At 43.9% G+C, this 115343-nt stretch carries 102 protein-coding genes, 6 tRNA genes, 3 rRNA genes, 1 pseudogene, 1 riboswitch and 2 other annotated features (1 of these 115 only partly in view); of the genes and pseudogenes, 17 read left to right on the forward strand and 95 right to left on the reverse strand.

Annotation, left to right across the window (positions count from 1 at the left end; genetic code table 11):
* Nucleotides 1–439: 439 nt before the first annotated feature.
* From ACSYSN_RS05110 to ACSYSN_RS05120, 3 genes are all read left to right on the forward strand, one after another.
* Nucleotides 440–1492, forward strand: coding sequence for a PTS sugar transporter subunit IIC (locus ACSYSN_RS05110; RefSeq protein ID WP_491711842.1), 1053 nt, complete (start codon nucleotides 440–442; stop codon nucleotides 1490–1492).
* A gap of 84 nt (nucleotides 1493–1576) precedes the next feature.
* The gene (locus tag ACSYSN_RS05115) at nucleotides 1577–1933 is read left to right on the forward strand and encodes an arsenate reductase family protein (protein WP_491711843.1); all 357 of its coding nucleotides are present in this window, start codon (nucleotides 1577–1579) and stop codon (nucleotides 1931–1933) included.
* Nucleotides 1934–2024: 91 nt separating this feature from the next.
* On the forward strand, nucleotides 2025–4427 hold the full coding sequence (locus tag ACSYSN_RS05120; RefSeq protein ID WP_491711844.1) for a Xaa-Pro dipeptidyl-peptidase: 2403 nt from the start codon (nucleotides 2025–2027) through the stop codon (nucleotides 4425–4427).
* Between the two features lie 66 nt (nucleotides 4428–4493).
* On the opposite strand, the gene glnA is transcribed toward ACSYSN_RS05120, so the two are convergent.
* From glnA to ACSYSN_RS05165, 9 genes are all read right to left on the reverse strand, one after another.
* Nucleotides 4494–5831, reverse strand: coding sequence for a type I glutamate--ammonia ligase (glnA, locus tag ACSYSN_RS05125; protein ID WP_491711845.1), 1338 nt, complete (start codon nucleotides 5829–5831; stop codon nucleotides 4494–4496).
* Between the two features lie 170 nt (nucleotides 5832–6001).
* Entirely contained in the window at nucleotides 6002–7246 is a 1245-nt protein-coding gene (locus ACSYSN_RS05130) for a methionine gamma-lyase family protein (protein WP_491711846.1), read from the reverse strand.
* Nucleotides 7239–8159 carry a tRNA (adenosine(37)-N6)-dimethylallyltransferase MiaA gene (miaA, locus tag ACSYSN_RS05135; RefSeq protein ID WP_491711847.1) on the reverse strand — a complete coding sequence of 307 codons (921 nt, stop codon included), beginning with the start codon at nucleotides 8157–8159 and terminating at the stop codon, nucleotides 7239–7241. Before miaA ends, ACSYSN_RS05130 begins: the two co-directional genes overlap by 8 nt.
* Nucleotides 8160–8221: 62 nt before the next feature.
* Nucleotides 8222–8626, reverse strand: coding sequence for a rhodanese-like domain-containing protein (locus ACSYSN_RS05140; protein WP_317636968.1), 405 nt, complete (start codon nucleotides 8624–8626; stop codon nucleotides 8222–8224).
* Between the two features lie 52 nt (nucleotides 8627–8678).
* Nucleotides 8679–8897: a YqgQ family protein gene (locus ACSYSN_RS05145; protein WP_491711848.1), complete on the reverse strand. Its 219-nt coding sequence runs from the start codon at nucleotides 8895–8897 to the stop codon at nucleotides 8679–8681.
* Complete coding sequence (locus tag ACSYSN_RS05150; RefSeq protein ID WP_317636970.1) at nucleotides 8894–9577, reverse strand: rhomboid family intramembrane serine protease; 684 nt, start codon at nucleotides 9575–9577, stop codon at nucleotides 8894–8896. Before ACSYSN_RS05150 ends, ACSYSN_RS05145 begins: the two co-directional genes overlap by 4 nt.
* An 11-nt stretch (nucleotides 9578–9588) precedes the next feature.
* Nucleotides 9589–10161, reverse strand: coding sequence for a 5-formyltetrahydrofolate cyclo-ligase (locus tag ACSYSN_RS05155; RefSeq protein WP_491711849.1), 573 nt, complete (start codon nucleotides 10159–10161; stop codon nucleotides 9589–9591).
* A gap of 51 nt (nucleotides 10162–10212) precedes the next feature.
* Nucleotides 10213–10362 carry a 50S ribosomal protein L33 gene (gene rpmG / locus ACSYSN_RS05160; RefSeq protein WP_172999151.1) on the reverse strand — a complete coding sequence of 50 codons (150 nt, stop codon included), beginning with the start codon at nucleotides 10360–10362 and terminating at the stop codon, nucleotides 10213–10215.
* 76 nt (nucleotides 10363–10438) lie between these two features.
* Complete coding sequence (locus tag ACSYSN_RS05165) at nucleotides 10439–12472, reverse strand: peptidoglycan D,D-transpeptidase FtsI family protein (RefSeq protein ID WP_491712908.1); 2034 nt, start codon at nucleotides 12470–12472, stop codon at nucleotides 10439–10441.
* Nucleotides 12473–12791: 319 nt separating this feature from the next.
* On the opposite strand from ACSYSN_RS05165, the gene ACSYSN_RS05170 reads away from it, so the two are divergent.
* On the forward strand, nucleotides 12792–13706 hold the full coding sequence (locus ACSYSN_RS05170; protein ID WP_491711850.1) for an N-acetylglucosamine kinase: 915 nt from the start codon (nucleotides 12792–12794) through the stop codon (nucleotides 13704–13706).
* A gap of 144 nt (nucleotides 13707–13850) precedes the next feature.
* Here ACSYSN_RS05170 and greA read toward each other — a convergent pair whose 3' ends face one another.
* The 5 genes from greA to ACSYSN_RS05195 form a co-directional block, all read right to left on the reverse strand.
* Nucleotides 13851–14327, reverse strand: coding sequence for a transcription elongation factor GreA (gene greA / locus ACSYSN_RS05175; protein ID WP_317636974.1), 477 nt, complete (start codon nucleotides 14325–14327; stop codon nucleotides 13851–13853).
* A gap of 88 nt (nucleotides 14328–14415) precedes the next feature.
* Nucleotides 14416–16833 carry a phenylalanine--tRNA ligase subunit beta gene (pheT, locus tag ACSYSN_RS05180; RefSeq protein ID WP_491711851.1) on the reverse strand — a complete coding sequence of 806 codons (2418 nt, stop codon included), beginning with the start codon at nucleotides 16831–16833 and terminating at the stop codon, nucleotides 14416–14418.
* Complete coding sequence (gene pheS, locus ACSYSN_RS05185) at nucleotides 16833–17882, reverse strand: phenylalanine--tRNA ligase subunit alpha (protein WP_491711852.1); 1050 nt, start codon at nucleotides 17880–17882, stop codon at nucleotides 16833–16835. The genes pheT and pheS overlap by 1 nt, the downstream gene beginning before the upstream one ends.
* Nucleotides 17883–17916: 34 nt before the next feature.
* Nucleotides 17917–18122: a binding site (T-box leader), on the reverse strand.
* Nucleotides 18123–18166: 44 nt separating this feature from the next.
* A complete protein-coding gene (locus tag ACSYSN_RS05190; RefSeq protein WP_491711853.1) occupies nucleotides 18167–18517 on the reverse strand; it encodes a winged helix-turn-helix transcriptional regulator in 351 nt (116 codons plus the stop codon).
* Between the two features lie 77 nt (nucleotides 18518–18594).
* On the reverse strand, nucleotides 18595–19362 hold the full coding sequence (locus ACSYSN_RS05195; RefSeq protein WP_491711854.1) for a TrmH family RNA methyltransferase: 768 nt from the start codon (nucleotides 19360–19362) through the stop codon (nucleotides 18595–18597).
* Between the two features lie 91 nt (nucleotides 19363–19453).
* On the opposite strand from ACSYSN_RS05195, the gene ACSYSN_RS05200 reads away from it, so the two are divergent.
* Both ACSYSN_RS05200 and yidC read left to right on the forward strand, forming a co-directional pair.
* The gene (locus ACSYSN_RS05200) at nucleotides 19454–19780 is read left to right on the forward strand and encodes an acylphosphatase (RefSeq protein ID WP_491711855.1); all 327 of its coding nucleotides are present in this window, start codon (nucleotides 19454–19456) and stop codon (nucleotides 19778–19780) included.
* 35 nt (nucleotides 19781–19815) lie between these two features.
* A complete protein-coding gene (yidC, locus tag ACSYSN_RS05205) occupies nucleotides 19816–20781 on the forward strand; it encodes a membrane protein insertase YidC (RefSeq protein WP_491711856.1) in 966 nt (321 codons plus the stop codon).
* A 65-nt stretch (nucleotides 20782–20846) separates the two neighbouring features.
* On the opposite strand, the gene ACSYSN_RS05210 is transcribed toward yidC, so the two are convergent.
* From ACSYSN_RS05210 to ACSYSN_RS05335, 26 genes are all read right to left on the reverse strand, one after another.
* On the reverse strand, nucleotides 20847–22409 hold the full coding sequence (locus ACSYSN_RS05210) for a HAMP domain-containing sensor histidine kinase (protein WP_491711857.1): 1563 nt from the start codon (nucleotides 22407–22409) through the stop codon (nucleotides 20847–20849).
* Nucleotides 22387–23100 carry a response regulator transcription factor gene (locus ACSYSN_RS05215; RefSeq protein ID WP_491711858.1) on the reverse strand — a complete coding sequence of 238 codons (714 nt, stop codon included), beginning with the start codon at nucleotides 23098–23100 and terminating at the stop codon, nucleotides 22387–22389. Before ACSYSN_RS05215 ends, ACSYSN_RS05210 begins: the two co-directional genes overlap by 23 nt.
* A 140-nt stretch (nucleotides 23101–23240) precedes the next feature.
* Nucleotides 23241–23795 carry a DUF177 domain-containing protein gene (locus ACSYSN_RS05220; RefSeq protein ID WP_491711859.1) on the reverse strand — a complete coding sequence of 185 codons (555 nt, stop codon included), beginning with the start codon at nucleotides 23793–23795 and terminating at the stop codon, nucleotides 23241–23243.
* A 1-nt stretch (nucleotide 23796) separates the two neighbouring features.
* Complete coding sequence (locus ACSYSN_RS05225; protein ID WP_491711860.1) at nucleotides 23797–24951, reverse strand: nucleotidyltransferase; 1155 nt, start codon at nucleotides 24949–24951, stop codon at nucleotides 23797–23799.
* Nucleotides 24952–24957: 6 nt separating this feature from the next.
* Nucleotides 24958–25305, reverse strand: coding sequence for a ribosome silencing factor (gene rsfS / locus ACSYSN_RS05230; protein WP_491711861.1), 348 nt, complete (start codon nucleotides 25303–25305; stop codon nucleotides 24958–24960).
* A gap of 9 nt (nucleotides 25306–25314) precedes the next feature.
* Entirely contained in the window at nucleotides 25315–25914 is a 600-nt protein-coding gene (gene yqeK, locus ACSYSN_RS05235; RefSeq protein ID WP_491711862.1) for a bis(5'-nucleosyl)-tetraphosphatase (symmetrical) YqeK, read from the reverse strand.
* Nucleotides 25907–26551, reverse strand: a complete 645-nt coding sequence (locus ACSYSN_RS05240) for a nicotinate-nucleotide adenylyltransferase (RefSeq protein WP_491711863.1) — start codon at nucleotides 26549–26551, stop codon at nucleotides 25907–25909. The genes yqeK and ACSYSN_RS05240 overlap by 8 nt, the downstream gene beginning before the upstream one ends.
* 8 nt (nucleotides 26552–26559) lie before the next feature.
* Nucleotides 26560–27669, reverse strand: a complete 1110-nt coding sequence (yqeH, locus tag ACSYSN_RS05245) for a ribosome biogenesis GTPase YqeH (RefSeq protein ID WP_491711864.1) — start codon at nucleotides 27667–27669, stop codon at nucleotides 26560–26562.
* Nucleotides 27662–28186, reverse strand: coding sequence for a YqeG family HAD IIIA-type phosphatase (locus ACSYSN_RS05250; RefSeq protein WP_317636988.1), 525 nt, complete (start codon nucleotides 28184–28186; stop codon nucleotides 27662–27664). The genes yqeH and ACSYSN_RS05250 overlap by 8 nt, the downstream gene beginning before the upstream one ends.
* Before the next feature lie 104 nt (nucleotides 28187–28290).
* Nucleotides 28291–28647: a 50S ribosomal protein L20 gene (gene rplT / locus ACSYSN_RS05255; protein WP_317636989.1), complete on the reverse strand. Its 357-nt coding sequence runs from the start codon at nucleotides 28645–28647 to the stop codon at nucleotides 28291–28293.
* A 34-nt stretch (nucleotides 28648–28681) separates the two neighbouring features.
* The gene (gene rpmI / locus ACSYSN_RS05260; protein WP_317636990.1) at nucleotides 28682–28882 is read right to left on the reverse strand and encodes a 50S ribosomal protein L35; all 201 of its coding nucleotides are present in this window, start codon (nucleotides 28880–28882) and stop codon (nucleotides 28682–28684) included.
* A 22-nt stretch (nucleotides 28883–28904) separates the two neighbouring features.
* A complete protein-coding gene (gene infC, locus ACSYSN_RS05265) occupies nucleotides 28905–29417 on the reverse strand; it encodes a translation initiation factor IF-3 (RefSeq protein ID WP_317636991.1) in 513 nt (170 codons plus the stop codon).
* Between the two features lie 38 nt (nucleotides 29418–29455).
* Nucleotides 29456–29567: a sequence feature (ribosomal protein L20 leader region), on the reverse strand.
* 111 nt (nucleotides 29568–29678) lie between these two features.
* Nucleotides 29679–30500, reverse strand: a complete 822-nt coding sequence (locus ACSYSN_RS05270) for a transporter substrate-binding domain-containing protein (protein WP_491711865.1) — start codon at nucleotides 30498–30500, stop codon at nucleotides 29679–29681.
* A 143-nt stretch (nucleotides 30501–30643) separates the two neighbouring features.
* Nucleotides 30644–32575 (reverse strand): threonine--tRNA ligase, encoded by a 1932-nt coding sequence (thrS, locus tag ACSYSN_RS05275; protein WP_491711866.1) that lies wholly within the window; start codon nucleotides 32573–32575, stop codon nucleotides 30644–30646.
* 291 nt (nucleotides 32576–32866) lie between these two features.
* Nucleotides 32867–33766 carry a primosomal protein DnaI gene (gene dnaI / locus ACSYSN_RS05280; RefSeq protein ID WP_491712909.1) on the reverse strand — a complete coding sequence of 300 codons (900 nt, stop codon included), beginning with the start codon at nucleotides 33764–33766 and terminating at the stop codon, nucleotides 32867–32869.
* Nucleotides 33767–33775: 9 nt separating this feature from the next.
* The gene (locus tag ACSYSN_RS05285) at nucleotides 33776–35128 is read right to left on the reverse strand and encodes a DnaD domain protein (RefSeq protein WP_491711867.1); all 1353 of its coding nucleotides are present in this window, start codon (nucleotides 35126–35128) and stop codon (nucleotides 33776–33778) included.
* A gap of 2 nt (nucleotides 35129–35130) precedes the next feature.
* Nucleotides 35131–35598, reverse strand: a complete 468-nt coding sequence (nrdR, locus tag ACSYSN_RS05290; RefSeq protein WP_491711868.1) for a transcriptional regulator NrdR — start codon at nucleotides 35596–35598, stop codon at nucleotides 35131–35133.
* A gap of 1 nt (nucleotide 35599) precedes the next feature.
* Entirely contained in the window at nucleotides 35600–36202 is a 603-nt protein-coding gene (gene coaE, locus ACSYSN_RS05295) for a dephospho-CoA kinase (RefSeq protein WP_491711869.1), read from the reverse strand.
* Nucleotides 36199–37029 carry a bifunctional DNA-formamidopyrimidine glycosylase/DNA-(apurinic or apyrimidinic site) lyase gene (mutM, locus tag ACSYSN_RS05300; protein WP_491711870.1) on the reverse strand — a complete coding sequence of 277 codons (831 nt, stop codon included), beginning with the start codon at nucleotides 37027–37029 and terminating at the stop codon, nucleotides 36199–36201. The genes coaE and mutM overlap by 4 nt, the downstream gene beginning before the upstream one ends.
* A gap of 13 nt (nucleotides 37030–37042) precedes the next feature.
* Nucleotides 37043–39718: a DNA polymerase I gene (polA, locus tag ACSYSN_RS05305; RefSeq protein ID WP_491711871.1), complete on the reverse strand. Its 2676-nt coding sequence runs from the start codon at nucleotides 39716–39718 to the stop codon at nucleotides 37043–37045.
* Between the two features lie 189 nt (nucleotides 39719–39907).
* The gene (murC, locus tag ACSYSN_RS05310) at nucleotides 39908–41218 is read right to left on the reverse strand and encodes a UDP-N-acetylmuramate--L-alanine ligase (protein WP_491711872.1); all 1311 of its coding nucleotides are present in this window, start codon (nucleotides 41216–41218) and stop codon (nucleotides 39908–39910) included.
* 128 nt (nucleotides 41219–41346) lie between these two features.
* Entirely contained in the window at nucleotides 41347–41988 is a 642-nt protein-coding gene (gene ytpR / locus ACSYSN_RS05315; RefSeq protein ID WP_317637001.1) for a YtpR family tRNA-binding protein, read from the reverse strand.
* Nucleotides 41989–42005: 17 nt separating this feature from the next.
* Complete coding sequence (locus ACSYSN_RS05320) at nucleotides 42006–42326, reverse strand: thioredoxin family protein (protein ID WP_317637002.1); 321 nt, start codon at nucleotides 42324–42326, stop codon at nucleotides 42006–42008.
* 37 nt (nucleotides 42327–42363) lie between these two features.
* Nucleotides 42364–43023 carry a tRNA (guanosine(46)-N7)-methyltransferase TrmB gene (gene trmB, locus ACSYSN_RS05325; protein ID WP_491711873.1) on the reverse strand — a complete coding sequence of 220 codons (660 nt, stop codon included), beginning with the start codon at nucleotides 43021–43023 and terminating at the stop codon, nucleotides 42364–42366.
* Nucleotides 43023–44225, reverse strand: a complete 1203-nt coding sequence (locus tag ACSYSN_RS05330; protein ID WP_491711874.1) for an ABC transporter permease — start codon at nucleotides 44223–44225, stop codon at nucleotides 43023–43025. Before ACSYSN_RS05330 ends, trmB begins: the two co-directional genes overlap by 1 nt.
* Nucleotides 44218–44958 (reverse strand): ABC transporter ATP-binding protein, encoded by a 741-nt coding sequence (locus tag ACSYSN_RS05335; RefSeq protein ID WP_491711875.1) that lies wholly within the window; start codon nucleotides 44956–44958, stop codon nucleotides 44218–44220. Before ACSYSN_RS05335 ends, ACSYSN_RS05330 begins: the two co-directional genes overlap by 8 nt.
* Nucleotides 44959–45047: 89 nt before the next feature.
* Here ACSYSN_RS05335 and ACSYSN_RS05340 point away from each other — a divergent pair, with 89 nt between their 5' ends.
* From ACSYSN_RS05340 to ACSYSN_RS05350, 3 genes are all read left to right on the forward strand, one after another.
* The gene (locus tag ACSYSN_RS05340) at nucleotides 45048–45479 is read left to right on the forward strand and encodes an HIT family protein (RefSeq protein WP_491711876.1); all 432 of its coding nucleotides are present in this window, start codon (nucleotides 45048–45050) and stop codon (nucleotides 45477–45479) included.
* 13 nt (nucleotides 45480–45492) lie between these two features.
* Nucleotides 45493–45831, forward strand: a complete 339-nt coding sequence (locus tag ACSYSN_RS05345; protein ID WP_491711877.1) for a hypothetical protein — start codon at nucleotides 45493–45495, stop codon at nucleotides 45829–45831.
* 138 nt (nucleotides 45832–45969) lie between these two features.
* Nucleotides 45970–46869: a peptidylprolyl isomerase PrsA gene (locus ACSYSN_RS05350; RefSeq protein ID WP_491711878.1), complete on the forward strand. Its 900-nt coding sequence runs from the start codon at nucleotides 45970–45972 to the stop codon at nucleotides 46867–46869.
* Between the two features lie 50 nt (nucleotides 46870–46919).
* On the opposite strand, the gene ACSYSN_RS05355 is transcribed toward ACSYSN_RS05350, so the two are convergent.
* Genes ACSYSN_RS05355 through ACSYSN_RS05375 form a run of 5 tightly spaced genes read right to left on the reverse strand, consistent with a single transcriptional unit; the run spans nucleotide 46920 to nucleotide 54014 of the window.
* Nucleotides 46920–47897, reverse strand: coding sequence for a 3'-5' exoribonuclease YhaM family protein (locus ACSYSN_RS05355; RefSeq protein WP_317637009.1), 978 nt, complete (start codon nucleotides 47895–47897; stop codon nucleotides 46920–46922).
* On the reverse strand, nucleotides 47890–50388 hold the full coding sequence (locus tag ACSYSN_RS05360; RefSeq protein WP_491711879.1) for an ATP-binding protein: 2499 nt from the start codon (nucleotides 50386–50388) through the stop codon (nucleotides 47890–47892). Before ACSYSN_RS05360 ends, ACSYSN_RS05355 begins: the two co-directional genes overlap by 8 nt.
* Nucleotides 50375–51586 (reverse strand): metallophosphoesterase family protein, encoded by a 1212-nt coding sequence (locus ACSYSN_RS05365; RefSeq protein ID WP_491711880.1) that lies wholly within the window; start codon nucleotides 51584–51586, stop codon nucleotides 50375–50377. Before ACSYSN_RS05365 ends, ACSYSN_RS05360 begins: the two co-directional genes overlap by 14 nt.
* 5 nt (nucleotides 51587–51591) lie before the next feature.
* On the reverse strand, nucleotides 51592–51942 hold the full coding sequence (locus ACSYSN_RS05370; protein WP_491711881.1) for a YlbF family regulator: 351 nt from the start codon (nucleotides 51940–51942) through the stop codon (nucleotides 51592–51594).
* 14 nt (nucleotides 51943–51956) lie between these two features.
* Entirely contained in the window at nucleotides 51957–54014 is a 2058-nt protein-coding gene (locus ACSYSN_RS05375; RefSeq protein ID WP_491711882.1) for a PBP1A family penicillin-binding protein, read from the reverse strand.
* An 86-nt stretch (nucleotides 54015–54100) separates the two neighbouring features.
* Between ACSYSN_RS05375 and ACSYSN_RS05380 the strand changes: the two genes are divergently transcribed.
* Entirely contained in the window at nucleotides 54101–54967 is an 867-nt protein-coding gene (locus tag ACSYSN_RS05380; protein ID WP_491711883.1) for an RluA family pseudouridine synthase, read from the forward strand.
* A gap of 86 nt (nucleotides 54968–55053) precedes the next feature.
* Here ACSYSN_RS05380 and ACSYSN_RS05385 read toward each other — a convergent pair whose 3' ends face one another.
* From ACSYSN_RS05385 to ACSYSN_RS05400, 4 genes are read right to left on the reverse strand one after another with little or no spacing between them, the layout of a single operon-like run.
* Entirely contained in the window at nucleotides 55054–55302 is a 249-nt protein-coding gene (locus tag ACSYSN_RS05385; protein ID WP_491711884.1) for a GNAT family N-acetyltransferase, read from the reverse strand.
* Nucleotides 55227–55445 carry a hypothetical protein gene (locus ACSYSN_RS05390; protein ID WP_491711885.1) on the reverse strand — a complete coding sequence of 73 codons (219 nt, stop codon included), beginning with the start codon at nucleotides 55443–55445 and terminating at the stop codon, nucleotides 55227–55229. Before ACSYSN_RS05390 ends, ACSYSN_RS05385 begins: the two co-directional genes overlap by 76 nt.
* 42 nt (nucleotides 55446–55487) lie before the next feature.
* Nucleotides 55488–56402, reverse strand: coding sequence for a proline-specific peptidase family protein (locus ACSYSN_RS05395; protein ID WP_491711886.1), 915 nt, complete (start codon nucleotides 56400–56402; stop codon nucleotides 55488–55490).
* A gap of 36 nt (nucleotides 56403–56438) precedes the next feature.
* Complete coding sequence (locus tag ACSYSN_RS05400; protein WP_491711887.1) at nucleotides 56439–58205, reverse strand: oligopeptide ABC transporter substrate-binding protein; 1767 nt, start codon at nucleotides 58203–58205, stop codon at nucleotides 56439–56441.
* A 155-nt stretch (nucleotides 58206–58360) separates the two neighbouring features.
* Between ACSYSN_RS05400 and ACSYSN_RS05405 the strand changes: the two genes are divergently transcribed.
* Nucleotides 58361–59734, forward strand: coding sequence for a serine hydrolase domain-containing protein (locus ACSYSN_RS05405; protein ID WP_491711888.1), 1374 nt, complete (start codon nucleotides 58361–58363; stop codon nucleotides 59732–59734).
* Between the two features lie 122 nt (nucleotides 59735–59856).
* On the opposite strand, the gene ACSYSN_RS05410 is transcribed toward ACSYSN_RS05405, so the two are convergent.
* Nucleotides 59857–61683, reverse strand: coding sequence for an FAD-binding protein (locus ACSYSN_RS05410; RefSeq protein ID WP_491711889.1), 1827 nt, complete (start codon nucleotides 61681–61683; stop codon nucleotides 59857–59859).
* 118 nt (nucleotides 61684–61801) lie between these two features.
* Here ACSYSN_RS05410 and ACSYSN_RS05415 point away from each other — a divergent pair, with 118 nt between their 5' ends.
* The gene (locus tag ACSYSN_RS05415) at nucleotides 61802–62722 is read left to right on the forward strand and encodes a LysR family transcriptional regulator (RefSeq protein ID WP_491711890.1); all 921 of its coding nucleotides are present in this window, start codon (nucleotides 61802–61804) and stop codon (nucleotides 62720–62722) included.
* Between the two features lie 73 nt (nucleotides 62723–62795).
* Here the strand turns inward: ACSYSN_RS05415 and ACSYSN_RS05420 are convergent, their stop codons facing one another.
* The 6 genes from ACSYSN_RS05420 to ACSYSN_RS05445 form a co-directional block, all read right to left on the reverse strand.
* The gene (locus tag ACSYSN_RS05420; RefSeq protein WP_491711891.1) at nucleotides 62796–63671 is read right to left on the reverse strand and encodes an aldo/keto reductase; all 876 of its coding nucleotides are present in this window, start codon (nucleotides 63669–63671) and stop codon (nucleotides 62796–62798) included.
* Nucleotides 63672–63809: 138 nt separating this feature from the next.
* Nucleotides 63810–64724 carry a class II fructose-1,6-bisphosphate aldolase gene (fba, locus tag ACSYSN_RS05425; protein WP_317637021.1) on the reverse strand — a complete coding sequence of 305 codons (915 nt, stop codon included), beginning with the start codon at nucleotides 64722–64724 and terminating at the stop codon, nucleotides 63810–63812.
* Nucleotides 64725–64829: 105 nt separating this feature from the next.
* Complete coding sequence (gene argS, locus ACSYSN_RS05430; RefSeq protein ID WP_491711892.1) at nucleotides 64830–66515, reverse strand: arginine--tRNA ligase; 1686 nt, start codon at nucleotides 66513–66515, stop codon at nucleotides 64830–64832.
* Between the two features lie 262 nt (nucleotides 66516–66777).
* Nucleotides 66778–67425 carry a L,D-transpeptidase gene (locus ACSYSN_RS05435; RefSeq protein WP_491711893.1) on the reverse strand — a complete coding sequence of 216 codons (648 nt, stop codon included), beginning with the start codon at nucleotides 67423–67425 and terminating at the stop codon, nucleotides 66778–66780.
* A gap of 52 nt (nucleotides 67426–67477) precedes the next feature.
* Nucleotides 67478–68323 carry an NAD(P)H-hydrate dehydratase gene (locus ACSYSN_RS05440; RefSeq protein WP_491711894.1) on the reverse strand — a complete coding sequence of 282 codons (846 nt, stop codon included), beginning with the start codon at nucleotides 68321–68323 and terminating at the stop codon, nucleotides 67478–67480.
* A gap of 2 nt (nucleotides 68324–68325) precedes the next feature.
* The gene (locus ACSYSN_RS05445) at nucleotides 68326–69603 is read right to left on the reverse strand and encodes a D-alanyl-D-alanine carboxypeptidase family protein (protein ID WP_491711895.1); all 1278 of its coding nucleotides are present in this window, start codon (nucleotides 69601–69603) and stop codon (nucleotides 68326–68328) included.
* Between the two features lie 99 nt (nucleotides 69604–69702).
* Between ACSYSN_RS05445 and ACSYSN_RS05450 the strand changes: the two genes are divergently transcribed.
* A tRNA-Leu gene (locus ACSYSN_RS05450) sits at nucleotides 69703–69786 on the forward strand.
* Between the two features lie 62 nt (nucleotides 69787–69848).
* Nucleotides 69849–70070: a PspC domain-containing protein gene (locus tag ACSYSN_RS05455; RefSeq protein WP_491711896.1), complete on the forward strand. Its 222-nt coding sequence runs from the start codon at nucleotides 69849–69851 to the stop codon at nucleotides 70068–70070.
* Between the two features lie 122 nt (nucleotides 70071–70192).
* On the opposite strand, the gene ACSYSN_RS05460 is transcribed toward ACSYSN_RS05455, so the two are convergent.
* Together ACSYSN_RS05460 and leuS are read right to left on the reverse strand one after the other, a co-directional pair.
* Nucleotides 70193–71839, reverse strand: coding sequence for a putative polysaccharide biosynthesis protein (locus ACSYSN_RS05460; protein ID WP_491711897.1), 1647 nt, complete (start codon nucleotides 71837–71839; stop codon nucleotides 70193–70195).
* Nucleotides 71840–71931: 92 nt separating this feature from the next.
* Nucleotides 71932–74346, reverse strand: a complete 2415-nt coding sequence (gene leuS / locus ACSYSN_RS05465; protein ID WP_491711898.1) for a leucine--tRNA ligase — start codon at nucleotides 74344–74346, stop codon at nucleotides 71932–71934.
* A 284-nt stretch (nucleotides 74347–74630) separates the two neighbouring features.
* On the opposite strand from leuS, the gene ACSYSN_RS05470 reads away from it, so the two are divergent.
* On the forward strand, nucleotides 74631–75272 hold the full coding sequence (locus ACSYSN_RS05470) for a phosphatase PAP2 family protein (RefSeq protein ID WP_491711899.1): 642 nt from the start codon (nucleotides 74631–74633) through the stop codon (nucleotides 75270–75272).
* A 124-nt stretch (nucleotides 75273–75396) separates the two neighbouring features.
* On the opposite strand, the gene ACSYSN_RS05475 is transcribed toward ACSYSN_RS05470, so the two are convergent.
* The 34 genes and pseudogenes from ACSYSN_RS05475 to ACSYSN_RS05640 all read right to left on the reverse strand — a co-directional run bounded on the left by ACSYSN_RS05475 (nucleotide 75397) and on the right by ACSYSN_RS05640 (nucleotide 110217).
* Nucleotides 75397–76158: an NAD(P)H-dependent oxidoreductase gene (locus ACSYSN_RS05475; protein ID WP_491711900.1), complete on the reverse strand. Its 762-nt coding sequence runs from the start codon at nucleotides 76156–76158 to the stop codon at nucleotides 75397–75399.
* A 133-nt stretch (nucleotides 76159–76291) separates the two neighbouring features.
* Nucleotides 76292–77770 carry an MDR family MFS transporter gene (locus ACSYSN_RS05480; RefSeq protein WP_491711901.1) on the reverse strand — a complete coding sequence of 493 codons (1479 nt, stop codon included), beginning with the start codon at nucleotides 77768–77770 and terminating at the stop codon, nucleotides 76292–76294.
* A gap of 653 nt (nucleotides 77771–78423) precedes the next feature.
* Nucleotides 78424–79875 (reverse strand): MDR family MFS transporter, encoded by a 1452-nt coding sequence (locus tag ACSYSN_RS05485; RefSeq protein WP_491711902.1) that lies wholly within the window; start codon nucleotides 79873–79875, stop codon nucleotides 78424–78426.
* 27 nt (nucleotides 79876–79902) lie between these two features.
* Complete coding sequence (gene metK, locus ACSYSN_RS05490; RefSeq protein WP_491711903.1) at nucleotides 79903–81093, reverse strand: methionine adenosyltransferase; 1191 nt, start codon at nucleotides 81091–81093, stop codon at nucleotides 79903–79905.
* A riboswitch (SMK box riboswitch) is annotated at nucleotides 81091–81172 on the reverse strand. Its footprint overlaps the gene before it by 3 nt.
* A 56-nt stretch (nucleotides 81173–81228) precedes the next feature.
* Nucleotides 81229–81301, reverse strand: a tRNA-Val gene (locus tag ACSYSN_RS05495).
* A 4-nt stretch (nucleotides 81302–81305) separates the two neighbouring features.
* Nucleotides 81306–81377 (reverse strand) — tRNA-Glu (locus ACSYSN_RS05500).
* A 148-nt stretch (nucleotides 81378–81525) separates the two neighbouring features.
* Entirely contained in the window at nucleotides 81526–82818 is a 1293-nt protein-coding gene (locus ACSYSN_RS05505) for a PTS sugar transporter subunit IIC (RefSeq protein ID WP_491711904.1), read from the reverse strand.
* On the reverse strand, nucleotides 82815–84239 hold the full coding sequence (locus tag ACSYSN_RS05510) for a 6-phospho-beta-glucosidase (RefSeq protein ID WP_491711905.1): 1425 nt from the start codon (nucleotides 84237–84239) through the stop codon (nucleotides 82815–82817). The genes ACSYSN_RS05505 and ACSYSN_RS05510 overlap by 4 nt, the downstream gene beginning before the upstream one ends.
* Entirely contained in the window at nucleotides 84233–85081 is an 849-nt protein-coding gene (locus ACSYSN_RS05515) for a MurR/RpiR family transcriptional regulator (RefSeq protein ID WP_491711906.1), read from the reverse strand. The genes ACSYSN_RS05510 and ACSYSN_RS05515 overlap by 7 nt, the downstream gene beginning before the upstream one ends.
* A gap of 238 nt (nucleotides 85082–85319) precedes the next feature.
* Nucleotides 85320–85392: transfer RNA gene (locus ACSYSN_RS05520), tRNA-Val, on the reverse strand.
* Between the two features lie 274 nt (nucleotides 85393–85666).
* Nucleotides 85667–86044, reverse strand: coding sequence for a hypothetical protein (locus ACSYSN_RS05525; RefSeq protein ID WP_491711907.1), 378 nt, complete (start codon nucleotides 86042–86044; stop codon nucleotides 85667–85669).
* Between the two features lie 108 nt (nucleotides 86045–86152).
* Nucleotides 86153–86482 (reverse strand): hypothetical protein, encoded by a 330-nt coding sequence (locus tag ACSYSN_RS05530; protein ID WP_491711908.1) that lies wholly within the window; start codon nucleotides 86480–86482, stop codon nucleotides 86153–86155.
* A gap of 111 nt (nucleotides 86483–86593) precedes the next feature.
* Complete coding sequence (locus tag ACSYSN_RS05535) at nucleotides 86594–86911, reverse strand: hypothetical protein (protein ID WP_491711909.1); 318 nt, start codon at nucleotides 86909–86911, stop codon at nucleotides 86594–86596.
* Between the two features lie 242 nt (nucleotides 86912–87153).
* Nucleotides 87154–87243: transfer RNA gene (locus ACSYSN_RS05540), tRNA-Ser, on the reverse strand.
* 5 nt (nucleotides 87244–87248) lie between these two features.
* Nucleotides 87249–87321: transfer RNA gene (locus tag ACSYSN_RS05545), tRNA-Asn, on the reverse strand.
* Nucleotides 87322–87332: 11 nt separating this feature from the next.
* A 5S ribosomal RNA gene (gene rrf, locus ACSYSN_RS05550) occupies nucleotides 87333–87449 on the reverse strand.
* Between the two features lie 84 nt (nucleotides 87450–87533).
* A 23S ribosomal RNA gene (locus ACSYSN_RS05555) occupies nucleotides 87534–90444 on the reverse strand.
* Between the two features lie 210 nt (nucleotides 90445–90654).
* Nucleotides 90655–92216 (reverse strand): 16S ribosomal RNA (locus ACSYSN_RS05560).
* The 16S, 23S and 5S rRNA genes sit together here with 2 tRNA genes alongside, the layout of an rRNA operon.
* 352 nt (nucleotides 92217–92568) lie before the next feature.
* Nucleotides 92569–93087: a hypothetical protein gene (locus ACSYSN_RS05565; RefSeq protein ID WP_491711910.1), complete on the reverse strand. Its 519-nt coding sequence runs from the start codon at nucleotides 93085–93087 to the stop codon at nucleotides 92569–92571.
* Nucleotides 93088–93261: 174 nt separating this feature from the next.
* Nucleotides 93262–94623, reverse strand: a complete 1362-nt coding sequence (locus ACSYSN_RS05570) for a DEAD/DEAH box helicase (RefSeq protein ID WP_491711911.1) — start codon at nucleotides 94621–94623, stop codon at nucleotides 93262–93264.
* Complete coding sequence (locus ACSYSN_RS05575) at nucleotides 94616–95572, reverse strand: DHH family phosphoesterase (RefSeq protein ID WP_491711912.1); 957 nt, start codon at nucleotides 95570–95572, stop codon at nucleotides 94616–94618. Before ACSYSN_RS05575 ends, ACSYSN_RS05570 begins: the two co-directional genes overlap by 8 nt.
* Before the next feature lie 58 nt (nucleotides 95573–95630).
* A complete protein-coding gene (dinB, locus tag ACSYSN_RS05580; RefSeq protein WP_491711913.1) occupies nucleotides 95631–96767 on the reverse strand; it encodes a DNA polymerase IV in 1137 nt (378 codons plus the stop codon).
* The gene (gene zwf / locus ACSYSN_RS05585; RefSeq protein WP_491711914.1) at nucleotides 96760–98208 is read right to left on the reverse strand and encodes a glucose-6-phosphate dehydrogenase; all 1449 of its coding nucleotides are present in this window, start codon (nucleotides 98206–98208) and stop codon (nucleotides 96760–96762) included. Before zwf ends, dinB begins: the two co-directional genes overlap by 8 nt.
* Nucleotides 98209–98346: 138 nt before the next feature.
* Nucleotides 98347–98754, reverse strand: coding sequence for a preprotein translocase subunit YajC (gene yajC / locus ACSYSN_RS05590; RefSeq protein WP_491711915.1), 408 nt, complete (start codon nucleotides 98752–98754; stop codon nucleotides 98347–98349).
* A 66-nt stretch (nucleotides 98755–98820) separates the two neighbouring features.
* The gene (ruvB, locus tag ACSYSN_RS05595) at nucleotides 98821–99816 is read right to left on the reverse strand and encodes a Holliday junction branch migration DNA helicase RuvB (RefSeq protein ID WP_491712910.1); all 996 of its coding nucleotides are present in this window, start codon (nucleotides 99814–99816) and stop codon (nucleotides 98821–98823) included.
* 63 nt (nucleotides 99817–99879) lie between these two features.
* Nucleotides 99880–100464, reverse strand: a complete 585-nt coding sequence (ruvA, locus tag ACSYSN_RS05600) for a Holliday junction branch migration protein RuvA (protein WP_491711916.1) — start codon at nucleotides 100462–100464, stop codon at nucleotides 99880–99882.
* A gap of 4 nt (nucleotides 100465–100468) precedes the next feature.
* Nucleotides 100469–102346, reverse strand: coding sequence for a DNA mismatch repair endonuclease MutL (gene mutL, locus ACSYSN_RS05605; protein WP_491711917.1), 1878 nt, complete (start codon nucleotides 102344–102346; stop codon nucleotides 100469–100471).
* A 2-nt stretch (nucleotides 102347–102348) separates the two neighbouring features.
* The gene (gene mutS, locus ACSYSN_RS05610; protein ID WP_491711918.1) at nucleotides 102349–104949 is read right to left on the reverse strand and encodes a DNA mismatch repair protein MutS; all 2601 of its coding nucleotides are present in this window, start codon (nucleotides 104947–104949) and stop codon (nucleotides 102349–102351) included.
* Between the two features lie 115 nt (nucleotides 104950–105064).
* Nucleotides 105065–105712, reverse strand: a complete 648-nt coding sequence (gene pcp / locus ACSYSN_RS05615; RefSeq protein WP_491711919.1) for a pyroglutamyl-peptidase I — start codon at nucleotides 105710–105712, stop codon at nucleotides 105065–105067.
* Nucleotides 105713–105739: 27 nt separating this feature from the next.
* Nucleotides 105740–106612 carry a DUF979 domain-containing protein gene (locus tag ACSYSN_RS05620; RefSeq protein ID WP_491711920.1) on the reverse strand — a complete coding sequence of 291 codons (873 nt, stop codon included), beginning with the start codon at nucleotides 106610–106612 and terminating at the stop codon, nucleotides 105740–105742.
* Between the two features lie 49 nt (nucleotides 106613–106661).
* Nucleotides 106662–107329: pseudogene (locus ACSYSN_RS05625) on the reverse strand (DUF969 domain-containing protein).
* A 150-nt stretch (nucleotides 107330–107479) separates the two neighbouring features.
* On the reverse strand, nucleotides 107480–109111 hold the full coding sequence (groL, locus tag ACSYSN_RS05630; protein ID WP_491711921.1) for a chaperonin GroEL: 1632 nt from the start codon (nucleotides 109109–109111) through the stop codon (nucleotides 107480–107482).
* Nucleotides 109112–109127: 16 nt separating this feature from the next.
* A complete protein-coding gene (gene groES, locus ACSYSN_RS05635; RefSeq protein ID WP_317637046.1) occupies nucleotides 109128–109412 on the reverse strand; it encodes a co-chaperone GroES in 285 nt (94 codons plus the stop codon).
* Between the two features lie 169 nt (nucleotides 109413–109581).
* On the reverse strand, nucleotides 109582–110217 hold the full coding sequence (locus ACSYSN_RS05640; protein WP_317637047.1) for a redox-sensing transcriptional repressor Rex: 636 nt from the start codon (nucleotides 110215–110217) through the stop codon (nucleotides 109582–109584).
* Nucleotides 110218–110438: 221 nt separating this feature from the next.
* Between ACSYSN_RS05640 and ACSYSN_RS05645 the strand changes: the two genes are divergently transcribed.
* A complete protein-coding gene (locus ACSYSN_RS05645; RefSeq protein ID WP_491711922.1) occupies nucleotides 110439–112355 on the forward strand; it encodes an ABC-F family ATP-binding cassette domain-containing protein in 1917 nt (638 codons plus the stop codon).
* A 393-nt stretch (nucleotides 112356–112748) separates the two neighbouring features.
* Nucleotides 112749–113153 (forward strand): GNAT family N-acetyltransferase, encoded by a 405-nt coding sequence (locus ACSYSN_RS05650; RefSeq protein ID WP_491711923.1) that lies wholly within the window; start codon nucleotides 112749–112751, stop codon nucleotides 113151–113153.
* 61 nt (nucleotides 113154–113214) lie between these two features.
* Here ACSYSN_RS05650 and tsaD read toward each other — a convergent pair whose 3' ends face one another.
* The 3 genes in view from tsaD to tsaB are tightly spaced (at most 15 nt apart) and all read right to left on the reverse strand, a layout consistent with a single transcriptional unit that may run on beyond the window.
* The gene (gene tsaD, locus ACSYSN_RS05655) at nucleotides 113215–114264 is read right to left on the reverse strand and encodes a tRNA (adenosine(37)-N6)-threonylcarbamoyltransferase complex transferase subunit TsaD (RefSeq protein WP_491711924.1); all 1050 of its coding nucleotides are present in this window, start codon (nucleotides 114262–114264) and stop codon (nucleotides 113215–113217) included.
* Nucleotides 114265–114279: 15 nt separating this feature from the next.
* Nucleotides 114280–114840, reverse strand: a complete 561-nt coding sequence (rimI, locus tag ACSYSN_RS05660) for a ribosomal protein S18-alanine N-acetyltransferase (RefSeq protein WP_491711925.1) — start codon at nucleotides 114838–114840, stop codon at nucleotides 114280–114282.
* Nucleotides 114806–115343: the 3' portion of a tRNA (adenosine(37)-N6)-threonylcarbamoyltransferase complex dimerization subunit type 1 TsaB gene (gene tsaB, locus ACSYSN_RS05665; protein ID WP_491711926.1), read on the reverse strand. Its footprint extends 203 nt past the window's final position; only the last 538 of its 741 coding nucleotides appear in the window; the start codon falls outside the window, past its right edge; it ends in the stop codon at nucleotides 114806–114808. The genes rimI and tsaB overlap by 35 nt, the downstream gene beginning before the upstream one ends.

Consider the following 115343-nt stretch of genomic DNA (forward strand, 5'->3'; position numbering starts at 1 on the left):
CAATGAAAACTCCTGCTTTACCCTCTCAGCGGTTTTGGGTTATTTCTTCGACTTTCATCCAATCAGATTCTCCTTGTATATCTTTGATTATACCGCGAAATATATGACCGCATTGCTCGTGCTGGAAAGTGACACCCGTTTGACCACAAAATTCTTCTTGTAAAAAAATAGCTTGCATCTTTGCCACTATTTCTGTATGATACTGGATAAATGTTGATAAGAGGTTACAAAATGACAACTAAAATGACAACTAATAGTAAAAATACTCAAGTAGAAGTTAAATACTATTTTTGGTACTTCAGTATACTGAACTGAGTGCCTAGTTTGTCGTAGCCCGAGACACACAGTTCAATCTCTAACAACTGTGTGTCAAAACCGTATTTTTTTCAGGAAGACCCACACAGTTGTTGTCTGTGTGGGTCTTTTTTAGGAGGAAAAAATGGAAGCTACAGAAAAAGTTACTTTGAAAGAAGTCACGTTAAATACATTAAATGGATTATCAACGGGCATTGTCGTTGCCCTAATTCCCGGTGCCTTAATTAACCAGTTAGTCAAAGCACTAGCACCGCTTTGGCCACAACTCAATTTTATGCTGGTGCTAACTGCCTTTGCAGCAGCCCTACTACCGGCAATTAGTGGGGTTTGTGTGAGTATGACGGCCAAGTTGTCACCAATCCAAACATCATCGCTTGCGCTCGCCGCAACTGCTGGTGCCGGTAATATGAGCATGAAGAACGGGCAGATCACCGTGAACGGTAGCGGTGATGTCATTAACATCGCGATTACGATTATGATTGCCTATAGTTTAATTCTTTTAATGGGTAAGCGGCTCAAGGCATACACAATTTTGCTGGTACCGCTCCTGGTGCTGCTAATTGCGGGTGGCATTGGTTCGTTAACTCATATTCCCGTTAGTCAGGTTACACGTTTAATTGGTCTCGGTGTCGAACATTTGATGAATTTACAGCCAGTATTGATGGGACTAGTAATGGGTGTTGTCTTTGCCCTGCTGATTGTTTCGCCTATTTCGTCAGTAGGGATTGCAACAGCTATCAGTATCTCTGGGGTCGCAGCTGGTTCTGCCAACCTAGGTATTACTGCTGCCGCCTTTGCCTTAGCCGTTTTTGGTTGGAAAGCAAACACCGTGGGCACTTCAATTGCTCACTTCCTCGGTTCACCCAAAATGCAGATGGCCAATTTAATGACTAAACCAAAATTGCTTATCCCAATCATACTGAATGCAGGTATTTTAGGAGCCTTAGGGGCTATTTTTAAAATTGGCGGTAACCCAATGAGTGCCGGTTTCGGCTTTTCTGGTTTAATTGGACCCATGGCTGCCCTTGCCGACCGTCCAGCTACTGGCGCAAATATTACTCTGCTAGTAGTGCTTTTCTTTGTTTTACCAATTGGACTTGCTTTATTGACCAACTATCTCTTCAATAATAAACTGCATTTCTTCACCAGTAAGGACTTTGAACTTGACTTTAACTAAGCACGTGGCCTTGGGACTTGGATCAATTGCCTATTCCTTGCTATAATTAGCTAGATCATTGATTGTAAAAAAGAAGGTAGGAAAATGATTAAATTTTATGGTTATAAACGATGCTCAACTTCTAGAAGCGCCCAAAAATGGTTACAAAGTCACGGAGTTGAACTAGCATTTCAAGACCTAGTTGACCAACCACCTAAGAAGACCGACCTAGTTAAGTGGATGACTGACCACCAAGATCGAGGTTTAAAATATTTTTTTAATACCAGCGGTCAAGATTATCGCAAGCTGCATTTAAAGGATAAGGTTGCTGACATGACCATTGAGGAAGCCGCCACCTTGATGGCCCAAAATGGCAAACTAATTAAGCGTCCTTTAGTGGTTGACGGACCCAAGTTGACCTGCGGCTTTAATGATGCTATTTATCAAACTACCTGGCTATAACCAAAAACGGGCATCCGTGCCCGTTTTTGTTTTAGACATTTTCTTTTCTATCCTAACAGAAACTAGTAAAATGAAGAAAAAAGGAGAAAACATGAAATATAATCAATACGCATACGTCGAAACAGATTATGCAACACAGGTCAAAGAACTGTTACAAATTAACTTTTTACCGGTAGATTATCAACAATGCACTTTTGGTAAATTACTAGCCACAATGGTTGAAAACACCCTAGCTGAAGTTAGTCTAACGGACAGTACTGCTCGTCAAGCCAAGTTAACTGAGTTTGCCGTTTCTGAAACAGAAACACTAGCTAGCTATTTAGCAACCCAGCCGCAAGAAATGAGCCCAGCCCAGTTTTATAACGTAGCCCTGCAACTTTTGGGGTACCACGTCCACTATGACTACGAATTGAGTGATCCGCTTAGCTTTATGACCAAAAATGCCTTGCCAGTGGTCGAAAACATTAGTAATTGCACGGATTTGATTACCGCCTTTTACCGCCTATTGAACACCCGGTCTCAAAACGGCCAGTTGTTAATCGACGTGATGGCTGGTAAAGGCTATTTTGCCGACCGCAGACAGACTCTGCCAGGCAGCCAATTTATCTTGCTAAACGGTAAGAGCCTACCCGTTTTTGACACCAGTAAGGTAATCCGTGAAGTCGTCTATGTCGAGAGTGACCTTGATACTGATGAAGATGGCCAATCCGACTTGCTGCAAGTGACAATTTTTCGACCAGTCGAAAGTCAGCAGCTGAAGGTTCCGGCTCTTTATACTGCTAGCCCCTATTTTGGTGGGATCATCGACAACGAAAAACGCAACTATTCAGTTGATGAAAATTTAGCGGACGCCTGTGCTTGGACTAATCCTCAATACGAGGCCAGCAACATTATTCCGGCTGCAAAACCGTCAACAGCTAATCACGAAAATCATCCACCCGTTGAAAAAGCAGTGGGCAAGTCTTCATACGGGCTCAACGAGTACATGTTGGCGCGCGGCTTTGCCAGTGTCTTTGCGGGCGCCATCGGTACGCGCGGCAGTGACGGCCTACGTATCACTGGTGCACCAGAGGAAACCGAGAGTGCCAAAGAAATTATTGAGTGGCTGCACGGCGACCGAATTGCCTATACTGACCGCTCACGTCAGCATGAGACCAGGGCCTCCTGGTGCAATGGCAACATCGGCATGACCGGACGGTCATACCTGGGAACACTACAGATTGCCATCGCTACGACGGGGGTGGCCGGCCTGAAGACCGTTGTCTCTGAAGCGGCCATCTCGTCCTGGTATGACTACTACCGCGAACACGGCCTGGTCATAGCACCCGAAGATTGCCAAGGCGAAGACCTGGACCTCTTAGCCGAAACTTGCCAATCCAACTTATGGGATGCGGGCGACTATCTCAAGATTAAGCCTAAATATGATGCAATGCAAAAACAGCTTCAAACTAAGGAAGACCGCCAGACCGGCCAATACTCAGACTTTTGGGAGGCCCGCAACTACCGCCACCAGGCGGCTGGCATCAAGTGTTCCTGGATCAGCGTACACGGCCTGAATGACTGGAACGTCAAGCCCAAGAACGTTTATAAGATTTGGCAGCAGGTCAAGAACTTGCCGATCGAACATCACCTATTCTTGCACCAAGGACCCCACTACAACATGAACAACCTTGTTTCCATTGACTTTACCGATCTTATGAACCTCTGGTTTGTCCATGAACTACTCGAAGTCAATAATGGAGCAGAGCAACAGTGGCCAGCGGTAATGGTTCAGGACAACCTGCAAGCCGACAAGTGGCACGAGGAAGAAGACTGGAGCGATGAAGTTGGACACTCCACCAGCTATTACCCCACCGATGAGGGAGAACTGCAAAAAGACGGAAACGGGCAGGCCAAAGCAGCATTCATCGACCAAGGCGGCGTGGAATTTAACAAGGCCCACCTTACTGAAAGCGAATGGCAGTACAAGTTTATTTGCGGTGATGATAAATGGGCCAAGGCAAGCCTGCGCTTTATTACGGATGAGTTTATCCACCCAGTGACCATTGTGGGTCGGCCTGAAGTCACGGTACGAGTTTCATCCAGCTTGAACAAAGGCCAACTATCGGTTGCGCTAGTTGAACTGGGCGACCGCAAACGGCTAACTGCTACACCTAAGTTTTTAATGCGCGGCGGTCAGGAACTGGGCTTCCGCTTTGGCACCGATACCCTGCAGGAGTTCATGCCAGACAAGTTGACTCATGCCAAACTGATTACCAAAGGACACATGAACTTACAAAACTATGCCGACATGAAGAAGCCAGTAGCAATTGAACCGGGGCAGTTTTATGACCTGACCTTCAAGCTGCAGCCAACCTACTACCAACTTCCGGCTGGCAGCAGGTTGTGCCTGATTATCTACTCAACTGACCAGGCGATGACGAAACGACCGCTTGAAGAGACGACCTACACGGTCGACCTGAGCGCTACTGCGATTAAGTTTAAGCAAAAATAATTATGATCTATTTTAAAAAGCCAGAGGCGAGCGTTACTGCCTCTGGCTTTGTTAGTTCTATTAACATTAATAGCCTATATACCTGTTTCTTTCCCAATCGGAGACGGTTTGGGTATATTGGTTCCATTCAAGTTCCTTAGAACCAATGAAACTCTGCGTTAAGTGATTACCAAGCGCTGACTTAATTAGTTCATCCTTCTTAAAAGCCTTAAGTGCGTTGTGTAAAGTGGATGGGAGCGGCTTAATCCCAGCTGCTTCTCGCTCCTTTTCACTTAGCTTAAAAATGTTGCCGTTGATCGGCTCCATTGGCATCTTTTCTTCTTTGATACCATTCAATCCGGCTGCTAAACAAGCTGCCAGCAGGAGGTAGGGGTTGGCCGTTGGGTCAGCTGAGCGCATTTCCAGGCGGGTATTAACCTCTTCTGCTGAGGGTACTCTGACCATCGGCGAGCGGTTCTTGGAAGCCCAGGAGATGTAAACAGGAGCTTCATAACCAGGAATCAACCGTTTGTATGAGTTGACGGTTGGATTACCGACAGCAGTGATTGCCCGGGCATGTTCCAATATTCCATTCAGGAAAAACAGGGCGTTGTTTGAAAGGTGAAATTCATTATCTTGGTCATAAAAGGCATTTTTATTCCCCTTAAACAAGGACATGTTCGTGTGCATTCCATTGCCAGCCTGACCTTGGAGCGGTTTGGCCATGAAAGTTGCATATAAACCATGCCTTTTAGCAATTTCGCGGACAATCATCTTGAACATCTGCACCCGGTCAGCCGTCGTTAGTGCATCATCAAACTTGAAGTCGATTTCCTGCTGTCCATCGCCCACTTCGTGGTGGGCTGCCTCAACTTCAAAGCCAATACTTTCTAACGTTTCCACGATGTCACGCCGACAACTTGCACTTTCATCTTGTGAAGTTAAGTCAAAGTACGAGGCGTGATCGGGAACCTCTGTGGTCCACTTGCCATTTTCATCAAGTTTAAGCAGATGAAATTCGGCTTCAAAGCCAATGTCAAAAGCCGAAAAGCCCATGTCATTCATCTGCCTGATAATTCGCCGCAAGTTATTCCGCGGATCCCCGTCAAATTCGCTCCCGTCCGTCATGTGCACAGAACAAATTAAACAGCCAATCTTACCACCTTGGTTATCAGTCCATGGCAAGACCGCCCAGGTTGAAAAATCAGGATACAAAACCATATCACTTTCTTCCAGGCGGACAAAGCCATCAATCGACGAACCGTCAAAGCGAATGTCATTACTTAAAACTTTTTCTAGTTGACTATTAGGAACTTCAACCGCCTTCAACGTCCCATTAATGTCGGTGAAGGTCAACCGTAAAAAACGCACGTCATTTTCTGCGACGCTCTTTCTAATATCATCTGCTGTAATTTTTTTTGTCATGTTTTCTCCACCTAGAAATATGAATAATTATAATTGGTATAACCCATTAAAGAGTTTGCTTTTCTTACCAAAACTTGATTAATACCTTAGCATTTACGTCATAAAAAGTAAAGCGGTCTAACTACTTTTCCAAAAACTTTACCAAAGCTTTATTTAAGTTAAACTGTCTACTACTTATAAAACAACTCATTGACCGCATTAGTAATCGCAATCTTCACGTGGGCAAAAGTTAGCCCCCCCTGCAAATACAGTGCATAGGGCGGGCGAATTGGGCCATCCCCCGAAAGCTCGATACTAGCCCCCTCGATAAAGGAACCAGCGGCCATAATTACCTGATCTTCATATCCTGTATCATGGCTTGGCACCGGCTCCACAAAGGAATTGATGGGCGAATTAGCCTGCAGGATTTGGGCAAAGCGAACCATCTTTTCCTGGTCATGAAAAATCACCGTTTGAATAAGATCTGTACGGTCTTCATCCCACTTAGGCGTAACTTCCAAGCCCATCCGTTCCAATAGTGCAGCAGTGTATATTGCACCCTTGATCGCATTGCCAGTGATACTTGGTGCAATAAACAAGCCTTCAAAGTAGTCAAGGTTGTTGGCTAAACTAGCCCCTTCAGCACGACCAATTCCAGCGGCGGTTAGTCGTGCTGCGGTATTCTCGACTAGTTCATGCCGACCTACAACGTACCCGCCAACCTTTGCCAGACCGCCGCCAGCATTCTTAATCAGTGAACCGGCCAGCAGATCAGCGCCATACTCGGTTGGTTCATGCTGTTCAGAAAATTCGCCGTAACAATTATCAATAAAGATAATCGTCTTTGGACTGACTGCCCGCACCAACTCAATCAGCGGTTTAATTTGGTCAACCGTCAAACTGGACCGTGTGTCATAGCCCCGTGAACGCTGAATGACCGCCATTTTCGGTTGATGGTCGGCCAGCAACTGACGCGCTGCCTTAGTGTCAACCTGACCATCCTTGAGGTCGACATAAAAAAACTTAACGCCATACTGCTTTAGACTCCCACGTCCATCGCCGGCCAGCCCAATTACCTGCTGAAGCGTATCATATGGCATGCCAGTCAAGTACATCAGTTCATCACCGGGCAACAAGTTACCTGCCATTGCAGTTGCCAGTGTATGGGTGCCAGACACAAATTGTGAACGCACCAGTGCGTCTTCGGTCTGAAAAATTTGTGCATACATGCGATCAAGCTTGTCGCGGCCGCTATCGTCGCTACCATAGCCCGTACTACCAATTAAGTCTGCTTCAGCCACAGCCTGGTCCTTAAAAGCAGTTAAAACTTTATTTTGATTAACTAAAATATTTTCGTCTATTTTTGCTAATTGTGCCGCCACCTGGACATCAATCTCGCTCACAATTTTTTGCAATTCTGCCGGCCAATTATTCATTTATCCATTCCTCTACTTTTTCTGTTATTTTAGTCAGATATGCGGGATCATTCAGCGGGTCAACCCAGGTTACCGGTAATTGATGCCGCAGGTAGGTCAGTTGCCGTTTGGCATACCGGCGCGAGGCCGTTTTAAGGTCGGCAACGCAGGCCGCCAGGGGTTTTTCGCCGGTAAAATACGGAAAAAATTCCTTATAGCCAATCGCCTGCAAAATTTGCTGCTCGCGGCCCCTATTCTGGTAAACAAAGTTCGCTTCCTTGACTAAGCCCTGCTCCATCATCTGATCTACCCGTAAGTTGATCCGGTCATATATTTCCTGACGCTCTGCATTAAGTCCGATAATCAAGTAGTCATAACGCGGCTTAATCTCCTTTTGTTGCTCAGAAAATTTTTTACCTGTCCGGTCAATCACCGTTAAGGCCCTTAAGACCCGCCGGGAGTTAGCAGCTGGAAGATGAGCTGCGGTTTTTGCATCTCGTTTATTTAACTCTTGCCATAGTTTTTGGGGACCGGCTTGGTCAAGTAAGCTTTGCCACTTGGGCTCAACCGCAGTTAGCTGCTCCTCTTTTTCCCCCAACTGCAACTGGTTGAGTAAGGCGTTCACATAAAAGCCGGTTCCGCCAACCAGTAGTGGTAGCTTTCCTTTATTGGCTATTTCAGCAATCGCTTCGCGAGCCTGTCTTACAAAATCAGTCACTGCATAAGGTTCAAAAACCGATTGCGTGTCAACCAAATAATGCTTTACCACTTGCTGTTCTGCTGGCGTCGCCTTGGCCGTTCCAATTGCCACTTCGCGGTAAACTTGCATTGAGTCACCTGAAATAATTTCGGCCTTTAATTGGCGCGCCAGCTCAATTGCCAAACTAGTCTTGCCAACTGCTGTGGGACCCACAATTGCTAATACTTTTTGCATCTTTTTATCCTTTAATTATATCGAAAAAACATGTTTGAAAGAGTCGCCAAACATGTTTTTAGTTAATATTTAGATGTTTTTGTCCGACCATCCCAATCTTCAAAACCATTCTTCAGCCACTTAATCGAAGAAAAATGCTTTTTTTGCAAAAATCTCGCCGCACGCAGTGTTACTGACAGCGAATCAGCGTACAGATATACTGGCAGGTCGGTCCTTAATTCCGTATATTGGTACTTCAACATGGTATAAGGAAGGTTGCGCGCACCATCAATGTGCTTCCTCTTAAAGGGGGCCTTTTCTCGTAAATCGACAATTTGCGCCCTTCTCATGCCCTGCTTAAATTCATCATTAGTTAAATCACCGTTGCCTAACCGTTTGGTTTGAATTTTGTTCCACAGCCAAACTGAGACAAAGGCTAAAATCACGGCTACTAAGATAGCATCGACAATAATTAAAAAAGTTGACATTAGTTTATTTCTCCCCGAACTGCTTACCTGAATAATATACTACTAATTTATGCTAAGAGCTATGTTGGTCTTTAGCAAGCCGCTCTTCATATTCGTGTTCACGACGCAAAATTAACTTGGCAACCAAGTAGTCATGCTTAGCAACCAAATGCGCCCGGTTAAGGTTGTCAAGTTCCAATGCCATTAGCTCAATGTCCCAAATGCGCTTCCCAACATGAACAAAGATACCATATTTTTTTAGGAGCTGTTGTACATCGTATAACGTTTTCATGATAAATCAATAATCATTCCCAATCTAACCGTAAATACACTATAAACAACTAGAAGACATGCCGCCACAAACCGGGTTTTATTGCGATACCGGCCCATGGCCAAATTGCCCATCACGATTGCCAATAAAAAGCCAGCAATAAAGCCGCCCAGGTGGCCCTGAATGTCAATATTGGGATCAAATAGGTCAAAACCGATGTTTATCAAGGCTAGCCAGAACGACTGCCGGCCCAGATAGGTAATCAACTGGTTACTTCGATTATTCAAGGCAATGGCAGTCATTGCACCAAAAAGTCCAAACAGGGCAGTAGAGGCGCCCGCACTAATTGCCTGATCACTTCCCCAAGCTAAACTAAGCAAGTTGCCCCCAACTCCAGATAACAAATAGAGCAGCAAAAAGCGCCAATGTCCCAGAATTTCTTCCATGTAAATACCTAAATAATAGATGATGACCGCATTAGAAACTAGGTGCAGAATGCCCATATGCAAGAATTGCGCAGTGAACAACCGCCACCACTGGTGACCAACTACCACCGCCAAGTTATTCATCGCCCCCATTTTAATTAAAACAGCGGTGTTTTGAGAGCCACCAAGTGCGATCTCGACGATGAAAACGATAAGTAGCACGATTAAAATACTCATCGTCATATAACAATTTTTGAGATTATCTCGTTGATTCATCTTAGCCTCACTTATTTATGCAAGATTGACTGCGTAGTTACAATTGTCTGAACTGGGATATCCGTTGCTTCCAGTTGCCAGCTGGCTGTTGCCAAAATCATTTGGGAATTGACCAAAGCCACGGTCTCCGTATTAGGATGCTTAGCTAAAAAGCGATCATAGTAACCGCCGCCAAAACCCAAACGCTGATGCGTATCAACCGCAAAAGCTAGACCGGGTACCAGCACTAAATCAAGACAATTATTGATTTCCGCATTAGGATCAGCCACTTCTGCGACCCCGAATGGGGACTGTTTAATTTTGGTCATGTAGCTATAATAAAGGAAATCCTGTGAATGCTCAAGGTTATTATTGGCTCGGGCTAAATAAACCTCCTTACCCTGATCCCATAAATAGGCAATAAGACCTGCCGTATCAACTTCATATGAAAGTGAAGAAGTTACCCCAATAGTCCTCTTACTCTCAAGCAATCCTGAACTTAGTAACTGCTTGAGCAATTTTTGGTCCTCGGTCTTTTTTGCTGCACTGTGTGCAAAGGCAGTTAAGTGGGTAATTTGTGCTTGCCGTATTTTTTTCTTATCCATGCTTCTTCATACAAAAATAGCAGGAACATCGGCTCCTGCTATATTAGTTTACTACTTAGTTTCACGATGAAGAGTTGCGTGTCTTTCAACTGGACAATACTTCTTCAAACTTAAACGTTCCGGATGCTTACGCTTGTTTTTCTTAGATAAGTAACTTCTGTCGCCACATTCGGTGCATTCTAAAATGATGTTATCTGCCATCTCATTCACCACCTACAAATTTATTTCTGACTGTATCATTCTAGCATTTTTCTGAAATCTTTGCCAGACTTATTCACTAATTTCTCTTTTTATGTAACTTAAAGTAGTTTTGGACCATCGCCCTGGTCATTTGCAACGTGTAGGATCCTTCCAAATCGGGATCGAGTCCGGGAAAAACCACCGCAGTGGCAATTTCTGCATTATTGGACGGTGCATAACCGACAAAAGTTGCATTGACTAGTTCAGGTGGGTTCTTCCGGTTGGGGTGGTTGGGATCAAAGTAAAAAGTTTGCGCCGTTCCCGATTTACCAGAAATCGCTGGTTTAACATCCTTCAACTTATGCGCGGTTCCCCAAGAATTGGTACCGTGAACCACCCGCCAAAAACCTTGCCGGACAATATTTAACTCATCCTTAGTCCAAGGCACCCGCAGCTGCACATTAGGTTTTTTATTATAGTCAATGTAAATTTTCTTGCCATTGCTGGCAGTTCGACCCACCGACTGTACTACATAGGGTTGCATCCGGTAACCACCATTGGCAATCGTCGACACGTACTGCGCCATCTGAATGGGCGTGTATGCATCATAGTTACCATAGGATAAGTCCAAAACTGATCCAGACAAGATATGGCCTTGTTCGTTAAAGGAGCGTCCTTGGATTCCTGAAATTTCACCGGGCAAGTCTACCCCCGTCTTTTGTCCCAACCCAAACATGTTAAAGTTGTGCCGAATAGTGTCAAAAGCAGTGTCGGGCATCCGGATATCTTGCTTAGGCACGTATTTGGCATTCACCCACTTCATAGCCAGGTGCATCATGTAGATATTGCTAGAAACCTCAAGGGCAGATTCAGCGTCTAGCGAGCCGAAGGTGCCAACTGGGTACACGGACTTCTTAATTGGCGTACCTGGCAGATAAACTGGTGTATCCGAAAAAACATTACTGGATGGAGAGATAACCTTGTTAATCAGGCCACCAGCAACCATTGCCCCTTTAACAGCAGAACCCATAACAAAAGATTGGTTAATTACCCCTAGGGCATTTCTAGTGGTTTTATTTTTACTTGGGTCGCGACTAATCCCGGCAACTGCCAGTATTGCTCCGGTCTTAGGGTTCATCGCCACCGCGTAGGCCCCGTTAGAATAATGGGCTGCGCCAGAGGCAATGGCGGCCGCATAGATTGACTCTAGTGATTTCTGAACCGACTTTTGGTACTTGGCATCAAGCGTTAAGACTAGACTCGCACCAGCCTGACCTGAATAGACAGACTTAGACTGTTCAATATTACCAGCAGTCTTGGCCCATACCTTGCTAGTCGCCTTAGTCCCTTTCAATAGCGGTTCGTATTCTTTTTCCAAGTAGGACGTCCCCACCCGATCATTACGTGAATAGCCATTAGTCAGGTAATACTGCAAGTCATCACTGGGCAGGCCCGTCTTTTCCGTTGAAACCGAGCCAATAATACTCTTGATTGACGAGCCATTGGGATAGGATCTGCGCCAGTCAGTCCCGATACCTACACCCGGAAGATCTGCCAAATGTTCACCCACCTCGGCAATTTCTTTGTCCGTTAGGCCGTTGTTTTTTAAATAAATCGTTGAAAGTGTGTACGCCCCAGAAATTTTGTTAAAAATTAAGGCAGCAGTTTTTTGGCGGTCCGTGAGTTGAATGTTCCTCTGCCGCACCTGGTCTTGAACAGCTTGATTGATCTTTTCCTCATCCTGTGTTTTCTGAATCGCTTTAGGAACTAAGGCCAACTCTCGATCACTATTGGCCTTATTGCCCAAATAATAATCAACTACCTGCTGATCAGTGGGCTTTTCATTCTTGATACGAATGTAGCGACTAAGACTATTGGAAATTTGATAAATATCTGCAGTCGTGGTCGACACGCTCTTGGTGTAAGTGATCGCATTGCTGGCCTTACTTCCAACCAAGGTGCGGCCCTTGCTATCATACATTACGCCCCGGGGGACCTGACTGGAAACTACTGCCGAATTTGCTTTTTGAACCTCCGCCTTGAAGCGTGAACCATAGCCAATCTGGAGATAGGCCAGCTGACCAATTAAAGCCGCAAACAGAACAAAAATAATCCCCAGTATAAGTTTCATTCTGATTGGCGTTGAAGACTGCTTGGGGGACTTATCATCTGCGCTTTTTTGCTTAAAAAATTTCACTAAAATCAAACCTCACTAAACTAGGGCTATTTTAACAAAAAGTAGGCAATATTTCTATTGCTGGCGGAGAGCTTTGCGAAAATTTTACCAGATTATTGATTAGCGCCAGAGCTTCTTTAAAGAAAATTCCTTAAAAGGCAGAAAAAAACATCCTGGCCAATCACCTGACAAGCAGAAAAAACTTCTGTATTATCGGCTTTTGTTATAAAATGAAGTTTAAATAATCATAATTAACTAGAAAGAAGAACTAACTATGACACTCAAATACCAAATTGGGGTTGATGCTGGCGGAACTCACACGGTTGCGGTCGCATACGACATGAAGGGCGCCGAACTTAATCGAACTGAAACCGGTCCCGGCCAGGTCAACACGGATTACAACTCTGCCCTGACCAATATCACAAGTGCGATTAATTATTTGATTGATCAAATCGACGGTGACTGTCAAAGAATTATGTGTGGGATTGCAGGCTTATCGGTGATTGGTCACGCCTCTGAAGTAGCAGCGGAAATTTCAGCTAAGGCTTATAACTTACCGACCAGAGCGGTCACCGATTCCTTGCTAGCCCTGTATAACGGACTGGAAGGTGAAGACGGTGGCCTAGTAATCGCCGGCACTGGGTCTGTCTTCAATGGTCTACAAAAGGGCAAAATCATTACTACTGGTGGGTATGGTTCAATCTTGGGTGATGAAGGTTCTGGCTACGCCATTACTCTGGCCGCACTCAAGGTTGCTTTGCTCAGCTGGGACAAACGCGAAGCTAACCAATTGATTCCTCTTTTCAACCGGCTCTTCCAGGTCGATGATATTGTTGTCGCTACAGCCAAGTTTTACAAACTGGCTAACTCCGATATCGCCGCAATGGCGGTTGAAGTAGCTCGGCTGGCAGATGACGGCGATCCGGATGCTACGGCCGTCATTAAGGAACAAGGCGAGTTACTGGCGCGCGATATTGTCATTGGGATGGACCGGTATGAAGAACCAAAGCCACTGAAAATCGCACTGACTGGCTCAGTCCTGGCCAATAACAGCATGTTACGTAATCGTTTAGAAGAAAAAGTCCGCGAAAAATACCCTAAAGCAGAATTCACTATTTCTAACGGTGAAAATGCCCGCGGCGTAGTCTTTGATAAGAGTAAGGACTACCGCTACTTTACTAGTCACTAAAAGCTACCATAAAAAGACCAGCATGGTTTTGCAGGCCTGTCCTAAATTAGGACTTGACCTCAATCATGCTGGTCTTTTTTGTTTAGAAAGCTTTAACCTTAAGCTCACTTATTTGCTAACGATGAGCAAATAGGGCCTTACGAACTATTCCTCAACTTTATTAATTACCACGTCAAACTTGCCACTAGGTGTTGCAATAGTTGCTGTATCACCCTTTTTCTTGCCTAAAATAGCTTGCGCGATCGGCGAATCATTGGAAATTTTGCCACTCAGTGGGTCTGATTCATCACTGCCGACAATCGTATAAGTCTCAGGGTCAGTTTCACCGACTTCGGTATATGTGACCGTTTTCCCTACCGCTACTTCATCCGGATCAGTCGATTGGGCATCAACCACTTGAGCGTACTTGAGCATTTCTTCCACTACATTAATCCGGTCTTCAAGGTGGCTTTGTTCATCTTTGGCTGCATCGTACTCGGAGTTTTCGGACAGGTCGCCAAATGAACGCGCAACCTTGATCCGCTCGATTACCTCTGGCCGTTTAACTACTTTTAAATTCTTCAACTCAGCTTCAAGTTTTTCTTTTCCCTCAGCAGTCATTGGATATGATTTTTCAGGCATAAAATTTTCTGCTCCTTAAAGTTAAAATTTTCTTTTTGCACAGGTTATCTTATTGATTTCTAACTCTAAAGTCAACCTTTTGTCAAATTCACCTAATTTCTGCCTGTAGTTCTTCTTCTAAACTACTGGTAATTGCAACCATCGCCTCGGCTACGACACCTTCAGTCAAGGTGTCCTGCTCATTCAAAAAGGTCAGCCGGTAAGCGATACTTTTCTTGTCATCAGCAATATGCGGACCTTGGTAAACATCAATTACCCGCAAATCATAAAGATACTTACCACCACTTGCATTAATCACCGACTCAATCTTTTGGTTAACTATTTCCTGGTCAACTAAAATGGACAAATCACGCTCAACCGCTGGGAATTTCGGGGCTGTATGAGCCACTGTCTTTGGGTTAAGAATCATTGGGATAATTGTATCCAAATCCAACTCATAGCCGTAAAGCTCACTACCACTTAGCGCTTTATTGGAACGCGTCACCATGTGGCTAAGCATGCCGACCATCCCAGCGTACTGCTCTTTTAGATAAATAGCAGCAGTTCTAGTGGGGTGCATTCCCGGAATAACGGCAGCCCGGTAACTAACCTCCTTTAGGTTGATCCCCAGAGCACGGAATAGGTTAGTAAGCTGTCCTTTGACATAATAAAAATCAATTTTTTCATTATCGTGTTGCCAGTTTTCAAAATAGGCATTTCCGGAATAAAGTCCAGCTAAATGTTCGTGTTCATTGTAAGTGCCCCCATCCAAGTCATATACCCGGCCTTGTTCAAACAGGGCTAACTGATTCTGCTTGCGCGCCATGTTGTAACTGGCAGCATCAACCAACCCCGTTAAGAGGTTTTGGCGCAAGGTAGATCGACTAGAATTCAGCGGCAACTGTATCTGGACTGGCTGCTTTGGTAACTTGGTGTAAGAAACAGCCTTCTCCGGTGAAGTCAGCGAATATGAAATTGCTTCAAGCATGCCCCGGCCCTCTACCAGATTTTTGATGTGTCTGAGGACTTCTTCACTAGCAGAATAACCACCGTGGCTTTCAGCTAGAGCTGGCTGAGTCGATACAATATTGTCATAGCCGTACAGCCGTCCAACTTCTTCTACCAAGTCAGCAGCAATGGCAATGTCCCAGCGCCGGGCAGGTACATTGACAGTCAGCTCATCAGCTGCAGACTGCGCCTTGAAACCTAACCGGGCAAAAATTCGCATCATTTCACTAGCAGCCAGTTCAGTTCCTAAGACCTTGTTAATATATGATACGGTAGTTTTGATTTGAACTGGCTGCCGTTTTTCAGCACTAGCAGTAATTACGCCTGCGGCCACTTGACCACTAGCCTCATTGCGCAGCAGCATCGCAGCCATATCTAGTGCCCGCTCCGTAGCATCCCAATTAACGCCCTTTTCGTAGCGGCTGGAAGCTTCTGTCCGGTTAGCATGACGTAGAGCTGCCTTTCTGATTAGCGTCGGATCGAAAATCGCTGATTCTAAGATGATATCGGTGGTATCGTCCTTAATCTCAGAATTAAGTCCGCCCATCACCCCAGCTAACATCACTACCTGATCACCATTGGTAATCACAATGTCATTAGGATCAAGATCAACTTCCTTGTCATTAAGGAGCGTCAACTTTTCACCGGCAGCGGCTTGGCGCACTACCAACTTGTTACTAGCGAACGCCCGTGCATCATAAGTGTGCATTGGCTGACCGGTTAACAACATCACGTAGTTAGTCACGTCGACTACATTGTTAATCGGTCTAATGCCAGCGTTCCACAAGCGCCTTTGCATCCAAAGTGGACTATCGCCAATTTTGAGGCCGCTGATCTTCCGCAAATAGAATTTAGGGGCAAGTTGCGGATCAACTTGCGCCGAAAAATCTTCCGTCCAATCGGGGCCGTCTGCCTTTAACAGCACATCTTCAACTTTGACTGCTTCATCGACGATTGCCCCTACTTCATAGGCCGCACCCTCCATCGAAAGCGTGTCAGCTCGATTGGGCGTAATGTCAAAATCGAAAATATAGTCATCCATCCCAAGCGGAGTAAATACCGCTTGACCTGGTTTAAGTCCAGCAGCTTGCGGGAAAACGTAAATCCCATCATGATATTTTTCTGGGACTAAGTTATCAGCAAAGCCGATTTCCTGTAAGCCGCAAATCATCCCATTCGACTCAATGCCACGCAACTTGCCCTTTTTGATCTTAACGTTACCGGCAATTCGAGCACCAGGCAAAGCAACTACCACATCTTCACCCGCCGCCACATTTGGAGCACCACAGACAATTTGGTAAAGGTCCCTTTCCCCAACATCAACTTGCGTAACGTTCAGGTGGGTGCCTTCGACTGGTTGGCAGTCAGTGATATGGCCGACAACTAGTTTTTTTAAGCCGGCTTCAGGGTGCTTCACTTCGGCAATTTCGACACCGGTCCGCGTGATTTCTTCGCCCAAGTCTTGGGGATCCTGCTCTAACTTTAAAAAATCTTGCAGCCACTGGTATGATACTAGCATTATCTTTCCTCCTGACAGAATTGTTCTAAGAAGCGAACATCATTGGTATAGAAATCGCGAATGTCATCAATGCCGTACTTAAGGATGGCAAACCGATCTAAGCCGACACCAAAGGCAAAACCGCCATAAACACTCGAATCAACTCCAGCATTTTCCAAAACATTTGGATGAACCATACCGGCACCTAGAACTTCAATCCAACCGGTATGCTTACAAATAGCACAACCCTTACCATCGCAGTTGAAGCACGAAACATCCATTTCAACTGACGGTTCAGTAAAAGGAAAATAACTGGGCCGCAACCGTGTTTGGCGATCCTGACCAAAGACATGCTTGGTCATCATTTCCAGCGTACCTTTCAAATCACCCATCGTAATATTTTCGTCGATCAGTAGACCTTCCATTTGCATGAACTGGTGAGAGTGCGTCGCATCATCATCATCGCGGCGGTATACTTTACCTGGTCCAACCATCTTCAAGGGCCCCTTAGAAAAATCAAACTTTTCTAAAACCCGGGCCTGATCCCCTGAAGTCTGTGATCGCAGTAATCTTTCTGGATTAATATAAAAAGTTTCCTGCATATCACGGGCAGGGTGATCCTTAGGCAGGTTCATCATTTCAAACACATAATGGTCTGTTTCGATTTCTGGTCCTTGGACTACTTCGTAACCCATTCCAATAAAATACTTTTCCAAATCGTCCAAAATAATGTTGATTGGGTGTTTGCTGCCAAGGTGGGCTACCCGGCCCGGCAAAGTTACATCAATCTTTTCCTGCTCAAGCTGTTTTTCAATCAGGGCCTTAACTAGCTCGCTCTTAGCATGATCAAGCCGTGTATTGAACAAATCACGCAGCTTGTTTACCTGCTGACCGATTTCACGGCGACGACCAGGCTCAATATCTTTCATCGAATGCAAAATTTTAGTTAATTCGCCTTTACGTCCCACTAGCTTGACGCGCACGTCATTCAGCATTTCTTCACTTTTAGCCTGGTCAATTTCGCCCAGCCCTTGATCACGCAACTCTTTCAGTCGCTCAAATAAATCCATTGTTTTGCCCTTTCACATAAAAAAACTCCGTCCTCAAAGGGACGAAGTTTCGCGGTACCACCCTAGTTTGAACTCACTAGGAGTCCACACTTAAGTTTTCGTTAACGGTGAATACCGGAATTAATTAAATCCTACTAATAAGGTGAAATTCACAGCTTCAGTTAAACTCTTCTCTCAGCCCGCGAAAAAGTCTCTCTGTGTAACCAAGTACTGCTACTAGTCCTACGTTGTCGTAATTACTTAATAGAATAATGCTTTTTTATTCAACATGCAAGCAGATATTTTCAAACCCACTTGTCCGCCCAATCATGAATTTGGTCAAAGACCGGCTTGAGCTCTGCACCCTTTTTGGTTAAGCCATATGAAATAATCTTAGTCTCACGATCAACCGACCGTTTGACAATATCTGCTTTTTCGAGTTCTTTAAGTCGTTCGACTAGCACCCGGTCGGAGCAATCAAAAACGCGACTGGTCAACTCTTTAAAACGCATATAGTCACCGGCACAGAGCGAACTGATAATCAGGCCATTCCATTTTTTGCCAATAATTTTAAACGCATTGATAAAATGGTTGCATGATTCATAGTCAACAGCGCTACAATCGCCAATTTCCTGTTTTTTTACATCCTGAGCCATAACATCTTCCTCCCACAGTATGTCATACCTTGACCTATATTATAGGAAAATCACTTACTAAAAACAAGTGCAAAAGCTCAGGCAAAATGATAAATCATAATACCCGCAGCTACTGCCGCATTTAATGATTCTGCCTGTCCTTTAATGGGAATATATAATTTTTCATCACAGTTACGGGCAATTGCTGGTGTTACACCGCGGGCTTCATTCCCAATTACTAAGCCAAACTGCGGGACCGGCCTAAAATCTGGTAATTCCTGGGCTGCTGTGTCTAACATACTAGCATAAACAGGGATACCATTGCCTTTAAGGGCCGCGATTGTCTTACCCAAATCTTGAACAAGCAACTCGATGTGAAACTGACTACCTTGCATTGCGCGCTGGGTTTTAGGATTATAAAGATCAACACTTAGCGGTGACAAAACGACCCCATCAAAACCTGCTGCATCTACTGTCCGAATGATGGTACCGACATTACCCGGATCAGCCAAGTCATCAAGCAAGACCCACTTGCCAAAATCAAACGGATAATGCTTAGGCTGCCCCACTTTCAACACCATAAAGATATTTTGGGGATTTTTAGTGCTAGTTAAATGGTGAGCAATTGCCTCGTTAATTTGAATTACCTTTTTACTAGTTAAATCGGCTTGATAAGCAGTTTCTGCTTGACTCAGGGCTGCTGACGTTCCTAAGAGATAAACGTAAGTCCGATTGGCCTTCAAGGCCTCCTCAATTAAGTGAAAACCCTCAATTAAGTAAAGCCCCGTCTCTTCCCGATATTTTTTCTGCTTTAATTTTACTAAGTCTTTAATCAGTTTATTGTTAACTGAACTAATTTTTTCCATCAATCAAACCTCTTTTTTCTCATTCTATTATAGTGTAATATTTATTAGGCAAAATGGTAAAATCAGGATAATGCAAGTGAAAGGAGCAATCATGAGTTTTTTTAAGCCATCACGGCCAGCGCAAAAGTCCAACGGAATTCCGATAGAAAGCTGGCAATTGACTGTTACTGGGACTGTCCAGGGGGTGGGCTTTCGCTGGAGCGTATTGACCTTGGCTAAACAACTGGGTTTAGCCGGCAATGTCCGCAATAACGCTGATTCAACCGTAACCATCACTTTACAGACAAGCCTGGACCGCGTCAACCAATTTTGTAGTGAGTTACCTCGAAATGTTTCACCAATGGCACAGATTTCTAGCATTAAAAAAGAAAAATTAACAAATGTCAGCAAAATACACGGTTTTCATGTATTATATTAAGTATTGACTAGCAAATGATTAATGTGGTGAATTGAATGAAAAAATATCGTAAATATCTCGGATTGGCTGTCCTCACGGTAACAGTCATGTTAGTTTTGACCGGTTGTGCGCAAAGTGGCAGTGCTGCTAATAAACCGCCTACAGATGTCTTCTATGGAACAATCTTCAGGTTCATTGGCAAACCTTTACAAAATATTATGCTTTATTTCTCAAGCGCCATTGGCGGCGCCAATGGGGCTGGCTGGGCCATTATTCTCATGACTTTTGTCGTCAGAATGGTGCTTTTGCCGCTGATGCTGAACCAGCAAAGAAAGTCAACAACTCAGCAAGAGAAGATGACTCGTCTGCAGCCCCAGATGAAATTGATTCAGGAAACAATGAAACGCAAAGACTTGACCCAGGACCAGCAAATGACCTTGGCTGGCTGGCAACGTAGTCTCTATTCACAAAACAACCTGTCTATAACGGGAGGAATGGGGTGTCTCCCGCTGATTATTCAGTTTCCGATTATGATCGGGATATACCAAGCCGTAATGTATTCCAAGTTTTTGGCTAACTCTACCTTCTTTGGTATCTCACTGAGTGAGCGATCTATTGCCGTGACAATTGTAGCCACCATCTTCGCCTTCATTCAAGGCTATATTTCCTTGATTGGAATTGCTCCCGAACAAAAGAAGCAAATGCAGTCCATGATGTTGCTGAACCCTGTAATGACCCTCTTTATTTCAATGTCAGTTTCGGGTTCAGTCGCTTTATACTGGGCCGCTGGTAACTTCTTCACGGTCATCCAGCAAGTAATCGTTACTTTCATTATTATGCCGAAGGTAAAGAAAGAGGTCGACGAAGAGCTAAAGCACGAACCAATTAAGGAAATTGTCTCAGCCGCCAAGATTGAGGCTCTGCTCAACCAGCAAACTAGTGCGCCGGAACCAGCCGAGCATGACCAAAAGGAACATGAAAACCTGCGCAACCGCAACAAGGGGAAACAAAAACGCCGGTAACTTAACAACTTAAATAAAAGACCTGCTTAGTGAATTACTTGGTTCACTGAGCAGGTCTTTTTATCTTATTTACTTTGCGCGTTCCCCGTTGCTTCACGCTTACGCAAGCGCGCAGCTTGTGACTTAGTTAGGACGGGGAAGACAATTACAAATTGACTACCTTGATCAACTACCGAGTCCACACTAATTTTGCCATGGTAACTCGTCACTAATTTTTGAGCAATCGACAAGCCTAGACCATTTCCGCCCTTTTCACGCGTTCTGGCTTTGTCCACCCGATAGAAGCGGTTGAAAATTTTCTTTTGTTCTTCTTTAGAAATACCTTCACCAAAGTCCTGAACAATAATTTGAACTTCTGCTTGACCCAAACCGGCGGAAATATTGAGCTCCTTGCGAGCAGTGGAATACTTGATACCATTATCAATTAAAACCACCAATAGTTGTTCCAGGTGCCCCTGGTAAATTTGAATTTCTGTATCTTCTGGTAGGTCATCCATATCAAGCCTAATGACAAAGTCCTGGTGCACCATGGCCAGGTCTCCAACAACACGTTTGAGGACATCCGCAACCTTGGTAACTGCATTCGGATACTGCACATTAATCTGTTCGGCCCGGGTCAAGTCAAGCATTTCTTGAATTAAATGTTGCATCCGGTCCGCTTCTTGAAGGGAAGCCGTGATTGATTCATTCAAAATTTCGGGATCATCCTTGCCCCAACGTTCAAGCATGTTTAAATGTCCTTCAATGACTGCCACTGGCGTCCGTAACTCGTGAGAAACATCCCCCACAAACTCTTTTTGCTGGTCAATGTACCGCTGCATGCGATCAAGCATCTGATTAAACGAGACAGCCAGTTCTTGTAATTCATCGTGGCGATGAAAATCCTTAATTCTGGCCGTACTATTTGGGTCATCATTGACTTCAAGCGCCACCCGGGACATCTCCTTGAGCGGCTTAACTATTCCGCGCACAATAACAAAGGCCACCACCGCAAAGAAAACAATTGCTATTACTGAGATACGTGTCATCCAAGTTAGCAGCTCCTTCATCAAGCCGTTGTAGTATGACATTTTATTGGCGACAACAATGTAACCCGTCACTTGGCCCGTCCTGACTGACCTAACTTTTTGATAAGTTAGTAAGTATTGTTGCCTTTTCTGGTTTTTTTTCTCCATTAAGTAGTTGCCCTGAAAACTTTTAAATTTCGGAATTTCACCGCCATTATCAAAGACCACCTCTTTTTCCAAATTATAAACAACCACGTTCAAATCAGGATTAGTCAGCGACGAAAGCAAGTCATCACTAAAGGCACTGCTACTATGCTCATTTTCACTAATTGCTGGATCACCCTGCATAATTTTTCGAGCAGAGGGACTCAGTGCTGGAACAACATTGGCAATCTCAAGCTCAGTCGGAATCTGTTTTAAATTCTCATTGAGCTTAACCACCATTTCTTTTGACGTCTCCTTTTGCTGGATCATTGACTGTTGTCCCACAAAAGAGTAAATAACCACTGAGAATACAATAAAAGAGACCATAATCGTCAATGCCAACACACTTACCCAGTGCACAATCAATGACGTATGTTTGGTCTCTTTTTTGCTTTTAGTTCTTTTCATCGTCCTCATCTCTTACCATATATCCGGTACCGCGGACAGTCTTGATATATGATTGTTGACCTGGTATATCGATTTTGTTACGCAGGTAGCGCACATAAACTTCAACTACATTGGTTTCAATATTTGAACCAGGACCCCAAATTTTTGATAACAGCTGATCGCGACTAACAACATTGTTCTTATTCTTGATTAAGGTCATCAGCAAGTTATATTCCCGCTTAGTCAAGTCAACCGCCTTGCCGTCTCCGCGACGCACAATTCGATTAGCAGTTTCAATGGTCAGATCCTTAAACTTAACGACCTTCTTTTCAATCGTATCATTAGAGGCCTCTTTTTCAATCTTAACGCGCCGCAGAACTGCACGCAGGCGTGCCAAGAGTTCTTCAATCGCAAATGGTTTAACGATGTAATCATCAGCACCGTGATCCAGGCCAGAAACCCGGTCAATGACTGAATCTCTGGCGGTCATCATAATAATTGGCGTACTCTTAACTTGACGAACCCGACGGGCAATTTCTAGTCCATTCAAATCAGGTAACATTAGATCGAGTAGAATTGCATCAAAATTCTCGTTTAAAGCTAACTCTAGGGCTCTACGTCCATTACTTTCAACAACCGTATCATACTTTTCATGCTTTAATTCCAATTCAACAAAGCGAGCTAAGTTCTTTTCGTCTTCAACAATTAAAATTTTTGCCATTTTATATCCTTTTCGTAATCACTAATTGCTAAACAACTTTAAATTCTTATTAATAAGTACAGCATACTTTAAAAGCGCTTTTAAAACAAGATTAAAGAGTTTTTGCTTTACCACAGATTTTTCATAATGTCTTGTCCTATTTATGTTTTGTCGTTAATATCCTGCTTTAACAACTCCTTAAGCTTGGCAAAAGCCGGATTAATCCGCTCTTTTCTGTCCTCAGCGTATTCTGCTTCCGAAATAACTGACCAGCCCGCACCACTTGGGTATTGCCCCTGTTCCTCCTCGGCTGCAGTGAGGATGGTAGTAGGTAGGTGCAATAGAATATTATCTTCTACTGCCGTTTGCAAGTCAATTGTATCATGGTCCACCTTAACCAGCGTAATTTCGCTCTCTTCAAGCTTTTTAGTCGGTATTTCGGCTTCAGTATAGTTTTCACTGAAGGTAAAATCCGCTTGATAAGGGACCGGTTTTAAACTTCGGCTTGAAGGTACCACCAAATCTGCCTTAACCTGATAATTTCCGGTTACATACGGCTCCTCATAGAAAAATACGCCGGTCAATTGAATATCTTTCACCTGATAGATTAATTTCTGGCTTCGAGCCAAAAACTCAGGGCGGATTTCTACTTTGTCTGTTACTTTAATTGTTGCTGCAGCATTGTTTTTTACTTGAGAAAACTTAATTGCTAACATCCTAAACCTCCAAAGGACGCCGACCAAAATTTTGATCAGTTGTTAATATCTGTTCGTATAGACGATCCACCCGCAATTGCAAGCCCAAGGAGCCGCTCTTGGTATTCTTCTGATCAACCTTAGAAATAATATCAGCAGTAGTTTCCTTTCTGGTTTGCTTCAAGTATTTCCGGCCAAGTTTACTATATCCAAGTAAAAGCAACGATTCCTGATTAAAACTGGCAATCATATCTGTTTGTCTAACATTTAATAAAGTATACAAGCATAGTCTACGTAACCTCGAATAAGTATAACGCTTTGATTTAACTCGACGCAAGAAATTTGTAAAATTCTGGGCTCGGTGAATTTCTTGTTTCATTTTGTATTCCAAGCCCTCACTCATCTGATAGACTTCATGTAGCTCCTCAAGGGAGGCCGATTCAATCCGATACTTTAAGAAAGGAAATAACAAATTCCAGTTGGGATAACTTTTTTGCTGGGATAATAACTTCACTTCTTGCGGAGGCATCCACTGCTCCAATTCATCACTTGTATGTTTATGTAAAATAATGTTACGGATTGCACTAGCACTCTGAACAATTTGCTTATTCTGCAACAAGTCATCGTGGCCTGCACCTACCCGGTTAATCGGATGAAGTGTCAGGGGGGAACCCAAGTTATAGTTAGCTACCGCATATGCAAGTGCTAAGATTGAGTTGGGTTCATTAACTTCATGGCCCACTTCACGCGCAACCATCTGGTTATACTGGGTTGAATAGGTTTGACTATAGTCACTAAAGTCCATATGACTATGCGGAATTTCAGCAATTTTACTGCCCAAATAAGCAAAATTCTGGGTGGCATCTTCAACCCCAAAGACCAGGTCACTAACCCCTAATTTGACCAACTGATCAATGCTGCCAAGGGCAAACAGGTCGGCTGGTTCAACCGAAGTCGAAAAAGGCAACTCAAAAACGAGGTCAGCGCCACTAGAAAGTGCCGCTTGGGCGCGCGACCACTTGTCCATAATTGCCATTTCGCCCCTTTGAACGTAGTTTCCCGACATTACAACAATGATTGGATCCTTACTGCCAGCTAAATAGCGCGCTTTATTCATCAAAAATTCGTGCCCGCTATGAAAAGGATTGTACTCGGCTATAATTCCGACAACACTCATTCTTGGCTATTCTTCCTTTAATGCTAGCTTTTTGCCATCAGTCCATAGTTTTTCAACGTTATAAAAATCACGGGCTTCCGCAGTAAAGACATTGACAACAACATCACCAAGATCAAGCAAAAGCCAGTTAGATTCACTAGTTCCCTCAACCCGGTAGTCATAAAAGTCAGCCTTGTGCGCTTCGTCAATAATGGCATTAGCAATTGCATGCAATTGTCTATTTGAACCTGCACTGGTGACAACATAGTAATCAGCCAAAATGCTATAACCCTGCATGTCATAAGCAGTAGTATCCTCGCCGTGGCGGTCACTAATTGCTTTTAATGTGAAGGCTAAAATCTCTTTATTAGTCAATTTTTCTCCTTATTTATTTTTGATACTCCACACATTGTATGCATCTAATGTGCGGGGATAGATCTTATCTCTTTGCTTGATTAAAAAGTCAAGCGTGTGCGCCAGTTGGTAGCCCACGCCTTCATCTAGGTCAGCATAAGTGACGGCGCGTGCCTCTTCCACACCAGGGAAGTCTCGGCCAGGTTCAATATAGTCGGCCATAAACACAATCTTGTCCAAGGTCGCCATTGTGGTGTCGCCCGTAGTGTGGCGGCTGACCGCCGTTAAAATTTCCTCATCGGTGATCTTGAGGTCACGCTTGATGAAGTAGGTGCCAACAATGCCGTGCCAGATTCTCCGGCCCCACTCCAAGAGACTGGAGTCAAAGCCCCGGGTCTTGATGACCTCGCGGTACTCCGCTACCGAAACCTGCTTGGCGTAGTCATGGACAAAGCCAGCCAGCGCTGCCTTGTCCTCGTCATAGTCATTCAGCTGCGCCAGTTTGCGAGCCGTTTGGCTGACCCGCACGCAGTGGCAAAAGCGGTCTTCATCCATATTGCCCCTTTCTTGGGCAATCAGCTCGCTACTAGTCAGGGGTGAGTAGGTGTTTTTAAAGAATAAGTCAGTCATGATACAGCCCCTTTTTTTGAATATAATTGCAAACTGCTGCCGGTACTAGGTACCTAATTGAGCCACCACTTGCAATCGCTTGCCTAATTGCAGTTGAACTTAACTCAACTGCTGGCACATCTACCCAAATCATTGGTAATGGGGCCTGTTGAGGATAACCTGCCCGTTGTACGCCAACAAGAGTGGCCATTTGGGCTAGCTGGGTTGGCTCCTTCCATTTACCTAATGCATTAACCTGGTCACTGCCCATAATCAAGTAATAGTGGTTGGCTGGCTGGGTTTTGCGCAAGTACCGCAAAGTATCAACGGTATATGAAACACCCCCGCGCTGCAACTCAAATAACTTTACTTGAAAATGCGGATTATCCTGTGTTGCCAATTCCAGCATATTCGTGCGGTCTTGCACAGAAACCGTTGGAGCATCTTTCAAGGGCGGAATATTGGTCGGAATAAACCAAATTTCATCAAGGTGCAACTTGGTCAGCACCTGCTCGGCTACAATCAAGTGACCAATATGAATCGGGTTAAAAGTGCCGCCTAGCAGGCCGATTTGTCTTCCCTTATCTGCCGCTACTGCTCTTTCTGCTGCCACTGCAACCGTGGGATTTTCTGCCAAACTTTTCGCTATCGCAATCATTTTTTCTCCTAAATCAATGCGCGTCTGATACCCAAACCAATTCTAGCAGGAGTGTAGATTTTTACTAAGCAATCTGCTGCAACCGTGACAAAGCCGATTCCACCAAATAATAGGTCACTTTTACTGCTAGTGTGAATTTCTTGTCCCTGCAAAGGTGGCAACTTATCCTCACTTGCAGGAGGCGCAAGCAGTTCACCTAGGTGTCTGGCATAAAAGTCATCTGCCTGCACGGTTTTTGTCCGGTGGACGTAAAGTCCTCGAGCAGCATACACGGTGAAGCTCGTCGGTTCACCTTGTAAATAGTCGATCCGCCCCAACCCAGCCAAAAAGAGCGTATTTCCTGGCTTTAGCTGGTAAGTTGCGGGCTTTAGCGGTTTTTGCGGAGAAACGACCGCTAATTCCTGTGCATTCAAGCGCGTGGCCAACTGATTATCTGTCATAATTCCCGGTGTATCTACCAGGTAGTGACCATTGTCGAGCGGAATTTCAATCTTGTCCAAAGTGGTTCCCGGAAAGCGTGACGTGGTAATTAAATTCTTCACGTCGCCTATTTGGTCAATAATTGCATTCAATAGCGTTGACTTGCCAACATTCGTCATCCCAACAAAGTAGGCGTCTTGGTTGCGAGTTCTCCGTTCCAAATAGGCGATTAAATCCGCTAGATTTTTTTTGTTTTTGCCACTAACTAGAAAAATCTTCTTAGGAAAGAGACCAACGCGGTTAGCCTCTTGTCTCATCCAGTCCTTAATCCGGCTTTGCCGTGAATTTTCTGGAAAAAGATCAAATTTATTGCCAACCAAAATGAAGTCATTATTACCAATAAATCGTTTAAGTGACGACAAGAGTGAATTGGTAAAGTCAAAGAGATCCACAACATTGACTACCAGTGCCTTTTTGGCGGCTAATGAGTTAAGTAAAGCTAAAAAGTCGTCGTTATTAGCACTGACCGGCATAATTTCATTATAATGGCGCAAGCGAAAGCAACGTTGGCAATAAACATCAACATCCTCTTCAGCGCTGGCCTGCTGCAGCCGGGCGGGCGGTAAATAACCCGCTTGGTCAGGCTGGTCTGCTTGCAAGACTGCTCCGCAACCAATGCAAATAATATCCTCATCCATTTTTTAACGTCTCCTTAAAAGTTACCGGGCGGAAAATCCCCAAAATGCCAAAAATGATTTTTTCAAAGAACCGATTAATTCGGGTATTCCATTTATCCGTCTCAACCAAAGGTTTAACTAAGACAGATTCGACGCCGGCCAAATTGCCAGCCTGAATATCAGTAATCAGTTGATCGCCGACCATCATCACTTGCTTTTTAGTTAAAGCTAATTCCTGCCGCTTGCGGCTAATCGCAAATGGTAATGGCTTACGCGCCTTAGCAACAAAGTCAATGTGGTAAGGATTGAGAACCTGGCCTACTCGTTGAGCATTATTATTAGAAATAACCACCAACTTGATTCCGGCATCACCCAGCCGGCGATTCAACCGGTCCATTTCCTTAGCCGTTTCAACTTCATTCCAGGCCAAAAGCGTATTGTCCAAGTCCGAGAAGACTGCCTTAATTCCCATTTGCAAAAGCACCTCTGTCTTTAGATGGTAGATTGCATCAATCGTATAACGCGGTCTAAATAACATCCAACTTCCCTTTCGCTTACACTGCCTAGATTAATATATCAAACTAGGCCCTTTAAATGCTACTTTTAGCCATAAAAAATGACGCTTTTAGCGCCATCTTAAAGTTATTTTAAATTCTTCTTAGCTGTTGCAGCTAATTTTGCAAATGTCTCGGCATCGTTGTAAGCAATATCAGCTAGCATCTTGCGGTTAATGTCCACCCCAGCTAACTTCAAGCCGTGCATCAACTTCGAGTAAGAAAGATCGTTTTGCCTTGCTGCAGCATTGATTCTAGCAATCCATAACTTTCTGAAGTCGCTCTTGCGTCTTCTCCGGTCGCGGAATGCGTATCTGTAAGATACAAATAATTGGGTACTTGCAGCCTTAAACTGCAAATGCTTGGCGCCGCGGTAACCCTTGGCAAGCTTCATAACCTTCTTACGACGTTTACGTGTTACTGTTCCACCTTTAACTCTTGGCATTTAAAATTCCTCCTAAATCGTCTTTATTTCATGATTAACGCATTTGCGAGAGCATTTGTTTAATGCGCTTCAAGTCGCTACGTGAAACCAAAGCAGCCTTTCTCAAATGACGACGCTGCTTCTTAGTCTTACCATGGAAACGGTGACCAGTAAAAGCATGATGACGTTTCAGCTTACCAGTAGCAGTTCTTTTAAAACGCTTTGCAGAAGCGCGGTGAGTTTTCATTTTAGGCATTTTCTAATTCCTCCAAATTTAACTATTTACTTTTATCACTCTTGGGAGCGAGCATCAAGAACATTGAACGGCCTTCCATCTTGGGCTTGCTAATTACAGTAGCAATATCCGCGGTGGCTTCTGCCATTTTTTCTAGCACTTCGCGTCCTAATTCCTTGTGAGTGATAGCTCGACCCCTGAACCTAATCGAAACACGTACTTTAGCACCCTCTTTAGTCAGGAACTTTTGCGCATGCTTTAACTTCGTGTTGAAGTCATTGCCCTCGATTGTAGGACTAAGACGGATTTCTTTAACGTTAACCGTTTTGGACTTCTTCCGGGACTCTTTGACCTTTTTTTGCTGTTCAAAGCGGAACTTACCATAGTCCATAATCCGAGCAACTGGTGGCTTGGCATTGGGCGAAATCAGAACTAAATCTAAATTTGCACTGCTTGCTTGACGCAAGGCTTCAGTCTTTGTTACAACACCAACTTGTTGACCATCTTCGTTAATTAAACGAACTTCGCGAGCACGAATTTGATCGTTTAATATCATATTCTTCGGTATAATTCTTCACCTCCATGATAATCGCGAGGACAAGAAAAGAGCGGGCATAAGTTACCCGCTCTTAATCAACAGAAAATATCGATTAGCCCAGAGGTCAACTTAACTTAGGCGAGAAGCGGGAAGCTCCTTCTTGTTCTCAACTATACGTAATTATACACAGTTCAAGCCGACCGGTCAATCAATTTAGTTAAAAGATCATCCCAACTGACAGCAGCTGCTGGCTTTTAGCGCTTTTTAGGAATAGTTAACTTATTTACTCTGGTAGTACATTTTTCGGTAGTTAAAACCTGGAACTTTACTGAACCACTTCTTGATTAACCGATTGTACTCTCCGCTCCGCTGAATCTTGGCAAGGGCCCGATTAATGGCCTTAAGAAAGGCATCCTGATGCTTATTGACCGCAATGCCATAAGGCTCGTGGGTGAACGTGCCGCCGCGGACGGCTAAACCCGGATTTTGAACCGCTAAGCCGTACAGCACGCTATTATCACTAGTCAGTGCGTCCCCTTGGCCTGACTTCAAGGCTGAAACAGCCTGACCATAATCTTGCATAGTTACTACTTTGGCTTTGGGAACCAATTTTTTGATCATTTCAACTGAATTATCACCAACAATGCCAATGACAGTCTTGCGCGGAAGATCGCGCATACCCCTGATTGAGGAATTACGCGCAACCAACAGAGACTGGCCGGCTTGAAAATATGGCCGCGAAAAATCAACTATTTTTGCACGGTCTGGAGTAATGGTTAACGTAGCAATAACCGCATCAACATTATGGTTCTTGAGCAAGGGAATACGCGATTGTGCAGTAGCCAGGACAAACTTAGCCTTGCCCTGCGAACCCAAAATTTCTTTCGTGACTGCTTTGGCCATATCAACATCAAAGCCCTTTTCAATATTATCCTTAGTGTCAGTCAAACTAAACAAGCGCTTATCACATTCAATCGCCCAAGTGATTGTTTTAGCTGCTTGAACGTTCTTTAATGTCGCCTGGTCTGCTTCTTTTTTTCCACAAGCAGTTAGCAAAATACTACAAAATATGATGATAGTTGGCCAAATCTTACTTTTCATGCTGCTTTCCTCGCTTAACCAAGTTATTAGTTGAATTCTATATCTACTTGGTCTTTACTACTCTCTTAGTCACCAGTCATCTAAACCTAGACTAATGGGCCGGATAAAGGCTTGAAAGAATATGTGCTGTCAGTATTAACTCACTAATGTTTCCTTGAATATGCTTGAACGTCTTGAGCAATTTCTTGACTAAACTCGGTCAAACTCTTAGCCACTTCTTCCTCTGTGCCATAGCGGCGAACGTTGACTGAATTGGTCTTCATTTCCTTATCTCCCAGAACAAGCGTATATGGGATCTTTTGGGTTTGTGTCTCCCGAATCTTGTAGCCTAATTTTTCATTGCGCAGATCTGTCTCTGCCCGAAAGCCCTGCTTATTGAGTTCATCACGAACTTGTTTAGCATAATCAGAGTGAGCGTCCAAATTAACCGGAATAACTTCTACCTGAATCGGAGCCAACCAAGTTGGAAAGGCACCCTTGTAAATTTCCATCAAATAGGCAATGAACCGTTCCATTGTTCCCACAATACCGCGGTGAATCATCACCGGACGATGATCCTCGCCATCTTGTCCAACATATGATAGATCAAACTGTTCCGGCAACATAAAGTCTAACTGGATTGTTGACATTGTCTCATCTGCTCCCAGAGCCGTCTTAGTTTGAATATCGAGCTTAGGACCGTAAAAGGCAGCTTCACCTTCAGCTTCAACATAATCGAGTCCCATATCATCCATAGCCTTCTTTAGCATTGACTGGCTGCGCTCCCACATCTCATCGTTGGCAAAGTACTTCTCAGTGTTCTTAGGATCACGATATGAAAGTCTAAAGTAGTAATCAGTAATATCAAAGTCTTCATAGACATCGGTAATTAACTTCAGCGTCTTGGCAAATTCCTTCTGTACTTGTTCCAAAGTAACAAAGGTGTGGCCGTCGTTTAAGGTCATTTCGCGGACCCGCTGCAGCCCTGACAAGGCCCCAGACTTTTCATAGCGGTGCATCATGCCTAATTCAGCAATCCGAATCGGCAACTCACGATAGGAGCGGATGTGATGCTTGTAAATTTGAATATGGGACGGACAATTCATCGGTCGTAACTCTAACATTTCACCGTCACCCATATCCATCGGTGGAAACATGTCATCGCGATAGTGCGCCCAGTGACCGGAAGTCTTGTAGGCATCCAGGTTCATTAGCACTGGCGTATTAACGTGTTGGTAACCAGCGGCCACTTCCTTATCAATAATGTAGCGCTCAACTACCCGGCGAATAGTTGCACCCTTAGGTAGCCAGTATGGTAAGCCTGCACCCACTTTCGGGTCAACAAAGAAGAGGTCCAAATCGCGGCCGATCGTCCGGTGGTCGCGCTCCTTAATTTCAGCTCGGCGCTTGAGATCTTCATCCAAGTCTGCCTTTTTGAAAAAGGCAGTACCGGTAATGCGCTGCAGCATTGGATTAGACGACTGCCCTTGCCAGTATGCACCAGCCACCGACAGCAACTTAAATTGTTTGATTTTACCAGTATTAGGCAATAGGGCTTTAAAGCCAAAATCAACAAAGTCGCCTAACCGATATGCTTGCACTTCATCGGCTTCCTGGTCTAACAAGTCCAGCTTAAAAGGATCATCTTTGAAAAGTTCTGCTAGCTCTGCTTTTGGCATTAGTACGGCTTCAATCCGGTCGCCAGCCTTAATCGCTTTTTGAACCGCCTTTTCCAGTTCAGGTAACTCGCTAATCTTGATCTGATTTTTCTTATCAGTATCAACAAAAAAGCCCTCTTCATCTGCTGCATGTTCTCCCAAACGCATTTGCGGATATGCTTGCTTGGCCACCGCTTCTAACACAAATGCGACAGTTGCCCGCAAGACGGCAAGCCCGGACTCATCTCGATCAGTAATAATTGCCACCTGGGCAGCGTGCGTAATCTCAAAGTCAACTGGCCGCAATTTGCCGTCAACGGTGCCGGCAAGTGCCGCCTTACCTAAAGAAGTTGAAATGCTACGTGCTACTTCACCGATGGTGACTGCCTGGTCATAGTTCTTTTGGGCGCCATCTGGCAAAATAATTGAAAAACCCATAATTACCTCCAAAATAATTAAAAAAGCGTCCCAGTGCAATCTGCACTGGGACGCTATTAACGTGGTTCCACCCATAATTAGGTTAAACATGTAACCTATCTCATTACGAATTGATAGCGGAATTCACCCTTTTAATAACCATTACTAGTGAAATGAGTGGGGTGCGGACTCTTTTGAAAAACTTCCAGAAGCTGTCTCTCTCTCTGAGTTGAGCCGCATCATGTTCATTCATTGAATATCATTATACATAAAGAAATTACGAATGCAAATTATTTTTTAGGTTATTTTAATTTACCTTCGCCGGTTCTGACCCGAAACTGTCACTTCAGTTGCCAGTGTTCGCACCCGCTCTAACAGCCGCGCCGCCTTGACCGGATCAAGGGCATTCTTAGTTTCCTTGAAGTGTTCTTCCAAGTCGTCCATTGCCATATTTGCTGAAAAAAAGGTTGGAAGAACGTTGTCCATGCGGCTCTGCAAAATAACTGCGAGTACCTCATCCCGAGACCACTGGCTAAGCGTTTCGGCACCAATATCATCTAAAATCAGAACATCACAGTTAGAAATACGCTGAAGCTCATCTGGCAAAGAATTATCACCAAAGTGACTGGACAGCGTGGCGATAAAGGTTGGGACATGCAAGAACACCACCTTTTTGTTCCAAGCCGCCAGCTGGTTAGCTAGGCCAGCCAGCATGTAGGTTTTGCCGATGCCAAAATCACCATAAAGGTACAGACCCTTTTGGTGAACATTTTCCTGGTATTTGGCTAAAAATTGTCGAATTTCTGCTAATGCGTCCGTCCTCCCTTTTGTCACTTCCAGTTCGCTCAGGCTAACTTCATGTAAAGACTGCGGTAAGTTAATCAAGCTGACATTTTTCCTGACCTTAAGCTCGGAATCATGAGCAATCTTACTAGCTTTCGGTGCATATTGTAAATCGATTGCATTACTATTCAAAATCAGCTGGGGCTGGTAGTCCCTGGTCACCGGATCCTGCTTATGCTGCTGCATGCAAAATTCATAGAGGTTGGACAAACTTTTTTCAATCATATCTGGGGTAATCTGGTCCGCATGTGCTTTAAGAAACGCTCGCACTTTAGGCTCTGCCAGAACCTGTTTCCGGATCGCTGCCGGATTTTCTTTTTGGGCTAAACTCGCAATATTTTTATCCATAAAATCACCAATCGATTGCATCATATTCACCTAACTTAACCCGGTTTCGTCCTCAAGATTTTTGAAAAAGTTTTTCAAATCATCCGCCGAAACATCTGTCCTTTCCTTTGCCTGATGCTTGCTCCAATCAGTTCCTTTTTCAACCCGCTTCTGGGGCGCATAACGACGCTGGTATTGTCCCTTGTTTTGCTCTCTTTGGGCCAGATATTCAAGGGCTTGACGACCATCTTTGACCCCGTGCTGCAGCCAGTCATGCAAAATCTTATTGGCTAATCGATAAGAAATATTGGGACCACTCTTCAGGCAAGCATAAGTTAAGATGTTGAGCAGCTCCGCCGGAATACCCTTTTCATTATATAAACTATCAACCACCTTATACTCACTAGCATCTACATAGTCATTTTTAGCTGTTTTTAGTTTATACAAAAATTGGGCCGGCGACTTGGTCTGGGCCAACTGCAGAACCTTTTGTGCTTGCGGTTCTAAGCCAGCGCCACTGCTGGCGCGGTTAGCAGTTGTCGGCGTTGCTGCCTTCATTTGTTGGCGCGTGCGATCCGCATGTATGCTGGCTGCTATGGTCTGCTTCACCAAAGTCATATTAAGCTGGTAATCGCCGTGCAAACAAGGCAGCGCCTCATCTACGAATTCCTGCTCCGACAAGCCATAGGTCCGCATTACGCCGCGAATTGCTTCACGGTTGCGATCAATTTCAGAGCCAGCAATTTGATAAATTTCAAACTGCTGCTTCATAAAGTCCCAATCAATGTGGTCATCTTCATTAATTCTAGCTCTAGCATCCTTTTGAGGCTGGTTTTCGCGCGCGGCTTGCTTAACTTCAAGCGAAGGGTCAATTGCTTCTGCTGCCGGTAAGCGAAAGACTTCCATAAACGAGGCCGAAATGTCTTGGGCATTCTGCATACCGTTAACCTGATTTTCATTGCGCTTACTTTCACGAGCAAAGTCGCGACTCAATTTTTGAAAGGCAGTAACACCCACCTTTTCCTTAAGTAGGCTGGCTAACAACGCGGTCGCAAAAAATTCACTGCTACTTGGCACGCTGGTCAGCTGAAAAAGTAAAACCTCACCCATAATTTCATTATTGGCCAGACGGGTCTGCACTAGCCCCACCGCTTCCAGCTTATGAAGGGCTGCAAACAGACTCTTACCGTCACAATCTAGTTGTTCAAACAATTGATAGATGGCCTGGGAGTCCGACAAAATTGCATCAGAACGGTAATCCTCGTTTAAACTTAGGTAAAGAGCTAGTGCCTGGGAGCCCACCAATGGTTGATAAAGCTTGACTAAGGTACGCAATTCTGGCGCGGACACCTCTACCCGGTTAATAATGAAGAAGGGCTGCTTGGGATTAGGGGTCTTAGACACAGTTAATTCCCCTTCTCGCGCTTAGCCATCATATCTTCCATGGTCTTCATGAAGCTCGACATATCTTTGAACTCACGGTAGATCGAGGCAAAACGAATATAAGCAACATCATCAATACTAGCTAGTTCATCCATCACTAATTGCCCAATCTTCTTGGACGAGATTTCGCTAATGCCTTGTTGCCTTACCTTATTTTCAACGTGGTCAACGAGTTGCTCGAATTGGACGCTAGTAATTGGACGCTTTTGCCCTGCTGCCATCACACCATGGAGAATTTTTTTTCGGCTAAACGGTTCACGTGTTCCGTCATTTTTAATAACCAATAAGGGAGTCGTTTCAACCCGTTCAAAAGTGGTGAAGCGAAAACCACAATTTTCACATTCACGCCGCCGTCTGATTGCCCGATTTTCATCGCTGGGACGCGAATCAATTACGCGTGAGGCATTTTGTCGACAATTAGGACATTCCATCTTAGTCCTCCTTCTTTAGTTTACCTAGCAATTTTTTTAGCTTGCTCTCTAATTCTTCTATTGTACCAGTATTAGCAATGACATAGTCAGCCAACTTAGCTTTTTGGGCTAGCGGCATTTGACTGTGAATTCTCTCTAGGGCTGCTTGGCGGCTTAGCCGATCCCGCGCCATCAACCGTTCCAACTGCAATTGTGCGGGTAAAGCGATTAGCAAGGTGCGGTCACAGTATTTTTGGCCGCCAGACTCAAACAATAGCGGAGCATCAAAAACCACCAGCGGGACTTTAGCTTGCCTATTTTGCGTAATTTTAGTCTGAATTTCCCGAAAAATCAACGGGTGGGTAATATTATTCAAAACTTCCCGTTGCGCTGGTTTAGCAAACACCAGCTGTCCTAGTTTAGCCCGGTTAATACTTTGGTCAGAGTTGACAATTGCTGGGCCAAATTGCTCTACTACCACAGCATAACCGGCAGCTCCAACATTTAAAAGATCGTGTGCAATTTGGTCGCTATCAATCAGGGGAACCTGGTTTTGGCTAAAAAAACGGTCAGCAGTGCTTTTACCGCTCGCAATCCCGCCCGTTAGGCCCAAGACCAACGTCATTTGTACAACACCTGGCAGTGCGGGCAGTAGGTCGTCCCGCGTCCCGTAACCTTGATCTTCTCGAGGGGGGTACCACAGCGCAGACATGGTTCACCCTGGTGGCCATAAACGCGCAGCATTTTCTGAAAACCACCGGTCTGTCCGTTGGCATCAAGATAAGTGTGGACGGTCGTCCCACGTTCCGCAATGGCAAGTGCAATCAGCGCGTTAATGTTGTCATGAAGTTGACCAAGCTTGTACTTAGAAATTTGGTTGGCCATACTCAAGGGATGAATTTTGCTTTCCCATAGGACCTCGTCGACGTATATATTGCCTAGCCCCGCCACGACGGATTGGTCCAGCAAGGCATTTTTAATGCTCTTATTTTTGCCGGCCATGCCCTTGACCAGGGCAGCTTTGGTAAAGCCGCTTGAATTGGGTTCCACACCTAGTTTACTAATCCCGGTTACGATTTTTTCCGTTCCCGTCTTCACCAACTGCATCCGCCCAAATTTACGCACATCATTATAACGTAAGCCTGTTCCATCGGTAAAAACAAACTGAACATGATCGTGCTTCCCCTTCGGATCAGAAGCCCTTACTAAGCGATACTTTCCTTCCATGCGCAAGTGCGACACAATTGTTAACTGTCCACTAAGGCGAAGCAGTAAGTACTTGGCATAGCGGTCAATCGTTACGATTTTTTTACCGGCAAGCTGACTAGTAAATTCCAGTGGGTCACTGGCAATAATCTTGGGATACCACAGCTTAACTTCTTTGATGGTTTTTCCTTTAATTAACGGCAACAAGGTGCGCCGAACCGTTTCAACCTCCGGCATTTCTGGCATTAGTTATTACTCCTTACTTTGCATCGAACCAATTATGACCATAACCTGAATCCGCTACTAGTGGAACATCGAGCTGCACCGCTGCCTGCATCACTTGCGGTACAATTTCCTTAATTGTAGCCAGCTCTTCTTTAGGTACATCAAAAATCAATTCATCATGCACCTGCACCACCATTTTGCTCTTCAGCTGCAGGTCGTCCAACTTCTTTTGCATGTTAATCATCGCAATTTTGATAATATCAGCAGCTGATCCCTGGATTGGCGAATTAATTGCTGTTCGTTCTGCAAATGAACGCACATTAAAGTTCTTGGCATGGATATCTGGCAAGTACCGGCGCCGGTGCATAATTGTTTCGGCATATCCCTTTTCTCGCGCTACTTGAACCGCCTTATCCATGTATTCCTTGATTTGCGGATATTGGGCGAAATAATTATCAATAAACTCTTTGGCTTGCGGCCGACTGATATTAAGATTTTTGGACAAGCCGTAATCCGAAATGCCATAGACAATCCCAAAGTTAACTGCCTTAGCACGTCGCCGCATCAATGGCGTAACCTCGTCCGGTGACTTTAAGCCGAAAATCTTCATGGCCGTATGAGCATGAATATCATAGCCGGTTCTAAAGGCCTCTTGCATCTGCTCATCCCCTGAAACCTGGGCCAAAACCCGCAATTCAATCTGAGAATAGTCGCAGGAAAAGATATAGCCATCAGCCTGACTTGGTACAAAGGCCTTTCTAATTTGCTTACCCTCTTCAGTTCTGGTTGGAATGTTCTGCAAGTTAGGATCAACTGACGATAAGCGGCCAGTTGCAGTCAAAGTTTGCAGGTAGCGGGTATGTACCCGTCCATCTGGTTGAATGACGTCTAAGAGGCCATTGACATAAGTTGACTGAATCTTAGCGATTTGCCGGTAAGTCAAGATTTGGGCAATAATCGGGCTTTGGTCCTGCAGTTGGTGCAAAACGTCAACTGAAGTCGAGTAACCTGTCTTAGTTTTTTTAATCGGGGAGAGGCCCATTTTTTCAAACAGGATGTGTCCCAGTTGTTTAGGGGAATTGAGGTTGAACTCTTCGCCAGCCTCCTGATAAATTTTACGCTTTAACTCTTTAAGCTCCACCGCAAATTCATTTTGTAACTCGCTTAAAGTTGCAGCCTCAACCTTAATACCGCTGATTTCCATAGTTGCTAATACTCGCGCAACGGGAATTTCGATACTGGCATATAAGTCATCTTGCTCGTGTTCTTTAAGTTGATCTAGCAAAGTCGGTTTTAATTCTGCTAGGGCTTTAACCTTACCGGCCAAGTGGTTGAACAAGACCTGGTCATCTTCTGGAATTTTGACACTCTTGCCCTTACCATAGACCGCGTAATCGCTTTTGACCGAATTTTCACCGTACATCCGGCAAACTTCACCCAGGTCATCAAAATTATTTTCATTATTAATTAAGTACGAAGCCAGGAGCATGTCATAATCAATCCCGCCAGCTTCAATTCCTAGCCGGTGTAACCCAACTATCGTCCGTTTCAAGTCGAAGACGTTCTTTTTAAGCTGATCATCTTCCAATAGCCGCTTTAATCCAGTTGTCTTTAACAGATTTACATCCCGGCTAACAAAGATTCCAGCTTGCGTTTTGATGGCAAAGCCAACAAAGTCGGCCAAGTGGTAATTAGCACCCAGTAGGCCAAGGTAAAAACTAATTGGCTGTTTTTCAGCTGGCTTAATTGCAGCAAGATTATTTTCGGTTAATTCGGTATAATCAACTTTCACTGTTTTCGTCTTTGCCTGGGTTGCGCCTGCATTATCACCTGCCGGATCCAATTCACCAAGAAACTTTTGAAAGTTCATCTTTTCATAAAAACGACGCAACTTCTGGTAGTCTGGCTTGCGCTTCTTAAGCTCCTTAAGACCAATTGTAACCGGTGTAGCCCGCTCAATTGTGGCCAGCTTTTGGGCCAAAAAAGCCTGATCGCGATCATTGCGCAAGTTCTCCTTCAGCTTGGATTCTTTCATTTCATCAATATGGTTATAGAGATTTTCAAGCGACCCATACTTCTGGATTAGCTGTGAGGCCGTCTTGGGGCCAACTTTAGTTACGCCCGGATAGTTATCCGAGTTATCACCCATGAGTGCTTTCATGTCAATAAACTGGGTAGGGGTAACCCCATTAACTTCTTTCATATGCTCAGGCGTATAGTTTTCTAAGTTCATCACACCCGACTTAGTCACCATAACTGTCGTCTTGCTCGTGGCAAGCTGGGTCAGGTCCTTATCGCCGGTCACAACTGTGACCTTAAAGTCTTTTTCTTCACCTAATCTGGCAAAAGTGCCAATAATATCGTCAGCCTCATAGTTTTCCAGTTCATAGGTTGAAATACCGAGATCATGGAGTAATTCTTGAATATACGGTAACTGCTCAAGCAATTCTGGCGGGGTCTTCTGGCGGCCGCCCTTATATTCGCCGTACATGGCCGTTCTAAAGGTTGTCTTACCAGCATCAAAAGCCACCAAAATATGGTTGGGTTTAACCTCAGCGAGCAACACGTCAAGCATATTTTTAAAAGTATAAATAGCATTAGTATGCAAGCCTTCGGAATTTTTGAAATTCTCAAGTTGGCGGTACAACGCATAAAAAGCCCGAAAGGCAATGGAATTACCATCGATTAAAAGTAATTTTTGATCAGCCATTAAATCTCCTCATCCATCAAAGCAGTTGATTAACTCAACTACCATTTTAACAGTTTTTGCGGCTTGCTGCAGGATGTGGTCTCGAGTTCGCTTCTTCTATCTGCTTAACTAGAATTTTAAACGGAATAAGCAGGCAACCAAAAAGACCGTTACCTAATTAAGGTTAACAGTCTTTCTACTTGAACTTAGTTAGAGTAACTTTTCCAAGGCATCTTCATACTTCTGAATATCGCCCGCACCCATAAAGACAATCACACTGTCGTTATTTTTTGCTAGCTCAGTCATGTTATCAAGGTCAATAACTTCAGCACCAGGAATTTGGGCCACTAGGTCGGCACTTGAAATATCTCCGCTTGCTTCCCGCGCCGAAGCATAAATTGGCGTAATATAAACCTTATCAACTCCACGCAAGATTTCAGCAAAAGCGGCAGCATATTTCTTAGTCCGCGAAAAGGTATGCGGCTGAAAAACGACAACCAGGTGCTGGTGCGGAAACTTTTGCCGCGCTGCCTGAATGGTAGCCCGCATTTCGGTTGGGTGGTGAGCATAATCATCAATTATCTTAACGTCGCCAAAGTCTTTTTCAGCAAATCGGCGCTTTGCTCCCTGATAATCAAGTAGTCCCTTTTTGATCTCGGCTAAGGGGATTTTTTCGGTATAAGCAACTGCAATTACAGCCGTCGCATTCAGGATGCTATGGTCACCGAAGAGATGAATAGTAAACTCCCCTAAATCTGTCCCGTGGGCCACCACATTAAAAGTTGAACCAGTCGTCATTTTCTTCACGTTAACAGCTTGAAAGTCATCGCTATCATTAAAACCGTAACTATACTTGGCAACCTTGGTCTGTAATTGACGTAAGCGGTCATTACCACCCCAGACAAACAAGCCCTTTTGTGTCTGATCAGCAGCAGTCTGAAAGGCTGAAGTGTAATCATCCTGGTCCTTAAAGTAGTCGGGATGGTCAAAATCAATGTTAGTCATAATTTGGTAATCTGGGTGGTAGGCGAGGAAGTGACGCCGGTATTCATCAGCTTCGTAAACAAAGAAGCGCGAATCCTTGATTCCTTTACCTTGGCCGTCACCAATCAGATAGGAGGTCGGAGCTGCCTCAGTCATTACCTGGGCTAATAAGCCAGTTGTCGAAGTCTTCCCGTGAGTACCTGAAACGCCAATACTCGTATGCATTTTGACAATTTCTTCAACCGTATCGGGATAGCTCTGCCATGAAATCCCCTGCTCCTCGCAGGCGCGTACCTCGATGTTATCAGCCTTGAAGGCATTGCCCTTGACGATCACCTGACCGCCATGCTTAATGTTAGCTGCAGCAAAGGGCAAGACCCTAATGCTTGCTTTTGCAAGTGGTTCCTGGGTAAAGGTATATTTTTCAATGTCACTACCGGCAACCTCATAACCCAGATCATTGAGCAACATAGCCAGTGCAGCCATTCCGGTCCCCTTAATTCCAATTAGCCAAATCTGCTTGTTCTTATCTAACATTCCCTTAGCTCCCCCAATATAATTCAATCGCTTACCATTCTACCATTTTTAGGTGAAAAGGGCAGCAGCACCACGCCAAATCAAATAACTTTGTCAAAAAAGAACTTCCTCAACGGGAAGTTCTTTTTTTAGGCAAGCACACCACTTGCTAACAGCTCATCGCACTTCACTGGATCAAATGCTGCACCCACGGTAAAGTCATCGGGTACAACCAAGATGCCCCGCTTTTGTGGAGCATGCTTGAGCCCTAATTCGCGAGCCGAGCAAATCATGCCATAGGAATCAACCTGGCGTAGTTTTCCTGGCCAAATTTGTTGGCCATTAGGCATCAAGGTTCCTGGCAGAGCAACCACCACTTTTTGGCCTTGGTCAATGTTAGGGGCTCCACAAACAATCTGGTATTCCTCACCACCGACATCAACAGTTGTAACGTGTAGGTGGTCTGAATCCGGATGTTTTTCACAGGTCTTGACGTAACCATAAACTAGCGTTGGCTGGCCATAAGCAAGTTGATCAGCAAAACCAGCAGAAGTTAATTTTTGATTTAGGGCAAGCAATTGGTCGTCAGTCAATTTAACTTGACCATCCGGTAACTTGTCATAATCAATCACCTGGTCAACATTGAAAAAATTATAACCAATCGTCTTACCTGTTTCATCAGCAATCCGGGTTACCTCGCCCTGTTCCTCATACTTACTCAGCCCCTGGTCTTGCCCTAAAATAACAATCAAGGTGTTAGGATAGCTACGCTTATTGATACTAGTAATCATCTAAAATCCTCTTTCACTTAGTCAATCGACCGTAAAAAGTCTTCAACTTGGTCCTTAGTTTTGCGTTCCTTATTAACTAGTCGCCCAACTTCTTGACCATCTTGATAGACCACAAATGAAGGAATGCCCAAAATATCATGGTTCTTTGCGACCTCAACTGCTCCGTCGAGGTCGACTTGCACAAACTTGCTATCGGCAAAATCTTGCTCAATTGCAGGCATAAATTGTTCCAAAAATCGGCAATCTGGACACCAATCGGCAGAAAATTCCAGGACAACTCGGCCCTTGCCAGTAAGTTCAGTTAATTTTGCCTCATCTAATTGTTTAATTTGTTCCATAATAAAACCTCGCTATTAGTTTTGGTAGTTTATCCTTTTATTTTACCCTAAATCTGGCGTGAAGTGCATAAATCGGATTACCCTGGACCGCAAACTTGTGCTCATACTCCGTTTCTACGTTGGCAGCCAGCACTTTTGCAGCCTCATGATGCAGGTCGACAGAGACAAAGTCAAAATACATGCCATAGTTATTCATGCTTTGTAGTGAATAGGCAAATAGGCCCGCGTTATCTGTCTTAAATTCAACCACACCCCCGCTCGTTAAAATGGTCTGATACTTCTCTAAAAAAGTCTGATAGGTCAAGCGCCGCTTCTCATGCCGTGTCTTGGGCCAGGGATCACTGAAATTCAGATAAAGCACTTCGGCCTGGTGAGGCGGAAAGAAGGCATCGAGATTGACAGCATCCGCACACAAAATCTGCAGGTTAGTCAAGTTTTTTTCTAACTTGCTACGTAAAATCATGCCCGCAGCCGTTATTTGTAATTCAACGGCCACAAAATTCATTTCTGGGTGTTGTTCAGCCAAGCTGGCAATGAATCTCCCCTTACCCGAGCCAATTTCAATGGCCAGCGGCCGACTAAAATCACTGAAGCGCTGCGACCAGTCAATCTGCTTGGACGGGTCTGGTCGGTCAAGCACACTTTCTGGATGAGCCTGGACCAGGTCAACGGCCCAGGGCTTTTTTCGTAATCTCATTAATTAATCTTCCCCTTCTTTATTTCATATGGCAAGTAAAGGTTTAAAAGGACATTAGTCCAAATGACCAAACTACCAATTGCTTCCCACAACTGCAAGTTTATCGGTAACAGAACCAGCCAAAAGAGGCCGATAATTAGCCACTGCAGCAGTAAGGCAAGCGCCAAAACAGTTATTAAGTCTCGGCCCCGTTGGGTCCGCTCGATGGGATAGACCCGATACATGATATTATCATCAAATTCACAAACGAGCGGTAATAGTTGATAGACTGTCAAAAAGACAACTAGACAGGTTAAGCCAAGGGCCCACCAAGTATTTTGCACTAACCAGGAAACTAGCACCGCAAAGGCGGTCATGCGAACTAACAAATTCAAGTATTCGGGATTACGCAAGAGGGCCCGCCGGTATAAGAAGCGGTTGGGAGTTTCACGGTCCAAATGCCGGGGTAGCAGAAAGTCTAGATAAGGCCGGCGACTAATACTAATTTGTTTTTCTTTCACGTCCGTAAACATCGAAAAGGCGGTGTAAACTCGATTTTTGCGATTTTCTTCCTGGTCAACCGCATACGGCCAGTCAACTAACGGACTTGCTTGCGGTCTTAAAGTGAGCAAAATGATGCAGAGTACAACTAGCACGGCCAGCCCATAGATACTATTAGGCTTGACCATTGCCACTGCCAAAAGCAAAAGCAAACTCAAGGTGACCGGCGCAAGCGCAAGTTTTCGTCCTGCAAAAAGGTTATGTTCCTGCACCTTCAACTGCAATATTTTAGCAAGTAGAACCAGCACAATAGCAAAAAGATAGTTCAAGGTTGGCAGTTGTGCCTTAAGCGCCGCAAAAGGAAATAAGATACCCGCTAGCAGTAACAAAATGATGGTGGGCACGATTAAACTATAGCTAAAAAGCGGTTTTAAATATAGCCGCAAGCCATCATCTTGGGGTAATAAAAACTGCAAGTCGGCCGGTTTTAAGAGTGTTACCAACTTCCCGACTAGCAGCGGTGTGCCAAGCAGGAGGCCAACTAGCGGCCGATAAAACCACAAAGCAGTCGGCATCTGCTTTATTGCTTGAGCATACCAAAACATTAGCCCACCAAACAAAAACATTAAGGCTAAAATAAAAAAGTCGTTAAAGACCAGCATTAGGTACTTGAGCGATTGCTGCACGTTCTTGCGCAACCTTGCTTGAGCCAGCTCACGCATTTTGCTGCTCCTGATTGAGAACCTGGTAAATGCGGTCGATCGGGTCCGCTTCCGTTAGGCCATAATGTGCGCGAATTGCGTTAAGGCTACCAACCATTTCGATGGTGCCATTGTTGAGCACAGCGTAATGGGAGATGGTCTGTTCGGCCCCAGTCAAGATGTGGGTCGACATGAGCATCATCTTGCCTGCAGCAGTCGCTTCATTAATTAATGTAATCAAGTTGCTGACTGCTAGCGGATCAAGTCCCGTGAAAGGTTCATCAATCACTAGTAGACTGGTATCGGCTAGAAAGGCACTGACAATCATCACTTTTTGCTTCATCCCTTTTGAAAAATGAATCGGTAACCATTCCAACTTGTCATCCAACCTGAATAGCTGCAATAGCTCTTGAGCTTTGAGCCAGGCATTTTTTTCATTCAAGTGGTAACTCATCATAGTTAGTTCTAGGTGCTCCTTGAGGGTTAATTCGGAATAGAGCACGGGGGTCTCAGGAATGTAAGCAACCTGACGTTTAAAGTCGCTTGGTTGGCGACTCAAGTCGATATCATTCAACCTAATCTGTCCCTTTTGCGGACGCAAAAGACCCAGAAGATGCTTGATTGTAGTCGATTTACCGGCACCATTAAGACCAATTAGTCCCAATGCTTCGCCTGCTTTAATTTCCAAATTGATATCTTTAATGACTGGCACACCCGTGTACCCACCGGTTAAGTGCTCTATTTTCAGAACCATAATTCTCGTCTTTCTTTTAATGAATTTACTTATTTAATATGATAGCATGATATTAGTAGAAACTAAATTTTGAAATAAGAGGTTTAAAAATGGCTGAGTTAGATAAGGAATGTTTATTTTGTAAAATTATTCAAGGCACTGTGCCAAGCTACACCGTCTTTGAAAATGATGACGTTAAAGCCTTTCTAGACTTATCGCAGGTCAATCCAGGGCACACCCTGATGGTACCCAAAAAACATATTATTAATGTGCTGGATTATACTCCTGAGGATGCACGAAGGTACTTACAATACCTTCCAGCCATCGCCAACGCAATCAAGGAGTTTGATACTAACATCACCGGTATGAACATCACCACTAACAACGGAGCTAGTGCCAATCAAGTGGTTATGCACTCGCATGTTCATTTTATTCCTCGCTTTGAGGGTGACGGCTTAAAACTAGCAACCCGTAACAATGCGGAAAAGTATACCTCAGCCGATTACGAAAAAATTGCCACCAAAATCAAGGAACAATTTTAAGGAAGGAAAATTTATGAAAGAATTTAGTTTAGGACTAGCCGTCGGTGCGGTTACTGGGATTATTCTAGCTTTGGTCAAAGATAAAAACGGTCACCGGCTGGGCCAACCGATCCAAGCTCAGTTTGAAGCTGCCAAGACTGATGCAGGTGACTTAACTGCAGCCGTACACAAGTTGCAAGCAGCGGAGCAAGAGTTTGACCAGGCATTACCTAAAGTGCAAAAAACTATGTTTGAACTGGAAAATGAACTTGACTGCTATCAGACCAGTACTGCCCGCTTGGTTAATAAAATGCAGCACCAAGCCGAACTTATTGACCAACACGCCCGCGCGCCGCAAAAGGAGATAGATTAACAGTTAATCTTAGGAAAGTTTGCGTTTTGCTAAAAAATGGAAATTTAAAAAACTGAATGCGTCAGTTTATGTTATATTAGGTAATAGTGACTTAATTAATAGTGACTTATTTTAATAAGGATGTGGAGAATTTATTTTATGAATAAATATTTTAAGAAGGCAGCTGCAGCTGTCGTAGTTGCAGGTCTTGCTTTATCAACTGCTGCTTGTTCTAATAACGGCAAGACGGTTGCTTCATACAAGGGCGGTAAGATTACCCAGCAAGACTATTACGATGAGATGAAGGAATCGCAAGCAGGTAAGACCACGCTAGCAAATATGATCATCAACCGGTCTTTAGAGGAACAATACGGCAGTAAAGTTTCTAAGGATGAAGTAGACAAGCAGTTCAAAAACTACAAAAAGCAGTATGCTGGTCAATTCAACGCTGTATTGCAACAAAATGGAATGACTACGTCTAGCTTTAAGAAGAGCTTAAGAACCAACTTGCTTACAGAAGCAGCCTTAAAGGACATTAAGTCAGTTTCTAAGAAACAAGAAGAGGACGCTTGGAAATCATACCAACCTAAAGTTACCGTTCAGCATATTCTTGTTTCAAAGAAATCCCAGGCCGAAGACATCATTAAGCAACTGAATGACGGCAAGAGCTTCAAGGAATTGGTTAAGAAATATTCGCTAGACACTGGAACCAAGTCTGATGCCGGTAAACTGCCAGCGTTTGACTCAACTGATTCAAGTTTAGATTCTGCATTTAAGAAGTCGGCTTTTAAGCTGAAGACGGGGCAAACCACCAAGGAACCAGTTAAGTCCCAATCTGGTTACCACGTTATTAGAATGATTAAGCACCCAGGTAAGGGATCATTTGCTTCGCATAAGAAGGAAATTGACAACCAAATTTACCGGTCAATGTCACAAAACCAAGAAACCTTACGCAGCGTAATTGCTAAGGTTTTGAAGAAGGCCGATCCGCAAATCAAGGATAAGGATCTTAAGGATGTCTTATCATCATATGTTGATACATCTGCTTCTAAGAAGTAATTCATAGATATCAACTAAAAAAGAAGTTCCAATGGAACTTCTTTTTTAGTTTATTCTAATTTGCGTGAACTACTGAGCGCTTCATCGACTTTCGGCCGGTAGAACTTCCGACCGCCCTGGCTCATGATATTATCAGTAAAGTCACCCGGCCTGGTATGCTGCAATGCGTTAGTAATGGCATAAATTGATGCATCCAGATCGTCAATGCGGTGGAGTAATTCCGCTTCAAGCAGAGCCGGAAGTTTCGGCGAGCCGTACTCAAACTTGCCGTGGTGGGCCAGGACCATGTGTCTGAGTAGCAGCAAATCTTCAGATTCAGCGTCAATTTTAAGTTCCTGCGCGGCTAACATGATTTGTTCATCAATTAAAACAAGATGTCCGATTAAGTTACCCTCCGTGGTGTATTGCGTGGCGGCTGGACCAGTTAATTCCAGTACTTTACCCATGTCATGCAGTATACACCCCGCATAGAGTAAAGAACGATCAACTTGCGGATAGTTATTAGCTAACCCCTTAGCATCCCTTAGCATGGAAACGGTATGGTAAACTAAACCGCCTCGCACCGCATGGTGGTTACTCTTACCCGCGGGATAATCGAAGAAGCGCTGATCCCATTTTTTCAGTAAAAAGCGGACCAGCCGATTCCAAGTTGGATTCAAAATCTCAAACACGTACTGGTTAATCTCTTCCTTTAAGTCGGAAATCTTTTCAGGAGCGGACTTAATAAATTGCTTGAGGTCATACCCTTCTTCTGGTCCGACAACCCGCAAGCCATAAATCTTAATCTGTGGTTGCCCCTGGTACTCTTCCCGCTGGCCATCCAATTCAACGATTGTCCCGGCACTAAACGTGGCAGCGTCCTGATTGTTGGCATCCCAAAAATTACCGTGAATTTCACCGGAAGCGTCACCAAAGGTCATAGCCAGGTATAGTTTGCCCTTCTTGGTATGCCGCAATTGGGAGTTTTTGATTAAAACGACCGCCTCTAATTCCTCACCATCGTTATAGTCCAGCAAGCGCTTATACATTTTCGGTTCCTTTCATAAAAGTTAGTGGCTGCAACTGCAACTTATCTACCAAACTAGCTTGTGCCGTAAAAATCAGCACTTGGTTACTTGCAGCCACCTGTTCAAGCAACTGTTTAATCTGATCCGTTCTCTGGTCATCAAAGTCAACAAAAGAGTCATCAATCAGAACTGGCAGGTTGATTTGATCTTTGATTTGTTGAACAAAGGCTAACTTCAAGGCAAAATAAAGTTGTTCTGACGTTCCCCGCGACAGGTACTGCACCTTGATTTTCTTTCCGTCTGCTCGTGTAACCGTTATTTTTTGTGCAATTTCAATACTATTATACCGATTATTAGTCAGCAGCCGCAAATATTCTTTGGCCGCTGCCAACATCTTAGGAAAACGCTCGTTAGAGGCCAAGTCAAGTGCCCGCTCAATCCACCTGGCAGCAACTAAGTTAGCTAGATAGTCAGCTGACAGGTTTTGGAACTTAGTCTTGGTATTGGCCAAAGTTTGTTGAGCGGCAAAAACGGCGGTCGAGTTGGCCAAATTATTCATTTTTACCTTTATTTCAGCAATTTTATCCTGCTGAGACCGCACCTTGGTTTGATGATCCGCTATTGACTTAGACAGGTCAACTAGTTGATTGGTCGCTTGCTCAGGATGCTGCTGCAATTGCGTTAATTGCGGCAAGTCGTCGTTAAGGGTAGCGGACATTATTGCAATTTTGGTTGACAGGGCCGCCTGGTCTTGCTGCTTGGACTGCAATTTTTGGTAATCAGCCATTGACTCGACCTGCGCTTGTGCCAAGGCAGCCTTTAGTTTAAGTCCTGCATCGTGCAATTTGGCAGTAGTTTGTTGCAGGTTACTGTGCAGGCTAGCCTGCTGTTCAAGCTGGCGCCGGTCCTTAACTTGCTGCTGCTCCAGCTGCTCAAATGCAGTCAAGACAGCAGCGAAGTCATTGGTAACCGGCTGATTCAAAACATGGCCTGTTGCAATTGCTACCTTATTTAGTTGGTCCAACAGGTCTTTTTCACGTTGCCGATTATGCTGCTGCTTTTGCTCCTGCAGCTGATACTGTCGCCATTGGTTCACTAAGTTGTGCAGGTCAAAATCTCCTTCAAGGCCATACTTGGCGGTAAAGGTAGCCCGCCTAGCGGCCACCTTTTTTTGTTTTGCCTGTTGGTCGTTTATGCTCTCTTGGTCCTGTTTTTGCCTAGCTAGTCCATAAGCTAAACTAGCAATTCCAGTAGCTAGAACTATTGCCCCACCAACTTTCGACACAGCTGCCAGCAGCACTAGTCCAACCACCACCAATGCGCCCCCAGCAAGTAGCATGATTTGGGAAATGTTTGACTGCGGTACTGGGGTTGCTGCTTTTTGAGGCAGTTCCTGGTATTCCCGTTGCAGATCGATAATCGCTGCCTGGTCCAGGTGGATAATCTTGGCCAAAGCTGGTTCAAGTGTCAGCAATTGCTGCTTTTCCTGTTCAATTTGCTGCTCCTGTTCGCGGCAGGTACGGTATTCTGCCTGCCATTGCAGTAGTTCCGGTTTTTTATGCAGTAAGTTTTCTGCCTGGGTGTCGCCTGCTCGCTCTTGGCCGAACCGGTCAAATTTTGTCTGCAGCTGCCGTTTATCTTCGCGCAGGCTTTCAACTTGCAAGGCAACAGTTTGCGTCGTCTGAAAGTGGTCTGGATCAAAGTTTACTTGCTCAACTTGGCCCTTCAAGTCAGTTAGTTTGCGGTAAGTCGGCAACAATTTTTTTAAGTAGTCAATCCGTTTATACTTTTTCTGTAAGTCTGCCAGTTCGCTTTCTAATTTGGCCAGTAGCTTTTTTTGCTCCTGCAGTTTCGCCGCAAGTTCTTGGTAGTCAGTAAATTCACCCGCGGACTCATTCACTTCCTCCTCCTCTGCTTTTAGTTGCTTTACCAAGCGATTAAGTGGCGGATTAGTACCACTTTTCTTGAATAGAGCGCTGGCTTTTTTGACAAAGTCAGCGCGCAAATCAATTAACTGATCACTGTTGGACGCACCAAGGTAGTAAATTCGTTCGAGTAAGTCAGTCTGCTGCAGCTTGAAGACCTTAGCTAGCATATCCTGGTTGAAAATGAAACTGTCAGCATAAAAGTCACCATCAATATTTTTAATCTGGTCAAAAAAGACCGCCTCAGGCACTACCTGCCCGTTCCGCTTAACGGTCAGTGTTCCTAGCTTGGAACCCTTACCACTAGCATATAGACGCTCAAGCTCAAAATTATCACCGGTCTCACTTGCAAAAAACAAAGAACCGCCCATCGTACTGACCCGGGCCAGCGGCTGATAATCCTCAAAAAAGTCAGAACTATGCTTAGCCAAGTGGAAGCCAAACATTACCTGCTTGACAAAGGCTACTATCGTACTTTTACCAGCTTCATTAGCACCAAAAAAGACGGTCAAATCACCCGCAGTTAGATCAAAGGTAAAATTACTAAACTGACCAAAATTAATAATTTTTATCTTAGTTAATTTCATCGCTAATCCCCTTTAAGCGGCTGTTTAACTTGACCTCAGCCAAAGCCCTCACATTCTTTAAAAAATCAGGAGCTACTGCTAATTGGGCGGCAAAATCATCTTTTTTAGACCAGTCCCGACATAGTTGGGCAAAGTACTCTGGTGTAAAGATCTCATTTTCCGCTTCTTCAAAGAATACCCGATCACTAGCAGCGATCTCAAGGTGGCTGCTTGGCGCAAAGCGAACATCAACTAACTGTGAGCCATGGTCAAGTTTGCTAGAAAGCAACTGCCAAAAATCACTATCTTCAACCAATTCTCGTTCTTGGTCATTCAAATACTCAGCACCAACCAGCTGCAAACTGTAGTAAGTGGTTACATCAGCCTGCAAAGTGGCCAACAGCCGACTTTGCAGTGCAGTTTGAGCAATTGGACCCGCCAGTTCAACTTTAACCCTTTGCCAGACAATTGGTCCTGTTTGCACAAAATTAATTTCCGTTTGGCCTGTTTGTTCGTTGATCTCACCTAAAATGCAGCCTTTTGGTCCCAACTCATTAACATGGCGCCCCTGAATATTACCCGGATAAACAATCAATGGACTAGTCGATAGCATTTGACGCAGGTGAATATGACCCAGCGCAAAATAATCGTAATTGAGATTTTTCAGCTCACTCAAAGTAAAAGGTGCATAGACATTTTGGCCGCTTTGTCCAGATTGCTCTTGCGCATGCATCAGGCCGAAAGTATAGTGGCCACTCTTAGCTGGCAATTGCATCACCTTGTTGGCGGTGATGTGGTTTTGCAAGTAAGAAAAGCCGTTGACCTCGTAAGTAAAGCCGCTTGCGGTCTGGCCCTTAATTCCCTCTATCTGCTCACCATCACCCAATAACTTGAAAAAGGGACTATCCGGCACTAGCAAGTCAGCTGCTCGCATGTGGTCGTGATTACCAAAAATCATCACCACCTGAATGTGAGCCGCAGTTAAACGCTCAATTTCACCAGCAAAAAACAGTTGGCTACTTGGATTGGGGCGCGGACTGTCAAAAGTATCGCCCGCAATCAATACCAAGTCTACCTTTTCCTGCAAAGCCAGGTCGACTATGCTAGTCAGTGATTGGTTAGGTGCTTGATGAATCTGCCCAAAGCTCTTAGATGGCAAAAAAGATAGCCCCAAAAATGGACTATCTAAATGCGCATCCGCAAAATGGATGAATTTCATGGTGTTTAGTCTCTAAGACCTTCATAAAGGTCATTAACTGGCTTAGTAATTGCCTTTTGAACCTCATCGAGTGTCTTATATAGGTCCTGCTCGGTCTGCAGTAACTTCATAATTAACGGGTCCTTTTGCAGACGTTCGTTCAATTGTTGGTAGCTGGCCTGTTGCTCCTTAGACAATTCTTTGCCTTGCGACTGTGTATCGATGATTTCAGTCTGCATCTTGTTCATTTCCGCAAACAAGGCAGAACTATCTGCGTTCCCTTTAACACCTTCAACCGCTTGTTCCAAAGCCTTGAATTCATCGACTTTTTGCAAATCAGCAGCTAGTTGATTAGCTGAGTCGTAAATATTTACCATTATCTTCCTCCTAATTAATGACCTAAAAGTCCTTTGACGTTATTATACCATTCATTCAGTTTTTCACCCGCGGAACCGATCCCTTTTTTGATCTCACCACCAATTCCTTTAGTCCAATCAGACCCAGCACCGTTATTTTTGATAATTTGTTGTGGTGGTTGTTCACTAAACTTATTCTGGGCGGTATATGGCAATATCCCCTCCATCTCCGCCTTGTAGAGCCGGGTAATCTCCGTTTCGGAAATACCATGCATGAAGTGATCTTTGTTAGTCTGGTCAAAGCCAACCCACGTAGCAACAACAACATCTGGTGTATACCCGACAATCCACTGGTCTTTTGTACCAAAGCCATACGAATTGGGCACTTCCGTTGAGCCGGTCTTACCAGCAACCTGAAAGCCAGCCGGTTGAGCGGCCGTACCGGTACCACCAGTAAAGACTCCCAAGAGCATCGTGGTCATTTCCCTAGCCGTACTTTCCGAAATAATTCGGTGTTGACCCCGGTCATGGTTTTCTGCAATCACGTTACCGCTAGCATCAGTAATCTTGGTAATAAAGTAGGAACTATTCGGCAAGTTGCCCTTGTTGGCAAAGGCCGAATATGACCGCGCCATCTGCAAAGGAGATACCCCCGTCGATAAGCCGCCCAAGGCCAGCGCAAGGTTTTGATCCTCGCTTGGTACTTTCAAGCCAAAGTTATTGGCAGACTGTACCCCTTTAGAAATGCCAATGCGGTCTAACAGCCAAACGGCTGGTACATTTTTACTCTGGGCCAGAGCTGTATACATCGGAATTTTATCGGAATAGCTGTTATCAACGTTATGGGGTTCGTAGCCATTTTTACCAAACCGTTGGAGCTTGTTAGACAGTTGTGAATCATAGTGGTAGCCCTGTTGGAGTGCCGGGGCATAGGTCACAATTGGCTTAATTGACGAGCCGGGCTGCCGCTTCATCTGCGTAGCCCGGTTATAACCCCGAAAGACGTGCTTACCACGTCCACCAACAACTGCCCGCACAGCCCCAGTTTCCGGATCCATCACCACGCTGGCCCCTTGAGTCTTGGTTCCGTCAGCTGCATTCTGCGGGAATAACCAGTCCTGCTCAAACTTCTGTTGAAGCTGACTCTGATAATTCTGGTTCAAGGTCGTATAAATTTTCAACCCCTTGTTCATGACGTCTTCTTCTTTAAGTCCATAGCGCTTAATTGCCTCATCAACGACCGCGTCAAAAAAGTATGGGTAGCGGTAACCATCCTTATTATGGTAAGTATCACGAATATCGAGCCCTTGCGTTTTAACCACTTTCGCCTGTTGCGGCGCAAGTTTTTGGTTGGCCACCATCAAGTCCAAAACCAGATTGCGGCGAGACAGTGAATAGTTCAGATGGTCAATTGGGTTATACTTGCTGGGATTACGCAAAATAGCGGCCAAAGTAGCCCCTTCACCGACAGTTAACTCGGAGGCATTTTTGCCAAAGTACTTATGGCTGGCATCTTGAACCCCCCACACCCCATTGCCAAAATAGGCCTTGTTAAGGTACATGGTCAAAATGTCTTTTTTTGAATAAACATGATTAATTTCAACCGCAAAAAAAAGCTCTTCGATTTTCCGTGAAAAAGTTTGTTGCTGGGTTAGCAGGGCGTTTTTGGCAAGCTGCTGGGTAATGGTCGAGCCACCACCAGCAATCTGACCGCGATGAAGCATCAACCCTAAAGCTGCGCGCCCCATACCTTTGACACTAAAACCCGGATTTTTCCAAAATGTCCGGTCTTCAGTTGAAATAACCGCATTTTTGACATTAGGCGAAATTTTATTATATTCGACAAAAGTTCCTTTTTGCGAGTACAGCGATCCCGCTTTTTGGGCCTTATAGTCGTAAATGCCCGTTGTTCTTGAAAGCGATGCTTTCAAGTTGGAAATGTTGGAAGTCTTTACTTTAACGGTATAATAAGTACAAACCAAAAGTGTTGTGCTGAGCAAGATTAAAATAATCCAGCGCCCGATGAAAAAACGGTTATCAAAGCGCCGCCAAAGGCTGCGTAACCCGTTTTTATTTGGTTCATTATTTTGCATTAGATCTGCTCCTTTTAGAAACACCTAGAATTGTACCATATTAGTGAAAATTACCCAGATTTTACCAAAAGACTTAATAAATATTTATGAGCTATTATTTTACCCTTAACTATCCCCCAAACCGTCAACCGGTCACTGTCGGTGACCTCCTGCGGGTATTGCTAGTGCCGCGCAAGTGGCGCCACTACCTAAGAATTAAGCAAAACGTGTTAGTCAACGGCCATTACCGTCACTTTAGTGACCTAGTCTATCCTAACGACCAAGTCGAACTGCTACTTAACCACGTTGAACCCAACCAGCAACCCTACCCAGCCAGCACCCAGATTCCTGATATTATCTATGAAGATGACAATCTCCTAGTGATTAACAAGCCGGCCGGCCAAAAAACGCACCCCAACTTGGCTGAAACTAACACTGCATTGAATGATTGTGCCACCTATTTAGGGACAACACCCTTTATCGTTCACCGTCTGGATATGCTAACTAGTGGGTTATTGTTAGTTGCCAAAAACCCGGCAGTCGTCCCCAGCTTAAACCGGCAGCTGACGACCAAGACCTTTCATCGCGAGTACTTGGCATTGGTCACTGCTAGCAAGGTGTTAAAAGATTCTGGCATCATCGACTTACCCATTGGCAAAGATCCCGACGATCAGCGCAAACGGATGGTAGTCCCAAGCGGGCTCAATTCGCTTACGAATTATCAAGTTTTGGAACGCAGAGCAAACCAAACGGCCCTAGTTAAACTTAGTCTAAAAACGGGACGCACCCACCAAATCCGCGTTCACTTGGCCGCCCTTGGCTGTCCAATCATTGGTGACCCCTTATATAATCCAGCAGCGCTGCCCGGCCAGTTGCTGCATTTAACTGCCTATCAGATGTCATTTACGCAGCCCTTTTCATTTGAACGGAAACAGCTTAAATTGCCGTTAACCAAAGTTGGCTTTATTAAGTAAGGGCTAGCTTCACTTGTTGTGCATACCAAAAACCCCCAAAATTATTATCATTTTGGGAGTTTTGCTTTTACTAACTTCTTCACTTATTAATCCAGATCCTTGACCAGGAAGAATTCCTCAACGTTGGCCTTTGAATGCTTCAGGGTAGCAAAGACTCGATATCCTCTTTTCTGATAAAAGCCAGGGGCCTGATAGTCAAAGGTCTCAAGGTGACACTGCGGACAGCCATAACGCTGTAAATCAGCTTCAACTTTATTCATCAACTGGCTCCCCAAACCTTGATGCCGATATTCTTGGTCCACCCATAAAGCGTCAATGTAGCCAATGAAGTACATCGACGAGTATGCTTAATTATATATGCGAAGCGCTTATTAGCTTCTTCCTGGAGAATTGGCACAGCGGCTTCGTTAAATTCGTCAAGCTGATCATTAATCTTCTCCAGATCGGCACTGGTGGCTGTGGCAATTTTAAAATTCATTTTGCCCTCCTACTGAAAACTGCTAGACTTGCTCCTGCTGAGCTACTCGCCTTTAAAAGTTCCAGCTTCTACTTCTCGAATGAAATCTGCCAGGTGTTTATAATACACATCAGGATTGTCGACCATGTGGTGGTGTCCCGCATTAGGTGTGGTGACCAGACGAGCATGCGGGATTTCTTTCTGCATGATTCTGGCCGTTTCTATCGGCATCGTATCCTCTTCGCCGAAGGTTAACAGCGTTGGCATCGTAATTTCCTTTAAATGTTCCCTGAAATGCCACTCTTTCAGCTTGCCGGTCACGACAAATTCATTATCACCTTGAAAAGTATGATAGACTGGCAGACCACCAATACGCTTCAGATGGTATAGCTTGCAGGGCTGACGACGGTCCATAAAATTAATATTCAGAATCTGAATATCTTCCTGGTAGCGTTTATTTTCATAGTCATCATTAACTTCACACTCATGCATGAAGTCAATTTCGGTCTGGGGAAAAATCTCCTGGCGGCGCCGGTTAATCGAGTCAATATAATCATCAATTTCATCAACCATCGATGAGACAATTGTTCCCTTAAGATGCTGGCCATATTTAACCGCATATTCTTGGGCCAATACACCACCCCAACTTTGACCAATCAAGTAAAAGTGATCGAGCCCCAATTTAGCCCGCACCTCATCAACTTCATCCAAGAAGTACTCGTAAGTCAAGTACTTCTCAGCAATCTCAGGATTCGCATAGTCAGGTTGGTCTGAATAAAGGGAACCTAACTGATCGTACATGGTTACCTGGACCTTTAACCCTTGCTTTTGCAGCTGATCTGCCGCATCCTCCCAATATTCGTGGTTGCCGCCAGGGCCACCGTGCAAGGCTAAAAGGTGGATGTCACCCTCACCTTGGGTACTGGTCCAAAGGTGGTAACCATTGTCTAAAGTAATTATTTTGCTTCCTGTGCTCATCTAAGTATTCGTTTCCTTACTAATTAATTTTTTACGTTATTTGGCATAGCCTACTTTGTACCAAAGCGGTTGCTGATTATTATTTTCGGATGGTTTCATGGACAGACCGGTTAACTTCTTATTCACCGCTGTAATTTGGTATGAATTATCCAAAGGAATCACATACGCTTGCTCATTCATGTATTCTTGCCATTCATGGAATTTTTCTACGCGGTACTTATGATCGAAGGCCTTTTGCGAGTTCATTTCATCTAATAACTTATTATTTTTAGTCGTTACAAAACGCGCCATATTAAAGGGAGCACTCTCACTGTAGTAGGTGTGCGGTGACGGTTCAGACGGCATTGACCAACCAGCAATAAACATGTCAATCCCCTTATCATCGTTTTGCACCTTGTCATAGAAAGAATTGTGTTCGATTAAGCGCCCAGTGGCTAACTTGACGTTTAGCCCAACTTTATGCCACTGCTGCAGGTAATTTTGGATAATCGGTTCCTGCGTTGAATCTCCACTCATTGCGGCCAAGTTAATGGTCAACGGTTTGCCATTAGGCTGCACGCGCCACTTACCCTTCTTCTTATAGCCTGCCTTGTCCAAAAGTTCATTAGCCTTCTTCAAGTTGTAAGTATAGCCTTTGGCGTTCTTATCAAAGAAGTCACCAAACTGTGAAGGAACTAAGGTTGGTACTCTGAAGCTCAATGAACTGGTGTAACGCTTGTCAACTTCGTTAACATTCATAGCATAACCGATTGCCTGCCGCAGTTTCTGATTATTCATCTTGGCATTAGGATTTTCAACGTTTTTGCTCTGAGCCTTGTCCCACTTACCAACTTTAAAGGCTAAATAGTGGTAACTAAGCGGAATCTGCGCAATAAAGTTAACGCTCTTGGTTCCCTTAACCTGCTCCCACTGGGTATTAATCACACGAGCCACGTCGAATTTGTGACTCTTAATGGCTTGTGAAGCGGAGTTAGGTGAAACAACCGAAATCACAATTTTGTCGAGCTTAGGTTTGCCGCGCCAGTAATAGGTATTTGGTACCCAAGTAACGGATTGACCGCGCACCACCTTCTCCACCTTAAAAGCACCAAAGAACAGCGGCTCTTTTCTAACCTTGTCTGAAGACTTAAGCTTCGTCAGCGGAACATCCTTTAAGTAGTGGTAGGGTTCAGCCGAAGCCCACATGAAACGGTTACCAGCGCTGGACATGCTTGGATTTAACTTGCTGAAGTGTAACACTACCTTGCGGCCATTTTCACCATCCGGCAGTTCGATCCCTGAAATTGTTTTAGCCTTACCTTCATGGTACTCTTTCAAACCCTTCAAAATCTCAAATTGGCTGCTATATCTAGGACACATCGTATCCTTGTTAGCCAAAATTTCATAGGCAAATTCATAGTCCTTGGCCACCACTTGCTTACCATCAGACCACTTAACTCCCTTTTTAATTTCAACGGTTATCGTTTTACTTTTGGAATCCAACTTAAACGTTGCCGGACCCTTATTGTTGATCTTATACTGATCGTCACTGTCAAACAGTGCTTCCTGTCCCGGAGCTCCTACTTGCGAATCCATGTCTTCAGAAGATAATTCTGGTGAAAAGACTCCCGCAAATGGCGTATCCGTTTCAACAGCAATCTTAACCGTTCCGCCCTGTTTAACTTCTTTTTGCGGTGTCGCCATTGGAAACTTGGCTACCGACTTAGTTTCATCATTATTGGTTGAACCTTTTCCACAAGCCGCTAAGGCTACCGCCGATATGCCCAAAATTCCCAATGAGGTAAGCAATTTATCTTTTTTCATCTTCTTCATCCTTTTCAATCTATTTTATAATGTAATTACAAATATATCATGTATCTTAAATTATTTCATCATAAATTTTGAATTAATTGCTAATTTAGTGAAAAAAAGTGTAAAATATAAACAAATTGCAGATATTTTTCTAAAAAGGAGTAACCATGAATCAGGAAAGAATCGACCAATTAGCCCAAACCGTGCTCTCCCGCTTCAACCTACCAAGTCTAGGTTTCGGGGTCTATCAAGACGGCAATAGTTACAGCAATGTGTATGGTGACGCTGCCAAAGATAGTTTGTATCCCTTGGCATCAATTTCAAAGACTTTTTTCGCAACGGCGGTCTGCCAACTTGCAGAGGAAGGTAAAATCAATCTGGATGATTCTCTAAAGAAAGCTTGGCCAGACTTTAAACTAATCGATCAGTATGCCCAGGACCATCTAACCTGGCGCGACGCCCTTAGCCACCAAAGCGGGTTACCAGCACATGATTTAATGCGTTTTACGAATATGAATGGCCAAGACTTGTCTTTGCGAGAAAAGGCTGAACGAGTTGGTTACTTAGAGCCGACCCATGAATTGCGCTACAAGATGCAATATAGTAACCTGATTTTTGCTGCCGCAACTTATGCAATGGAACAAGCACTTGGACAAGACTATGGCAGTTATGAGCGCGACCACTTGCTTAAGCCGCTAGAGCTGAGTAATACTTTTATCAACCACCAGGAAGCTCCCCGCAAACGCATTGTTAAGCCTTATATTAACGACAATAATGTAAACCAGGAAGTTCCCTTTATTGCACCTGGCAAAGTTGGCGGAGCCAGCAGTATGTTAGCGACGATTGCAGACTTGCTTTCATGGGCGGAATTTCAATTAAAAACTCAGCAAACCACCAACCACAAAATAACCGGCCAGCGTTACTTGCCGCAATCTATCATGCAACCCAGCCGATCTTATGGCGGTGCTAATTTTGCCGCTTATGGTTTGGGCATGATGATGGAAGATTACCGCGGCCACAAGTACTTCTACCACAGTGGTTCCTACATTGGCTACTGCTCCTTTTTAGGTTTTGTACCTGACCTCGACCTCGCCTTTGTAGTTACCACCAATATGGATTCGACTGATGCCATTTTTGCGCTGGCCTACCAGACTATTGATGATGCACTTGGCACTGATGACACTGACTGGGTAGAAAAGGTCTTCAACGTCATGCAGCAAAAAAACCGCCAAAAAGAAGAGCAGCTAGGCAAACTCAAAGGCAATTCAGCTAAAGCCGTCAAGGCCAGGACTGAATATCTAGGCGATTATCACAATCCCGGTTACGGGCTGATTTCATTACGGGAACAAGCTGGCAATCTAATGGTTACCCTAGGGAAATGGGACTATCCGGTCATTATTAACGACCAAGGCGCAATGTTTGTTGAAGAGCGCTTGTACGACCACGGCCTTTTACCAATTACTGTAGCCGCCAATAAAGTTGAACTTTTGACCGAGCCCGCACTAAAAAAGCCAACTGAATTTATTAAGCTAGCTGATTAATCTTAAAACGAGCAGCCAGCGCAACAACTTCGTCTTAATGAACGAAGTTGTTTTACTTTGAATTTAGCACAAAAAAATAAGACGTTGTCTGGCATACGAAACGTCTTATTTTGCTATGAATTTTACTTTGCCTTATCTAGAGCATCTTTAACGGCTTCCTTGATTGCTGCGCTAGTCTGCGAAGCACCTGAAACGGCGTCAACATCATAAGAGTTAGCTTCAACCATTCTTTGTGGCAACTCCTTGATAGCTTTAAGACCGTAATCATCACTTTCGGTTTGCTTCAAAATCTCAATATTTTCAAGTTTACCATCAGCACCAAGCGTCGTTCGCACCACAACGCCGTCACCCATGCCCTGATTACTATAGCCGAGGTACTGGTTATCACCAGTTGAGTACTGGTTATCGCCTTCATCACTGCTTGCATCAAAGTTTTCATTGACACTGGCATCAGCTAAGCTAGTACCGCCAGACAGCGGCAAATCGGACTTACTGGTGGCCGCATTTTCACCGGCAATCTTACCTGAAATCAAACAATCAGCAACATTACCGCCGGTAGTGTACTTATTGACAAAAGGAGCACCTAACTCACCGGCTTCATACAAGTGTGGAATCGGGTTACCATCTGGATCAAGCACTTGTGAATGTCCATCCCGGCGGCCACCACCTTGCGTATTAAGCATGTTCTGTCTTAAGGCAATTGCGTAATACGGACCATGGTCACTAAATTCGCGCAAGGTCTTAGGATCACGGTGGAAGGCGTAATCTTTACCCTGCTTAGCCATAAAATTGAATTCAGCAATTGTATTAGTTAAACTATCTGCTTTTTTACCAATCTTTTCAGTTAATTCTTCAACTGTCGCTGCTTTAATTGCATGGTCTAAGAAACCTGGCACCTTTAACCCATCTTCAGGTTCATGCTTGAGTTCATCATATTTTCTTTGGTCAAAAATCATATATGGCCGGTTTTGGTTTAGGGGTACGGCCCAGTCGCCATGATTGTATATGTGACCATGGCGGTTCATCTCCGCCTCGTTAAAGTAACGGCTACCATCATCGCCAACAACAATGACACTGCCATTAGAGCTCTCTTGCCAAAAGACATTTAATGCGTAAGTAGAACGAACCCCTTCCTTTTGCCGCAATGACAAGCCGTGGAATTGGCCGAGTGATTCAAATGACCTCATATTCCATAGCTGGGCGTTCACTTCTTCAAGCATTTTAATGCCGTCACCCTTATTGTACAAAGTACCAATTGGCGATAAATAGGATGATTGCAAGAAAATTTGAATCATTTCTTTATTGTTTTCAAAACCACCAGTGGCCAATACAACACCATTTTTTACCCTGATGTTTCGCAAGACATGGTCGCGCTCAATTTGAACACCGATCACGGCCTTGCTTGCGCCATCCTGAATCAAGTGCTTAGCTGGTGAAGAATACCAAATATCAATCTTGTCAGACCGGTCCAAAACCTTTTGTCGTAAGATCTTCCATAGCGCTGCATCGTCAACACCGTTGTGAACTAAATAAGCATCATAGGAATCAGCGTCAGGTAATTCAGGATATTCAGTTACATAGGCGGTTGACGGCGTACCAGCCAACAGCTTCTTCATGCTAACTGATTCTACATCCAGGTATTTTCTGAAGTAGTCACCCATATTAGCCATTCCCTTGACAAAGACATCGAATGAACCCTTATCAGGTTTTAACGGTGCGGCTAAATGTTCATGATAATTTTTTAAGGCATCATAATCAGTACCGGCACCAACCATTTGACCAGAATAACGGGTATTGCCACCTTCGTGGCCTTCCGGAGCGCTGTCCACCAAAAGGACCTTGGCACCATTATCAGCCGCAAACCTTGCAGCAGAAGCGCCAGCACCACCAAAACCTAAGACAGCAACGTCATAGACCGCATCCCATTGAAATTTTTTCGTATTAGTCATTTAAAAGTTCCCCTTTCAACAATTTATCTTGTCTATGTTTTCATTAAACACTATAATTAGAAGTATGTGAAATACTTAATTATTTAATTTACTATTACAAAATAGGCATAGGTGAAATATGGATAATCGGTTATTGACTTTTTTAGAAACCTTAGAAAACAGTAATTCCGTGTCTGAGGCTGCCAAAAAGCTTTATTTTACACAGCCTTACCTTAGTCGAACAATAAAAAAATATGAGCAAGAGTATAATGTCTTACTGGTCAAGCGTGATTCCTATCCCATTCAACTGACTCCCGCTGGTCAACTTTTAATTCGTTATTTGCGAAAAGATTTACAATTAAAAAATCAATTACAAGAAGAAATGAAACAATATGAAAAGAATAATTTTTTGACTCTAAGGATGGGCGTTACCCCGCCTTTGGGACAAAATTTCAATTTAGTAGTATTGCCACAGCTGCTGGCTAAGTATCCTCATCTAAAAACCAAAACAAGTGAGTTAAGCACAGCCGATGCTGTTAAGGCTTTTAAGGATGAACAGCTAGACCTTTTTGTCGGCAACACTATCAGACTTCCCAACATAGTTAATGAAAACCTGCATGCTGATACCCAAGTTCTGGTGCTTAGCCGCAAATCAACTTTATACCAACCCGGCAAACGAAAAATTGAATTTAATGCCAAAGACCTACAAGCACTTAATCATGAAAGCTTCATCGTCGTTGACGGACAGCGAGGCTACCAAGATCTTATCAATAATTTTTTTAGTAATATGGGTATTAACTTCTATCCGCAAATTCATGTGCGCGACTCTTATACTGCTCTTAAGCTTGCCGACTTGGGCTTAGGTGACATGACAACCAGCATTGAAGCTGTTAGCCGGGAAGTGTACCATCATATCAATTACATTGTCTTACCGCCCAATAAGATAAAAGTTGCCTTTTCAATTTCGAACATTAAGTCCGGCGGGCGTTTGGCAACTGAAATAGCTTACGCTAAAAAAATCCTAAAGAGTGTGTTCACTACAGAAATTTTGGCGCACTAACTTTGAATAAGAAAAAGCAGGAGTTGATTTGAAATTCAATCCCTGCTTTTTGTATTAGTCGCATAATTAAGGCTTAGCTATTATCTGATAGCTTGCCACCGAACACCGGATAGTGACTGGCTGAACCGTAATCAAGCGCCTTGATTTCTTTTAAGATTGCCATGTCCGCTGCAGAAATAGTAAAAGCAATTTCTGCATTCTCTTTAATATGGTCACGATGAGCCGCCTTCGGCAATACCACAGTGTTGAGTTGCCAGTCATAGCGGATACAGAGCTGAGCAACAGATACTTGGTACTTGTCTGCCATCTGTTTAATAATTGGGTCGTTCAACGCTGCTCCATGGGCCACCGGCGAAAATGATTCAACCACTATACCCTGGTCTTGTGAATAATCAAGCAATTCTTGTGGAGTAGCTCCAATATGACACAGAATTTGATTAACCATCGGCTTGGTAGCACTATTGTCAATCAAGTTACGCAAGTCTTCCGCCTGAAAGCTGGAAACACCAATTGCGCGTAATTTGCCGGCCTTTAAGGCATCTTCAAGCGCACGCCAAGTTTCCAAATTGCCTTCAAAGTGGCGGTCATCTGACTGATTGACCTCTTTCCAAGGCTGCGGATTATGAATAATCATCATATCTAGATAATCCAAACCCATCTTCATCAAGCTCGCATCAATTGATTTTTTAGCTTCAGCGTAATTTTTGATTTCAGCGACAACTTTCGAATTAACAAAAATATCCTCACGCTTAATACCCGACTTTTTGACGCCTTCACTAACCCCAGCCTCATTGGCATAGGCTTGGGCCGTATCGATGTGTCGGTAACCGAGGCCTAATGCCGTTTCAACCACAGCAGACACCTGGTTATTGGGAATTTCCCAAACGCCCAAGGCTAGCTTGGGAATTTTAACGCCGTTACTTAAGGTCATTGTTTCGTCTACAATCATTGTCTTTCCTCCATACTTAATTGATAACCTGAGTCTAACCCTTTAAGTGAACTTTAAGTCAAGGAAAAGCTCACTTTTTTATTTTTCAGCCAAAAAAGACCAGTCCTACAGGACTGGTCTTTTATCTTTTAAACAAAATTATTCTAAGTTCAATGAGCTCTTATCAAAGGCAACCGACTTGATCTTGTCATCAATTGAGGGAGTTCCAAGCCACTTGATCATTTCCTTCATTGAAGCAGTGATTGCTTCAGTACCAGGAAGCAACAGCTTACGTGGATCATAACCCTTGTTGGCCTTATCTTCATCCTTGTGCGCTTCGAAGTACTTGCGTGTTGCTTCTTGGAACGCCAATTGGAATTCAGTATTAATGTTAACCTTTGAAATACCAAGCGAAATGGCCTTCTTAACCTGTTCTTCAGGAATTCCGGAACCACCATGTAAAACAAGCGGAACAGAAACAGCATCAGCAATTTCCTTCAAACGGTCAAAATTCAAGCCCTTCCAGTCAGCTGGATAAACACCGTGAATGTTACCAATACCACAAGCCAGCTTGTCGACACCAGCTTCAGCAAAGGCCTTGGCATCTTCAACAGAAGCAAGTTCACCACCATCAGCACCCTGGTTTTCACCAATTTTACCGATTTCAGCTTCAACGGAAATGCCGCGCTCATGTGCCAACTTGACGATTTCCTTGGTCTTAGCCAAGTTTTCTTCAGTTGATAAAGCATGACCGTCAAACATCACTGACGAATAACCAAGTGCAATACATTCCTTAGCAGATTCAAAGTCACCATGGTCCAGGTTCAAAACAACTGGCACAGAAATGTCCATTGCATCGATTTGATCTTCAACCAAGTCCTTAGCTACTTTGTAGCCACCCATGTACTTCGCAGCACCCGTTGATACTTGAATTAAAACGGGGGTTCTAGTTTCCTCAGCCGCCTGCAAAATTGCCCGCGTCCATTCCAAGTTGTTAGTGTTATAAGCACCTACTGCATAATGGTTTTTACGCGCATCTTGAAAGATTTGATTACCATTATCTAAATATGCCATTAAAAATACCTCCTATTAAACTTACATCAACATTGTACCGTATTAATTAAAACTTGAACAATCTTTTATCTGATGTAAACGCTATTTCAGCAAAATATTTGTCAATTACATTTCCTTAGGTGCATTCACTCCAAGTAGCCGAAGTGCCTCGGTCAAAACATATGAAGTCGCCTGTACTAAGGCCAGACGAGCATTAATTTGCTCATCTTCGTTCAAAATCTTGACGTTAGCGTAGTACTTATTAAACTTCTTAGCTACTTCTAGGGCATACTTAGCAATTATTGACGGTTCAAACATTTGGCTACTACGAGCAATAATGCGTGGAAAATCAGCTAAGGCCTTAGCTACACTAAAGGCCCAATCATCTTCCATAACTGCTCCAGTTACGTCAGGCTCCTGGTCGAGCTGCTTTGCCTTGCGTAGTACACTCTGGGCCCGGGCATTAGTATATTGGACATAAGGGCCAGTATCCCCTTCAAAGCGGACGACTTCTTCTAAATCAAAGTCAAAGTTTTCCACCCGGTCATTCTTCAAATCATGGAAAATTACCGCACCAACTCCTACGTCATGGGCCACTTGGTCCTTGTCAGCCAGGTCCGGATTCTTCTGGTCAATTTGCTGTCGAGCCAGTTTTACCGCATCATTTAGAACTTGATCAAGAAAGATTACGTTTCCCTTTCTAGTAGATAACTTCTGCCCATTCTGAGTAATCAAGCCAAACGGAATGTGATATATGTCGTCTGACCAATCATAACCCATCTTCTTCAAGACAGCCTTTAGTTCAACGAAGTGATTAGCCTGCTCATTCCCCACAACATATAGCATCTTGACAAAATGATAGGTCTTCATTCGGTAAATTGCGGCAGCCAAGTCACGAGTTAGGTATATACTACTACCGTCTGACTTAACAATCATCGCCGGCTTTTTATCCTCTGCCAGATCAACCACTTGAGCTCCCCGCGACTCATGTAGCAAGCCCTTGTCTTTTAGTTCATCAATTACCGGTTGCATCTTATCATTGAAGAAAGCCTCTCCTTTATAAGAATCAAAACTTACTCCGAGCTCCTGGTAAATACGGTTGAAGTCAGCCAAAGAAACATCACGGAACCATTGCCAGAGCTCGACTGCTTCTGGATCATTGTCCTCTAATTTTTTAAACCAGGCCCGGCCCTCGTCGTCAAGCTCTGGATCTTTCTCAGCTTCGGCATGAAACTTCACGTAATACTTGAACAGACTCATAATCGGGTCTTTTTTCACATCAGCTTCTACACCCCAATGCTTATATGCAGCAATCAGTTTACCAAATTGCGTCCCATAATCACCCAGATGGTTGATCTTAATTGGACTGTAACCAACCTTTTTGAGGGTTTCAGCGATGGAATTACCGATTACTGTTGAGCGCAAGTGTCCCATTGACATAGGCTTGGCAATATTAGGACTAGACATGTCAATTGGAATATTACCGGTGCCGAGAACCTGGTCACCAAAGTGGTCTTGCTTGGTCAAAACAGTTTGTAAAGTTTGACTAATCAACTTCTCATGGTTGATGGCAAAATTGACATAGGGGCCGACGGCTTGGATGCTGGCAAAGTCTTCACTGCTCAAGTTAGCCGCAATGGTCTGAGCAATTTCAGCCGGATTTTTATGCATAGTCTTTGCCAAGATAAAGGCTGGAAAAGCATAATCCCCCAGTCTTTCATTCTTAGGTCGTTCAATTAGCTGGTTAATCTTGTCCTTAGATAAATCAACCTGACTTGCTATTAAGTCAACTACTTTACTTTTAAAATTCATTTTTTGCCTCCTCAGCAATCAATAAAAAAAGTCTCTTCCTTCAATCCTGAAGGAAGAGACGAGTTTTCACCCGCGGTACCACTCTACTTGATACAAAGTATCCGCTTTTAAAGTCGTTAATTTGCTAGTTAGACACGCCTTCACCATGCTCCCAACCTGTCTCACACCACCTGCAGGCTCGCTGTCTTAGGAAAAATGACTACTACTTCTAACTACGGTATAAGCATGATTATAACAGGAAAATAAGTCAACGCCAACCCCTTTACTTGTTTTTGATAATTACCTCAGTGCCTGCTGGAATGTGTTCAACCAACCAATTTGAGTCAGCCACACTGAGTCGAATACAGCCGTGTGATGCAGGCTTGACCCCCAATTTTTGAGCTTCTTTTTTATGATATTGGCCATTACTCTTGGTTGGTACAGAGTGAAATAGGTAGACGTTCTGCTCATCCCAACTCACCCAGTTGTTTGCACCCTCATTTAGGTTGGGATTATAAAATGCCGCCCCACGATCATAACGAATCTTAAAGGTACCAGTTGGTGTTAACGACTTACCTTTTTTGAATACGCCACTACTAGCCAGCATCGTATATACGCGCTCATGGTCACGCAGAATATAGACGCGGTTACCCTTCAGGGACACCCTAATGGATAGGTCATTTTCAAGGCGTTTAAGCTTAGGATAAGGTGTCGTTTGGCTGGGTTTATGCCAATCATATGGTTTTCGCAAACTAGCCGGATCTTGGTATGGTCGGTAAGAAGCAGCCGTTTTTTTCATCACCGTTTTTTGCTCAGCTTCATGCTTTCCCGCTTCTTTCGTACTATGCGGCATGTAGATTCGGGCAAGGCTAACTACGCAAATTATCAAAATAAAGAAAATTGTTAGTGACTTTAATGGACCTTTTTTCATACTGAATTTTTCTCTCCCAGACAAGTTAAGCTAATTTTACCTTATTTATGGGCTAATATCCCCCATATTTTTTCATTAATTTTGGCAATAGCGCACTGACCTTAGTTGGCCTAACCGTATAATCCGTTTGTGCAAGCAGATCGCCAGCCAACGAATGAAGATAAACCGCAGCCTGCACAGTCGCCAAGTCACTGCCGAACTGGGCAACCAGACCGCCAATAATACCAGCCAACGTATCTCCCATGCCACCCATTGCCATTCCCGGATTACCGCCCGGATTGACACTCACTTGTCCATCAGGATCGTATATCTGAGTGTGACTGGACTTCAAAACTAAAATTGCATTATGGTCAGGAAAAAGTTTTGCTAAGGCAGCAGCGTTGGCGCTGGCAGACTGATAGGGAATTTGAATCTGACTGAGCCGCTGCCACTCCATTTGGTGGGGTGTCAAAATTATCCGGACCGCTGTTGAAGGAAGCAGTGTATTATCCAATGCAAGCAGGTCTAAAGCACTGGCATCTAACACCAGTGTTTGCTCCGGAGTTACTGTTTGACCGAGCATTTTCAGTATTTTCTGGGCAAAGGGACTAGTGCCTAGCCCCGGACCACAGACAATGACATCCATCTGCTTGATCAACTTGGACAAGCCGTGATCGCGCCAGTCAATATACATCGCCTCAGGATTACGGGCGTGAAGCGCAGCTGCATTGAGCGAGTGTGTTGCTACAGCAACCAGCCCGGCCCCACAGTTAATAGCCCCTTCAGTAGCCATGATAATTGCGCCCCCGTAATTCTCACTCCCACCGATTAACAGGACACGGCCGTAATCACCTTTATGAGTGTTACTTGCACGTTTTTTTATTACTTGCTGCAAAATTTCTGGTGAAATTTCATCCATTATTAGCCTCCAAACAACCAGCGCCAAAGGCGAATCAGAAAGTTAACCTTCTTAGTTGACTGCATAGCTTTTGCCGGCAATTCCACATTGTTAGTGCCTTGCACTGCTAGTAACTTGCGGTCGCCTACGCGAAAGCGATAATAGCTTGCTATTTCCCCCACTTCGATTGGAGCCTCAACCCTATTATTAGTCAGATCCACTGTTAGTTTTTGACCACGGGGAAGCCATAGTTCGCTCGCGGTTTTCATCCCAATGTTAATTTTAGACGCCTGACCATTATGAACCTTTATACTTGTGTTACCAATAATTGCTTCATTCTTTTTAAAAATTATGGGATGGTAGCTTTGAAAGAGGTAGTTAAGCAACTTACTCGTCTGTTCAAAACGGGCCGGATCTGTTCCGTTCACATACCGAGCTCCCATCACCACCGTGATTACTCGTGCTCCCTGGTGTTTAGCAGTCGCAATGAAACAAGCGCCAGCGGCATCGGTTGTCCCAGTTTTGAGACCGTCTATTTCTAGACTAGGCCGATGTTGCGGTAACCCTTTGAGCATCCAATTAAAGTTGGTCATGCTAGTTTTTTGTCTTTGATCAATAAAATCAAGTCGCGCAATCCTAGTTGTCCTGACTACTTCAGGATAATCAGCTAACAAATTCTTACCAACAATGGCCATATCTTTAGCCGACATTTCATTTTCAGCATTTTTGTCAGCAGCGGGATCTGAATCACTACCAACACTTTTATTCGGTAACCCACAAGTAGTGTAGATACGAGCATCATCAATCCCCCATTTTTCTAACTGTGCACGCATCTGCCTGACAAAATCTAGCTGCGAACCGCTCACTGCCTGAGCTAACATCATTGCAGCGCCGTTAGCCGACTGAATCAGGGTTGCCTGATAGAGCTGCTTGATTGTATAGGTATGGTCTGCTTTCAGCGGCACATTAGAAAAGTCTCTGTTGGCTGAGACTGCAACGATCTGCGCCGTCGGCTTAACTTTTGTGTCCCAGCTAAGCTTATGTTCTGCAATTGCCTGATGAGTTAGATAGACCGTTAACAGTTTAGTCATCGATGCGATTGGCAAAGCCTGGTTAATATTTTTTCCGTATAATAACTGACCAGTTTTGCTGTCAATGGCAATCGCAGACTTTACCTCAAGACCTAATTGAGCCTGATGGTAATCATCGGGTAACCCAGCAGCGTTGACCTGGGTCGGGATAAGCAACAGTAATGCTGCCATGCCAACCAAAATCAGCTTTTTTAACCTTTGTTTAAACATGACGAAACTCCTTTTGGGATAAATTTTCAGATATTTAATCTTTTATGCTTACATTTTACCAAATTTTTGGTATTATTATTACTGTGTTAAAAATCATTGGCCCCGATGGCGGAATTGGCAGACGCGCAGCGTTCAGGTCGCTGTTTAGGCAACTAAGTGAAAGTTCGAATCTTTTTCGGGGCATAGTTGTTAAAACGCTAATCTTCAGTGATTAGCGTTTTTGATTTAAATTTAAAAGAGTTATTATGCAAAAACAATTAACTAAATCAAAAGATAAAATTATGGCTGGCGTTTTAGGTGGAATTGCAGACTATTTTGATTGGGACAAGGCGTGGACTAGAATCGGTGGTGCCGTGTTAATTTTTGGTACTGGCTTTGGGCTACTTGTCTATATTGTTGCAGCAATTGTGATGCCTGATACACCCCATCATGACAACATTTCAAATGGCGATTATTATAAGCCGTAGTTGTATTGCCATGGTGTAACTGATAAAATAGGATTCCTTGGCAGGGGCAGGCAGAGTCTGACTAGACATCGATTTTGCGACCATAGTAAAAGACGTCATCATTTAATAATGATGACGTCTTTTTAGGCTTTAAGATGTAATTTTCTCAAAATAGGAATAATTTTGTCACCCAAAATTTTTTGAGCCAGATTTGATTTAATAGCAGCAAAACCATAAACCAATCCACCAGCAATTACTGATATAAAGACAATTGCAAGGGCTTGCCAACGCTTGGCTGGATTTAAAAAGTTTCCTAATCCCTTCTGCAAAAGCAACACCAGGGCAAACATTATTAAAGAAAAACTAGTAATGCCAATAAACCGGCGGCTGGTGCGGTCTAAATTAAAATGATAGCTAACCCTCAAGTGCTTAAGGGCTAGGTAGATAATCGCCAACATACCCACATTGGTGGCAACAAGCGGTCCAAATACCTTGAAAAGATAAATCATGGGATACTGGATAAGGAGCTTGATCACGATTCCCAAAATCAAATACTTGATTGCTAAATTATTTTCCGATAATCCTTGCAAAATTGCCATTAGGACGGTAAACAAACCCAAAGTAATCGAAGTAAATGATGAAAAGTATAGGATATTCGAACCTAATTGATCAAAACCATAGAAGATGGTGTAAACCGGTGTAGCAATAGCAGCCATCCCAAAGGCGGCCGGAATCATCACAAATAAAAATAAATCAAGTGTGTTGCTAACTTGCTCCGAAATTTCATGAATATTATGTTTAGCATGCGCTGCCGACAAAAGCGGAATAGCCGTCACGGCCATTGCACTAGCCAGTGATACGATAATCATAATTAGCTTATTAGCATTTAGCGCAAATAATGCATACCAAGTTTCAATCGTGTTATAGCTGGCATTCATCACACTAGCAATGATTGGGTGAAAAGTGTATTGGTCGACCAAGTAGAACAGCTGAATACCTGCATCAATAATGATGAAGGGGATCGCCTGCTCGATAATTTCACCAAACAGCGACATAGTTGAAACTTGGATTTCATTTGCCGAATTTTCAACCAAATAGTTAAGTTTTTGACGTCTTGACAACAAAAACCAAACTAAGATAGCAATCCCAAATATCGCTCCAATCGCGGCCGCTAAATTGGATTGGACAACCGCATCGACAAAACTACCGTGCTGGACCTGCATGATAATGAAGGCTGTCAGCAACATCCAAATGACCCGCGCAAGTTGCTCAACAAACTGAGACATGGCCGACGGCATCATGTCCGCATAGCCCTGAAAATAGCCTCGCATGATACTCAACACAGGAATAATCAAAATAGCATAGGACAGGCTGCGCATAACCGCAACCTGCCTGGGATCACTGCGTGAACCATTAGATGCCAAAAAGGGGGCAGCCAAGTACATAATTGCAGCCGAAACGATGCCCAGCATGACCATCAGCGCAAGACCCCGGCGGAATAACTTACGACCAACGCCATACTCATTCAGTGCATTATATTTGGCGACTTGCTTGGCCACCGCTCCTGGAATACCGGCAGTTGAAATCAGAATAAAAATGCTATAGATATTATAACTTCTAGCGGTTAGGGCATTGGCAATATTACCGTATGGTTCCATCCAAATAAACCATGGAATTATATACAGAGCCCCCAAAATGCGTGAGGTAATAGAGCCGAAAGTCATCCACGCACTTCCCCTAATAAAGGTGTCGTGCGAATTTTGTTCTGTCAACTTATTTTCTTTCATCAATATTTCCTAAATCTAATGTACTCAACTACCCTATTTTGAAGCAAAACCGCCAATTAACAACAAATATAATTTCATTTTAGGAAAAATTAACTTTATTTGGCAACAATATTAACTATCTTATTAGGCACCACAATAACTTTCTTGACTTCCTTACCCGCCAAAAATTTCTGAACATGAGGCAAAGCGAGTGCCTGCTTTTGAAGCTCGTTTTGAGTAGAATCCTTAGGAGCATCAAAATTGCCGCGTAATTTACCATTAACCTGTACCATGATATCAACCGTAGACTCAACTAACTTGGCCGGATCATAAGTCGGCCACTTGGCAAAAGTAACCGATTCAGCATGGCCAAAGACCTGCCAGATTTCTTCCATCATGTGCGGTGCAATTGGTGCCATCAAAGTAATAAAGCCTTCAGCATATTCTCTTGGAATCGACTTCACCTTTTGCGCAGCATTTATAAAGACCATTAGCTGCGAAATGGCTGTATTAAAGTGAAGACTGTCAAAGTCTTCGGTAACCTTTTTGACTGTTTCATGGTAGACCTTATCTAAAGCACCATCATTTTCACTAACAATGTTGGTCTGTGGGATTGCCTTCAGATCAAGGTCATTAACCAAGAGACGCCATACACGATCCAAAAACTTCTTAGTTGAGGCCGGACCATTATCATCCCAATCAATTGAGGCATCAAGGGGGCCCATGAACATTTCGTACATTCGCAGACTATCAGCTCCGTAATCATCGATGACATCATCTGGGTTAACCACATTGCCCTTGGACTTGGACATCTTTTCGTGGTTTTTGAGAATCAAGCCCTGATTATAGAGACGTTGGAAGGGTTCTTCATTAGGTACAACTCCTAAGTCATAGAGTACCATGTTCCAAAATCTAGCATAAAGCAGGTGGCGCACCGCATGTTCGGCTCCGCCGATATACAAGTCTACTGGCAACCATTGTTTGAGTTTATCCAGATCAGCTAGTTGATGATCATTGTGCGGATCAATGTAGCGCAAGAAGTACCAGGATGAGCCGGCCCAGTTAGGCATCGTATTGGTCTCCCGCTTACCTTTGCGACCATTCTTGTCGACCACGTTAACCCAATCTTTGAGGTTAACCAGTGGGCTTTCTGGGGTCCCTGACGGCTTAATGTCTGTTGCATGCGGCAGAACTAACGGTAACTCATCTTCTGGCACCAGCGTAGTTTCACCGTCTTCCCAGTGAATGACCGGGATTGGTTCACCCCAGTACCGCTGACGACTGAAGTCCCAGTCTCGCAGCTTATAGTTGACCTTCTTTTGCCCCACATGGTGATCTTCAAGCCATTCCACTATGCTTTGCTTGGCATCTTCAACGTTAAGCCCGTTTAGAAATTCGGAATTAATATGGCAGCCATCCCCTGTAAAGGCTTCCTGGCTAATGTCACCACCCTCAATAACTGCTTTGATTGGCAAATTGAACTTTTGCGCAAATTCGTAATCGCGGGTATCGTGCGCTGGCACCGCCATAACTGCACCGGTACCATAACTAGCTAGAACATAGTCAGCAATCCAAATTGGGATTTTCTCATTGTTGACCGGGTTGATCGCATAAGCACCGGTGAAAACGCCAGTCTTAGTTTTGTTCAAATCTGTCCTTTCCAAATCCGACTTAGATTCGATCTGCTTAATGTATTCTTCGACTTCAATTTGATGACCTGCAGTTGTTATTTTTGCTACCAGCTTGCTCTCCGGTGCCAGCACGGCATAGCTTGCGCCAAACAGGGTATCTGGCCGCGTCGTAAAGACATCAAAGGCCTCGACCGAATCTTTTACCTGAAAGGTTACCTGCGCACCGATCGAACGCCCAATCCAGTTGCGCTGCATCTCCTTAATATTCTCAGGCCAATCTAACTTATCTAGTCCGGCCAGTAGACGGTCGGCATACTTGGTAATACGCAGCACCCACTGCTTCATATTGCGCCGGTAGATCGGATAACCACCGCGTTCTGTCTTGCCATCAACAATATCTTCATTGGCAACAACAGTACCCAAATCTGGTGACCAATTAACTGGCACTTCTGCCTCATAGGCCAAATCATGCTTATACATCTGCTCGAAGGTCCACTGGGTCCACTTGTAAAACTTGGGATCCGCGGTCGAAATTTCCCGGTCCCAATCATAAGAAAAGCCCAGCTTGTTCAACTGTCGTTTAAAGTTGACAATATTTTCTTGGGTAACAACTGCTGGATCCTGCCCGGTCTGCAGTGCATACTGTTCAGTGGGCAGACCAAAGGCATCCCAACCCATTGGATGAAGAACATTGTAGCCCTGGCTGCGTTTCATCCGCGCAACAATATCTGTTGCCGTGTAGCCTTCAGGGTGACCAACATGTAGCCCCTTACCTGAAGGAAATGGAAACATGTCTAACACGTAATAAGTTTTCTTCTTGGGGTCGCTACCCGTCTTGAAAGTTTGATTCTTAGCCCAATATTTCTGCCATTTTTGTTCAACAACTTTGTGATTGTACATCCCTTTAACCTCATAAAAAAAGTCCTATGAAACTCTTCATAGGACGAATAATCGCGGTACCACCTAAGTTTCACGCTTCTCAGCGCGACCCTCAAACGCCCCTTAACGCGGTTAGCAAACGATTAGCTTACATCAGGCTCAGTTCGCAACTTATTTTTTAAGTCTTGCACCGACCGACTCTTCTCTAAAAAAATAATATTGTTACTAGTTCCTGAACTTTCTTTTTTGCTCGATAATGATTATAATTTACCACAAATACTAAAAAAATCAAAGGGAGAAGTTATTTGGATACTACATACTACCATTACAAAAGAGATACGATTGTTCCAGCAACAATCTTCACCTTGCTATATGCAACCTGGGCAATATTGGTTTCCTCAGGTAGCCAGCTGATACGCAACTTCGACAAGACTGTCATTAATGCTATTTGCAACCATAATGCAGCCAGCGTTAAATTTACCACTGCCTTCACCAATCTAGGCAATACCTCTGTTATCGTGGTTGAAACAATTATTATTTGCGTCGTTTTGGCCTTTTGCCGGAAATATGCTTTTGCCTTCTTTACGGCTGTGACAATGATAGCTGCTAATGGCTACAATTGGCTCATCAAGCATGCAGTTGAACGTCAGCGTCCACTGACACACCACTTAGTTGATGCTCACGGATACAGTTTTCCGTCGGGGCATTCTGTTGGCAGTGCCGCATTGTTTGGCGTGCTCATTGTTTTAACAATTTTGTTAGTCAGGAATTGGACCGTTAGGTCACTTCTTTGCTTTATCTGGGCACTTTTTCCCTTACTGATTGGTTATACGCGGATTTTTAGCCATGTTCACTACCCCTCTGATGTAGTTGGCGGTTTCCTGGGTGGGATCACCTTTGTCTTGATTGGATATACCTTTTTATTCCACTACTATTTAGAGGAATAAGTTAACTAATAAAAAGTACTCGCTTGGCTTTTTATCCTGTTGATAGTGCTTGTCGCCTTATTTCTACGACTTGCTATTAACAGGATTTTTTGTGCGAAAAATCCTCTTATTAGCCTGCCTAAAACTAGTCAATCAGGTCTAATAAATCACGTTTTAAATGCTTCTTCAAAATTGTCCGCAACTGGGTTAATCTTTGCTGATAATCTGGACTGAAATTTTGGGGACTTTGATCATTAACAAAACGACCAGCGTTGGTTGCCCCCCAGAACTGGGCGGTGTCGTCGTCAAAGACCTTAAAGGCCTTCATGTACTGATCCCATAATTGATCATTTCGACCAATGCCATCTCCAATATAACCCTGACCGCCACCCAAGTAACCACAATTCATAATGGTATATAGGTATTTGCCAGTCAGCAATCCAACAGGTCCTTGTGCTCCTTTTTGATAGGCAAAGCCAGAAGCGAACACTTTTTCAATGTAACCCTTCACAATGCTAACAGGAGCATCGTGCCAGTTAGGATAAGCAAAAAGCAAAACATCTGCTTGACGCACTAAAGCTTGCTCTTGAGCCAGATATGCCGGTGTTTGACCCAAGCCATCTTTGACGTAATAAAATTCATCTGGCCGTAAAACTGGAGCAAAATTGAGGTCATAAAGATCACGTAACTCAATCGACCATCCTTCCTCTTCCAAGTATCGCATTGCAGTATTAATTAAGTCGTAAGTCAAGCTGTACTTGCGCGGTTCACCCACAACTACCAGCGCCTTAGTCTTGTTTTCGCCTTTTTTAAAACCACTTGGCTGGTATGGGTTTTGCAATTCCGGCGGTACAATTGTGCCCGAAGTTTTTATTTCACCAGCTAAAATTTTTTGAATTACTTCCATCGTTTTCTCCTTCAAATTTTTACTTTTAGACCAGCACAAAATTTATTGTTTTTATCACTTAAAACGGCCGGCAATTTCTTTTAGTCGGTTAATTACCGGCTAGGCCGTATTCTCAATGTTGCACAATTGGGCTCTAATACAGTCCAGGCCTAGTGGAATTTTTATGCTTGATTTTTTCTTTATAAATATTGTTGAAAATCAAGGCCAGGATAATTGCTACCAGTGAGACTACAAATACCCCTCTCAAGGCACTGAATAATACCTGACGCAGCTGCGGCACTAAGTTAGTAGCCAGTTCTTGGGCCTTCGCTGACGAGACAATCTTGTTCATCATGCCTTGGTTGAGCTGCGGGTGCTTGGCCAGTTGACCGGCAACCACAGTGTTAAAGGTAATACCATAGATTGACATCATCATGGTTTGCCCCATGAACCGCATCAAGGTATTAAATGAAGTTGCCACACCAACATTACTTGGTTCTACCAGGACTTGAGACTGCACCTGGGAAGCGGGGATGATGACCCCAAAAGAAATCCCGTTGACCGCAGAAATAAGATAGTAGACCCAGATTGGTGTACTTATTGGCAGGAATAAGAGCACACAATCAATCGCCAAAATCACCACCAACGTGCCACAGAAGCTCTTGCGTACACCCCAGCGTTTTAGCATTCTACCAACCAGGAAGGAACCGGCAACCCACATAAGCGAACACGGCGTGACTGCAAAACCGGCCACCGTAGCATTGGCACCCTTGATACCTTGCATCCAGGTTGGCAGGTAAAATTCAAAACCGGCCACCACCCCACCAATTAGCAAGGTGGTCATGTTCATCGCCAAAAACTGCCGACCTTTAAGCATCGTCAGTGGCATTATTGGATCCTCTGCTTTCCGTTCTTCCCGGTAGAAGAGTAATGCACTTACAACCGCTACTGCTGCTAATCCAAGCAAATAGAGCGGGCTGAGTGTGCCCAGTTGCTGCAGAGCAAACATCAACGTCAAGAGTAAAACCATCAACCAGAATGTCCCTTTTACATCTAACTTAGCTTTCTTCTTAGCCCTTGACTCGTTCATAAAAACTAGCACCAAAACAAGGGCAATTATGCCGATCGGCACGTTGATGTAAAACACCCAATGCCAGGACAGGCGCTGAATAATAAAACCACCAAGTAGTGGAGCAATGATTGAAGCCACTAACCAAAATCCAGAATTAAGACCTAACATCTTGGCCCGTTTTTCTGGATCATACATATCAGCAATAATGGTCATTGCAACTGGTTGAACCGCACCTGACCCTAGTCCCTGAATTACTCGGAACAAAATCAGCTGAACCATGTTATGCGCCTGACCACAAAGTGCCGACCCCAGCACGAATAGAGCAATCCCAAATAGAAAAATCGGTTTACGCCCAATGCTGTCTGCCAGCTTCCCAAACAAAGGGGTTGTAACAGTCGTCATAAAGACAAAAATCGAGATTACCCAATTCATAATTTTCAAACCATCAAGGCTAGAAACAATTGTCGGCATTGCCGTCGACACGATTGTACCTTCGATGGCAGTCATAAAAGTCGTCATAAAGACCGCCAACGTAATTATTAATACATTTGTTTTTTTCAAAATTCATCCTCCTTAATTTTCTTCTTCTCTTTCACAAGAATTCTGCAATCTTTTTGAGCAAATGTGTTACTTTTAGGGTAAAATGTCACCGCACTAGCTCTTAAAATATCCACACGCAGGTAAATCGTCTGCCTAATGATAGCCTCTTACCTCAGACGTGTAACACTACTAACTAACACTTACGGCATATTTTATTTTCTAATGGTTCTAATCACCCCTTATCCTATTTTAAAGTCCTTAAAATTTATCACGTGAATATATCATATAGCCGTAAGATTTTTAACATCTTTTATTATAATTGTTATCTTAATCACAAATTATTAGCTAGCAATTTCAGTATGACTAAGTATCTATTAGTTGCACTTTAATTACCTTAGAGTGAATATTGTGGGAAATAAAAAGCTCACATCCTTTTTTAAAAGAAAGGGCTTTCTTTTTGATCAGGGGACTAGCGCATAATTTTTATTTATTGCGGGCGAATTTCAATATTTTTCCCTACTGGCTTTTACCAGCCTAAGGTTAACCCTTTTTATTAGTACTTATCGGCTTATTTGATAGTTATTAATGTTCATTTTGGGATCACTTTGGCTACTCTTCAGCTCACAATTGAGCGCAAGCAAAAAGGAATCGAAAATTCGATTCCTTTTTAGTTTTTATACTTGCTGGTTTTTTTGATAAGTACTATTGAAAATAAATGAGAGTAGAATTGCCACTAATGAAACTACATAGACACCCTTTAAGGCACTGAATAACACTTGGCGCAGCTGCGGAATTAGATTTGTGGCTAATTCCTGGGCCTTCGCTGATGAAACAATCTTGTTCATCATCCCCTGTGTTAGTTTCGGATGCTGCGCCAACTGACCGGCAACTACTGTATTGAAGGTAATGCCATAAATTGAAACCATCATGGTTTGGCCCAAGTACCGCATCAAGGTGTTGAAGGAGGTGGCAACTCCAATATTGCTTGGTTCAACCAGAACCTGCGAGCGAACCTGTGAAGCAGTTAAAATGGATCCAAAGGCAATACCATTAATTGTCGCAATCAGGCAAAAGACCCAAAATGGGGTATTCATCGGAACCAGCAAGAGGAGCCCATCCACAATGAGGAGCAGCGTAAGCATCCCATAGAAAGTTTTACGCAAACCCCAGCGTCCGAGCATTCCCCCAATTAGGAAGGAACCAACTACCCACATTACAGAACTGGGCGTGACTGCAAAACCGGCTACCGTAGCACTTGTACCCTTGATGCCCTGCATCCAGGTCGGAATATAAAATTCGAACCCGATTACCACACCTGCAACCAACAGGGTAATCATGTTCACTGCTAGGAACTCCTTACCTTTGAGCATCGACAACGGCATTATCGGGTCGTCTGCCCGCTTTTCTTCGCGGTAGAAGAGAATTGCACTGATTACGACTACTGCCGCTAAAATGAGCAAAATCAGCGGTCTCAGCGTACCCAATTCCTGTAAGGTGAACATCAACGTTAAGAGCAGGACAATTAGCCAAAAGGTACCTTTAAGATCTAGTTTAGATTTGGACTTAGTCTTGGATTCGTTTAAAAAGACAGTAACCAAGACCAATGCTACCAGGCCAATCGGTACATTAATGTAAAAAACCCAGTGCCAGGAAAGCTGTTGGACGATAAATCCACCAAGTAATGGTGCAATTACGGAGGCCACACCCCAAAAGCCAGAATTCAATCCCAACATCTTGGTTCGCTTCTCTAAGGCATACATATCAGCAATGATTGTCATCGCCACTGGTTGAACCGCCCCTGATCCTAGGCCTTGAATAACCCGAAACAGAATTAATTCGACCATATTGTTGGCCTGCCCGCAAAGAGCAGAGCCAATAATGAACAGGACAATACCAAACAAGAAGACGGGCTTACGACCAATACTGTCAGCTAATTTTCCGTATAAAGGAGTTGAAACAGCCGTCATAAACAGGAAAATCGAGACAACCCAGCTCATGATTTCCAAACCATTGAGGTCAGAAACGATCGTCGGCATCGCCGTCGACACGATTGTCCCCTCTATGGCAGTCATAAATGTGGTCATAAAAATTGCAATTGTAACCACTGCTACGTTTGTTTTTTTCAAATTCTCAGCTCCTTCACCATCATTATTCTACTTAATAAAATCTAAAAGTGCTTGTACTTTATCGGTTTGCTCCCAAGGCAAATCAATATCAGTACGGCCAAAGTGACCGTAAGCTGCAGTCTGTTCATAGATTGGTCGGCGCAAGTTAAGCATCTTGATAATGCCAGCTGGACGCAGATCAAAGACGTGACGAACAGCCCGCGTGAGCAACTCATCGCTAACTTTACCCGTACCTGCGGTATCAATCATGATTGATACTGGAGTAGCAACCCCAATGGCATAAGCTAGTTGAACTTCGCAGCGGTAGGCTAACCCAGCTGCCACAATGTTTTTAGCCACATAGCGGGCAGCATAGCTGGCACTGCGGTCAACCTTAGTCGGATCCTTACCCGAAAAAGCCCCACCACCATGGCGGGCATACCCACCATACGTATCAACAATAATCTTGCGACCAGTTAAACCTGAGTCCCCTTTAGGTCCGCCGATCACGAAGCGGCCAGACGGGTTAATCAGATACTTAGTCTTTTCATCAAGATATTCAGCGGGGATAACCTTTTTGATTGCTAGGTCAATCATCGCCTGCCGAATTTCTTCATTAGTTACATCCGCGGTTGTTTGAGTCGAAATCAAAACGGTATCAACGCGTTTTGGTCTTTGATCATCACCGTATTCAACCGTTACTTGGGCTTTAGCATCCGGACGTAGCCACAGTAGCGTACTATCCTTACGTAATTTAGCCACTTGCCGCATTAGGCGGTGTGCGAGTGAAATTGGCAATGGCATTAATTCTGGTGTCTCCTCAACGGCGAAGCCAAACATCAACCCCTGGTCACCCGCACCAATTTGGTCCAGTTGATCTGAATCTGATTGGTGCTCACGGACTTCAAGCGAGTTGTCAACGCCGCCAGCAATATCTGGCGACTGTTCGTCGATATCGACCAAGACAGCACAGTTATTACCATCAAAGCCAAGTTCTGGCTTATCATAGCCAATCCGTAGAACCGTCTTGCGCACAACCCCTTGAATGTCGACGTATGCACTAGTCGAAATTTCACCAAACACATACACGATCCCCGTGGTAACAATTGTCTCACAAGCCACGTGAGCATCAGGATCTTGAGCCAAAATTGCATCTAAGATTGCATCCGAAATTTGGTCTGCAACCTTATCTGGATGGCCTTCTGAAACAGATTCTGAAGTAAATAAACGTTTTTCCATAATAGTCCCCCTTGATAGACATCGCTATTCGGTTACAAGGCATCTCCACTAATGGATCCTCTCAGGACTTGAACCGATAAATTATTCGTTCTTTTGTAAAAAAAAGACTACCTATCTTGGTAGTCCTTAGAACGATGGAGGATATAGGGCTCGAACCTATGACCTCCTGCTTGTAAGGCAGATGCTCTCCCAGCTGAGCTAATCCTCCAAAGTGACCCGTACGGGATTTGAACCCATGTTACCGCCGTGAAAGGGCGATGTCTTAACCGCTTGACCAACGGGCCAGATCATGCTCTGAACCAAAGCACATTCAATAGTATACCCGATGAATGTCAAAATGCAAGAATTAATCACTGAAAAGGACAATTTATTTTTGATCAAGAAATCAAATAAAAACTCAATGACTAGTTTAGTAGACATTGAGCTTTAGTATTAATTTTCAGAATTTTGCTGAGATAATAAAAATTGATCATATTTTTTGATAAATGGCCAATACACAATTGCTGATAGTACGATAATTGCTACTTGCCATAAAGCTGTCCGCCAGCCGCCAATTAAAAAGCCAGAAATAATTGGTGGCGTTGTCCATGGAACCATGACTCCCGAAAACAAGGGTAAAAGTCCCGTCTGCATCAGTAAGTAACTGACAATGCCTATCATGGTCGGAAAAACAATAAATGGAACAAGCAAATACAAGTTTATTACGATGGGTACACCAAATATAACCGGTTCATTAATATTAAAAAAATTAGGGAAAATTGAAAGCTTGCCTAATTCTTTCAGAGCCGAAGACTTTGCGAAAAAGGTCATGTAAATCACTAACCCCATCACAATTCCAGCACCCGTCATACACAAATAATTATCCCAAAATTGTTGTGTGAAAATATGTCCCCCATTGCTTACAGTTAACTTTTTACCAGCATCTAAGATGGCTTGATTTGAAGACATATTAGACTGCAAAATTGGAGCTAGAATGGCGCCACAAATGGCACCACCGTGAACTCCACACCACCATAAAATTGACATCATGATGGTCATGATTATCACTCCACCTAAAGAATCAGTTACACCCTGAAGTGGAATTTGAATTGCTGAATAGATTAGTTCCGTAAAGCTTGTGTTAGCCAAAAACTTACAAATTGCACAAACTGCTCCAGCACAAACCAAAACAGCACCACTGGGGATAAGCGCCATGAACGAGTTAGACACTGCTGGTGGGACTCCTGCAGGCAGCTTAATCCGCCAGTCTTTTTTGACACAAAGGCTGTAAATAAAACCACTAGCTAGCCCAACCAGAATAGCACAAATCATGCCTTGCCCTGCGGTCCATGTTTTTGAAATAACATTAGCTATAGCTTGTCCTGTTTGTGGTTTAACCTCAGAAGGTAACAACATGATAAATGCACCTAAGGCCGCCAAACTGCCCGAAAAGGGCGAATCAACTTTTTCATTTCTAATATAAGTATAGGAAATTCCAATAACTGCAAAAATTGCCATTAAGGAAAAAGACGATTGATAGATTTGGTTAAAGACATCAGCCCAGCCACTCTTTGTAATTACGTTAGCGACTACTGGTACCGGAATATTTGCCAACAGTAAAAATAACGAACCCACAATCAGAAACGGCAACACAAACATCATTCCATCTTTCAGGGCCATAATAATTTTAGTATTAGTAAATCTCATAACAATTGGTACTAGTTTTTTGTTAATAAAAGTATTCAATTTTCTATCCTCACTTGATTAGCTAAACACGCTCCATTAGTTCTTATTACTTTTTTATACCAATTAAACGATTGCTTATAATAAGTTCCTGCTTTTCCATTTTTCACTTCTGCTAAATCAACGTAGATTAATCCATAGCGTTTTTCTATTTCGCCAGTAGACGCGCTGACAATATCAATTGCAGCCCATGGCGTATAGCCAATAACTTTAACACCATCTATTTCAATTGCCTTTAACATTTGAACAACATGATCGGATAAATACTTAATGCGGTAGTCATCATTAACAATGTCGTTCTTTATTTTATCGTAGGCGCCATAGCCATTTTCGACTATAAATAGTGGCTTTTGGTAGCGTTCATAAGCAACATTTAAAATATACCGTAGTCCGACAGGATCAATTGCCCATCCCCAAGCACTCTTAGAAACATGTGGGTTAGCCTTCTCCACAAAATTGTCATCTGCATCAAACTGGGCAATTGTTGATTTATAATAACTAAATCCCAAAAAATCTACTGTCCCTTTTTTTAAATTGATTAGGTCTTCTTGGGTAATATCTAATTTAATTTTTCGATTTTGCCAATATTTTGCTATATACGAAGGATAAGTTCCCCTAATTTGAACATCACTAAAAAAGAAACGCCGATCCATTGCCTTCAAGCTAGCAATTTGATCAAGTGGTTTACAAGTTGCAGGATAGATCGGTCCTAAATGCAACATGCAACCAACCTGATTAGTTTGATCAATCTTTTTTGCTGCTTGGACCACTAGAGCACTAGCAACAAACTGATAATGACTAATTTGATACATTGTTTGCTCTTGATTTTCATCATCACAGTACAAAACGCCCGCACCGGTCCAGGCATTAAACGGATTATCGATATCAATCAAATTATTTATTTCATTAAAAGTCATCCAATATTTAACTTTGCCACGATATCTTTTTAAACAAGTTTTAGCGTATTTCAGAAAAAAATCAATCATTTTTCGATTTCGCCAACCACCGCAGTGTTCAGCAAGATAATACGGCATTTCAAAGTGAGACAAAGTTACTATGGGTTGGATATCATACTTTAGGCACTCATCAAAAACTTGATCATAAAAAGCTAGGCCCTTTTCATTAGGCTTATTTTCATCTCCTTTTGGAAAAATTCTCGACCAAGCAATGCTTAAACGGAAACATTTAAACCCCATTTCGGCAAACAACTTAATTTCTTTTTTGTAATGATGATAAAAATCAATGCCAAGGTGATTGGGATACTCTTCACCCGTTACAATACCTTTCGTTATCTTTCTGGGGCAATCGACACTTCCCTTGGTCATTACATCTGCTACACTAATTCCTTTATCATCAACATTCCAAGCTCCTTCATACTGGTTGGCCGCTACAGCACCACCCCATAAAAAATCTTTATTTAACAATTTGTTTGATCCTTTTCTTGTTCTACTTTATCCGATACTTCACTAATTTTTGAATAATTGCTTAACATTTTTAGGGACATTAGTACGTCAAAAAGATACTGAATTGAGGAAATATAAACGATGTTACTCAATTCTAATGTGTTTTTTGTTGTCATAATTACCATCGTTTCATCGCAAAACTGACAGATTTTGCGCTTAACCGAATCGCAAACCACTACCAGCTTATAATTTTCTGACTTCAACCGTTTTGCAGTATCGTACATATGAATATTATTTCCTGTATGAGTTAAAATAAACGCCAAGGGTTTTTGTTCAGTCTTTTCGTAAGTTTTTGCATGCATTAAATTTACAGAGTCATAGGCTTGAGCGTCAGCGCCAATTTCTTGAAAATTAAGGCAAAATAACTGGGCTAAAGGGTAATTTAAGCCATCACCATAAATTTCTATTCTTTCAGCATTATTAATTAATTCGGCTACACGAGCTAATAATTCCGTATCAAAGATATTTTTTGTATAACTTAAAGCGTTGTGGTGGACTGTTTCAATTTGATTCAAAACTTTTTTGGGCTTTTCATTACCAGAAAAAGAACTACTTTTCAAATCATTATCTAATTCGATAATTGTTGGTAATTCAGTTGCCATCTTATATTTAAATTCTTTAAATCCGCTAACTCCGGCTTTTTGACATAAACGAATTACCGAAGAAGCACTAGAATAACTTGCCTTGGCTAATTCATTAACCGTCATACCTAACACCTTCTGCGGATTTCTACGAATGAACTTTAAAATTACGCTTTCCTGTCCAGTTAGCTGATTATTCAATAATAGTTTGTCTAATATCATAATTTTCCTTTCGGCCGTTAAGATCAATTACTCTATCGACAAGTTTATTATATGGTGTTAGCGCTTTCTCAATCAACCTTATTAAGTGCTTTGGTATAAAAGTTCAGGTTGCGTACTTAAAAAGCACTAATTTGGTAAAATTATCCAATTTTTCTTTAAAGGCAAAAAAGCAGCATGTTGCAACATGCTGTTGGTTAAAGAAAAAAGAATGAAGTTACCTCCATTCTCTTCTAGGTTATGGAGGATATAGGGCTCGAACCTATGACCTCCTGCTTGTAAGGCAGATGCTCTCCCAGCTGAGCTAATCCTCCATCTCATTGTCGTCTCTCGACTACTCTTAAAACTTTACCATAGGATTTTATACTTGTCTAGCTTTTTTGCAAAAAAGTTACAGGGAACCGCGGTTTGCGACTACCTAAACTTTGCTCTCGTCCCTGACAATATCCAAAATGCTATTCACAAAATTCAACTTTTAAAAAAATAAAAAACACCATCTTTACTCAGTCAGTGAAAATGTCTAAACCCGTAGTCATTCTTTCTTAATAGCACTGCACGCAATTGCCCAGAGATAGAATAACGTTTTTACTACAATCCCAGGCCAGCACATTGAAAGTCAACGTGGTTAATATTATCAAGCTTAAGCACTTCTCCTGAAATAATGATTCCATCCATGTCATAGCCTTGAACAAAACCGACAATATTAGGCTGCAAATTGCCCTCTAAATCGACCTCTTTTAACTGGACAGTAACGGGCAGGTGGTTAGCATAGGCCTTTAGTAACATTCCACTTATTACCGCTTCAGTCATCGCCTCCTTTTTAGAATAGACGGTGGAGCGCTGGTAATTATCCCTATTCATGGTTGCCGTATGGTCACTGAGAAAAAAACCCTGCCATTTTTTCATGCCGCGATCTTGGTAGTTTTTAAAAAAATCATCTAATTGCTGATCAAATTCCTTGCTCATCTGCATCCTCTTCTTGAATACGAATATCTGTTCTATTATAGACACAAAAACTTTGATTAGCAATTGAAAAGTACTCAAAAATCACTCTGGTGAGTGCTTTTGTTAGTTTTACTTTAAATATTTAGATATGTCTAAGCCTAATTCCGAAGCTTTTTTTAAAATTTCCCCTAAATCTAAACCATAATCTGTGATCGTGATTTCATACATAAAATCATGAATATCATCTACTTCTGTTGCTTTACCAAAATTGAAAAAGGCTCCAACAAGTCCGAGCCATTGCAAGACAGTAAAAAAGTCTTTATCGGAGTATACACAAAAGTAGATAGTATTATCAAGTGATTTTTCTAAATGACTTTCGATTTTTCTTTCTTCTCTGAGAAAATTAAAATAAATAAGCAAATTCTCTTGTTTTTTGGGGTTCATATTTTGATCCATCATTCACTCTCGGTTTCACACAATTGCTACAGTTTCGGTAAGATAGGGATAACGCTTACTAGCATGATAATAATATCCAACTTTTGATAACTCATCTTTAATACTTTTGCTGTTTTATTTTAAATATTTCGAAAAATCAAAGCCATTATTCATGGATTCTTTTAAAAGCTTCTTCCCGATATCAAGTCCATAATCCGTGATAGTAATTTCATAGACAAATTCATGAATATCATCTACCTCTTCTCCTTTACCAACATTGAAATAAGCCCCGATAAGTCCAAGCCATTGTAATACTGTTAAGAAATCTCTCTCAGTATACACGCAAAAAAAGATACTATTATCAAGTATTCTCTCAACATGGCTCGTTATTTTAGTTCTATCACTGCTTAAATTTAAGTAGATCATCAAATTATCTTGTTTGTTCTTATCCATTTTTAAAAACCACCGTAAATTTTAAATATGTCGAAATTTGCTACAGTTAAGCTTAATTTGCCTACAGCTTGCCCATTAAGTACTACATACCCTAAAGTCAATATATACCAACTTCGCCAGTAATTATAGAAAAATTATTACTGACCTAGTGCTTTCACATTGATTTTTTATATTTCTTTGCCGTGCGAAAGCAAACAAAAAGACTGAATACCTTGATATATCAGCCTTTTATTTTATATTAGCGGAGTGTGAGAGATTTGAACTCTCGATACAGGATTAACCCGTATACATGATTTCCAATCATGCTCCTTAAGCCGCTCGGACAACACTCCATATACTCCGGCTGTCAGACTCGAACTGACGACATCTTGATTAACAGTCAAGCGCTCTACCAACTGAGCTAAGCCGGAATATTAAAAAAGCACGGCAGCGTCCTACCCTCGCAGGCAGTCTCCCACCAACTACGCTCGGCGTTAAGAAGCTTAACTGCTGTGTTCGGCATGGTTACAGGTGTTTCCTTCTTGCTCTTGCCACCGTACTTTTCTCTTTTTGAGTTTTTACACTCAAAACTAAATATAATCCTTCGAAAATTCCCTTCCCCAATCTTTAGCTTGCACTCGCTTTGGTCAAGTCCTCGACTGATTAGTACTAGTCCACTCCAAACCTCACGGCTCTTCCACTCCTAGCCTATCTACCTCATCGTCTTTGAGGTGTCTTACTACTTTCGTATGGGAAATCTCATCTTGAGGGGGGTTTCGCACTTAGATGCTTTCAGCGCTTATCCCTTCCATACGTAGCTACCCAGCTATGCCCTTGGCAGAACAACTGGTACACCAGCGGTATGTCCATCCCGGTCCTCTCGTACTAAGGACAGCTCCTCTCAAATTTCCAACGCCCACGACGGATAGGGACCGAACTGTCTCACGACGTTCTGAACCCAGCTCGCGTGCCGCTTTAATGGGCGAACAGCCCAACCCTTGGGACCTACTTCAGCCCCAGGATGCGACGAGCCGACATCGAGGTGCCAAACCTCCCCGTCGATGTGAACTCTTGGGGGAGATAAGCCTGTTATCCCCAGGGTAGCTTTTATCCGTTGAGTGATGGCCCTTCCATGCGGTACCACCAGATCACTAAGCCCGACTTTCGTCCCTGCTCGAGTTGTCGCTCTCGCAGTCAAGCTCCCTTATACCTTTACACTCTGTGAATGATTTCCAACCATTCTGAGGGAACCTTTGGGCGCCTCCGTTACTCTTTAGGAGGCGACCGCCCCAGTCAAACTGCCCATCTGACACTGTCCCATGCCTCGCTTAGAGGCCCTGGTTAGAGCAGCCATCAAACAAGGGTAGTATCCCAACATTGCCTCTGATAATACTGGCGTACTATCTTCTCTGGCTCCTACCTATCCTGTACATGTTTAACAGCTACTCAATATCAAATTGCAGTGAAGCTCCATGGGGTCTTTCCGTCCTGTCGCGGGTAACCCGCATCTTCACGGGTATTATAATTTCACCGAGTCTCTCGTTGAGACAGTGCCCAAATCATTACACCTTTCGTGCAGGTCGGAACTTACCCGACAAGGAATTTCGCTACCTTAGGACCGTTATAGTTACGGCCGCCGTTTACTGGGGCTTCAGTTCAAAGCTTCGCTTACGCTAACCTCTCTCCTTAACCTTCCAGCACCGGGCAGGTGTCAGCCCCTATACGTCGTCTTTCGACTTTGCAGAGACCTGTGTTTTTGATAAACAGTTGTTTGGGCCTATTCACTGCGGCTGGCTCTTACACCAGCACCCCTTCTCCCGAAGTTACGGGGCTATTTTGCCGAGTTCCTTAACGAGAGTTCTCTCGCTCACCTTAGTGTTCTCCACTCGACTACCTGTGTCGGTTTGCGGTACGGGTACGTTAGCTCTCACTAGAAGCTTTTCTTGGCAGTGTGACTCTAGAACCTTCGCTACTTTAATTTCGCTCCTCATCACGACTTGTGCTTTCCGGAAAAAAGCATTTGACTCTTCTCCACACTTATCGTTTAAACATGGGCTTCCAGCGCCATGCGTTCTTTGCCTCCTGCGTCCCTCCTTCGTTTTTAACGATCTAACGCAGTACAGGAATTTCTACCTGTTGTCCATCGACTACGCCTTTCGGCCTTGCCTTAGGTCCCGACTTACCCTGGGCGGACGAGCCTGCCCCAGGAAACCTTAGTCTTTCGGCGGATAGGATTCTCACCTATCTTGCGCTACTCATACCGGCATTCTCACTTCTAAGCGCTCCACTTATCCTCTCGGTTAAGCTTCTCCGCCCTTAGAACGCTCTCCTACCACGTGTATTACTACACATCCACAGTTTCGGTACTATGCTTAGCCCCGGTAAATTTTCGGCGCAAAGTCACTCGACTAGTGAGCTATTACGCACTCTTTTAATGATGGCTGCTTCTAAGCCAACATCCTAGTTGTCTACGCAACTCCACATCCTTTTCCACTTAGCATAGATTTTGGGACCTTAACTGGTGATCTGGGCTGTTTCCCTTTCGACTACGGATCTTATCACTCGCAGTCTGACTCCAGTGCTTTGATCCATGGAATTCGCAGTTTATCTGAATTCAGTAACCCTTGATGGGCCCTTCGTCCAAACAGAGCTCTACCTCCATGATCATCCTCGCACCAGGCTAGCCCTAAAGCTATTTCGGAGAGAACCAGCTATCTCCAAGTTCGTTTGGAATTTCACCGCTACCCACAACTCATCCCCGCAATTTTTAACTTACGTGGGTTCGGTCCTCCAGTGCGCTTTACCGCACCTTCAACCTGGTCATGGGTAGGTCACTTGGTTTCGGGTCTACATCCACTAACTTACTCGCCCTCTTCAGACTCGCTTTCGCTCCGGCTCCGTCCTTTTTGGACTTAACCTCGCTAATTAACGTAACTCGCCGGTTCATTCTACAAAAGGCACGCCATTACCCCTTAACGGGCTCTGACTACTTGTAGGCACACGGTTTCAGGTTCTCTTTCACTCCCCTTCCGGGGTTCTTTTCACCTTTCCCTCACGGTACTGGTTCACTATCGGTCACATGCTAGTATTTAGCCTTGCGAGATGGTCCTCGCTGCTTCAATCGGAATTTCTCGTGTTCCGACCTACTCAGGATCCTGCTCGGCGCGCTCGCAATTTCGCTTACGGGGCTCTCACCCTCTCTGGCTTACCTTCCCAGGTAATTCTGCTATCACTTACGCTACCTTCTTGCAGTCCTACAACCCCACATGATAAATCATCTGGTTTGGGCTCTTTCCGTTTCGCTCGCCGCTACTTGGGAAATCGATTTTTCTTTCTCTTCCTGCAGCTACTTAGATGTTTCAGTTCACTGCGTCTCGCCCTAATAAGCTATTGATTCACTTATTAGTAATGCATCTGCATGCATTGGGTTCCCCCATTCGGATATCTCCGGTTCATCGCTTACTTACTGCTCCCCGAAGCCTTTCGTGGTTCGTCACGTCCTTCTTCGCCTGCTTGTGCCTAGGCATCCACCGTGCGCCCTTCTTTACTTGACCTTACTTCTAAGATCTTACTCTTCTCGGTCGCTCGTGCAATCTGTTCTCTTTTGATTTGATTGTTTCTCGGTTTTTTCTTGGATTATATTCAGTTTTCAATGTACTAACTCTTGAGGTACTACCCTCAAAACTAAACAATGTTTACAAAGTGTGCTTCCTGCTCCTAGGCTTCTTTTAGTATTCCTACTCTCCACCTATTTGCTTCCTTAGAAAGGAGGTGATCCAGCCGCAGGTTCTCCTACGGCTACCTTGTTACGACTTCACCCTAATCATCTGTCCTACCTTAGACGGCTGACTCCTTTGCAGGTTATCCTACCGGCTTTGGGTATTACAAACTCTCATGGTGTGACGGGCGGTGTGTACAAGGCCCGGGAACGTATTCACCGCGGCATGCTGATCCGCGATTACTAGCGATTCCAGCTTCATGCACTCGAGTTGCAGAGTGCAATCCGAACTGAGATTAGCTTTAAGAGATTCGCTTGCCTTCACAGGCTTGCTCCTCGTTGTACTAACCATTGTAGCACGTGTGTAGCCCAGGTCATAAGGGGCATGATGACTTGACGTCGTCCCCACCTTCCTCCGGTTTGTCACCGGCAGTCTCATTAGAGTGCCCAACTTAATGCTGGCAACTAATAATAAGGGTTGCGCTCGTTGCGGGACTTAACCCAACATCTCACGACACGAGCTGACGACAGCCATGCACCACCTGTCTTCCTGTCCCCGAAGGGAACATCTAATCTCTTAGACTTGCAGGAGATGTCAAGACCTGGTAAGGTTCTTCGCGTTGCTTCGAATTAAACCACATGCTCCACCGCTTGTGCGGGCCCCCGTCAATTCCTTTGAGTTTTAACCTTGCGGTCGTACTCCCCAGGCGGAGTGCTTAATGCGTTAGCTGCAGCACTGAGAGGCGGAAACCTCCCAACACTTAGCACTCATCGTTTACGGCATGGACTACCAGGGTATCTAATCCTGTTCGCTACCCATGCTTTCGAACCTCAGCGTCAGTTACAGACCAGAGAGCCGCCTTCGCCACTGGTGTTCTTCCATATATCTACGCATTCCACCGCTACACATGGAGTTCCACTCTCCTCTTCTGCACTCAAGAAATACAGTTTCAGCTGACTTTCCTCGGTTAAGCCGAGGGCTTTCACAGCTGACTTGTCTTCCCGCCTGCGTTCGCTTTACGCCCAATAAATCCGGACAACGCTTGCCACCTACGTATTACCGCGGCTGCTGGCACGTAGTTAGCCGTGACTTTCTGGTTGATTACCGTCAAACAAAAACCAGTTACTGTTCTTGTCTTTCTTCACCAACAACAGAGCTTTACGATCCGAAAACCTTCTTCACTCACGCGGCGTTGCTCCATCAGACTTGCGTCCATTGTGGAAGATTCCCTACTGCTGCCTCCCGTAGGAGTTTGGGCCGTGTCTCAGTCCCAATGTGGCCGTTCAGTCTCTCAACTCGGCTATGCATCATCGCCTTGGTAAGCCGTTACCTTACCAACTAGCTAATGCACCGTGGGCCCATCCTCTAGTGACAGCTTACGCCGCCTTTTATAGCTTGAGCATGCGCTCTTACTTCTTATTTGGTATTAGCACCTGTTTCCAAGTGGTATCCCAAGCTAGAGGGCAGGTTGCCCACGTATTACTCACCCATCCGCCGCTCGTTCCACCGTTTCCGTCCGAAGACTTCTACTGCTTCACTCGCTCGACTTGCATGTATTAGGCACGCCGCCAGCGTTCGTCCTGAGCCAGGATCAAACTCTCATTTTTACATTCGGTTTGATGTTTGCTCATTTTTCCAAGATGTTAATCTCGGATTTATTTGCTTGCGAAATTGACTTCGCTCTTTTGTTTTGGGTTTTTTATAACCCGCACACTTTGCGAAAACATTGTTCAGTTTTCAAGGTACTACTTCCCTGTTTCTTGCAAAACAGCTTTCTTATCTTACCTAACCGGTTGCTCTTTGTCAACTCTTTTCGTTCGGCTTTTGTTCGTCGCCTGGCTCTGCGCTGTACTGCTTCTTGCCCTGACGACAGTTATTAATACTAGCAACTATTTTCCCCTTTTGCAAGCTTTTTTTGCAAAAAAAAGAATGTTGTTGCCAACATCCTTTTAAATCAGCCTATTTATTTCTATTAATCTTTCTAGTAAGATCATCTAATAGTATGCGAATGCTTTGAAAGACATCTACAATCGGATGCTCACACTCATGTAATATCCAATTATCGATAATTGCATAAATTCCATTGGCAACCATTTCAACCTGCGTAACAGAAAAGGCTCCTCGCGGACGCAAATAATTTTCAATTGCTTGCGCATATTCCTTACGTAAGTCATGGTAAAAGATTCGCGGATCCTTTGAAATTAACCGAATATTAGCATAAAAAATTTTGTTTTTTTTGATTTTTTCAAGCATGCGGAAAAACATTTGCGTAATTGATTCTCCACTATTAGAACGCAAGGTTCTTCTAATCTGAATTTTCAGCACTTCCGTAAACATGTCACTCATATTGTGGTATCGCAGGTAAAAAAGCCGCCGACTGATAGCTGCATCTTCACAAAAATCTACTACCCGGTACCTTTTTCGCGAACAGTTTGATAATTTTTCCAGCAGTACTTGCTCATGTTCAATAACTTCCATAATTTCCTCCTTTTGCCTAAAATGTATTAATTTGTAACCTAGATAGTTTAAATTTATCAATTTTTCGGCAACTTAACAAGGCTAACTGTTAAAAAAATACCATAAATTTTATTTGCAGTAATCATTAGTTGATTTGAATAGAAAAGGCAAAACTGAAAATCCAGTTTTGCCTTTTTATGCTTGGCTATCATGGCGTGCCTTGCGCTGACGCATTGCCTTTCTAAGCTGATGACGCTGCTCAAGCTTACGTTTCTGGGCCCGATCACGTTGAATCACCTGTTTGATTTTTTTCTTATAGCCAGGTTTGCGTTTATTTTTGACCTTTTTTACATAGCCTTTTACCTTAGTGTCAACATCATGAACAGTTGCACTACGGTCGCGGCGACTACGGTAGTGTTTACGCGGAACTAATTCCTCATTTTTGATTTCCACAAAGTCAAAGTGAATCCCCATCTTTTCTAAGCCCGCAATACTCTTCATTTCATCTTCACGAATCAAAGTCACGGCATGACCAGACATCCCATTGCGCCCAGTCCGCCCAATGCGGTGCACCACAAATTCCAGATCACGCGGAAGCTCATAATTGACCACTAAACTAACACCATCAATATCAAGGCCGCGGGCGGCCAGATCTGTAGCTACAACGTACTGGTACTGATCAGCCTTAACCTCGCGCAGAGTGCGCTTACGTTCTCGCTCGGTAATCCCGCCATGAATCTTAGCAACGCGTAAGCCTTCGTCCTGTAAGAAACGTGTTAACTCATCAACCGTTTGTTTGGTATTAGCAAAAACCAAAGCCAAGTAAGGCTGCCCCATCGTTAATAGTTGGTATAAAACCCGCTTGCGCTTCTTCGCACCAACGTCAATTAGGTCATTTTTAATAGTTGGCGAAATTACAGCCGGATTATCGATAACAATCTGCTCTGGCTTGGACATGTACTTACGCAAAAAATTGCTTAACTTAACTGGAATGGTCGCCGAAAATGCAGCAAAGGTAGTACTTTTGGGCAATCTCTGGGCAATGAAGTCGATATCGCTTAAAAAGCCCATATCTAAAGTCATATCGGCCTCATCAATGACGAAACTTTTTACATCATCAAGGGGTAGTAGTTTCTTTTCCACAAAATCATGTAAACGACCCGGTGTTGCAATAACCACTTGCGGTTTATGATTAGCTAGTTTCTTTAGCTGGCGGTCACGGTCACTGCCCCCCGCAAAGTGTGCAATTGAAATATTGAGTCCCGTCGCATCACGCAATTGCCGGGCAACCTGATAGAGTTGTTCTGATAATTCACGACTAGGAGCAGTTAAGATGGCCTGCGGATACTCCAGACCTTCATCGAGCTCATTCAGCACCGGAATTAAAAAGGAGTGAGTCTTGCCCGACCCAGTAACAGCTTGCACTACTGTATTCTGACCCGCTAGTAAAACCGGAATCACTCTTTCCTGAACCGGCGTCGGGGTACTGAAGTTAATCTTAGTCAGGCCCGACCTAACGGCAGGTTTGAGCTGTTCATCTTGAAAAATATTACTCATGCTTCTCCTGGTATTTCTTAGTTACTTCAACCAGTTCAGCAAAGACCTGCTTTACTTCCGCCAGGTCCTTAGCATTAGCACCACTGGCTAGAGCGTGACCTCCACCATCATGTTGGGCGGCTAAGTCATTGATTACAGGACCCTTGGACCGGTAATGCACTCTGAAAGTACCGTCTGGCTTTTCTACAAACACGTTCCAAGCAATGATGTCCTTGATTCGACCTGGGGTAGAAACTGTACAAGCTGCCTGTTCCGCATCAACTCCGACCTTATCCAACATTTTTTGGGTTAAAACAGCATAGGCGGCACCACTAGGGTCAACCTTCATGCTATCCAATGTCTCTGCCTGTAGCTTAGCTTGCTCAAAGGTCACGTCGCTAATGTTACGGGCAATTTCGTTAATGTCGATCCCGGTTGATGTCAACTTTGCGGCCACTAAGAAGGTATGGACATTAGTTTCTGAATACATAAACCGCCCAGTATCGCCTACAAGACCAGCATATAAGGGATATGCAACTTCAGCTGTCAAAGGCAAATTTCGCTCCATAATGAATTCAGACACAATTTGCGAAGCAGCAGGGGCATCTTCTTCAACGTAATTAAGGTCACCGTATGGTTCAACGTTGGGATGATGATCAATCTTAATTAGCACTTCACCATGGTCATATAACTTATTAGCAATGCGAGCCGTGTTACCGGTATCGGTCGTAATTACCAAAGCACCATGGTAATCTTCTTCCTTGACGTCATCCATTTTATTAATCCAAGCCAGGTCACCCTCATCATTGTCGCCAGCACACAGAATCCGCTTGTCAGGAAATTCCAACTTTAATGACCGTGCAAGTCCAGCTTGTGAGCCTAAAGCATCTGGATCTGGACTGGTGTGACGATGCAAAATAATGGTTGAGTATTCCTCAATTTTTTGATAAATCTCTGCAAATGTGTTCATTTAATTTCTCCTTAAAAAATATTCTTTAGTACTTTAACTATTTTACCAGAAAACTTACTCAATCTGTAAACAAGTCTAAAGTAATGTTCTCGAAGTCTGCCTCAGAAAAGTCAGTTGCGGTAACACCAAGCAATCTGATACCAACATTTAAGAATTGCGTGGCCAGAGGATCAAACAGGGCGCGCGCAGCTTCATAAATTTCAGTTGAAGCATTGGTCGCATGGTCTAACTTATGACGCTTAGTGACTGTTTCAAAATCATTATTGCGAATTTTCAAAACAATAGTGTTAGCAAAAAATTCACGATTTTGCAATTTCTCCGACAAGTCAAGGGCGTAATTCCTGATGTTGGTCAGGGCTACTTGCTCATCATAGACACAAGGCTCATAAGTACGCTCGATTCCAATTGACTTACGATTACGTTCATTATCAGGGACTACTCGCGACAAGTCAATACCATTAGCATGCGCAGCCATCATATATCCCGCACGATTGAATTGATCAATCAGCTGGCGAACATGCATTTTTTGCAAATCACCACCGGTATAAACTCCCAGCTCAGCTAGTCGAGCCTGTGTCTTGGGACCAATACCGTGAAAGTTAGCAATTTTTTGCTGGGCTAAAAATGCCTTGGCTTCACTTGGAAGAATGACTGTCCGCCCAAGGGGCTTCGAGTACTCCGACCCCATTTTGGCTAAAAACTTGTTATACGTTGCACCGAACGAACAGTTCAAGCCAACTTCTTTTCTTATGCGTGCCTGCAAATCAATGGCCAGTTGAACTGATGAAGTAGCGCCAAGTTTATTCTGGCTCACATCCAAGTAAGCTTCATCTAAAGCAATCGATTGAATAGTATCGGTCAGCTCAGCCATCATTTGATGAATCGCTAGCGAAACCTGACGATACTTGGCAAAATCTGGGTTTAAAAACTTCAACTTCTCTTGGGGAACCAGCCGCAACGCCTTAGTCGAGGCCATGGCTGAATGGACACCAAACTGCCGGGCAACGTAATTACAAGTTGCAACGACCCCATGCCCATTGTTGTTGCGGGGATCTTGGCCAATGACCACCGCCTTATTCTTAAGCTCGGGATGATCTCGAATTTCAACAGCAGCATAGAAGGCATCCATGTCAATATGGATGATTTTGCGGTGGGTGTCATTCTGCGGGAGCAAGCCGTCGCTATAGTCATTCATAAATCCAGCGCTCAGTCGCTGACTCAAATATTTCACTTGCAGCCTTTGGCCCCATGCGATATGGCAAGTACTGAGCTGGTTCTTGTCCAGCTTGGTTATCTTTTTGCCAGGCCGCTTCAACCGCATCAATAAAGAGCCAGAATTTCTTCAGTTCGTTCCATTGGGTAAAATTTGTTGCATCATTGACAAAAACATCCCGTAAAAGCCGTTCATAGCCATCTGGTACTTGGGCTTCTTCCTCTTTTGCAAAATGGTAGCCCAAGTTTTCACGCCGAATACCAGGTTCATTGATTTTTTTGCCATTAATCGTAATGTAAATCTGCATGTCGGGATCGATCACAATCGTGATGTTATTAGAATGGGCCTGACCGTATAAGTTGGACATGTGTTTTAACACAATGTCAATCCGGCTCTTCTTTTCCCGCATCTCCTTACCCGTCCTAAAGTAGATCGGCATCCCCGCCACGGGTCCCTGCTTAAACTTGACCTCACCAGCCACAAAAGTCTCTGTGGTTGAATCAGCCGCAACATTAGCTTCCTGCCGGTAGGCAAAAGTTGTATCACTCCCTAGATACTGACCACGCACAAAGTGCCGGGCAATTTCAGCTTCACTAGGAATCAGTAGACTATCCAATAATTCCTGTTTAGCAGCATGAATACTCTTAGAGCTTAAGTCCTCAGGCTCGGGCATCGCCAGCAGGGTAATAATTTGAAAAATATGATTTTGAACCATATCCCGCAGAGCACCTGAAGTTTCATAGTAGCCTCCCCGCGCTTCAACGCCGAGCTGCTCGGCCAAGGTTACCTGAATGTTTTTGATTGTAGAATTATTCCAGACGTTTTTAATTAGCGGATTAGTCAGCCGCAGCGGCAAAATATTCTGGATCATTTCCTTACCTAAATAATGATCGATCCGGAAAATATCGTCTTCAGCAAAGGAAGCCGTAATTTGTTGGTTCAACTTTTCAGCCGAAGCTAAATCGCGGCCAAATGGTTTTTCCACTACAATCCGATTGAAGCCCGTACTAGTCAGGTGCTGGTCATTGATATGTTCCGCAATCGCACCAAAAAAGCGTGGGGCCATCGCCATATAGAAAATTCGATTACCCTGGGCACTATAGCGGTCATCAAGTTCCTGGGCTAAACTTTTAAGTGTCTTGTAATGGTCAATATTGGTCACATCATGAGATTGGTAGTAAAAGTGACTGGCAAAGGTTTTTAAGTCATTTTCATTGACGGCACTATGCGTTTCATGAACGGCGTCACTGACCTGATCGCGCAAGAAGTCATTGGTCCACGGGCGGCGGGCGGTGCCAATAACCGCAAAATTATCGTGAATCAGTCCCTGTTCATAGAGATTGAACAGGGCTGGATAAAGTTTACGGTGAGCCAGATCGCCGCTTCCGCCAAAAATAATCATCACCACTGGAATATTTTTCATGAAAAGATCCTTTCCCTAAAATACTTTTGATTAGTCTTATTCTATAATACTTTCTTTAGAAACTTTAGTCTTTGACCCCAGTTAAGCAAAATCTTACCAAACTAGCCAAAATAAAAAGTGCCAAACTGGCACTTCTTGCTATTCTGCTGAATCATCTTTAGAATCGTTTGCTTGGTCTTTTGTTGGCTTTTTAGCCGGCTCAGCAGGTTTAGCTTCTTTGGCGGGTTCAGCTTCCACTGGTTCAGAAGAAGCGGCAGAGATGATCTGCTGCACTGCCATCCGGTTAAAGGTCAGGTAGATACCATCAGCGTCAACCACTACGGTCTTATCTTCAGTGTTAACCGCGTCAATCTTACCATGGAGTCCGTCAATCATGACCACGTGGTCACCTTTTTTCAGCTCGTTCATCATTTCCATTTTTTGCTGTTGCTGCTTCTTTTGGGGCTTGATCATGGTAAAGTACATCAAGCCAATCAAAACTGCAAAAATCACAATTGTCCAGATGCCATTCATGCCGGTATTAGCTGCTAAAAATAAAGTATTCAATTTTACACCTCATCAGTTTAAAAATATCAATCAAGTTAATTATACAAAAACTATTGCGTATTTGCACTACTCATTTGGAACAGGCAGCCCTAGCTGCAAATACGCCTTCTTTGTTACCATCCGCCCGCGCGGCGTCATCAACAGAAAACCTTGCTGCAATAAGTAGGGTTCGTATAAAGACTGGATTGTTTCCACATCTTCTCCCGTATTAGCGGCCAGCGTCCGAATACCAACCGGTCCACCGTGATAGTTCTTGATAATTACCTGCAAAATCTTGCGGTCGGTCTGGTCTAGACCTTCATCATCAACTTGCAGCTGCTTAAGCGAAGCTGCCGCAGTCGGAAGGGAAATTACTGATTCACCCTTAACTTGGGCGAAATCGCGCACTCGCCTGAGCAGACGGTTAGCCACCCGCGGCGTTCCCCTTGACCTCCGAGCCAGTTCCTGGGTGGCCGCGGGTGCAATCTTAATGTTAAAAACCGCGCTAGACCGGCTAATAATTTTGCCTAATTCAGCGGTCTTATAATACTGCAAATGCTCCACAATCCCGAAGCGATCACGCAGCGGCGCTGCCAATTGACCAGCCAGAGTTGTTGCACCAATCAGGGTAAAGGGTGGCAGCGGAACGTGAACCGCATGAGTTGTCTGACCTTCACCAATGACAATATCAACATAGTAATCTTCCATCGCCGAATAGAGTACTTCTTCAATCGGCTTAGCCAGGCGGTGAATCTCGTCGATAAACAAAATATCACCTGGCTCTAGGTCGGTCAGCAAGGCAACTAGGTCCCCCGCCTTCTCAATGGCGGGGCCACTCGTACTCTTTAAGTGCACCCCGAGTTCATTGGCAATTACAAATGCCAAGGTTGTCTTTCCTAAACCAGGTGGTCCATATAACAGAACATGGTCGAGGGCTTCATCACGCTTTTTGGCGGCTTCAACATATACTGCCAGCTCTTTTTTGACCCGCTCCTGGCCCAGATACTCGTCCAGCGTCTGCGGGCGCAACGTGAATTCCGTCTGCTCTTCCGCTTGTCCCTGACTTTCAGCCGAAACAAGCATCTTTTCATTATCTGCCACCTGTTTCACTCCCCCTCTAATACTTTACTTCCATTATAGCAATAATTACTTCTTAAGAAGTAAGGCCAAGCCTTTTTTAATATATTGTTCAGCGCTTAACTCATCTTCTTCTGCCAACTTAGGCGTAATGCGGTCGACTTCTTTTTGCGTATAACCCAGAGCCAGTAAGGCCAGTAGCGCATCGTTTAACTCTGGTCCGACTTCTTGGTCGCTAGCTTGGTTAAGCTTTTGAACGTAGTCGCCCAACTTGCCCTTTAAGTCGAGCACAATTTGCGACGCCGTCTTCTTGCCCACTCCAGGAAAATGGGTCAAGTACTTGACCTCACCTTGCTCGATAGCCGCAGCAAGAGAGTTACTATCCTCGGCAGCCATAATCGCCAAGGCCGACTTGGGTCCGATTCCGCTCACACTAAGCAACTTCAAAAAAAGCCCCTTGTCTGCTTCAGATTGAAAACCATACAGGGCAATGCCAGTATCCCTGACAATCTGTTCAATAAAAACTTGGACCTTTTGGCCCTCTTGGTAGGCAAAGGGAGTGGGGCTGAAGACTTTATAGCCCACACCGCCAACATCAATAACAAGGTAGTTCGGCTTTATTGCACTAATTTTTCCAGCTAAATATTCATACATTAACTTAATCCTTCTTAAACATTTTTTGTAATTCACTCTGCCGCAACCGCACAATTACTACCTGACCGTTAGCATCATGGTAGGGATCAGTCAGTGCTCGTAAGTGCGCCAAAAGGTCTTCGCAATCCGCCGTCGTTAATTTTTCACGGCCAGTAACTGCCCGTTGCGCCTGATCAGCAGCAATGTGTTTAAACAAGTTGGCCAAATTGTTCTGGTCAACATTCAAGAAACGGTCAAGGATAGCGCGTACTGACTTTTCTAGCTCTCCATTGAGCCAAGTGGGATAGGACCGCAAAACAAAAGTATTTTGCCCAAAGTCTTCGAGGAAGAGACCAATTTTTTTGATTTCGTTCAACTTGTCCTTAATCTGGATAAACTCGAAATTGCCGAATTCTAACATTAAAGGAGTAAGCAAACCCTGCTGGTTGATCTGCTGCTGTCCGTCAAGTTCACGCTTAATCTGGTGAAAACTGATAAGCCGCCGAGCGGCTACCTGGTCAACTAGGTATAAATCGCCAGCACTAGCCGCCACCAGATAGCTACTCGTCTGTCCCACCAGGCTTAATTCAGGCAGGCTACTTTCCAAACGTTGATCTCCTTTGGAGATAACCGTTTTCCCGCCAGCAGTTGGAAAAGGGGTAAGCTGCTCTTGCCGAGCAACATTTTTTTGCCAAGTTTTAGTAATTAGATAACGATCATCATCACGCGGTTGATTCAAGTCAACATATTGCTGGTGCGATTTGCTACTTATTTGCGCTGCTGGGCTTTCATTGACCTCATCCACTACCGGGGCACGCTCAGTTTCGACCACATTTTTGTTTAAGTTAAATTGCAGTTGATCAACTAAGGTTGTTGCCCTAGTTGCCCACAAGTTAGCTAGCGCCGAGCCTTGAACTTCTTTGTCCAGTAGTGCGTCACTAATTGCCCCAGTAATCAACCGGCGCAGACCAGTTTCCTTAGATAGTCGCACCTCACGCTTAGTGGGATGGACATTTACATCGACTAACAGTGGATCGGTCTCAATTCGCACCACTGCGATCGGGTAATGCTTAACCGCCAGATTAGTGCCATAGCCATCCAAGATTGCCGCTGCCAGCTGGAAGTTTCGAATGTAGCGACCATTCAACAAAAGTGAGATGAAGTTGCGGGTTGATCGGGTGAGTTCCGGTTTGGAAATTAATCCTGAAACCGTAAAATCAGTGTCACTGCTGCTGAATGGAATCATTTTACTGGCAATATTACGTCCGTAGACATTAGCCACCGTCTGACTCAAGTTACCATTGCCAGCTGTTTGCAACAAGGTTCGCCCTTCATTAACCAAGGTGAGCGCTATTTGCGGGTAGCCCAAAGCAAGGCGGTTAATAATATCAACAATTTTCATCATTTCCGTACGTGGACTACGCAAATACTTTAGTCGCGCTGGCGTATTATAGAATAGGTCCTTAACTGTAATTTGGGTACCTTGGACTGCAGCAGCATCTTCCTGAATCGTTTTAGTCCCCGCCGTAAATTCTGCTCGCGTGCCCGCCGCGTTACCGGTATTAGTCAGAATTTCCACCTGACTAACAGCGGCAATCGAGGCCAATGCTTCGCCGCGAAAACCTAAGGTACTTATGTTAAACAAGTCATGCTCAGTATTGATCTTACTTGTTGCATGCCTGGTAAAAGCAAGCTCCAGCTGGTTACCAGCAATACCTGAACCGTTATCCTGAACGATAATTTGCTTGAGTCCAGCATCAATCACGTCAACCCGAATACGGCTACTACCAGCATCAATCGCATTTTCGACCAATTCTTTGACTACACTAGCCGGTCTTTCAATTACCTCACCAGCCGCAATCTGGTTGGTTAAGTTAACCGACAGTTCATGAATTTTAGCCATGATTATTGCTCATCCCTTAATTCTGCTTGCCAACTTTCAACTAACTGCATCACTTGCAGTGGTGTTTGATCTGCTAAATAAAGATTGGAAATATCGTCCAAAATATCTTTTTCCTTGTCTGACCGTTCAGCCTTGCCTGCAGTACCGATAGCGTCTTGTTCCTGGCTTGCTTGATCTACACTGAATAAGTCAAGCTGGGCTGAAGTTGGGTTAAGGTTGCTGCCTTGTGCCTCAAGTCGATTCAATAACTTAGTGGCCTGACGCAAAACCTTGCGCGGCATCCCAGCAAGTTGAGCCACGTGGATGCCGTAACTCTGGTCGGCCGGCCCCGGCAAAATCTTGTGCAAAAAAATCAACTTGCCATTTTCTTCTGTCGCACCAACATGAATGTTTTTTAGGCGGGGTAGGGTCTGCTCCATAGCCGTCAATTCATGGAAGTGGGTGGCAAACAGTACCTTGGCCCCAATCTCATCATGCAAGTACTGGACAATTGCACCAGCTAGAGCCATGCCATCATAAGTAGCAGTTCCGCGACCGATCTCATCAAACAAGACCAGACTACGCTTAGTGGCATGCATCAAGGCATCATTAGCCTCGGTCATCTCAACCATGAAGGTACTCTGTCCTGATATTAAGTCATCTGCTGCCCCGATCCGAGTGAAAATTTGATCAAAGATTGGTAAATCCGCACTAGCGGCCGGCACAAAGGAGCCTACCTGGGCCATCACGGCAATCAAGGCCATCTGCCTCATATAGGTACTCTTACCAGACATATTGGGTCCGGTAATAAGAAAAATATCGGTATCTTCTGCTAACTTAACATCATTGGGGATATAAGAGCCAGCCTGCATTACCTGTTCAACCACCGGATGCCTACCTAGGGTAACTTTTACATCCTGATTATCAGTGTGAAAGCTAGGCCGACAATAATTATTGTCTTCTGCAACTTGGGCAAAAGAGCAGTATACATCTATAGCGGCAAGCTGCGCAGCCAGGTCTTGTAAGGCTGGAATGTACTTCTTTACCTCGTCACGAAGTTTTACGAACAGGTCATGTTCCAACTCAGTTGACTTAGTTTGCGCTTCCAAAATCAGGTTTTCATGTTCCTTGAGTTCTGGTGTGATGTACCGCTCCGCATTAGATAGTGTCTGTTTGCGTGTATAACGGTCGAGTGGCACCTTACTCTTATTTGAATTAGTGACTTGAATATAATAGCCAAAAACAGAATTAAAACCAACTTTCAGATTATCAATCCCAGTTTGCTGGCGTTCGCTTTTTTCCATTTCCATCAGCCACTTTTTGCCATTGTTCATTGCGTCACGGTAGCGGTCGAGCTGACTATCTACACTAACTCTGATTAAGTTGCCTTCAGTTGTTGAAATTGGGGGCTGATCGACCAGCGTGGCAGTAATTAATTGCGCCACACCCTTGAGCGGGTCAATCTTTTGCGCAAAATCTTGCAATATCTTACTATCCGACTTTTGTAAGGTTGCCATTATCGTTGGCACAGCTGCAAGAGAGTGCGCCAACTGTAACAGTTCTCTACCGTTAACATTGCCAAAGGCGATGCGCCCGGTTAAGCGCTCCAAGTCATAAACTCCCTTGAGTGCGTCTGCCACGCTCGCGCGCGTAAAATAACCATCAAGTAGTGCTTGGACCATCTCCTGGCGGTTAGTCAGCTTAGCAACAGTTAATAAGGGGCGCGCTAGCCACTGCTTAAGCAATCTGCCACCCATTGCTGTTTGGGTCTTATCCAGTACCCAAAACAAGGAGCCCATCTTCTTACCGGTTTTAGCCGACGCAATCAGCTCCAGATTCTCTTGCACAGTATGCGACATCTGCAAATACTGGCTCACTTCATAACTGCGCGCAACCTGCAAGTGCGCCAAACTGCGATGTTGCGTTTGAAGAATATAAGCGACTAATTGAGCCACCGCTGCTTTTTCTGCTTGATTAGTTAACTTTTGTTGGGCAAAGGAAATTTCAGCGTGTGTTTCAGTCAACTCCGCCGGTGCCGAAACAGTAATGTTAGCCTGATGCAAAAAATCGCTGGCACTGTCACTCAAGTGACCATTATAAATAACTTCTCTCGTGCGCAATGACAAAAGTTCGTTAGCAACTGCCGACCAAGCCTTCAAATGCGTAGCAAACATCTCCCCCGTCGACAAATCACTGTAGGCCAGTCCAAAAGAATTTTTCGTAGTCACCACTGAGGCTAGATAGTTAACCTCCTTAGCTTGGCTAGGCTTGTCACTAATGTGTGTACCAGGGGTCACTAACTGAATAATGCCCCGCTTGACCATGCCCCGAGCTTTTTTAGGATCTTCTAGTTGTTCACACAAGGCAACCTTATAGCCCTTTTCGACCAGCGTATCGACATAAGATTCCACTGCAACGTGAGGGACCCCCGCCATTGGAATAGGGGTTTCACTCTTGTTTGACCGGTGAGTTAGTGTCAATTCCAATAGTTGCGCACCCTTAACCGCATCATCTTCAAATAATTCATAAAAATCGCCGACACGATAAAAAAGAAAAGCATCGGGATATTGTTGCTTAATTTTATGATATTGCTCCATCATTGGAGTAAGACTTGCTTTTGCCATCTATTCCTCTTTTTCTCTGCTTTACTGCTATTATACCTAACTTGACATTAAAAGAAAAAAGACCGCAATTAAACGATCTCTTTTCTGTTGTGGTTAGTATTACACTTCATTATTTTTAGGCGATCTGACCCTCAATGCTCGGGATATCGGCTTTTCCATCCAAGTCGACAATTGTCTTAATTGCTGCGGTAATGCCTTTGACATCGTCTACTAAACTAAGGCTGGGCATTTCTGGCCGGTCAATTACTTGCTCCGGCAAAAATGGAATGTGCATAAAACCCGCTTTTAGCTCAGGGAATTCCTGATCAATCATATATTGTACTTGGTACATAATATGGTTGCACACAAAGGTTCCGGCAGTAGTTGAGACGGCTGCTGGAAGACCCGCTTGACGAATTGCCCGCACCATCGCCTTAACTGGCAGCTGGGTAAAGTAAGCATTTTGCCCAGCCGCTTGAATCGGGGTGGCAATCGGTTGATAGCCCTTGTTGTCAGCTATCCGGCCATCATCAAAGTTAATGGCGACCCGTTCAGGCGTCAGCGCTGCGCGGCCTCCGGCTTGACCAATATTCAGCACATAGTCGGGGTGCTCTTTCACAATTGCATCATGTACCACCCGGGCACACTCGCCAAAGACGGTGGGAAGCTCTAGTTTAACGATTTGGGCGCCCGCAATCTCATCAGCTAGACGATTAACAGCTTCAATTGCGGGGTTAATTTTATCTTCTCCAAAAGGATCAAAACCTGTGACTAAAATTTTCATTATTTTTCTCTTTTCTCTTCTATAATTTTAAAAGGCTAAAAAGTACATCAGCACAATGTGAACCACTAGCATACTCAGCGCAATTGGAACTTGTTGCTTAATTACCCCTAACGGGTCTTTCATTTCCATCAAGGCAACGGGTAAAGTATTGAAATTAGCTGCCATCGGTGTTAACAAGGTACCACAATAGCCTGCAGTCATTCCTAAAGCAGCTACAATAACAGGCGAACCGCCTTGAGCAACTACAAATGGAATACCAATCCCAGCAGTAATAACGGCAAAAGCAGCAAACGCATTACCCATGATAACTGTAAATAAGGCCATCGAAATGCAATAAAGGCTGACTCCCAAAAGGTGATTACCCACGGGAAAGATACCAGAAATAGCCTTGGCAGTAACGTCTCCAACCCCAGATGCAGTAAAAACTACCCCCAGAGTTGCCAACAGTTGCGGTAAAATACCAGCAGAACCAACTGAGCGCACCATTCTTTGCGTGTCTTCATAGGCAACTTTAGCAGTTGATCTAGTCAGAATCATGGCCATAATCAAGGAAACAATCGCAGCAATGCCAATACCAACTTGTCCACCTAAACTAGTAAATTGACCAATTACGAGTGCTAAAATAGCCAGTAAGATACTAGGGACAAAAATCCAATTGCCGATCCTTTTTACTGTTTGGTCAGCTAACTTTTCATTTATTTTCTTAATATGACCAACACGCACCTGCTTAAACAATGACAGTAAGGCAATTACCACGAGTAACCCGCCACTGACTTCACTTGGAAGCCATTGTCCAGTGGCAAACAATAAGGCAAACAAGAACCAAAATAGTCCTGTTCCCCAGCGTACTGAATTAGTCTGATCGCGCCACGACTCAATCGCAGCTGCTAAAAAGAACAAGCCGATTAAGATAAAAAACCGAGCAACATATTATTAACTAATGCGACCATTATTTCTCCCTCTTTGTTTGCAACTTTTGATCAAAAGCGTGGTTATAATATAAACAGAATAAATAACAAATCAGCGCAATCGGAATAGTATTCAACACGATCCCTGACGGATTAACTGGGTAACCTAATGACTTCATGGTACTTGAAATCAATAAAACACTTGAGGAGGCCACAAAGAGGTTTTGGGCGAAGAAGTTTCCAAAATTCTCGCTGGCCGCAGCTCGGCCTTTAATTTGGTCAACTTCCAAAGCCGTTAATTCTCCGTTAACTTTACCCGCTGCCTGCGCCATTGGATTAATTAATGGAGCAATAAACTGAACATGCCCCTGAAGTGAAATACCAAAAATGCCCGCCAGTTCACGAATTGCCGTATAGATATCGAAAATCCGACCAGGCGTCAAGTTCTTCAGCTTCTTAATTAAATTAACTGAGGCTTGCTTGAGACCATGCCTTTCTAAAATACCGATTGTTGGTAGAGTCAGGAAAAAAAAGGATACCATCGGTTATCAACAAAGCCCTTACCCAAAATCCGTAAAAAAGAGACAAAATCAATACCTGAAACTAATGCCGTTACAAGCGCAGCAATGACCACAACGGCTACAGTATCCAGGCCGAGTGCAAACCCTACGACTATGGCTAAAACGCCTAATAAACTTAAGTATTCCATTAACTATCCTTTCATGTGAAAATAATAATACAAGTAAATATATTAATATTGTTATCATATAATGTCAATAGTTTGACGGAAAGCCAGCATTTTAACTTACAAAAAAACTGCTCAAGCGAGCAGTTTTTAGCGTATATTCAGTTATATCAACTACATCATGCCAGGAGCACCAGCACCTGCAGCAGCGGCAGGATCAGCAGCCGGTTTATCTTCTGGAATTTCGGCAACGACAGCTTCAGTTGTTAGCAGCAAGGCAGCAATCGAAGCGGCGTTTTGCAGAGCGGTCCGGGTAACTTTAGTTGGGTCAATGATACCGGCCTCAACCATGTTTTCCCATTCGCCATCAGCGGCATTGTAACCAACTTCTTTGGCTTGACTTTCAAGCTTGTTCAAGATGACGGAACCATCTTCACCAGCATTTTCAGCAATTTGCCGAACTGGGGCAGCCAAAGCCTTAAGTACGATATTAATGCCAGTCTGTTCATCGTCATTGTCACCCTTAAGGTCTCTAACAACACCCATCACGTTAATTAAAGCAGTACCACCACCAGCAACGTAACCTTCATCAACAGCTGCACGGGTAGAGTTCAGAGCATCTTCGATGCGGTAGCGACGTTCCTTAAGTTCAGTTTCAGTAGCAGCACCAACGTGAATAACTGCTACCCCACCAGTCAACTTAGCTAAACGTTCTTGCAGCTTCTTCTTGTCGAAGTCTGAAGTGGTTTCTTCAATTTGCTTTCTAATTGAATCTTCCCGCTCCTTAATTGCTTCATCCGAACCAGCACCATCAACAATGGTCGTTGAATCCTTGGTAATCGTGATGCGACGTGCTTGACCCAATTGGTCAAGCTTAGTGTCCTTGAGTTCAAGGCCGAGGTCTTCGGTAATAACCGTACCACCAGTTAAGGCAGCAATATCTTGCAGTTGTTCTTTGCGCCGGTCGCCAAAACCTGGAGCCTTAACGGCAACGACGTTGAAAGTACCACGAATCTTGTTCAAAACTAAAGTAGGCAGTGCTTCGCCCGACACATCATCAGCAATAATAAGCAGTGACTTACCTTGTTGAACGATCTCTTGCAAAAGTGGCAAGATGTCTTGGATATTAGAAATCTTCTTGTCGGTAATTAAGACGTAAGGACTTTCTAAGTCAGCTTCCATCTTATCGTTGTCGGTTACCATGTATTGTGACAGGTAGCCGCGGTCAAACTGCATTCCTTCAACCACTGACAATTCAGTTTCGATTCCCCGTGAGTCCTCAATGGTAATAACGCCGTCATTACCCACCTTTTCCATGGCATCAGCGATTAGGTCACCGACTTCCTTGGAAGCTGAGGAAACGGAAGCAACTTGGGCAATTTGATCCTTTGAAGAAACCGTGTGGCTAATTTTGTGTAATTCGTCCACAACTGCCTTAGTGGCCTTCTCAATTCCGCGCCGCACGCCAACTGGGTTGGCACCGGCAGTTACGTTTTTCATCCCTTCGCGCACAATTGCTTGGGTCAAAACAACAGCAGTCGTAGTACCGTCACCGGCAATATCGTTAGTCTTCTGAGCTGCTTCAGCCACCAGCTTAGCACCCATATTCTCATAGTGGTCTTTCAGTTCAATCGCCTTGGCAATCGTTACACCATCGTTAGTAATATCCGGGTTACCATAAGATTGCTCCAAGACAACGTTTCTACCCTTAGGGCCAATCGTAGCCTTAACGGTATTTGCCAACTGGTCAACACCCTTTAATAAAGAACGTCTTGCTTTTTCTGAAAATTTAATATCTTTTGCCATTTTATCCGCTCCCTAACTACTTAACAATTGCTAAAATATCTTTTTCGTGCAGGACCAGGTACTTCTCGCCCTCGTACTTGACATCAGTACCTGAGTACTTATCATACAGGACGACGTCCCCTGTCTTCACCGTCATTGGAATCTTGTTGCCATTCTCAGCATAAGTTCCCTCACCAACCGCGACAATTTCGCCTTCAGTTGGTTTTTGTTTAGCATTCGAAGCAAGGACGATTCCGCCTACAGTCTTTTCTTCTTCCTCTTTAACTTTAACGATCACGCGATCACCTATTGGTTGTAACACGTTTGTCCCTCCTATTAGTAAAAATCTTTTTAATTGTTAGCACTCATATTCATCAAGTGCTAACTTACAATTAAGATAATAACCCCTTTTCAGATAAAATGCAAGAAAAAATTAGCACTTTTTCAGTTAAAGTGCTAATTATTCTTAACTCTTATCCGCAGGCTGTTGCTTACTTGGGTTTATCGGCGTCAAGAAAGTAAATCAAGGTCTGTAATTCCGTCGCTAAGTCAACGTTCTGGACCCTGATCCCACTTGGAGCTGATAGTCGAATTGGGGTGAAGTTCATGATCCCCCTAATTCCAGCTTCGACCATATCGTCTGCCGTCTGTTGGGCAGTGGTCGATGGCACCGTCAAAATCGCAATTGTAATCTGTTGGTCGCTCAACTGTTGCTTCAATTCGCTCATACCGTATACCGGCACCCCGCTTAGGATTTTACCGGTAATCTTGGGATCAATATCGAAGGCACAAGAAATCCGAATATTGTTACTACGCTTGAAGTTATAGTTGAGCAGTGCATGTCCCAAATTACCAACGCCGACCAGGGCCACATTGGTCAATGTATCCTGATTTAGAATCTTTTTAAAAAAGGAAAGCAAATTTTTGACATCGTAACCATAACCGCGTTTGCCCAGCGCGCCAAAATAAGAAAAGTCGCGTCTAATCGAAGCACTATCAACCTGAACTGCTTCCGAGAGTTCAGTTGAAGAAACTTTATCTTTGCCCGCTTCGTTTAAGATAATTAAATAGCGATAGTACAGCGGCAAGCGCTTAGCTGTCGCCGTGGGTATTTTTATTTTTTCCATTTTTTAAAAGAGCCTCCAACTTAAATATTGCCTGAGCCTTCTTCTTGTGAATTGCTCATCAATTAGTATTATTTTACCCGTAACGTTACGTTATTTGCAAATATTTTTTCACAATCTTGCAAACACTGTCAACGAGGGCTACTTTCAACTTTTTTGCATAATCGCAAGAGGCCCACTGTAAGTTCTTTTCGTATGCTAAAATAGTTTCTAGGTGAAAAAATATGATCATTGCACAAGGACACGATTTAGAAAAACAATTTGGGGCAAATACCCTATTTCAGCATGTTAACTTTTCAATTGCTGACCAGGCCAGAATTGGCTTAGTTGGACCTAACGGTGTTGGCAAAACAACTTTACTCAAAATTATGACGGGCGAGGAAGAGGCTAGTCGGGGCGAATTTACTGTCAATAAGGCCATCGAGGTCGGTTACCTTGCCCAAGAAAACGGACTAGCTGAAGATAAGACTATCTGGGACGAGCTGGTCGAGGTCTTTGCTGCGCTCATTAAGATGGAGCAACAGTTGCACGCTTTGCAGGCAGAAATTACCGACCAACCCCATAATCCAGAACTATTAAAGCAATATGACCAGTTGCAGTTCGATTTTGAGCAAAAAGGGGGCTACACTTACCAGGCTGACATCAAAAGTATTTTGAATGGTTTTAACTTTCCTGAGGCGACTTGGTCCAAGGTCATTGCTAATCTATCTGGCGGTGAAAAGACCCGGCTTGCGTTTGTAAAGCTGCTCCTGCGTAAACCACCTCTGCTCCTACTCGATGAACCGACTAACTACCTTGACCTCGATACTTTGGACTGGCTGGAAGGCTACCTAAAAAACTATCCTGGGGCAATCCTAGTTGTGTCGCACGACCAATACTTCCTAGACCACTTAGCTACCCAGATTTTCGAGTTACAATTTGGCCAATTAACTGTGTTCAAGGGCAATTACACTAACTATGTACAAGAGCGCGAATTGCGCGACCACCAGCAGGAAGAAGCCTTCGAGAAACAGCAAGAAAAAATCAAGAAGGACGAAGAATTTATTCAGAAAAACATCGTCCGGGCCAAAACAACTAAACGGGCTCAAAGCCGCCGTAAACAGCTCGAAAAGCTCAAGCGAATTAATCCGCCCAAGCACAAGACCAAGGTGCGAATGACCTTCAAGGCTGGCCGACCTTCCGGTAAGGAAGTCTTGATTTTGCGTAATTTGGCGATTGGCTACCCCTCTAAGACCATGGTTGAGGATATTTCTTTACAAATTAATCAAGGAGACCGCGTAGCCGTGATTGGTGCTAATGGGATTGGCAAGTCCACCTTGCTCAAGACTATTATGCGGGAACTGCAAGCTAAGGCTGGTTCAATCAAGTATGGGGCAGCTCTTGATACCGGCTATTACGACCAAGAACTCCAACTGCTCGACCCTAGCCAAACCGTCTTGAATACCATTTGGGACCGCCATAAGACCATGCCAGAACGGGATGTGCGCTCGATTTTGGCTAGTTTCTTGTTTACCGCCAAGGATATTGATAAGACGGTCAGCCAACTTTCAGGGGGTCAAAAGGCTAGGTTAACTTTGACGGTTTTGGCATTAGAACATAATAACTTCCTACTAATGGATGAGCCAACCAACCACTTGGATCTAGAGGCTAAAGAGGTTTTGGAACAGGCCCTCCAGGACTTTGACGGCACTCTCTTGTTTGTGTCTCATGACCGCTACTTTATTAACCAGCTAGCCAACAAAATTGTCGAGGTTAAAGCTGGCCAGGCCCAACTCTACAACGGTAACTATAACTATTATTTAGCAGAAAAAGCCAAGCAGGATAACCAAAGTGCTGCAGTCGTAGCAGCCACCAGCAGTAGTCAAATTGATGACAAGCCAACTAAGTTGTCTTATCAAGAGCAGAAACAACGCGACTCTCAGCAGCGTAAACTGCAGCGCCAGGTTGAAGAAGTTGAAGACCGGATTGATCAACTGGAACACCAGCAAGAAGAGCTGCAAACGCAAATGGCGGATCCCGAGATTGCAACTAACTTCGACCGTCTGGGACCGCTCCAAGACCAGCTGACAGCGATTGAAAAAGACCTGGCCCAAGCCAACAGTGACTGGGAAACAGCTCTGACCGAGCTAGATGAATTTTAATTAAGTTAAAAAAGCTTTGGACTACAACCTAATCCAAAGCTTTTTTGCCGCTTGCCTTGGTATTCAGGCGGCTACAAAATTATTATAATTCAACGTTGGCATGAAGCAGACTAATTAAGTGTTCAAGGCAATATGGCTCTAATAACTGGCCAATCGTTATAGTCTATTGCCTGACCGTATCTTTAACATTTACTTCCACCATTTTTCTTGTATTTTTGCACTTTGGCGTGGCACTTAACCCTAGTTAGTACATCCCCAAAACTATTTTTATTAAGACTTATTGTGCTAAAATTTACATTAGTTAAAATATCCTAATAGACTAACAATGGGTGTAAACACATGGGAAAATTACGTTCTACTCTTTAATTTAACCTTAAATTGAGGAGGAAACTAATGGAATACAATACCAGTAAAAACATCGACTTAGACCAACTAATTAAGTTATATACCAGCGTAGGTTGGACTGCATACACGCAAAGTCCAGAAAATTTATCTGCGGCAGTAGCCAATTCGTTAACTGTCATCACGGCAATTGACGCTGGGCAGCTAGTGGGACTCATTCGCCTAGTTGGAGATGGTCTCTCCATCATCTATGTGCAAGACTTGCTAGTCCAACCAAATTACCAGCGACGCGGTATTGGCACCCAGCTACTTAACTTGGCCATAAACCAATATCGGTCTGTCCGCCAAAAAGTGTTACTAACTGAAGAAACGGCTGAGACACGTGCGTTTTATAAAAAATGCGGTTTCAGTTCCTGTGACCGGGGTAAATTGGTCGCCTTTTACCGCGAATTTTAAGAAAAAAACCAATTTTGGGGGTCACATCATAATGTGAACTTCAAAATTGGCTTTTTTATGTTTAAGTTAGCATTGACTGGGCATAAGGTAGCTCCAGCGAGGGATTCGCATTTAGGGTTAGGTCGGCAAACTCACCTGCTTGATACAGGTTATAAGCAGCTGCCCCAATCATCGCCGCATTATCGCCGCACAACTTCAGGGAAGGCAAGATAACCTTGGGCTTCAGCTCCTCCCTAAAATTGTCAATCTCCTGGCTCATGCGGTCGCGCAGCCCGCGATTAGCTGCAACTCCCCCGCCCATAATAAAAGTGCGTGGTTGGTAAGCTTTAATTGCCCGCAACGTTTTGGTCACCAAGACTTCAACCACGGCTGCCTGAAAACTTGCTGCTAAATCATACTTGTCTAAACTCTGATGAATCTGGTCAGCGTGATGGCAGGTATTGATAAAGGCACTCTTAAGTCCTGAAAAAGAAAAGTCATAATTGTCATCTTCCATCATCGCCCGGGGAAAGTTGAAAGTATCTTTGCCCTGGTGGGCCCACTCGTCGATGGTCTTTCCAGCCGGGTAATTGACTCCTAGCACGCGACCAATCTTATCGTAGGCCTCTCCCGCAGCATCATCACGGGTATCGCCAATGATTTCCAAATGGGTCGGATCTTTCAGTAAGACAATTTCGGTGTGCCCTCCGGAAACTTGCAGGGCTAATGCGGGATAGTCAATTTCGGCGGTTAACTGAGCGGCCATAATATGACCCATAATGTGGTCGACGCCAATTAGTGGAATACCCGTTGCCATTGCTGCCGCCTTGGCTGCACTAACACCGATCAGGAGGGCGCCAACCAGGCCAGGACCACTGGTCACAGCAATAGCATCAATCTCTGACCAATCTACACCAGCTTCAGCTAGAGCTTCACGAGTGATTTGACTGATAACTTCAATGTGGTGCCGACTCGCAACTTCTGGTACCACACCGCCAAAGCGTTGATGGCTCTTTATTTGGGTGGCCACAATCAGGCTTTCCACTTTGCGACCGTTCTTGACTACAGCAGTGGAGGTCTCATCACAAGAACTTTCATATGCCAAAATACGGACATCTTTTTTATTATCCAAACTAATCCCCTTCTTCTAACCTAGCCTTAACACCATCTTCAAGCCATCTTGCTGAACATCTTGATAGTAATTTGGTCGCACAAACCTAACGGTAAAACCAAATTCCTCATATAGTCGCCGCGCAATCGCGTTATCAGCCCGAACTTCTAAACTAACCCGTTGGCAGTTCCACTGCTGAGCTAATTGAATTAATCTTTCTAATAAGCAGCTCCCTAGCCCTTGCCCTTGCCAATCAGGGTCAACTGCCAGATTGGTAATATGGGCTTCGGCACTGCCCCACCGAATACCAGCCAAAGCAACCAGGGTGGCAGCTTCGTAGACAACCAAATAAAGTGAACTTTTTTGCCGTAATTCGCTTTGTAAAGTCGCTCGGCTCCATGGCACTCGACCATTATAGACCCGTTTTTCAAGTAACAGCAAAGCCGGAATATCTCCATTTTTTGCCTGCTGCACCTGCATTGAATGATTGCTCACGCTCAACCCAAAGGGCTTAAAGGTCTGGTCAATGGGAGGCCGGTGCTGCCTAAATTGCACTACCTGCTCAAACTTCTTCCACATAATCCTTGTCGGGACCATACGGTTGCCCTGTCTTGTGGTGCCAATCAACTTCTGCTTGAGTTCGTCGCAGATATTGGGGCAATAAGCGGTCCGGATCAACTGGTTGGGCAGTAAGGGCCAACTTACCAATTAAACCAGCATGAATCAAGTTCTGGTCATCACTACCATAACTGAAAGGAAGGCCCAGTTGCTTAATTTGTCCCTCCTGCTTTTTAAAACCAGAACCGATGAAAATTACCTGCTTTATTCTTTCGGTATTTACATACCGACCGATAGCTTCTAATAAAGTAGTAATGTGGTAATGGCCGTCGGCAATTACCCTGCTTGGCTGGCCTTTGCCGTTGACATAGGCACCTGCAAAGTAGTTGTCATTGCGGGCATCAATCCCCGTCACAATTAAGGTATCTTCATCTGGGCAACTCGCTGCTAAGGCAGCTAAAGTTGAAATCCCGACCACTTCTTTACCCAAAATGCTGGCAAACAACTTAACTGTGGTCACACCAATTCTTAACCCAGTATAG

The sequence above is a fragment of the Lactobacillus sp. ESL1191 genome (assembly GCF_058504435.1).

Coding starts and splice junctions, on each gene's coding strand:
- ACSYSN_RS05110 (WP_491711842.1), top strand. CDS start 440: ATGGAAGCTACAGAAAAAGTTACTTTGAAAGAAGTCACGTTAAATACA.
- ACSYSN_RS05115 (WP_491711843.1), top strand. CDS start 1,577: ATGATTAAATTTTATGGTTATAAACGATGCTCAACTTCTAGAAGCGCC.
- ACSYSN_RS05120 (WP_491711844.1), top strand. CDS start 2,025: ATGAAATATAATCAATACGCATACGTCGAAACAGATTATGCAACACAG.
- glnA (WP_491711845.1), bottom strand. CDS start 5,831: ATGACAAAAAAAATTACAGCAGATGATATTAGAAAGAGCGTCGCAGAA.
- ACSYSN_RS05130 (WP_491711846.1), bottom strand. CDS start 7,246: ATGAATAATTGGCCGGCAGAATTGCAAAAAATTGTGAGCGAGATTGAT.
- miaA (WP_491711847.1), bottom strand. CDS start 8,159: ATGCAAAAAGTATTAGCAATTGTGGGTCCCACAGCAGTTGGCAAGACT.
- ACSYSN_RS05140 (WP_317636968.1), bottom strand. CDS start 8,626: ATGTCAACTTTTTTAATTATTGTCGATGCTATCTTAGTAGCCGTGATT.
- ACSYSN_RS05145 (WP_491711848.1), bottom strand. CDS start 8,897: ATGAAAACGTTATACGATGTACAACAGCTCCTAAAAAAATATGGTATC.
- ACSYSN_RS05150 (WP_317636970.1), bottom strand. CDS start 9,577: ATGAATCAACGAGATAATCTCAAAAATTGTTATATGACGATGAGTATT.
- ACSYSN_RS05155 (WP_491711849.1), bottom strand. CDS start 10,161: ATGGATAAGAAAAAAATACGGCAAGCACAAATTACCCACTTAACTGCC.
- rpmG (WP_172999151.1), bottom strand. CDS start 10,362: ATGGCAGATAACATCATTTTAGAATGCACCGAATGTGGCGACAGAAGT.
- ACSYSN_RS05165 (WP_491712908.1), bottom strand. CDS start 12,472: ATGAAACTTATACTGGGGATTATTTTTGTTCTGTTTGCGGCTTTAATT.
- ACSYSN_RS05170 (WP_491711850.1), top strand. CDS start 12,792: ATGACACTCAAATACCAAATTGGGGTTGATGCTGGCGGAACTCACACG.
- greA (WP_317636974.1), bottom strand. CDS start 14,327: ATGCCTGAAAAATCATATCCAATGACTGCTGAGGGAAAAGAAAAACTT.
- pheT (WP_491711851.1), bottom strand. CDS start 16,833: ATGCTAGTATCATACCAGTGGCTGCAAGATTTTTTAAAGTTAGAGCAG.
- pheS (WP_491711852.1), bottom strand. CDS start 17,882: ATGGATTTATTTGAGCGACTGAAAGAGTTGCGTGATCAAGGGCTGGGC.
- ACSYSN_RS05190 (WP_491711853.1), bottom strand. CDS start 18,517: ATGGCTCAGGATGTAAAAAAACAGGAAATTGGCGATTGTAGCGCTGTT.
- ACSYSN_RS05195 (WP_491711854.1), bottom strand. CDS start 19,362: ATGGAAAAAATTAGTTCAGTTAACAATAAACTGATTAAAGACTTAGTA.
- ACSYSN_RS05200 (WP_491711855.1), top strand. CDS start 19,454: ATGAGTTTTTTTAAGCCATCACGGCCAGCGCAAAAGTCCAACGGAATT.
- yidC (WP_491711856.1), top strand. CDS start 19,816: ATGAAAAAATATCGTAAATATCTCGGATTGGCTGTCCTCACGGTAACA.
- ACSYSN_RS05210 (WP_491711857.1), bottom strand. CDS start 22,409: ATGAGGACGATGAAAAGAACTAAAAGCAAAAAAGAGACCAAACATACG.
- ACSYSN_RS05215 (WP_491711858.1), bottom strand. CDS start 23,100: ATGGCAAAAATTTTAATTGTTGAAGACGAAAAGAACTTAGCTCGCTTT.
- ACSYSN_RS05220 (WP_491711859.1), bottom strand. CDS start 23,795: ATGTTAGCAATTAAGTTTTCTCAAGTAAAAAACAATGCTGCAGCAACA.
- ACSYSN_RS05225 (WP_491711860.1), bottom strand. CDS start 24,951: ATGAGTGTTGTCGGAATTATAGCCGAGTACAATCCTTTTCATAGCGGG.
- yqeK (WP_491711862.1), bottom strand. CDS start 25,914: ATGACTGACTTATTCTTTAAAAACACCTACTCACCCCTGACTAGTAGC.
- ACSYSN_RS05240 (WP_491711863.1), bottom strand. CDS start 26,551: ATGATTGCGATAGCGAAAAGTTTGGCAGAAAATCCCACGGTTGCAGTG.
- yqeH (WP_491711864.1), bottom strand. CDS start 27,669: ATGGATGAGGATATTATTTGCATTGGTTGCGGAGCAGTCTTGCAAGCA.
- ACSYSN_RS05250 (WP_317636988.1), bottom strand. CDS start 28,186: ATGTTATTTAGACCGCGTTATACGATTGATGCAATCTACCATCTAAAG.
- rplT (WP_317636989.1), bottom strand. CDS start 28,647: ATGCCAAGAGTTAAAGGTGGAACAGTAACACGTAAACGTCGTAAGAAG.
- rpmI (WP_317636990.1), bottom strand. CDS start 28,882: ATGCCTAAAATGAAAACTCACCGCGCTTCTGCAAAGCGTTTTAAAAGA.
- infC (WP_317636991.1), bottom strand. CDS start 29,417: ATGATATTAAACGATCAAATTCGTGCTCGCGAAGTTCGTTTAATTAAC.
- ACSYSN_RS05270 (WP_491711865.1), bottom strand. CDS start 30,500: ATGAAAAGTAAGATTTGGCCAACTATCATCATATTTTGTAGTATTTTG.
- thrS (WP_491711866.1), bottom strand. CDS start 32,575: ATGGGTTTTTCAATTATTTTGCCAGATGGCGCCCAAAAGAACTATGAC.
- dnaI (WP_491712909.1), bottom strand. CDS start 33,766: ATGCAATCGATTGGTGATTTTATGGATAAAAATATTGCGAGTTTAGCC.
- nrdR (WP_491711868.1), bottom strand. CDS start 35,598: ATGGAATGTCCTAATTGTCGACAAAATGCCTCACGCGTAATTGATTCG.
- coaE (WP_491711869.1), bottom strand. CDS start 36,202: ATGACGTTGGTCTTGGGCCTAACGGGCGGGATTGCGAGCGGTAAAAGC.
- mutM (WP_491711870.1), bottom strand. CDS start 37,029: ATGCCAGAAATGCCGGAGGTTGAAACGGTTCGGCGCACCTTGTTGCCG.
- polA (WP_491711871.1), bottom strand. CDS start 39,718: ATGGCTGATCAAAAATTACTTTTAATCGATGGTAATTCCATTGCCTTT.
- murC (WP_491711872.1), bottom strand. CDS start 41,218: ATGTTAGATAAGAACAAGCAGATTTGGCTAATTGGAATTAAGGGGACC.
- ytpR (WP_317637001.1), bottom strand. CDS start 41,988: ATGATTACTAGTATCAATAAGCGTAGCTATCCTAACACCTTGATTGTT.
- ACSYSN_RS05320 (WP_317637002.1), bottom strand. CDS start 42,326: ATGGAACAAATTAAACAATTAGATGAGGCAAAATTAACTGAACTTACT.
- trmB (WP_491711873.1), bottom strand. CDS start 43,023: ATGAGATTACGAAAAAAGCCCTGGGCCGTTGACCTGGTCCAGGCTCAT.
- ACSYSN_RS05330 (WP_491711874.1), bottom strand. CDS start 44,225: ATGCGTGAGCTGGCTCAAGCAAGGTTGCGCAAGAACGTGCAGCAATCG.
- ACSYSN_RS05335 (WP_491711875.1), bottom strand. CDS start 44,958: ATGGTTCTGAAAATAGAGCACTTAACCGGTGGGTACACGGGTGTGCCA.
- ACSYSN_RS05340 (WP_491711876.1), top strand. CDS start 45,048: ATGGCTGAGTTAGATAAGGAATGTTTATTTTGTAAAATTATTCAAGGC.
- ACSYSN_RS05345 (WP_491711877.1), top strand. CDS start 45,493: ATGAAAGAATTTAGTTTAGGACTAGCCGTCGGTGCGGTTACTGGGATT.
- ACSYSN_RS05350 (WP_491711878.1), top strand. CDS start 45,970: ATGAATAAATATTTTAAGAAGGCAGCTGCAGCTGTCGTAGTTGCAGGT.
- ACSYSN_RS05355 (WP_317637009.1), bottom strand. CDS start 47,897: ATGTATAAGCGCTTGCTGGACTATAACGATGGTGAGGAATTAGAGGCG.
- ACSYSN_RS05360 (WP_491711879.1), bottom strand. CDS start 50,388: ATGAAATTAACTAAGATAAAAATTATTAATTTTGGTCAGTTTAGTAAT.
- ACSYSN_RS05365 (WP_491711880.1), bottom strand. CDS start 51,586: ATGAAATTCATCCATTTTGCGGATGCGCATTTAGATAGTCCATTTTTG.
- ACSYSN_RS05370 (WP_491711881.1), bottom strand. CDS start 51,942: ATGGTAAATATTTACGACTCAGCTAATCAACTAGCTGCTGATTTGCAA.
- ACSYSN_RS05375 (WP_491711882.1), bottom strand. CDS start 54,014: ATGCAAAATAATGAACCAAATAAAAACGGGTTACGCAGCCTTTGGCGG.
- ACSYSN_RS05380 (WP_491711883.1), top strand. CDS start 54,101: ATGAGCTATTATTTTACCCTTAACTATCCCCCAAACCGTCAACCGGTC.
- ACSYSN_RS05385 (WP_491711884.1), bottom strand. CDS start 55,302: ATGTACTTCATTGGCTACATTGACGCTTTATGGGTGGACCAAGAATAT.
- ACSYSN_RS05390 (WP_491711885.1), bottom strand. CDS start 55,445: ATGAATTTTAAAATTGCCACAGCCACCAGTGCCGATCTGGAGAAGATT.
- ACSYSN_RS05395 (WP_491711886.1), bottom strand. CDS start 56,402: ATGAGCACAGGAAGCAAAATAATTACTTTAGACAATGGTTACCACCTT.
- ACSYSN_RS05400 (WP_491711887.1), bottom strand. CDS start 58,205: ATGAAAAAAGATAAATTGCTTACCTCATTGGGAATTTTGGGCATATCG.
- ACSYSN_RS05405 (WP_491711888.1), top strand. CDS start 58,361: ATGAATCAGGAAAGAATCGACCAATTAGCCCAAACCGTGCTCTCCCGC.
- ACSYSN_RS05410 (WP_491711889.1), bottom strand. CDS start 61,683: ATGACTAATACGAAAAAATTTCAATGGGATGCGGTCTATGACGTTGCT.
- ACSYSN_RS05415 (WP_491711890.1), top strand. CDS start 61,802: ATGGATAATCGGTTATTGACTTTTTTAGAAACCTTAGAAAACAGTAAT.
- ACSYSN_RS05420 (WP_491711891.1), bottom strand. CDS start 63,671: ATGATTGTAGACGAAACAATGACCTTAAGTAACGGCGTTAAAATTCCC.
- fba (WP_317637021.1), bottom strand. CDS start 64,724: ATGGCATATTTAGATAATGGTAATCAAATCTTTCAAGATGCGCGTAAA.
- argS (WP_491711892.1), bottom strand. CDS start 66,515: ATGAATTTTAAAAGTAAAGTAGTTGACTTAATAGCAAGTCAGGTTGAT.
- ACSYSN_RS05435 (WP_491711893.1), bottom strand. CDS start 67,425: ATGAAAAAAGGTCCATTAAAGTCACTAACAATTTTCTTTATTTTGATA.
- ACSYSN_RS05440 (WP_491711894.1), bottom strand. CDS start 68,323: ATGGATGAAATTTCACCAGAAATTTTGCAGCAAGTAATAAAAAAACGT.
- ACSYSN_RS05445 (WP_491711895.1), bottom strand. CDS start 69,603: ATGTTTAAACAAAGGTTAAAAAAGCTGATTTTGGTTGGCATGGCAGCA.
- ACSYSN_RS05455 (WP_491711896.1), top strand. CDS start 69,849: ATGCAAAAACAATTAACTAAATCAAAAGATAAAATTATGGCTGGCGTT.
- leuS (WP_491711898.1), bottom strand. CDS start 74,346: ATGTACAATCACAAAGTTGTTGAACAAAAATGGCAGAAATATTGGGCT.
- ACSYSN_RS05475 (WP_491711900.1), bottom strand. CDS start 76,158: ATGGAAGTAATTCAAAAAATTTTAGCTGGTGAAATAAAAACTTCGGGC.
- metK (WP_491711903.1), bottom strand. CDS start 81,093: ATGGAAAAACGTTTATTTACTTCAGAATCTGTTTCAGAAGGCCATCCA.
- ACSYSN_RS05515 (WP_491711906.1), bottom strand. CDS start 85,081: ATGATATTAGACAAACTATTATTGAATAATCAGCTAACTGGACAGGAA.
- ACSYSN_RS05525 (WP_491711907.1), bottom strand. CDS start 86,044: ATGAGCAAGGAATTTGATCAGCAATTAGATGATTTTTTTAAAAACTAC.
- ACSYSN_RS05530 (WP_491711908.1), bottom strand. CDS start 86,482: ATGATGGATCAAAATATGAACCCCAAAAAACAAGAGAATTTGCTTATT.
- ACSYSN_RS05535 (WP_491711909.1), bottom strand. CDS start 86,911: ATGGATAAGAACAAACAAGATAATTTGATGATCTACTTAAATTTAAGC.
- ACSYSN_RS05565 (WP_491711910.1), bottom strand. CDS start 93,087: ATGGAAGTTATTGAACATGAGCAAGTACTGCTGGAAAAATTATCAAAC.
- ACSYSN_RS05570 (WP_491711911.1), bottom strand. CDS start 94,623: ATGAGTAATATTTTTCAAGATGAACAGCTCAAACCTGCCGTTAGGTCG.
- ACSYSN_RS05575 (WP_491711912.1), bottom strand. CDS start 95,572: ATGAACACATTTGCAGAGATTTATCAAAAAATTGAGGAATACTCAACC.
- dinB (WP_491711913.1), bottom strand. CDS start 96,767: ATGAATGACTATAGCGACGGCTTGCTCCCGCAGAATGACACCCACCGC.
- zwf (WP_491711914.1), bottom strand. CDS start 98,208: ATGAAAAATATTCCAGTGGTGATGATTATTTTTGGCGGAAGCGGCGAT.
- ruvB (WP_491712910.1), bottom strand. CDS start 99,816: ATGCTTGTTTCGGCTGAAAGTCAGGGACAAGCGGAAGAGCAGACGGAA.
- ruvA (WP_491711916.1), bottom strand. CDS start 100,464: ATGTATGAATATTTAGCTGGAAAAATTAGTGCAATAAAGCCGAACTAC.
- mutL (WP_491711917.1), bottom strand. CDS start 102,346: ATGGCTAAAATTCATGAACTGTCGGTTAACTTAACCAACCAGATTGCG.
- mutS (WP_491711918.1), bottom strand. CDS start 104,949: ATGGCAAAAGCAAGTCTTACTCCAATGATGGAGCAATATCATAAAATT.
- pcp (WP_491711919.1), bottom strand. CDS start 105,712: ATGAAAATTTTAGTCACAGGTTTTGATCCTTTTGGAGAAGATAAAATT.
- groL (WP_491711921.1), bottom strand. CDS start 109,111: ATGGCAAAAGATATTAAATTTTCAGAAAAAGCAAGACGTTCTTTATTA.
- ACSYSN_RS05640 (WP_317637047.1), bottom strand. CDS start 110,217: ATGGAAAAAATAAAAATACCCACGGCGACAGCTAAGCGCTTGCCGCTG.
- ACSYSN_RS05645 (WP_491711922.1), top strand. CDS start 110,439: ATGATCATTGCACAAGGACACGATTTAGAAAAACAATTTGGGGCAAAT.
- ACSYSN_RS05650 (WP_491711923.1), top strand. CDS start 112,749: ATGGAATACAATACCAGTAAAAACATCGACTTAGACCAACTAATTAAG.
- rimI (WP_491711925.1), bottom strand. CDS start 114,840: ATGGTCCCGACAAGGATTATGTGGAAGAAGTTTGAGCAGGTAGTGCAA.